This is a genomic window from Fructobacillus durionis (assembly GCF_900112405.1).
GTDB lineage: Bacteria > Bacillota > Bacilli > Lactobacillales > Lactobacillaceae > Fructobacillus > Fructobacillus durionis.
The window spans coordinates 1-104,741 of record NZ_FOLI01000005.1 but is presented as its reverse complement, the minus strand read 5'-3'; the positions used below and the strand labels follow the sequence as shown (position 1 = coordinate 104,741).

The 104,741-nt window shown below is 44.8% G+C and carries 108 protein-coding genes, 3 tRNA genes, 1 other RNA gene and 1 other annotated feature; of the genes, 85 read left to right on the top strand and 27 right to left on the bottom strand.

All coding sequences use genetic code 11. From position 1 onward, the window contains the following. The first annotated feature begins 216 nt into the window (after positions 1–216). Genes BMZ93_RS05160 through BMZ93_RS05145 form a run of 4 tightly spaced genes read left to right on the top strand, consistent with a single transcriptional unit; the run spans position 217 to position 3,140 of the window. Entirely contained in the window at positions 217–954 is a 738-nt protein-coding gene (locus BMZ93_RS05160; protein WP_091502850.1) for an amino acid ABC transporter ATP-binding protein, read from the top strand. A gap of 13 nt (positions 955–967) precedes the next feature. Continuing rightward, positions 968–1,834: a transporter substrate-binding domain-containing protein gene (locus BMZ93_RS05155; RefSeq protein WP_091502847.1), complete on the top strand. Its 867-nt coding sequence runs from the start codon at positions 968–970 to the stop codon at positions 1,832–1,834. After that, the gene (locus BMZ93_RS05150) at positions 1,834–2,475 is read left to right on the top strand and encodes an amino acid ABC transporter permease (protein WP_091502845.1); all 642 of its coding nucleotides are present in this window, start codon (positions 1,834–1,836) and stop codon (positions 2,473–2,475) included. The genes BMZ93_RS05155 and BMZ93_RS05150 overlap by 1 nt, the downstream gene beginning before the upstream one ends. 11 nt (positions 2,476–2,486) lie before the next feature. Beyond that, complete coding sequence (locus tag BMZ93_RS05145; protein WP_091502843.1) at positions 2,487–3,140, top strand: amino acid ABC transporter permease; 654 nt, start codon at positions 2,487–2,489, stop codon at positions 3,138–3,140. Between the two features lie 59 nt (positions 3,141–3,199). On the opposite strand, the gene pnuC is transcribed toward BMZ93_RS05145, so the two are convergent. Further along, positions 3,200–3,928: a nicotinamide riboside transporter PnuC gene (gene pnuC / locus BMZ93_RS05140; protein ID WP_091502840.1), complete on the bottom strand. Its 729-nt coding sequence runs from the start codon at positions 3,926–3,928 to the stop codon at positions 3,200–3,202. Between the two features lie 317 nt (positions 3,929–4,245). Here pnuC and BMZ93_RS05135 point away from each other — a divergent pair, with 317 nt between their 5' ends. From BMZ93_RS05135 to BMZ93_RS05055, 17 genes are all read left to right on the top strand, one after another. Further along, complete coding sequence (locus BMZ93_RS05135) at positions 4,246–5,511, top strand: NupC/NupG family nucleoside CNT transporter (protein ID WP_091502837.1); 1,266 nt, start codon at positions 4,246–4,248, stop codon at positions 5,509–5,511. A 147-nt stretch (positions 5,512–5,658) separates the two neighbouring features. Beyond that, a complete protein-coding gene (locus tag BMZ93_RS05130) occupies positions 5,659–6,069 on the top strand; it encodes an MMPL family transporter (RefSeq protein ID WP_091502832.1) in 411 nt (136 codons plus the stop codon). Between the two features lie 28 nt (positions 6,070–6,097). Then, positions 6,098–6,592, top strand: a complete 495-nt coding sequence (locus BMZ93_RS05125) for a hypothetical protein (protein WP_091502828.1) — start codon at positions 6,098–6,100, stop codon at positions 6,590–6,592. Between the two features lie 97 nt (positions 6,593–6,689). Next, a complete protein-coding gene (locus BMZ93_RS05120; RefSeq protein WP_091502823.1) occupies positions 6,690–7,436 on the top strand; it encodes a hypothetical protein in 747 nt (248 codons plus the stop codon). A 283-nt stretch (positions 7,437–7,719) separates the two neighbouring features. After that, entirely contained in the window at positions 7,720–10,398 is a 2,679-nt protein-coding gene (locus BMZ93_RS05115) for a valine--tRNA ligase (protein ID WP_091502820.1), read from the top strand. A 140-nt stretch (positions 10,399–10,538) separates the two neighbouring features. Then, positions 10,539–11,507: a beta-ketoacyl-ACP synthase III gene (locus BMZ93_RS05110; RefSeq protein ID WP_091502816.1), complete on the top strand. Its 969-nt coding sequence runs from the start codon at positions 10,539–10,541 to the stop codon at positions 11,505–11,507. Between the two features lie 156 nt (positions 11,508–11,663). Beyond that, positions 11,664–12,410: a CAP domain-containing protein gene (locus BMZ93_RS05105; protein ID WP_091502813.1), complete on the top strand. Its 747-nt coding sequence runs from the start codon at positions 11,664–11,666 to the stop codon at positions 12,408–12,410. A gap of 181 nt (positions 12,411–12,591) precedes the next feature. Continuing rightward, on the top strand, positions 12,592–13,752 hold the full coding sequence (locus tag BMZ93_RS05100; RefSeq protein WP_200769367.1) for an LCP family protein: 1,161 nt from the start codon (positions 12,592–12,594) through the stop codon (positions 13,750–13,752). 94 nt (positions 13,753–13,846) lie between these two features. Beyond that, positions 13,847–14,791, top strand: coding sequence for a Ppx/GppA phosphatase family protein (locus BMZ93_RS05095; RefSeq protein WP_091502809.1), 945 nt, complete (start codon positions 13,847–13,849; stop codon positions 14,789–14,791). Continuing rightward, on the top strand, positions 14,788–16,011 hold the full coding sequence (locus BMZ93_RS05090) for a hydroxymethylglutaryl-CoA reductase, degradative (protein ID WP_091502806.1): 1,224 nt from the start codon (positions 14,788–14,790) through the stop codon (positions 16,009–16,011). Before BMZ93_RS05095 ends, BMZ93_RS05090 begins: the two co-directional genes overlap by 4 nt. After that, positions 16,008–16,979: a nitrate ABC transporter ATPase gene (locus tag BMZ93_RS05085; RefSeq protein ID WP_091502802.1), complete on the top strand. Its 972-nt coding sequence runs from the start codon at positions 16,008–16,010 to the stop codon at positions 16,977–16,979. The genes BMZ93_RS05090 and BMZ93_RS05085 overlap by 4 nt, the downstream gene beginning before the upstream one ends. A 13-nt stretch (positions 16,980–16,992) precedes the next feature. Then, the gene (locus BMZ93_RS05080) at positions 16,993–17,703 is read left to right on the top strand and encodes an NAD-dependent protein deacylase (protein ID WP_091502799.1); all 711 of its coding nucleotides are present in this window, start codon (positions 16,993–16,995) and stop codon (positions 17,701–17,703) included. A 58-nt stretch (positions 17,704–17,761) separates the two neighbouring features. After that, a complete protein-coding gene (locus tag BMZ93_RS05075; protein WP_091502796.1) occupies positions 17,762–18,796 on the top strand; it encodes a cation diffusion facilitator family transporter in 1,035 nt (344 codons plus the stop codon). Between the two features lie 450 nt (positions 18,797–19,246). After that, positions 19,247–20,629 carry an Nramp family divalent metal transporter gene (locus BMZ93_RS05070; RefSeq protein ID WP_091502793.1) on the top strand — a complete coding sequence of 461 codons (1,383 nt, stop codon included), beginning with the start codon at positions 19,247–19,249 and terminating at the stop codon, positions 20,627–20,629. Positions 20,630–20,656: 27 nt separating this feature from the next. Next, the gene (locus tag BMZ93_RS05065; RefSeq protein ID WP_091502790.1) at positions 20,657–21,118 is read left to right on the top strand and encodes a universal stress protein; all 462 of its coding nucleotides are present in this window, start codon (positions 20,657–20,659) and stop codon (positions 21,116–21,118) included. Positions 21,119–21,214: 96 nt separating this feature from the next. Continuing rightward, positions 21,215–21,559 (top strand): ArsR/SmtB family transcription factor, encoded by a 345-nt coding sequence (locus BMZ93_RS05060; protein WP_091502787.1) that lies wholly within the window; start codon positions 21,215–21,217, stop codon positions 21,557–21,559. Positions 21,560–21,626: 67 nt separating this feature from the next. Beyond that, positions 21,627–21,710 (top strand) — tRNA-Leu (locus tag BMZ93_RS05055). 158 nt (positions 21,711–21,868) lie between these two features. On the opposite strand, the gene BMZ93_RS05050 is transcribed toward BMZ93_RS05055, so the two are convergent. From BMZ93_RS05050 to BMZ93_RS05035, 4 genes are read right to left on the bottom strand one after another with little or no spacing between them, the layout of a single operon-like run. Continuing rightward, on the bottom strand, positions 21,869–22,774 hold the full coding sequence (locus BMZ93_RS05050; protein ID WP_091502783.1) for a DNA/RNA non-specific endonuclease: 906 nt from the start codon (positions 22,772–22,774) through the stop codon (positions 21,869–21,871). Beyond that, positions 22,774–23,508, bottom strand: a complete 735-nt coding sequence (locus BMZ93_RS05045; protein WP_091502779.1) for an amino acid ABC transporter ATP-binding protein — start codon at positions 23,506–23,508, stop codon at positions 22,774–22,776. The genes BMZ93_RS05050 and BMZ93_RS05045 overlap by 1 nt, the downstream gene beginning before the upstream one ends. Then, a complete protein-coding gene (locus BMZ93_RS05040) occupies positions 23,505–24,203 on the bottom strand; it encodes an amino acid ABC transporter permease (protein ID WP_091502776.1) in 699 nt (232 codons plus the stop codon). Before BMZ93_RS05040 ends, BMZ93_RS05045 begins: the two co-directional genes overlap by 4 nt. A 27-nt stretch (positions 24,204–24,230) precedes the next feature. Next, a complete protein-coding gene (locus tag BMZ93_RS05035) occupies positions 24,231–25,025 on the bottom strand; it encodes a transporter substrate-binding domain-containing protein (RefSeq protein WP_091502773.1) in 795 nt (264 codons plus the stop codon). A gap of 435 nt (positions 25,026–25,460) precedes the next feature. Between BMZ93_RS05035 and metG the strand changes: the two genes are divergently transcribed. After that, positions 25,461–27,500, top strand: coding sequence for a methionine--tRNA ligase (gene metG, locus BMZ93_RS05030; RefSeq protein ID WP_091502770.1), 2,040 nt, complete (start codon positions 25,461–25,463; stop codon positions 27,498–27,500). Positions 27,501–27,584: 84 nt separating this feature from the next. Here the strand turns inward: metG and BMZ93_RS05025 are convergent, their stop codons facing one another. Both BMZ93_RS05025 and BMZ93_RS05020 read right to left on the bottom strand, forming a co-directional pair. Then, the gene (locus BMZ93_RS05025) at positions 27,585–28,922 is read right to left on the bottom strand and encodes a dihydrolipoyl dehydrogenase family protein (RefSeq protein WP_091502767.1); all 1,338 of its coding nucleotides are present in this window, start codon (positions 28,920–28,922) and stop codon (positions 27,585–27,587) included. 100 nt (positions 28,923–29,022) lie between these two features. Next, positions 29,023–29,511, bottom strand: coding sequence for an ECF transporter S component (locus tag BMZ93_RS05020; protein ID WP_091502766.1), 489 nt, complete (start codon positions 29,509–29,511; stop codon positions 29,023–29,025). Positions 29,512–29,723: 212 nt separating this feature from the next. Between BMZ93_RS05020 and gap the strand changes: the two genes are divergently transcribed. Then, positions 29,724–30,746: a type I glyceraldehyde-3-phosphate dehydrogenase gene (gene gap, locus BMZ93_RS05015; protein ID WP_091502765.1), complete on the top strand. Its 1,023-nt coding sequence runs from the start codon at positions 29,724–29,726 to the stop codon at positions 30,744–30,746. 110 nt (positions 30,747–30,856) lie between these two features. Here the strand turns inward: gap and nadE are convergent, their stop codons facing one another. Beyond that, positions 30,857–31,681 carry an ammonia-dependent NAD(+) synthetase gene (nadE, locus tag BMZ93_RS05010; RefSeq protein WP_091502764.1) on the bottom strand — a complete coding sequence of 275 codons (825 nt, stop codon included), beginning with the start codon at positions 31,679–31,681 and terminating at the stop codon, positions 30,857–30,859. A 176-nt stretch (positions 31,682–31,857) separates the two neighbouring features. Here nadE and BMZ93_RS05005 point away from each other — a divergent pair, with 176 nt between their 5' ends. From BMZ93_RS05005 to BMZ93_RS04900, 22 genes are all read left to right on the top strand, one after another. Continuing rightward, a complete protein-coding gene (locus tag BMZ93_RS05005) occupies positions 31,858–32,703 on the top strand; it encodes a YdcF family protein (protein ID WP_091502763.1) in 846 nt (281 codons plus the stop codon). 274 nt (positions 32,704–32,977) lie between these two features. Further along, positions 32,978–34,597 (top strand): mucin-binding protein, encoded by a 1,620-nt coding sequence (locus tag BMZ93_RS05000; protein ID WP_143404277.1) that lies wholly within the window; start codon positions 32,978–32,980, stop codon positions 34,595–34,597. 187 nt (positions 34,598–34,784) lie between these two features. Further along, positions 34,785–35,228 carry a 3-hydroxyacyl-ACP dehydratase FabZ gene (gene fabZ, locus BMZ93_RS04995; protein WP_091502758.1) on the top strand — a complete coding sequence of 148 codons (444 nt, stop codon included), beginning with the start codon at positions 34,785–34,787 and terminating at the stop codon, positions 35,226–35,228. Next, on the top strand, positions 35,215–35,688 hold the full coding sequence (locus BMZ93_RS04990) for a MarR family winged helix-turn-helix transcriptional regulator (RefSeq protein WP_091502757.1): 474 nt from the start codon (positions 35,215–35,217) through the stop codon (positions 35,686–35,688). The genes fabZ (BMZ93_RS04995) and BMZ93_RS04990 overlap by 14 nt, the downstream gene beginning before the upstream one ends. Before the next feature lie 17 nt (positions 35,689–35,705). Beyond that, a complete protein-coding gene (locus tag BMZ93_RS04985) occupies positions 35,706–36,680 on the top strand; it encodes a beta-ketoacyl-ACP synthase III (RefSeq protein ID WP_091502756.1) in 975 nt (324 codons plus the stop codon). A 97-nt stretch (positions 36,681–36,777) separates the two neighbouring features. Beyond that, positions 36,778–37,020, top strand: coding sequence for an acyl carrier protein (locus BMZ93_RS04980; RefSeq protein WP_091502755.1), 243 nt, complete (start codon positions 36,778–36,780; stop codon positions 37,018–37,020). 68 nt (positions 37,021–37,088) lie between these two features. After that, on the top strand, positions 37,089–38,054 hold the full coding sequence (locus BMZ93_RS04975; protein WP_091502754.1) for a DUF561 domain-containing protein: 966 nt from the start codon (positions 37,089–37,091) through the stop codon (positions 38,052–38,054). Positions 38,055–38,068: 14 nt separating this feature from the next. Continuing rightward, a complete protein-coding gene (locus BMZ93_RS04970) occupies positions 38,069–39,010 on the top strand; it encodes an ACP S-malonyltransferase (RefSeq protein WP_091502753.1) in 942 nt (313 codons plus the stop codon). Between the two features lie 2 nt (positions 39,011–39,012). Continuing rightward, on the top strand, positions 39,013–39,741 hold the full coding sequence (gene fabG / locus BMZ93_RS04965; RefSeq protein ID WP_091502752.1) for a 3-oxoacyl-ACP reductase FabG: 729 nt from the start codon (positions 39,013–39,015) through the stop codon (positions 39,739–39,741). A gap of 38 nt (positions 39,742–39,779) precedes the next feature. Continuing rightward, the gene (fabF, locus tag BMZ93_RS04960) at positions 39,780–41,030 is read left to right on the top strand and encodes a beta-ketoacyl-ACP synthase II (RefSeq protein ID WP_091502751.1); all 1,251 of its coding nucleotides are present in this window, start codon (positions 39,780–39,782) and stop codon (positions 41,028–41,030) included. 14 nt (positions 41,031–41,044) lie between these two features. After that, a complete protein-coding gene (accB, locus tag BMZ93_RS04955) occupies positions 41,045–41,527 on the top strand; it encodes an acetyl-CoA carboxylase biotin carboxyl carrier protein (protein WP_091502750.1) in 483 nt (160 codons plus the stop codon). Positions 41,528–41,616: 89 nt separating this feature from the next. After that, positions 41,617–42,048: a 3-hydroxyacyl-ACP dehydratase FabZ gene (fabZ, locus tag BMZ93_RS04950; protein ID WP_091502749.1), complete on the top strand. Its 432-nt coding sequence runs from the start codon at positions 41,617–41,619 to the stop codon at positions 42,046–42,048. 1 nt (position 42,049) lies between these two features. Then, on the top strand, positions 42,050–43,426 hold the full coding sequence (locus BMZ93_RS04945) for an acetyl-CoA carboxylase biotin carboxylase subunit (protein ID WP_091502748.1): 1,377 nt from the start codon (positions 42,050–42,052) through the stop codon (positions 43,424–43,426). A 59-nt stretch (positions 43,427–43,485) separates the two neighbouring features. Continuing rightward, a complete protein-coding gene (accD, locus tag BMZ93_RS06685; RefSeq protein ID WP_091502747.1) occupies positions 43,486–44,337 on the top strand; it encodes an acetyl-CoA carboxylase, carboxyltransferase subunit beta in 852 nt (283 codons plus the stop codon). Continuing rightward, positions 44,330–45,127, top strand: coding sequence for a carboxyltransferase subunit alpha (gene accA / locus BMZ93_RS06680; protein WP_091502746.1), 798 nt, complete (start codon positions 44,330–44,332; stop codon positions 45,125–45,127). Before accD ends, accA begins: the two co-directional genes overlap by 8 nt. A gap of 78 nt (positions 45,128–45,205) precedes the next feature. Further along, positions 45,206–45,564, top strand: a transfer-messenger RNA (tmRNA) gene (gene ssrA, locus BMZ93_RS04930). 231 nt (positions 45,565–45,795) lie between these two features. Continuing rightward, positions 45,796–46,341: a hypothetical protein gene (locus BMZ93_RS04925; RefSeq protein WP_091502745.1), complete on the top strand. Its 546-nt coding sequence runs from the start codon at positions 45,796–45,798 to the stop codon at positions 46,339–46,341. A gap of 248 nt (positions 46,342–46,589) precedes the next feature. After that, positions 46,590–47,528 carry a phosphate/phosphite/phosphonate ABC transporter substrate-binding protein gene (locus BMZ93_RS04920; protein ID WP_091502744.1) on the top strand — a complete coding sequence of 313 codons (939 nt, stop codon included), beginning with the start codon at positions 46,590–46,592 and terminating at the stop codon, positions 47,526–47,528. 92 nt (positions 47,529–47,620) lie between these two features. Next, positions 47,621–48,421: a phosphonate ABC transporter ATP-binding protein gene (phnC, locus tag BMZ93_RS04915; protein ID WP_091502743.1), complete on the top strand. Its 801-nt coding sequence runs from the start codon at positions 47,621–47,623 to the stop codon at positions 48,419–48,421. Continuing rightward, on the top strand, positions 48,421–49,203 hold the full coding sequence (phnE, locus tag BMZ93_RS04910; protein WP_200769366.1) for a phosphonate ABC transporter, permease protein PhnE: 783 nt from the start codon (positions 48,421–48,423) through the stop codon (positions 49,201–49,203). Before phnC ends, phnE (BMZ93_RS04910) begins: the two co-directional genes overlap by 1 nt. Further along, positions 49,200–49,994, top strand: a complete 795-nt coding sequence (phnE, locus tag BMZ93_RS04905) for a phosphonate ABC transporter, permease protein PhnE (RefSeq protein ID WP_091502741.1) — start codon at positions 49,200–49,202, stop codon at positions 49,992–49,994. The genes phnE (BMZ93_RS04910) and phnE (BMZ93_RS04905) overlap by 4 nt, the downstream gene beginning before the upstream one ends. 54 nt (positions 49,995–50,048) lie before the next feature. Continuing rightward, entirely contained in the window at positions 50,049–51,614 is a 1,566-nt protein-coding gene (locus BMZ93_RS04900; protein ID WP_091502740.1) for a bifunctional metallophosphatase/5'-nucleotidase, read from the top strand. Between the two features lie 49 nt (positions 51,615–51,663). Here the strand turns inward: BMZ93_RS04900 and BMZ93_RS04895 are convergent, their stop codons facing one another. Then, positions 51,664–52,272 carry a Pr6Pr family membrane protein gene (locus BMZ93_RS04895; protein WP_091502739.1) on the bottom strand — a complete coding sequence of 203 codons (609 nt, stop codon included), beginning with the start codon at positions 52,270–52,272 and terminating at the stop codon, positions 51,664–51,666. Between the two features lie 275 nt (positions 52,273–52,547). Here BMZ93_RS04895 and BMZ93_RS04890 point away from each other — a divergent pair, with 275 nt between their 5' ends. Then, complete coding sequence (locus tag BMZ93_RS04890) at positions 52,548–53,150, top strand: NAD(P)H-dependent oxidoreductase (RefSeq protein ID WP_091502738.1); 603 nt, start codon at positions 52,548–52,550, stop codon at positions 53,148–53,150. A gap of 79 nt (positions 53,151–53,229) precedes the next feature. Here BMZ93_RS04890 and BMZ93_RS04885 read toward each other — a convergent pair whose 3' ends face one another. Both BMZ93_RS04885 and BMZ93_RS04880 read right to left on the bottom strand, forming a co-directional pair. Further along, complete coding sequence (locus BMZ93_RS04885; protein ID WP_091502737.1) at positions 53,230–54,315, bottom strand: glycosyltransferase family 2 protein; 1,086 nt, start codon at positions 54,313–54,315, stop codon at positions 53,230–53,232. Positions 54,316–54,341: 26 nt separating this feature from the next. Further along, positions 54,342–56,561: an ArnT family glycosyltransferase gene (locus BMZ93_RS04880; RefSeq protein WP_091502736.1), complete on the bottom strand. Its 2,220-nt coding sequence runs from the start codon at positions 56,559–56,561 to the stop codon at positions 54,342–54,344. A 244-nt stretch (positions 56,562–56,805) separates the two neighbouring features. Between BMZ93_RS04880 and BMZ93_RS04875 the strand changes: the two genes are divergently transcribed. Beyond that, a complete protein-coding gene (locus BMZ93_RS04875; protein WP_091502734.1) occupies positions 56,806–57,615 on the top strand; it encodes an alpha/beta fold hydrolase in 810 nt (269 codons plus the stop codon). Between the two features lie 84 nt (positions 57,616–57,699). Here the strand turns inward: BMZ93_RS04875 and BMZ93_RS04870 are convergent, their stop codons facing one another. The 4 genes from BMZ93_RS04870 to BMZ93_RS04855 all read right to left on the bottom strand — a co-directional run bounded on the left by BMZ93_RS04870 (position 57,700) and on the right by BMZ93_RS04855 (position 61,735). Further along, the gene (locus BMZ93_RS04870) at positions 57,700–58,542 is read right to left on the bottom strand and encodes an amino acid ABC transporter substrate-binding protein (RefSeq protein ID WP_091502732.1); all 843 of its coding nucleotides are present in this window, start codon (positions 58,540–58,542) and stop codon (positions 57,700–57,702) included. Further along, positions 58,526–59,176 (bottom strand): amino acid ABC transporter ATP-binding protein, encoded by a 651-nt coding sequence (locus BMZ93_RS04865; protein WP_091502730.1) that lies wholly within the window; start codon positions 59,174–59,176, stop codon positions 58,526–58,528. The genes BMZ93_RS04870 and BMZ93_RS04865 overlap by 17 nt, the downstream gene beginning before the upstream one ends. Positions 59,177–59,180: 4 nt before the next feature. Further along, positions 59,181–59,822: an amino acid ABC transporter permease gene (locus BMZ93_RS04860; protein ID WP_091502728.1), complete on the bottom strand. Its 642-nt coding sequence runs from the start codon at positions 59,820–59,822 to the stop codon at positions 59,181–59,183. Positions 59,823–59,869: 47 nt separating this feature from the next. Further along, positions 59,870–60,102, bottom strand: a binding site (T-box leader). Positions 60,103–60,334: 232 nt separating this feature from the next. Continuing rightward, entirely contained in the window at positions 60,335–61,735 is a 1,401-nt protein-coding gene (locus tag BMZ93_RS04855; protein WP_091502726.1) for an APC family permease, read from the bottom strand. A gap of 99 nt (positions 61,736–61,834) precedes the next feature. Between BMZ93_RS04855 and BMZ93_RS04850 the strand changes: the two genes are divergently transcribed. Further along, the gene (locus BMZ93_RS04850; protein WP_091502724.1) at positions 61,835–62,704 is read left to right on the top strand and encodes a LysR family transcriptional regulator; all 870 of its coding nucleotides are present in this window, start codon (positions 61,835–61,837) and stop codon (positions 62,702–62,704) included. A 26-nt stretch (positions 62,705–62,730) separates the two neighbouring features. Here BMZ93_RS04850 and BMZ93_RS04845 read toward each other — a convergent pair whose 3' ends face one another. Further along, positions 62,731–63,279 carry a TetR/AcrR family transcriptional regulator gene (locus tag BMZ93_RS04845; RefSeq protein ID WP_091502723.1) on the bottom strand — a complete coding sequence of 183 codons (549 nt, stop codon included), beginning with the start codon at positions 63,277–63,279 and terminating at the stop codon, positions 62,731–62,733. 129 nt (positions 63,280–63,408) lie between these two features. Between BMZ93_RS04845 and BMZ93_RS04840 the strand changes: the two genes are divergently transcribed. Together BMZ93_RS04840 and BMZ93_RS04835 are read left to right on the top strand one after the other, a co-directional pair. After that, positions 63,409–64,890, top strand: coding sequence for an MDR family MFS transporter (locus BMZ93_RS04840; protein ID WP_091502720.1), 1,482 nt, complete (start codon positions 63,409–63,411; stop codon positions 64,888–64,890). Next, positions 64,884–65,414 carry a DUF4811 domain-containing protein gene (locus tag BMZ93_RS04835; RefSeq protein WP_091502718.1) on the top strand — a complete coding sequence of 177 codons (531 nt, stop codon included), beginning with the start codon at positions 64,884–64,886 and terminating at the stop codon, positions 65,412–65,414. The genes BMZ93_RS04840 and BMZ93_RS04835 overlap by 7 nt, the downstream gene beginning before the upstream one ends. A gap of 44 nt (positions 65,415–65,458) precedes the next feature. On the opposite strand, the gene BMZ93_RS04830 is transcribed toward BMZ93_RS04835, so the two are convergent. Next, positions 65,459–66,010, bottom strand: a complete 552-nt coding sequence (locus tag BMZ93_RS04830; protein WP_091502716.1) for a TetR/AcrR family transcriptional regulator — start codon at positions 66,008–66,010, stop codon at positions 65,459–65,461. Positions 66,011–66,149: 139 nt separating this feature from the next. Between BMZ93_RS04830 and BMZ93_RS04825 the strand changes: the two genes are divergently transcribed. Next, on the top strand, positions 66,150–67,628 hold the full coding sequence (locus tag BMZ93_RS04825) for an MDR family MFS transporter (RefSeq protein ID WP_091502714.1): 1,479 nt from the start codon (positions 66,150–66,152) through the stop codon (positions 67,626–67,628). Position 67,629: 1 nt separating this feature from the next. Further along, entirely contained in the window at positions 67,630–68,160 is a 531-nt protein-coding gene (locus tag BMZ93_RS04820; protein ID WP_091502712.1) for a DUF4811 domain-containing protein, read from the top strand. A gap of 68 nt (positions 68,161–68,228) precedes the next feature. Here the strand turns inward: BMZ93_RS04820 and BMZ93_RS04815 are convergent, their stop codons facing one another. Then, a complete protein-coding gene (locus BMZ93_RS04815) occupies positions 68,229–68,675 on the bottom strand; it encodes a GNAT family N-acetyltransferase (protein WP_091502861.1) in 447 nt (148 codons plus the stop codon). 159 nt (positions 68,676–68,834) lie between these two features. After that, positions 68,835–69,098: a helix-turn-helix domain-containing protein gene (locus BMZ93_RS04810; RefSeq protein ID WP_091502710.1), complete on the bottom strand. Its 264-nt coding sequence runs from the start codon at positions 69,096–69,098 to the stop codon at positions 68,835–68,837. A gap of 141 nt (positions 69,099–69,239) precedes the next feature. On the opposite strand from BMZ93_RS04810, the gene BMZ93_RS06590 reads away from it, so the two are divergent. The 3 genes from BMZ93_RS06590 to BMZ93_RS04805 all read left to right on the top strand — a co-directional run bounded on the left by BMZ93_RS06590 (position 69,240) and on the right by BMZ93_RS04805 (position 70,303). After that, the gene (locus tag BMZ93_RS06590) at positions 69,240–69,395 is read left to right on the top strand and encodes a hypothetical protein (RefSeq protein ID WP_159427791.1); all 156 of its coding nucleotides are present in this window, start codon (positions 69,240–69,242) and stop codon (positions 69,393–69,395) included. A 39-nt stretch (positions 69,396–69,434) separates the two neighbouring features. Continuing rightward, positions 69,435–69,587 carry a lactococcin G-beta/enterocin 1071B family bacteriocin gene (locus tag BMZ93_RS06540; RefSeq protein ID WP_143404276.1) on the top strand — a complete coding sequence of 51 codons (153 nt, stop codon included), beginning with the start codon at positions 69,435–69,437 and terminating at the stop codon, positions 69,585–69,587. A 71-nt stretch (positions 69,588–69,658) separates the two neighbouring features. Beyond that, positions 69,659–70,303 carry a CPBP family intramembrane glutamic endopeptidase gene (locus tag BMZ93_RS04805; protein ID WP_159427790.1) on the top strand — a complete coding sequence of 215 codons (645 nt, stop codon included), beginning with the start codon at positions 69,659–69,661 and terminating at the stop codon, positions 70,301–70,303. Positions 70,304–70,369: 66 nt separating this feature from the next. Here the strand turns inward: BMZ93_RS04805 and BMZ93_RS04800 are convergent, their stop codons facing one another. The 4 genes from BMZ93_RS04800 to BMZ93_RS04785 form a co-directional block, all read right to left on the bottom strand. Then, positions 70,370–71,383 carry an NAD(P)-dependent oxidoreductase gene (locus tag BMZ93_RS04800; protein ID WP_091502707.1) on the bottom strand — a complete coding sequence of 338 codons (1,014 nt, stop codon included), beginning with the start codon at positions 71,381–71,383 and terminating at the stop codon, positions 70,370–70,372. Between the two features lie 33 nt (positions 71,384–71,416). After that, entirely contained in the window at positions 71,417–72,490 is a 1,074-nt protein-coding gene (locus BMZ93_RS04795; RefSeq protein ID WP_091502705.1) for an AEC family transporter, read from the bottom strand. A gap of 284 nt (positions 72,491–72,774) precedes the next feature. After that, positions 72,775–73,722 carry an alpha/beta hydrolase gene (locus BMZ93_RS04790; RefSeq protein WP_091502704.1) on the bottom strand — a complete coding sequence of 316 codons (948 nt, stop codon included), beginning with the start codon at positions 73,720–73,722 and terminating at the stop codon, positions 72,775–72,777. After that, on the bottom strand, positions 73,715–74,938 hold the full coding sequence (locus tag BMZ93_RS04785; protein WP_091502702.1) for a PTS transporter subunit EIIC: 1,224 nt from the start codon (positions 74,936–74,938) through the stop codon (positions 73,715–73,717). The genes BMZ93_RS04790 and BMZ93_RS04785 overlap by 8 nt, the downstream gene beginning before the upstream one ends. A gap of 147 nt (positions 74,939–75,085) precedes the next feature. Between BMZ93_RS04785 and BMZ93_RS04780 the strand changes: the two genes are divergently transcribed. The 11 genes from BMZ93_RS04780 (at position 75,086) to BMZ93_RS04730 (ending at position 84,599) form a co-directional block, all read left to right on the top strand. Next, the gene (locus BMZ93_RS04780; RefSeq protein WP_091502700.1) at positions 75,086–75,226 is read left to right on the top strand and encodes a teichoic acid D-Ala incorporation-associated protein DltX; all 141 of its coding nucleotides are present in this window, start codon (positions 75,086–75,088) and stop codon (positions 75,224–75,226) included. A 12-nt stretch (positions 75,227–75,238) separates the two neighbouring features. After that, complete coding sequence (dltA, locus tag BMZ93_RS04775) at positions 75,239–76,768, top strand: D-alanine--poly(phosphoribitol) ligase subunit DltA (RefSeq protein ID WP_091502698.1); 1,530 nt, start codon at positions 75,239–75,241, stop codon at positions 76,766–76,768. Then, positions 76,761–77,975 (top strand): D-alanyl-lipoteichoic acid biosynthesis protein DltB, encoded by a 1,215-nt coding sequence (dltB, locus tag BMZ93_RS04770; protein WP_091502697.1) that lies wholly within the window; start codon positions 76,761–76,763, stop codon positions 77,973–77,975. The genes dltA and dltB overlap by 8 nt, the downstream gene beginning before the upstream one ends. A 36-nt stretch (positions 77,976–78,011) precedes the next feature. Continuing rightward, the gene (gene dltC, locus BMZ93_RS04765; protein WP_091502695.1) at positions 78,012–78,248 is read left to right on the top strand and encodes a D-alanine--poly(phosphoribitol) ligase subunit DltC; all 237 of its coding nucleotides are present in this window, start codon (positions 78,012–78,014) and stop codon (positions 78,246–78,248) included. 6 nt (positions 78,249–78,254) lie between these two features. Continuing rightward, the gene (gene dltD / locus BMZ93_RS04760) at positions 78,255–79,547 is read left to right on the top strand and encodes a D-alanyl-lipoteichoic acid biosynthesis protein DltD (protein WP_091502693.1); all 1,293 of its coding nucleotides are present in this window, start codon (positions 78,255–78,257) and stop codon (positions 79,545–79,547) included. A 68-nt stretch (positions 79,548–79,615) separates the two neighbouring features. Further along, positions 79,616–80,020 (top strand): holo-ACP synthase, encoded by a 405-nt coding sequence (acpS, locus tag BMZ93_RS04755; protein ID WP_091502691.1) that lies wholly within the window; start codon positions 79,616–79,618, stop codon positions 80,018–80,020. Beyond that, on the top strand, positions 80,017–81,159 hold the full coding sequence (gene alr, locus BMZ93_RS04750; protein WP_091502689.1) for an alanine racemase: 1,143 nt from the start codon (positions 80,017–80,019) through the stop codon (positions 81,157–81,159). Before acpS ends, alr begins: the two co-directional genes overlap by 4 nt. A 41-nt stretch (positions 81,160–81,200) precedes the next feature. Further along, entirely contained in the window at positions 81,201–81,569 is a 369-nt protein-coding gene (locus BMZ93_RS04745) for a type II toxin-antitoxin system PemK/MazF family toxin (protein WP_091502687.1), read from the top strand. A 101-nt stretch (positions 81,570–81,670) separates the two neighbouring features. Continuing rightward, positions 81,671–82,372 carry a response regulator transcription factor gene (locus BMZ93_RS04740; protein ID WP_091502685.1) on the top strand — a complete coding sequence of 234 codons (702 nt, stop codon included), beginning with the start codon at positions 81,671–81,673 and terminating at the stop codon, positions 82,370–82,372. Further along, the gene (locus BMZ93_RS04735; protein ID WP_091502682.1) at positions 82,356–83,684 is read left to right on the top strand and encodes a sensor histidine kinase; all 1,329 of its coding nucleotides are present in this window, start codon (positions 82,356–82,358) and stop codon (positions 83,682–83,684) included. The genes BMZ93_RS04740 and BMZ93_RS04735 overlap by 17 nt, the downstream gene beginning before the upstream one ends. 42 nt (positions 83,685–83,726) lie before the next feature. After that, entirely contained in the window at positions 83,727–84,599 is an 873-nt protein-coding gene (locus BMZ93_RS04730) for a S1C family serine protease (protein WP_091502680.1), read from the top strand. 61 nt (positions 84,600–84,660) lie between these two features. Here the strand turns inward: BMZ93_RS04730 and BMZ93_RS04725 are convergent, their stop codons facing one another. After that, the gene (locus BMZ93_RS04725) at positions 84,661–84,990 is read right to left on the bottom strand and encodes a thioredoxin family protein (RefSeq protein WP_091502678.1); all 330 of its coding nucleotides are present in this window, start codon (positions 84,988–84,990) and stop codon (positions 84,661–84,663) included. A 78-nt stretch (positions 84,991–85,068) separates the two neighbouring features. Between BMZ93_RS04725 and BMZ93_RS04720 the strand changes: the two genes are divergently transcribed. Continuing rightward, entirely contained in the window at positions 85,069–85,821 is a 753-nt protein-coding gene (locus BMZ93_RS04720; protein WP_091502676.1) for a methylenetetrahydrofolate reductase, read from the top strand. A gap of 138 nt (positions 85,822–85,959) precedes the next feature. After that, positions 85,960–87,810, top strand: coding sequence for an APC family permease (locus BMZ93_RS04715; RefSeq protein ID WP_091502674.1), 1,851 nt, complete (start codon positions 85,960–85,962; stop codon positions 87,808–87,810). A gap of 98 nt (positions 87,811–87,908) precedes the next feature. Here the strand turns inward: BMZ93_RS04715 and BMZ93_RS04710 are convergent, their stop codons facing one another. Both BMZ93_RS04710 and BMZ93_RS04705 read right to left on the bottom strand, forming a co-directional pair. After that, positions 87,909–88,640 carry a type 1 glutamine amidotransferase gene (locus tag BMZ93_RS04710; RefSeq protein WP_091502672.1) on the bottom strand — a complete coding sequence of 244 codons (732 nt, stop codon included), beginning with the start codon at positions 88,638–88,640 and terminating at the stop codon, positions 87,909–87,911. Beyond that, on the bottom strand, positions 88,640–89,998 hold the full coding sequence (locus BMZ93_RS04705) for a Mur ligase family protein (protein WP_091502670.1): 1,359 nt from the start codon (positions 89,996–89,998) through the stop codon (positions 88,640–88,642). Before BMZ93_RS04705 ends, BMZ93_RS04710 begins: the two co-directional genes overlap by 1 nt. 164 nt (positions 89,999–90,162) lie before the next feature. On the opposite strand from BMZ93_RS04705, the gene BMZ93_RS04700 reads away from it, so the two are divergent. From BMZ93_RS04700 to BMZ93_RS04635, 14 genes are all read left to right on the top strand, one after another. Continuing rightward, positions 90,163–90,732, top strand: coding sequence for a thymidine kinase (locus tag BMZ93_RS04700; protein WP_244269348.1), 570 nt, complete (start codon positions 90,163–90,165; stop codon positions 90,730–90,732). After that, positions 90,732–91,811: a peptide chain release factor 1 gene (gene prfA, locus BMZ93_RS04695; RefSeq protein WP_091502668.1), complete on the top strand. Its 1,080-nt coding sequence runs from the start codon at positions 90,732–90,734 to the stop codon at positions 91,809–91,811. Before BMZ93_RS04700 ends, prfA begins: the two co-directional genes overlap by 1 nt. After that, positions 91,811–92,794, top strand: a complete 984-nt coding sequence (gene prmC / locus BMZ93_RS04690) for a peptide chain release factor N(5)-glutamine methyltransferase (protein WP_091502666.1) — start codon at positions 91,811–91,813, stop codon at positions 92,792–92,794. Before prfA ends, prmC begins: the two co-directional genes overlap by 1 nt. Next, entirely contained in the window at positions 92,784–93,809 is a 1,026-nt protein-coding gene (locus BMZ93_RS04685; RefSeq protein WP_244269346.1) for an L-threonylcarbamoyladenylate synthase, read from the top strand. The genes prmC and BMZ93_RS04685 overlap by 11 nt, the downstream gene beginning before the upstream one ends. A gap of 71 nt (positions 93,810–93,880) precedes the next feature. After that, positions 93,881–94,150 (top strand): phosphocarrier protein HPr, encoded by a 270-nt coding sequence (locus BMZ93_RS04680; protein ID WP_091502664.1) that lies wholly within the window; start codon positions 93,881–93,883, stop codon positions 94,148–94,150. Between the two features lie 115 nt (positions 94,151–94,265). Further along, the gene (tsaB, locus tag BMZ93_RS04675) at positions 94,266–94,991 is read left to right on the top strand and encodes a tRNA (adenosine(37)-N6)-threonylcarbamoyltransferase complex dimerization subunit type 1 TsaB (protein ID WP_091502662.1); all 726 of its coding nucleotides are present in this window, start codon (positions 94,266–94,268) and stop codon (positions 94,989–94,991) included. Continuing rightward, on the top strand, positions 94,975–95,532 hold the full coding sequence (gene rimI / locus BMZ93_RS04670) for a ribosomal protein S18-alanine N-acetyltransferase (protein WP_091502660.1): 558 nt from the start codon (positions 94,975–94,977) through the stop codon (positions 95,530–95,532). The genes tsaB and rimI overlap by 17 nt, the downstream gene beginning before the upstream one ends. Then, complete coding sequence (locus BMZ93_RS04665; protein ID WP_159427789.1) at positions 95,525–95,941, top strand: GNAT family N-acetyltransferase; 417 nt, start codon at positions 95,525–95,527, stop codon at positions 95,939–95,941. Before rimI ends, BMZ93_RS04665 begins: the two co-directional genes overlap by 8 nt. Continuing rightward, entirely contained in the window at positions 95,938–96,957 is a 1,020-nt protein-coding gene (tsaD, locus tag BMZ93_RS04660) for a tRNA (adenosine(37)-N6)-threonylcarbamoyltransferase complex transferase subunit TsaD (protein ID WP_091502656.1), read from the top strand. Before BMZ93_RS04665 ends, tsaD begins: the two co-directional genes overlap by 4 nt. A gap of 194 nt (positions 96,958–97,151) precedes the next feature. Then, complete coding sequence (locus BMZ93_RS04655; RefSeq protein ID WP_091502654.1) at positions 97,152–97,799, top strand: redox-sensing transcriptional repressor Rex; 648 nt, start codon at positions 97,152–97,154, stop codon at positions 97,797–97,799. Positions 97,800–97,805: 6 nt separating this feature from the next. Then, positions 97,806–98,852: a lipid II:glycine glycyltransferase FemX gene (locus BMZ93_RS04650; protein WP_091502652.1), complete on the top strand. Its 1,047-nt coding sequence runs from the start codon at positions 97,806–97,808 to the stop codon at positions 98,850–98,852. Between the two features lie 49 nt (positions 98,853–98,901). After that, the gene (locus tag BMZ93_RS04645; RefSeq protein WP_091502650.1) at positions 98,902–99,732 is read left to right on the top strand and encodes an HAD-IIB family hydrolase; all 831 of its coding nucleotides are present in this window, start codon (positions 98,902–98,904) and stop codon (positions 99,730–99,732) included. A 105-nt stretch (positions 99,733–99,837) separates the two neighbouring features. Continuing rightward, complete coding sequence (locus BMZ93_RS04640) at positions 99,838–100,305, top strand: DUF805 domain-containing protein (protein WP_091502648.1); 468 nt, start codon at positions 99,838–99,840, stop codon at positions 100,303–100,305. A gap of 95 nt (positions 100,306–100,400) precedes the next feature. Then, positions 100,401–101,183, top strand: coding sequence for a CPBP family intramembrane glutamic endopeptidase (locus BMZ93_RS04635; RefSeq protein WP_159427788.1), 783 nt, complete (start codon positions 100,401–100,403; stop codon positions 101,181–101,183). 52 nt (positions 101,184–101,235) lie between these two features. Here BMZ93_RS04635 and BMZ93_RS04630 read toward each other — a convergent pair whose 3' ends face one another. After that, positions 101,236–101,748, bottom strand: a complete 513-nt coding sequence (locus BMZ93_RS04630) for a TetR/AcrR family transcriptional regulator (RefSeq protein ID WP_091502644.1) — start codon at positions 101,746–101,748, stop codon at positions 101,236–101,238. Positions 101,749–101,878: 130 nt separating this feature from the next. Between BMZ93_RS04630 and BMZ93_RS04625 the strand changes: the two genes are divergently transcribed. From BMZ93_RS04625 to BMZ93_RS04615, 3 genes are all read left to right on the top strand, one after another. Then, a complete protein-coding gene (locus BMZ93_RS04625) occupies positions 101,879–104,149 on the top strand; it encodes an MMPL family transporter (RefSeq protein ID WP_091502642.1) in 2,271 nt (756 codons plus the stop codon). A 138-nt stretch (positions 104,150–104,287) separates the two neighbouring features. Then, positions 104,288–104,370: transfer RNA gene (locus BMZ93_RS04620), tRNA-Tyr, on the top strand. 33 nt (positions 104,371–104,403) lie between these two features. Then, positions 104,404–104,475, top strand: a tRNA-Gln gene (locus BMZ93_RS04615). Positions 104,476–104,741: the final 266 nt, after the last annotated feature.

Here is a 104,741-nt window from a genome sequence, read left to right as displayed (position 1 = left end):
GGTAGAACACCGCACTGTTAATGCGAAGGTCGCTGGTTCGAGCCCAGCCGGGACAGTTAAGAAAAAACACCAACCCCAATCGGGAGGTGTTTTTTTCTTGAAATGAGGGCTTGTGATATAAGCTCACGCGAATAGTTCTAATCAATTAAAGCTGAAATATAATTGTAATTAGGACTATAATCGAGATGGAATGAAAAAAGGGGAGGAAGTTGCGCAATGTCGATGATTGAATTCAAAGACGTGGAAAAGTACTACGGTCACTTTCACGCACTAAAAGACATCAACTTAAAGATTGATGCAGGTGAAACGGTAGTTTTGATTGGACCTTCAGGTTCTGGAAAGTCTACCTTAATTCGTACGGTAAACGGCCTGGAGGAAATCCAAGAGGGGCAGTTAATCGTTGATGGTTATGATCTCCACGACCCAAAAACGGATATGAATAAGATTCGTAAGAACGTGGGGATGGTTTTCCAGCACTTCAACCTTTATAACAACAAGTCAGTTTTGGAAAACATCATGCTGGCGCCACGTTTGGTATTGAAGCGTGATGAAGCGGAAAACAAGAAGATTGCGATGGAACTTTTGGAACGTGTTGGTTTAGCTGATAAGGCTGACAACATGCCATCCGCTCTATCAGGTGGTCAAAAGCAGCGGGTTGCCATTGCCCGTTCATTGGCGATGAAGCCTAAGTGCCTGCTCTTCGATGAGCCAACTTCTGCTTTGGATCCCGAAATGGTTGGTGGCGTCCTAAAAGTCATGCGTGAAATCGCCCAAGACAGTGCGATGACGATGCTTGTCGTGACCCACGAAATGGACTTTGCCAAGGCGGTTGCCGACCGTGTTATCTTCATGGCCGATGGTGCCATCTTGGAAGACGCCTCAACGGAAGAATTCTTCAAGGCGCCAAAGAACGAGCGTGCCAAGCAGTTCTTGAGTCAAGTGGATAGCCACTGAGAAGGAGGATGAAATGGAAAAGAACAAAAAACGTCTTTTTGGTATCATTGCTTCCATTCTTCTAGTCGCCTTTTTGATTATTGCTGGTGTATGGGCTGCAGACGCTGCTCATAAGAACCAGACTCACCAAGATACTTTGGAACGAGTGAAGACTACCAAGCAGATTTCTTGGGGTGTTAAAACGGATACCAAGCTATTCGGTTTGGTCAATACGAAGACTGGTAAGTCCGAAGGATTTGATGTTGATTTGGCCAAAGCTCTGACCAAGCAAATTGGAAAGCAGTTGAACTTGAACCTGACGCCAACCTTTACGCCGGTCAACGCCTCATCAAAGGTTCAACTATTAAAGAACACGAACATCGATGGTGTTTTGGCCGTTATGACCATTACGAAGGAACGTGCCAAAGTTGTTGATTTCTCTGATTCTTACTTCCCTGCTGGTAACTCTTTGCTGGTTAAGAAGGATTCCGGAATTAACTCAATCAAGGACTTGAACGATTCTTCAAAGACCATTTTGGTTGCCTTGGGAACAACGGCGGCTGACACGGTGAAGAAGGAAGCACCAAATGCTAAGGTTTTGGCCTTGCAAGATTACGCTTCCGCTATGCAAGCCTTAAAGGCTGGTCAGGGACAGGCCATTGTTACTGATAACGCCATCCTGTATGGTTTGGCAACCGAAAACCCAGACTACAAGGTTGTCGGTGGTACATTGAGCTATGGTCCTTACGGTGTGGCCTTTGACCACAACCAAAAGGGCATGGTTGATGAGACCAACAAGGCCTTGGCTACATTGAAGAAGAACGGTACTTACAACGCTTTGATTAAGAAGTGGTTTGGTCAAGTACCTGGTTTGGACATTAGTCAGTTGGAGGTGAAGTAATGACTTTATTCGATAAATACTCTTCACTATTCTTCTCGGGATTTGGCTACACAATCATGGCATCGTTGATTGCTTTGATTGCCTCCTTGGTCCTTGGAACGGTCTTTGCCCTTTTGCAGCTCTCAAAGAAAAAGGGCTGGGCAATGCTTGGAAACGGCTACGTTCAGTTTTTCCGAAACGTACCGCTGTTGATTATCACGCTCTTCTTTTACCTGGCGGTTGCCAAGGTGATTAAGATGACAGGATTTGCCGCTGGAACGATTGCGCTGTCACTCTACACGTCAGCCTTTATCGCTGAATGTGTTCGTGCCGGTATTCTTTCCGTGGACAACGGACAAATGGAAGGGGCCTTAGCAAACGGCCTTTCCTACGGACAGGCGATGCGTAAGATCGTTTTGCCACAGGCCTTCCGAATTGCCATTCCTTCATTAGGAAACCAGTTTATTAACTTGGTAAAGAATTCATCCATCCTGGCCTTTGTTGGTGGTTTGGATTTGATGTATCAAGGAAACATCGTTGCGGCGAACTCCTTTGATACCTTTACGGCATACATGATTGTTGGTGCTTTCTACTTGGTCTTGACGTTACCATTGAGTTACTTCATGCAGTACCTAGAAGCACGTACACAGGAAAATCGATAGGAGGATGAGCAATGAATGACTTTTTTGCAGCTTTATCAGCTGATAATCTGAGCTACCTCTTGCAAGGTTTGGGTATCACCGTTGGTGTTTCCGTCTTTTCAATTATCATTTCCTTGATTATTGGATCCTTTGTCGGTATCGCCATGTTTGAAAAGATTCCGTACTTTTCTTCTTTGATTGGTACCTTGAATAACATTGTGCGAAACTTGCCCTTGCTGTTGATTATCTTCTTTACTTATTTCTCACTGCCACAGGTTGGTATTCGCTTACCTGTTTTCTGGTCAACGGTTGTGGCCATGTCCTTCTTTGAAGCGGCCATGCTATCCGAGATTATTCGTGGTGGTTTGGAGTCGATTGATAAGGGACAGTTTGAGGGAGCGCGTTCGACGGGGATGTCGAACAAGCAAACGATGATTTACGTTATCCTGCCTCAAGCCTATAAGAAGATGATTCCACCTTTGATTTCACAGTTGATTTCATTGGTTAAGGATACGTCTTTGGCATCTGGTATCGTTTTAGCGGACTTGACCTACCGTGGTCAGGTTGTTTATGCCCAGAACAGCCACTATATCGTGCCAATTTTGATCTTCATGACCTTTGCCTACTTCGTGGTGAACTACTTGCTTTCACTATTGGCAAAGTACTTTGACCGTCGTTTGGCCTAAGTGATATTAAATATAAAAGTCGCGCTTTCCAGCTGGAAAGCGCGACTTTTTGAATGGAATTAATTTGAATGCTTGTACCAGTACCAGGCGCCGTAGAGTGCGTTCACCAGCATAACAATTTGTAGAACGAGCATCGAGACGGCGTAAGAACCGTCTAGAACGAAGACGTTTTGTGCCCAAACGGACACTTGAACGATGTCAACTAAAATCCAAGCGAACCACTGGGAACGGTAACCGTAGGTCATGAGAACCTGACCGATGATGTTCAGCGGTAGGACGGCGGAATCTAGGTAGACCTGTAGGCCGTTTAGGTGTTTTGAAATGGTCAAAACGATTAAGTAGGTGATAACCGTGATAATCAAAACGGCCCAGGCTAATTGCTTGGATAACTTCTTAGGCTTAATTTCACCAGCGTCTTCATCTCGGACTTTGGCCCAGAGATAAATACCAAAGAATTGCATAATGAAGGCGAATCCCTGCGCAAAGACGTCACCGAAAGTTCTTGAGTTAAAGGCGACGATTAGCCAGGCTGAGGTACAAAGAAGCCCCCAAAAGAAGTTGGACTGTTTTCCCTGATCAACCAGTGCTAGGTTGATAACTGCGGCAAATCCGGTCCAAAGGGTTAGCCATGCCAACCCTGAACGGTCGGATGAGAGGGCGAAGGTCAAGACCTGTGCACCAATCATGACCGCCAGTAGCCATTTCGTTGTGGCCTTGAGCTTTCTTAGGTCCGACCAAATGGCCCGAGGGCTGAAGGTCAGTGCCATCGTTGACTGTGTGTGATTCATATGTGTTCTCCTATTGTTTTTAAGGTGCCGTCATCGGAAGCAACGCACCATGTGTTCGCTGTTTATCACGATTGATAAACGTTTTGATTATAGCAGAAAAAACAGGAGATGCTAGAAGACTTAAATTTAAATATGGTGAAATACAGGGTGATTAAACGAATGAGATTTAAATTGTTAAAAGCGAACGATTAGAAAAAATTAACCAAATTATTCGGCGAAATGCTTCTGATCCGTTAGTCGACTGTCTAATTTTTAAATAATAAAATGCTATAATTGATTTGCTTATGCATTGTTGTACAAAAAACAGGGGGAACGACATGTACTTATTAGTGAATGCCTTAGGACTGCTCGTGTTTATCGCGATTGCCGTTCTGTTTTCTAAAAACCGTTCCAAGATTAATTGGCGCTCCATTGCCACAATGGTAGTTGTCAACTTAGTCTTGGCCTGGTTCTTTACTTCATTCTCGGTTGGACGAGACATGATTGACGGAGCTGCAACCGGTTTTAACGAGCTGGTTTCAGTGGCCCAAGAAGGAATCGACTTTGCCTTGAAGCCAACGGGTGCTAAGTTGCAAGGTAACTTCTTCACCAGTGTCTTGCTACCAATCTTGTTGGTCGTGCCACTGTTCGATATCTTGACTTACTTTGGTATTTTGCCATTCGTCATCAAGTGGTTGGGAAAGGGCTTGTCAAAGCTTTTCGGACAACCAAAGTTCGAATCATTTTTCTCCATTGAAATGATGTTTCTTGGAAACACGGAAGCCTTGGCGGTTTCAGCTTTACAGTTGAAGAAGATGAAGGCGGACCGGATGTTGACCTTAGCCATGATGTCCATGTCCTGTGTGACGGCTTCAGTCATTGGTTCTTACACGATGATGATGCCTGGTCGTTACATTTTGACCGCTGTGCCAATTAACGTCATTAACGCCTTGATTGTGACGGCCATTTTGAACCCGGTTGAGGTAACGCCTGAAGAAGACACCATCGCGAAGATTGGAGCAGCACCAGCTGCGGCAGAAGATGTTGATTCAGGTTCAGAAAAACTTGCGGAAGCTGAAGTGAAGGAAGCAACTAAGGTTGAACGCGAACCATTCTTCTCCTTCCTTGGTGACTCTATCCTGGGTGCTGGAAAGTTGATTTTGATTATTGCCGCAAACGTTATCGCCTTTGTTGCCTTGGCAGCCATGGTTGATAAGTTGCTTGGTTTGGTTAACCCTTGGCTTTCCCTTGAACACATCTTGGGAATCATCATGTACCCATTTGCCTGGTTACTAGGTGTTGGTTCGCAGGCCTTTGACTTGGCCCAGCTGATGGGAACGAAGTTGATTACCAACGAATTCGTTGTAATGGGTTCTGTGACAAACAAGATTAGTCACTTCTCAGACCACTACGCAGCGGTCTTGACGGTCTTCTTGACATCCTTTGCAAACTTCTCAACGGTTGGTATGATTGTTGGTTGCTTCAAGGGAATGGTTTCAGAGGATAAGAGCCGTGTGGTTGCCAAAAATGTTGGTTACTTGCTCTTGTCTGGTATCTTGGTATCGCTTTTCTCAGCGGCCATGGTTGGACTCTTCGTTTGGTAAAAGTAAATTAAAAAGGCGGGCGCTGCTCGCTTTTTTCCTTTTAAAAAGTCGGCTGACCCCCAGCCGACTTTTTGATTACCTTGGCCTTTTGTGACATTCCTGCTAAAATGGATTGTGATATCAACTTGTTTTGAAAGGATTTCGCCGATGGCAAAGAAAAATAAAAAGCCAGTTACGAATGATGATGTGCGGGCAGAAGAAACAGAAAACGTTTCGGAAGATAAAGCGCAGACTCCTTCTTCGGCTGATCAAATGCAAGAAGCGGTTACTGCTGCTCAAAAGGGTGCGCAGGCTGCAGCTGATTCAACAAAGCAGGTTTTTGATAAGGTAAAAGAACGTTCTGAATGGTCAAATCCGGTGGTGGTAGTTGTTGCTGCTATTATTGTACTGGTCGTTCTTCGGGTGCTCTTTGCTAGCTTATTAACGGACTTATTTAACTACGTTGGTAAACTATTAATGGCAATTGTCACCCAGGATGCCTGGCCAATCGTTTTCGCAGGCTTTATCATTTACTATCGTAAAGAAATCCGTGACCTCCTAAATCGTCTAGGTCGCTGATTTATTTATTCTTGAAAGGATTTAAATTATGTTATCACGTGCAAAACGACGCCAAACGACTAAGCGAGGCATGACTTTTTATAAGAAGTGGTGGTTCTGGTTAATCATCGTTATCATCGCTGGAGGGGTTGCCTTCTACATGGTTGGTTCTGCTTCATCAAAGTCTGATGATGACTCACCAACACCTGATATTTCTTATTCATCTAAGAAGCACCATACGTCTACTGAATCATCAAGTTCTTCTGATGATAAGGAGCAAGAAGAGGCGGCAGCCAATGCTGCTTCAGCAAACGCTGCCGCTGCTGCAAAGGCAAGTTCTGAAGCTGCTGCGGAACGTGCTGCTGCAAATGCCGCTCAGTCATCACGTGCTGCAGCTGAAGCTGCTGCCAAGTCTTCTTCTGATGCTGCGGCTAAGGCTGCTGCGGAATCTTCAAGTAAGGCTGCCGCTGCTCAAAGTCAATCATCTTCTTCATCTTCACAATCACAACAACCTCAACAGCAACACGAACAGAAGCAACAGTAAACTTTACGAAAGACCAACGAATTCCGTTGGCCTTTTTTATTATGTTCAAAAAGAGGAGTATAATTATTCCTGTTAATAATAAAAGTAGGAATGAAAAATGAAACGGAAAAAGTGGCTTTGGATTTGGGCGATTGTGATTCTTCTGGTAGCGATTGCTGGTACGGTAACCCTTGTATGCACCAAGCAAGAATCTTCTAAGAATAAGGTCGAGAAAATCAATACCTCACAGTCCACCTCCGGATTGCGAACAAATGCAACAACGAAGATGATTAACATGAAGTCTGGTCAAAAGAAGGTTGTTAACGGCCTTCAAATTGACGTGAAGTCCATTTCTAAAACTGATTACAAGGCTTATAGTAAGCGAAGCGTTGTGAAGGTAAAGATGTCGGTTAAAAACACAACGAAGAAGGATTTGTACGTTGTGGCTTCTGCGCCCCATGGTGCCTTTGATACTGGTTTTGCCAAGTCTGATAGCTGGAACTTAGCAGGGCTTGCTACCGATAGCATTACAGATTCGCACTGGACATCTAGTGTTGCCTCCATTGCTAACGATAAGGGGAAGCTTTCTGATGATAATTTGATTAGTAACCAACTTCAAAAGAAATCTGGTGTGATCTTAGGAATCGGTGCTAATTATAAGTACATGTGTTGGAAGTTAACACCTGGCCAAAGTGTTTCTGGAAATGCCTACGGTGCTTATGACCAGGATGCAAATAATCCGGATCAACTACCTGTTTTGAAGGTTAACCCTGATCAAATCGGGGTCGACAAGTCGACGGTGGACATATACAAGGATGAGTATCAGCGGCAAGCTGCAACGGATACGAATACGGATAGCGAATAAAACTTGACTATCCCGTTAAGTCTTTGTAAACTAAGTACAACCTAGAGGAGTACGCAAGCGCTACTAAAAGAGACCTACTGGAAGCTGTGAAGTAGGAGAGTTAATGCGGAAGGTTGCTAGGGGTTAATAATTGATTTAAATGAAGTGGTGTTTTCTAACGATATAGTTGGTAAACGCAATTTAGGTGGTACCACGTGTAAGCGTCCTAATCGAAAGATTAGGGCGCTTTTTTTATATAAAAAACCTAAAATAACCCTTCAAAAAATAGAAGTGAGGACAGACTATGCGCGATGTAAACATGTCGACCAAGTACGACCCAACTGCGGTTGAAGCTGGTCGTTACGAAGATTGGTTAAAGAACGATCTCTTTTCTCCTGAAGCCAACAAGGCTATTCAGGGAAACGAACCAGAACCTTATTCAGTGGTTATTCCACCACCAAACGTTACTGGAAAGTTGCACTTGGGCCACGCTTGGGATACGACTTTGCAAGACATGTTAATCCGTCAAAAGCGGATGCAGGGATTTGATACACTCTGGTTACCAGGAATGGACCACGCCGGAATCGCTACGCAGGCCAAGGTTGAACAACGTTTGCGCAAGGAAGGAATTTCCCGTTACGACCTTGGTCGCGAAAAGTTCGTCGAACAAGTGTGGGACTGGAAGAACGAATACGCTTCGACTATCAAGCAACAGTGGGGAAAGATGGGCTTGGCTTTGGACTACAGCCGTGAACGTTTCACCCTTGACTCTGGTTTGAACGAAGCAGTTAACAAAGTCTTCATCGACCTTTACAACAAGGGCTTGATCTACCGTGGTGAATACATCATTAACTGGGACCCACAGGCTCGTACAGCTTTGTCTGATATCGAAGTTATCTACCAAGATGACGAAGGTGCCTTCTACCACGTGAAGTATCCATTTACGGATGGCACGACTTTGAACGGTAAAGACTATATCGAAATTGCGACGACTCGTCCAGAAACAATGTTTGGGGATGTGGCCGTTGCGGTTAACCCAACTGATGAACGTTACAAGGACATCGTTGGTAAGACGGTGCGTGTGCCATTGCTTGGACGTGAGATTCCAATCATTGCCGACGAATACGTTGAAAAGGACTTTGGAACTGGAATGGTGAAGATTACACCTGCCCACGACCCAAATGATTTCCAAGTTGGTAACCGTCATAACTTGGAACGCATCAACACGATGACTGAAGATGCCCACATGAACGCTAACGCTGGTAAGTACGAAGGCTTGGACCGTTTTGAAGCCCGTAAGGCCATGGTGGCGGATATGGAAGAAGCGGGCGATATGCTCCGCATCGAACCATACACCCATTCGGTTGGTCACTCAGAACGTACTGGTGTTGCCATCGAATCACGTTTGTCAACGCAGTGGTTCGTTAAGATGGAGCCATTGGCTAAGCAAATCTTGGCTATGCAACAAAACCCTGATGAAAAGGTTAACTTCGTTCCTGGCCGTTTCGAAGATACCTTCACTCGTTGGATGGAAAACATCCGCGACTGGGTTATCTCTCGTCAACTTTGGTGGGGGCACCAAATCCCAGCTTGGTACAAGAACAAGGGAACTGACCAAGAAGAAATTTACGTTGGAGAAAAGGCGCCTGGGGATGACTGGGAACGCGATCCTGACGTTTTGGACACTTGGTTTTCATCTGCTCTTTGGCCATTTTCAACAATGGGTTGGCCAAATAAGTTGGACGGCGACTTTGCCAAGTACTACCCAACGAATACCTTGGTAACTGGATACGACATCATCTTCTTCTGGGTTGCTCGTATGATGTTCCAAGGTAAGGAATTTACTGGCGAACGTCCATTTAAGAACGTTTTGATTCACGGTTTGATTCGTGACGGTGAAGGTCGTAAGATGTCTAAGTCATTGGGTAACGGTGTTGACCCAATGGACGTGATTGAAAAGTACGGTGCCGATGCCTTGCGTTGGTTCTTGGCTACTGGATCAACGCCAGGTCAAGATGTCCGCTTTACTTATGAAAAGATGGACTCAGCTTGGAACTTCATTAACAAGATTTGGAACGCTTCCCGTTACGTTATCATGAACTTGGATGATGACACGGTTGCCCGTATTCCGGATGCTGACAAGTTGTCATTGGCCGATAAGTGGATTTTGGACCGTTTGAACAAGACTGTGAAGAAGGTTACGGATAACTTCGAGAAGTTCGAGTTCGGTGAAGCTGGTCGTGATTTGTACAACTTCATCTGGTCTGACTTTGCTGACTGGTACATTGAAATGACTAAGGAATCCTTGAATGGGGATGGGGACAAGACCGCTGTTCAAGAGACTTTGGCCTACGTTTTGGACCAGACTCTGCGTTTGCTTCAACCAATTATGCCATTCATGTCAGAAGCCATCTGGCAGGAAATGCCAACTCAAGTTGGTAAGGATGCACATTTGGGTATCCAGGCTTATCCTACTTATAAGAAGGAATTGGAAAACGAAGAAGCAGCCAAGGCCTTTAAGTCTCTACAAGATTTGATTGTTGCCGTTCGTACTATTCGTGCTGAAGCCAAGGCGCCAATGTCTAAGGAAATCGACGTGATGATCAAGGTGAAGGATGAGAACTTGGTTCAGGTCTTTAACGACAATGCCGATTACATCCAACGTTTCGTTAAGCCAAAGTCATTGACAATTGCAGCCGATGTGGCTGTTCCTGATTTGGCCATGTCACAAGTAATCACCGGTGCTGAAGTATACGTACCATTGGCTGGCTTGATTGACATCGATGCCGAAATCGAACGTTTGCAAGGCGAATTGGCTAAGTTCGAGAAGGAAGTAAAGCGTGCTGAAGGAAAGCTTTCAAACGAAAAGTTTGTTTCATCTGCCCCTGAAGCCGTTGTTGCCAAGGAAAAGGCGAAGTTAGCCGACTGGCAAGAAAAAGCCCAATCAACAGAAAAGCGTCTCGCTGATTTGAAGAAGGCTTAAGATATCGCTATAATGAATAACGGATAAAATCCTCACCCTTTGGTGGGGTTTTTATGTTAATTTAGTATAGATTCGTTAATCTCTTCGTGAGCACTTTCGTCTTTAGTAGACATTTGCTCCAATTTAATATAGGAATGATTATGATTGGAAGTAAGATACTGGCCAGCGGCCACTATGTGCCAAAAGATATAGTAACCAACGATGATCTTGCCAAAGTCGTTGATACCAGTGACGAGTGGATTGTCGCACACACTGGAATTGAATCTCGTCATGTTTCATTGCAGGGGGAGAACACCTCTGATTTAGCAACCAAAGCTGCTGAACAGGCTTTGGAACGTGCCGGTGTAGCGGCTGATGAAATCGGTTTTATCATCGTGACGACTTTTACGCCAGATGGTTTAGCACCCTCGACGGCTGCTTTGGTTCAACGAAACCTGGGGGCTAGCCAAGCTTGGGGCTATGATTTATCAACGGCCTGCGCTGGATTCGTCTTTGGCTTGTCGACGGCGGATAAGTTTATGCGTACTGGCGACTACCAATACGGATTGGTTATTTCAGCCGAAGTTAATTCCAAGATGATGGATTTCAAGGACCGCACGTCGACCGTTTTCTTTGGGGATGGCGCTGGTGCTGTGCTTTTGGGAAAGGCTGAAAGGGACTTTATCCAAGCCGAAGAAATGCATACACGTGGGGATGCCGAAGTTGTGCATTCCGGCCGGATTGCACCTTTGACAAAGTTGTCTGCGGATAACTACCCTAAGATTGATGCTTTTGCACAAGTGGGGCGTTCCGTGTATAACGAAGTAACGACTTTGATACCTGGACACATCCAGTCAATCTTGGAAAAAGAAGGCTTGACAGTTGATGATGTCGATTACTTTGTTTTACATCAAGCCAACCTACGGATGATTGAGAAAGTTGCAGAAATTCTTGGTCAGCCAATGACAAAGTTTGTGACAAACGTGCAGCACTATGGCAATTCTTCTTCAGCAGGGATTGCGATGGCTTTTGATCAATTAAATCAAAAAAATGATTTAACGGGTAAAAAAGTTTTGCTAACCGGCTTTGGTGCTGGCTTCACGTATGGTTCTCTTTTGTTGAGCCTGTAAATTTGCATTTTCGGTTGAAATATTGTAATATAAATGTAACCTATGGGATATTATGTGGTAACGCAGATATCCTAAAATAGGCTTATAGATTGAGCGCTTATTGATTAAGCAAGCCAATTATTATAAAAATAAGTAGAAAAATATGGAGAGTCTCTCATGAAGAATAAACTTACTAAGACAATCTTGGCTACTTTAGCTTCAGCTACTGCCTTCGCGGCAGCAGGTCATTCAGCTTCAGCCAACGATATCACAATCAAGGCTGGTGACACTTTGTCACAAATCGCCGAAGATAACAACACAACTGTTGAAGAATTGGTTGCTAAGAACAACATCGCTAACGCTGACTTGATCATCGCTGGTGACACAATCTCAACTGATGGTGTTGCTTCACAAGCCGCATCAACTACTGCAACAGCAACTGCTTCAGTTGCAGCAGCAGCTGATGAAAACGTTACTGCATCAACTTCTGATGATTCAGCTAACACACAAGCTACTACAAACACGAACACACAAGCACAAGCAGCTACAACTGCTTCAACTGATTACACGACTTACTCAGCCGGTGCTTCTGGTTCAGTTCAAACAATCATTAACGCTATGAACGCTAAGCGTGCTGCTGCCGGATTGGCACCAGTATCATACGACGCTTCATTGGCAGCAACTGCTGTTTCACGTGCACAAAACGCCGTTGCAAACGGTGGATTGCCAACTGGTCACTTCCAACAAGTTGCTGGACCTGAAGTTGTTGCTATCCAATGGTCACCATCATCTGTTGTTGATGCATGGTACAACGAAACTGGAATGCTTGCAGCCCCTGCCCACCATAACTGGTTGATGAACGCCTCATTCACTAAGGTTGGATTTGGTATCGTTGGTGACACTATCGTTGGTATCGCTGGCTAATCACTTTATAAATAACGACGACTAGGATTTCCTAGTCGTCTTTTTTTATATTTTAAAAGTAAAGCTTTTACTAAGAATACGTACTTTGGCCGTTTTTAACCTTGGTTTAACATGCACTGTGATAGAATAATAAAAGTTAAGAGTAAATCTCAAATTCGTTAGAAGCGGAGCAAAAGTATTTATGCAAGAAGAGCCTAAACAGCTTTCACGTGCGGTACGCAACGAAGGCCTACGTGCAAAGCGCAAAAAGCGAAGTCGTATTCGCAAGTGGATTTTTTGGATATTAACGATTATCATTCTTGGTACTGCTGGATGGGGAACCTACCTTTACGCCCAGTACAAAGGCGCTATCGACGATATTCAAAAGTCCGCTAACATTAATAAGACCCGTAATGTGTCAAACTTAATCGCCCGCGGAAAGCCCTTCTCAATCTTGGTATTGGGAACGGATGTTGGTGAATTGAACCGTGACCGAACAGGTTTGACGGATTCAATGATGTTAGTAACGGTTAACCCTAAGACAAACAAAACTACGATGGTGTCAATTCCACGTGATATTTTGACAGCAATCCCTGGCTATGAGGATTCATTCCCACAGAAGTTGAACGCTGCTTATGCCTTCGGTGGTGTTGGGGCAACGATGAAGGCTGTTCAGAACTATTTGAACGTCCCAGTTGATTCCTACGCGCTTGTTAACATGAAGGGCTTGGAGACTTTGGTCAACAAGGTTGGTGGTGTTTCTGTTGAATCACCAATGGACTTCCAATACAGTCAAGATACTGCCCATGATTATGGTCCAAACTTGTATCGTTTCCACAAGGGTTCTACTAAGTGGGAGAAGTCCGATGATAACGGCGTTACTTGGTCATCATCAAAGACTAAGCTGGATGGTGATGCGGCTTTGGCCTTCTCACGTATGCGTTACGACGATCCGCAAGGGGATTACGGACGTCAGCAACGTCAACGTTTGGTTATGCAGGCAATGATTAAGAAAGCAATCAATGCGGATACGCTTTTGAACTCTTCCTTCATCAAGTCTTTGTCTAAGTACGCTCAGACTGACCTTTCCTTTAACGATATCGTGAAGATTGCTCAGAAGTACCGTTCTGCTGCAAAGCACCAGGATTCCGATCATATGCAAGGAACTGGTGTCATGTTGAGTGGTGTGTCATACCAGGCTGTAACGGATACGGAAAAGCAACGTGTAACGGATAAAATTCGTAAGCAGTTGGGCTTGTCCGCTAAGGAAACGGGCTCACAGTTTGGTGGCGACGTGCCATCAAGTGGATTGAGTATCGCCCAGACTTACCTATCACAGATTAATGAAACGATTGATGAATAATTGACTCATAAAAGCATTAGACAGCCGTCTAATGCTTTTTTTCTTTGATCAATATCCGTGTTATACTGGACAATAATCACTAAATGGGGCCGCTATGCGAGAAAAGACAATTGCAATTATCGACTTAGGGAGTAATTCAGCTCGAATGGTCGTCGAGAAGTTGAAAGAAGACGGCACTTACCAAGAGGTTTTTCGGGTGAAGGAAGACACCCGTCTCTCTCAGGGGATGGGGGATTCGCTCATGCTTCAAGAAGAGCCAATCAAGCGAACGTTACGTGTTTTAACGGATTACCGTGAGCGGTTGACAAAATTTTCAGTTGAAGCCATCTACGGTATTACAACAGCTGCAGTTCGAACTGCTAAGAATCAACAGGATTTTTTAGACCGTGTTTACGAAGCCATTGGCGTTCGATTGCGTGTCTTAACTGGTGAAGAAGAAGCGCACTATGATTTTCTAGGCGTCCTGTCTTCCTTACCAGACGAACAGTCAGCCGTTATTTTGGACACCGGTGGTGCATCCGTCGAATTAATTCCCTACCATCAAAAGGTGGCGGAGGCGGAAGTATCCTTGCCCTTTGGCGCGGTTAATTTATCTGAGAAATACCATCTTGCGGATGTGATTTCAGAAGAAGATATTAAAGATGCTTGCCGGCAAATTCATGCCGATTATGAAAAGCTCCCCTTTATTGGAGATAACCAGGGTCAACCAGTTATTTTACTAGGTGGTGCAAATCGTTCGTTAGCAAAAATGGCAGAAAAGAAGGGCTGGGCGAAGCAGCATCAATCAAGTTTACACGGTCTTTTCCTTTCTGCTACACGAGTGGAACAGGTTTTTTCTGAGATTTCTCAGATGAATCGTAAGGAGCGGGAACACTTGGCGGGATTAGAAAAGAACCGAGCCGATATCATTATTTCAGGTTTGCTACCTGTCTTAAATTTGATTCGTGTTCTTCATTCTCCTAAGGTTGTTTTCTCGGAATCCGGTGTTCGCGAAGGCCTTATTTTCGAATTGATTCAAAAGGAATTTAGTCATTCATGACAAAAAAGTTTTACCAATTATCACCAGCCGAAAGGTTGGAAACATTAGAATTACCCGCTGATTTAGCTGACTTTTATAAGAAAGAACAATCAGTTGAATTAGAAAACGTTATTGAGAACTACCTAGCTGATTTTAGGCTGCCTGAAGGGCTTTTACACCATCTCGTAGTTGATGGTAAGGTGTATGAAGTACCAATGGTAATCGAAGAGCCATCAGTTGTTGCAGCTGCGAATAACGGAGCCCAAATGGTGGGCCTTGCTGGTGGGTTTACCTCCGAAACAGCTAGTCAGCCTCTGTTGGGCGGCCAGATTCTCTTCAAGGGGGTCAACCAGTTCAAACTTCAGGCCTTTGTTGACCAAAATAAGGCAGCAATCTTTGATGCTGCTGAGAAGGCCAAGCCCTCCATGGTTGAGCGTGGTGACGGCCTTAAAAAGGTCGAGTTGCGTTTTGTCGGGGGAGAACAGGCCGCCCTTGATTTGACCGTGCAGACCGGGCAAGCAATGGGAGCCAACGCTGTTAATACCATCCTTGAAGCGGTAAAGAACTGTCTACAGCCTTACCAAGACAGTATTGTGGCAGCTATTTTGACTAACGCCGGTCGCGATGCCTTGGTAACGGTTAAGGGTTCTGTACCGGTTGAAGCAGTTGGTGGTGAGTTAGCTGCTGAAAAGCTTGTCTCACTTTCGGACTTTGCCAAAGCCGATGCTGACCGTGCGGTCACAGAGAATAAGGGGATTTTTAACGGACTATCAGCGGTTGTTATGGCCACAGGTAATGACTATCGAGCTGTGGAAGCTGCCGGTCACGCCTATGCAGCCAAGTCCGGTAAGTATCAATCACTGTCTACTTGGCGATTGAGCGATGATAAAAAGACTTTGATGGGGCAATTAACAATGCCTCTCAATGTTGGGGTACTTGGTGGGGCGATTGCAGCCTTACCAATGGCACAGAAAAACTTAGAATTGCTTGGAAATCCCACTGTTGATGAACTAAAGAAGGTTATTTTAGCAACCGGATTAGCAAATAACCTGGCTGCTTTAAAGGCGGTTTCAGGTAAAGGAATCCAGTCCGGACATATGAAGATGCAAGCTCGTGTGCTCGCCGTTCAAGCGGGTGCCCGTCCTGACGAGATTATGGCGGTCGCCGATGAATTAGTTCAATCGGGACGGATTGATCAAGCAAGTGCAGAAAGAATCCTAGGAGAATTAAGAAAGCCATGACACCAAAATTGGAAGTGTTACTCGAACAAGTGAATCAGACTTATCCAGGAACGGTCATGGTTCGCACTGGTCAAGAAAAGTCCGGACGTTTACGCCTTGATCAAGCTAAGCAATCCTTTTTAGCGGATCGATTGTTAATTGAGGTACCAGACCAGACTGAAGCCGACTTTGTCATTGGAAACGAGCTCTTGCAGTTGATGCTTTCTTTGAACGGGATTGTTCCGCAGATTTTCTTCGGTTTGACTTTTGAAGATGAAGCATTGGACCAGCAATTGGTAACCATCGCTAGTCGTCTACACAAGATGGTTATGCACGGCATTACCTACCGTGAAATGGCTAAGCAGGGTTATTTAACGACCGCTACTGCGGCAGCCTTCCAGGCGGGAATTGAAGACGAACTTTCGGATGAAGAAAAAGAAGTGGACGGACAACACCTGTTCCGACTCCTTTCCTTGGTCGACGCTCAAATTTTCTTAGCCGTTTTGAAAGAACAAGGACTAGCGGCAGAGGCAAAAACTGCGGAAGCATCTTTTGCTAAGCGATATCCAAAGGCCAATTCTGAAGCCAAGGCCCTGGCTGAACCAATTATGACAGCTGATTTAAAGGATTCTCGAGCAATCCGTAAGACAATTGTCCGCCTCTTCGCAGGCCTTGATGAACTGCTTGAAAAAAATCAGCTCCCAACGGTGAATGCCAAGCAGTATGTGACCTTGGCACCAGTATTGTCAGAACGTCAATTGGCAGGACCAGTTAAGAACCTATTTGAGATTTTCCATTCTGACATGACGGACTTTGCCTCAAAGGAAAAGGCCTACGTTGGCTTAGGAAAGCAGGATCAACAAAATACTTTTGTTATTGCACCACCTAAAAACCCAGCAGACCGTCCTAAGTTCTTTAAGGAACTGTACGAATTGCCAGTGAAGGACTTGCTTGAAAAGTTAGCCCTACCATATATTGTGCGTAAATAAAGGGGATTGACTGATGGAAATGGTGGATAAGAGAATACAAGAAAGCTTCAACCAGGCCAAGAAGATTGTTTTTCTGACCGGTGCGGGTGTTTCAACGGCATCGGGGATTCCTGACTACCGTTCGAAGAACGGGGTTTACCAAGGATTACAATATTCTCCGGAGTATCTTTTATCAGATCAGGCTTTCCAAGATATCCCAGAAATTCAGTATAAATTTATGCAGGATAACCTGTATTTTCCCGATGCTTTGCCAAATGTCATTCACAAAAAAATGGCCGACTTTGTCCGAGATGGACGGGCAAGGGTGATTACCCAGAATATTGATGATTTGGACGTGAAAGCGGGACTGACTGATAGCCAGTTGATTCGCTTCCACGGGTCACTTTATGATTTATACTGTCCGAAAGATGGTCGAAAGGCGACGCTTTCGGAGTACCAGAAGTCACTTTATCGTGCTTCAGACCATGCTAAGATTCGTCCTCGGATTACTTTCTACGGTGAAGTACCATTCCGTGTCGAAGAAGCGGTGTCGTGGGTTGCCGATGCCGATTTGATTTGCCTTGTCGGCACCTCTTTTAAGGTCTACCCATTCGCTGGATTGTTGAATTACGCACGTCCTCAAGTGCCTATTTTTGCTGTTAATCTAACACCATTACCAAGCATGCCCGGTGTAGAACAGGTGATTGGGGATGCCACGGATTTCTTTAGTCAATTAGAAAATTAAGCCGAAAGGCTTTTTTTTATTTAGAAAAAAGGTATGATACAAAAAGGAGGAAGAGTATATGTCTAAACAAGAAGAGTGGCTGGATGAATCAAATAGCCACTCAACAAATACAGCTCAACCAAAGGAAAATCATGTTCACGAGCACGCGCACCAGGCTGCCCAGCCATCGCAAAAACCCTATCTCATTGGGATTACTTTGAACCTGATTTTCGTTTTGTCGGAGTTAGTATTTGCTAAATTGGCCCATTCAACGGCCTTATTCGCCGATGCCTTTCACAATTTATCCGATGTTTTGGCCTTGGTTATCGCATGGTTAGCGGTCTTGGTGTTCGGTATTAAAGCCACGCGTAGTAAAACGTACGGCTGGCACAACGTGTCCATCTTGGCATCAATTTTTAACACCGTCTTACTACTTTTTGCAGTTGGTACGATTTTTGTTGAAGGAATGAGCGATCTGCTTAATCCTGGTCACATCCATACAAACGGGGTAATGATTACCATTGTGGCTGCCATCGGGATTGTCGTGAATGTTTCGACTGCCATGCTTTTTAAAGCGTCTGGCGTGCCTGATGAACACGGGCATAGTCACGGTGGACACAGTCATAACCATGGCGATGGACAGGACTTAAATGCGAAGACGGCTTACATCCACTTGCTGTCTGACGCGGCCGTTTCCATTGGTGTTATTCTTGCTGGTTGGTTAATTAAGGTCACTGGTTGGCAGATTATCGATCCAATCGTCTCTTTGTTGATTGGTTTGATTATCCTGATTACAGCCTGGCCTGTCATGAAGGAAACGGTTAATTTGGCCATTAACGGAGTCCCTGATGAAATCGATGAGGACGCCATTTACGACTATTTGACGGAAAAACCTGGTGTTGTTTCCTTGCACGATTTACATATTTGGCCATTGTCTACAACCGAGACGGCTTTGACCGTTCACCTTGCCTTTTCAAATGAGGTCTTGGAAGAAAATTACGGTCAAAAATTATTGACGGTGATTGAGGATGAATTGAAACATGACTTTGGAATTAGTCACGTTACGATTCAAATTGAAGCGGCAAATCATCAAGAGAATTGCAATACAATTTAATCAGAATTGTTCGTTAAAAGCTCTCTTTTCTAATTTAAATAAGAACCATTCTTACCTAAATGAGAGTTTTTCAAAGAAAAATTAAATTAAGATTAAATCATAAAAAAGGCTTGGGACTTGTTCCTAAGCCTTTTTAAAAAAATATGAGACAAAAAAAGGCAATAGATGACAAAAATTACACTTGACCTCTTCTGTTGCTCGTGTAATATTGGTTCTAGACTTAGGAAAAAGTCATTGGGTTAAGTACCTTTCATAAGCTTTCAACAACCAAGTTGAATGAAATCCTTTATGAAAATTATTTAGCGTAAAAAACGATAGCATTTTTGCTATTCTATCTACTTTAGAATAACTCAATTTTGAGCAAGGAAGTCTTGTGACCTTTTTTGCTGCGTTCGTTTTTAACGACATTCAATGACCACCTTCCTAAGGAGAATTCCAAAGGAGACAATTATGGACAATTCCATGAACAAAAAGACTCATCATTCATTGATTGAGCACGCCGGTGAAAAGTCATTGGCAGAAGTAAACGGTTCGATTGAAGTTCCAAAGGATGGATCTTTCTGGCGCCGTTTGTTAGCTTTCTCAGGACCAGGTGCTTTGGTTGCCGTTGGTTATATGGACCCAGGTAACTGGGTTACATCAATCAAGGGTGGAGCTGCATACCACTACTTGTTGCTTTCAGTTATCTTGATTTCATCTTTGATTGCCATGCTCTTGCAGTACATGGCTGGTAAGCTTGGAATCGTTAAGCAAGAAGATTTGGCCCAGGCTACTGGTAACCGTACGAACAAGTTCGGACGTTACGCACTCTGGATCATGACTGAATTAGCCTTGGTCGCAACGGATATCGCCGAAGTTGTTGGTGGTGCCATTGCCATGTCATTGTTGTTTGGTTGGCCACTGTTGGTAACCATCTTCTTGACAGCCTTCGATGTTATCATCCTTCTTCTTTTGATGAAGTTCGGGTTCCGTAAGATTGAAGCAATTGTTATGACTTTGATTTTGACTATCTTGGTTGTCTTTGTTTACTTGACAATCTTGTCAAAGCCAGACTGGATGGCAATCATGGGAAACTATGTGCCTCGTCCACAAACTTTGTCAACTGAATCACTTCACGGATTGGATAACCCAATCACGTTGACTGCTGGTATTATTGGTGCCACAGTTATGCCTCACAACCTTTACTTGCACTCATCAATTTCACAAACACGTCAAGTGAACCATGAAGATCCTGCAGAAGTGAAGGAAGCTATCAAGTTGATGACTTGGGATTCAAACATCCAATTGACTTTGGCCTTCTTCATCAACTCAATGTTGTTGATTGTTGGTGCCGCTTTGTTCTTCGGTCACGCCGCTGAACTTGATGGCTTCCACCAATTGTATGACGCTTTGAATGACCATAACATCGCTGGTGCAATTGCATCACCTGTTTTGTCAACATTGTTCGCCTTGGCCCTCTTGGCTTCAGGTCAGAACTCAACAATCACTGGTACTCTTACTGGTGAAATCATCATGGAAGGTTTCTTGCACTTCCGTATTCCAATGTGGCTTCGTCGTGTGATTACCCGTGGTATCGCCATTACACCTGTTTTGATCATTGCTATCATGTACGGTGGTAACGAATCACAAATGGATGCCTTGATTGAATCTACACAGGTATTCTTGTCAATCGCCTTGCCATTCTCAATGGCACCATTGATCTACTTTACTTCTTCAAAGAAGATTATGGGTCAGTTTGCTAACTCTGCTTGGGTAAAGTGGGTTGGTTGGCTCTGCTTCGTTGGATTGACAATTATCAACATCGTCCTTGTTTGGCAAATGTTTGCTGGATAAAAAACGAGTAGAATTTAGGAGGCTATGATGGCTGAATTACAATTAAATGTTGAACCAAAGCATTTCAAGACAATCTTGGTGGGTGTTGATGAATCAGAACAAGGTTACAACGCCTTGGCAAACGCCATTCACCAAGCGCGCGAAGATAACGCGCACTTGATTATTGCTTCAATTTTGGAAATGGGTGACTTGTCAGCCATTGCCGCTTTGCACTTGGACGCAATCAAGGAAAAGCGCGAAGAAATCGAAAAGAACTTGGCAAAGTACCGTGCATACGCTGAATCACAAGGCGTAAAGCAAGTTGACACTGTCTTTGATGACGGTGACAAGGCCGGACAAATCATGGTGGAGGACATCGCTCCTTCAGTGAAGGCTGACCTACTTGTTGTGGGTGCCCACTCACGTCAAGGCTTCTGGGGATCAATTGGTTCTCAAGCTGCTTACATCGCACGTAACTCAAAGATTTCTGTTTTGATTGTTCAAGACTAATAAACTTTGAAAAAGCTCCTGATCATTCAGGGGCTTTTTTTGTTACCTATTTTTTCTGGTAACTAGCTTAAAACTGAACTTTGCTATAATGGGAATATGCAAAAAAGAATCCTTGAAGAATTGAGTCATATTTTTAAATTGCTATCGGCTGAGAAACGTTTGGCAATCTTGATGCTGCTACAGGAACGTTCCTACACCGTTTCTGAGCTGGTCGAGCAGCTTGAGATGGAACAATCGGCTGTCTCTCATCAACTGAAGGCTCTACGTGAAGAGCAGGTGGTGACGGCTGAAAAAGTCGGAAGGACGGTTACTTATCGTTTGACGGATTCCCACATTATCGACTTGCTTGAAAATGCTGAAGAGCACGTCAGTCACTTAGTTAAAAATGAAACCCACGCGCAGTGGTTAGCTGAAGAAGCGTCCCATCAAAATTCGAAATAAAATATCGTTTTGTTCTTGACAGGGGGGACTACCCTTGATAAACTGATATAGTTGTAAAAAACGAATTGCCCTTGTGGCGGAATTGGCAGACGCGCTGGACTCAAAATCCAGTGGTGGCAACACCGTGTGGGTTCGACTCCCACCGAGGGCATCATAAAAGAGAAGCGAGAAATCGCTTCTCTTTTTTTGTTCTTGTAAAGGCTCGGGATGGCTCGCCTTTTATTGTGCTCGCTTGAGTCGGAGAGGATAAACACGATTGTTTCTTATAAGAAAAAGGACTTCCTATTGAATAGGAGTCCTTTTTTGACTTTAGTTGATTGAAGATGCGCCGGTGTTGTAGTTGATAGTAACGCCCGGTTGGACATTGAAAATCCAATAGTTCAGGTTTAGACTTGCACCGTTATCTTCAACCGATTTGGCCATGTAGTGTACGCCACGGGGAACGAGCTCGTTGCCCGAGTAAACCGGTGTCACCTGTCCGCGAATGGTAATATTAGGGTTCTGCTTAATGGCATAACGGATATCATCTTCAGGGACTAACTGACCTGGATAAGCGTTTTCAACACGGGTTCCGGTCGTCATGTTTTCAGTCACCATGGTGGGCATGCCAAAAAATTGATAGCCGACGATATGGGACTTGTTCCATAGGGCCTGCTTGCTTCCGCCAAGGCTGACCTTCGAATTGTTGTGGTAGCCACCAACCCAGGCCGAACCGTTAAAGTGGTCGCCTTGATTCCAACCAGATGGGCGAACCGATTGTGGTATTTGACTTGGTCGTTTAGTGACTTTGTCAATTGCGGCTTTGGATGCAACGAAGTTGGCTTGCTGAGAACGACCGAGAGAATCGAGAGCGGAGAGTGAAAGTCCGTCAACGGGATTCAGCTTGCTACCGTTTCCAGGAAAAGTTTGCTTTAGTTCAGAATCCGTAAACGTCGCATGGTTATTATTCAGGTGAACGATGTCGCCATCGAGGGTACCATCCCACTTAATGTTTAATAGATCGGCATCGTTAGAAGCTGAGCTAGAGGGGGTGTTGGCGGATTTATTTGCCTTTTTGGCTGATTGCAGCACCTTGGACTGACTCTGCCCGGTGCTTGATTTGTGTTTGTGGTTATCCTGACCGAAGCTTTGATAGGATAGAACGGCTGCAATCGCGATGACGATGGCAACGGTTTGAGAAAAGCGGGATTTAGATGGTTTTCGACGTTTAGCCATTAGAAGGACATTGCTCCCAAGAATTGTTTAATGCGTTTATTATCAGAATGGAAGAAACCTTCCGTAGCTCCATTATAGCCAACATGACCATTATCAATGAAAACAATTTGGTCGGCTACTTGTTCAGCAAAGGCCATGTTATGGGTAACAATAATCATAGAGGTATCTTTTTTGGCTAAGTCTTTCAGAACGCGGAGCACCTGAGCCTCTAATTCTGGGTCTAGGGCCGAAGTTGGTTCATCTAAGAGCAAGTACTTTGGTGACATGGCCAAGGCACGTAAGATGGCAACACGCTGCTGTTGTCCCCCGGAAAGCTGGTAGGGGTAACGGTCGGTCAGTTCAGACATGCCGAATTGCTCGAGTAGTTCGCGGGCGCGAGTCTCGGCCACTTGCTTGTCCTTCTTCTGAACCTTAATGGGTCCTTCCGTCAGGTTACGCATCACCGTTAAGTGGGTAAACAAGGCCTTTTCCTGGAATACCATCGCTGTTTTTTGCCGAATCTGTAAGATTTGGCTGGTCGTGATTGGCCGTGAAAGGTCCAAAGTCAAATCGTCGATTTGCAACTCTCCCTGGTCCGGCCGTTCGAGTAGGTTTAAGGAACGGAGGAGGGTGGATTTGCCGGATCCGGATGGTCCGACGATGGCCGTGGTTTGTTCGGCCGGGAAGATTAGATTGATGTCGTCTAGGGCGACTTTGTCAGGATAATGCTTTGATAGATGTTCAACTTGAATCATTGGGCGAACCTCGATGTGTACTTCTCTAGGTAGTGCTGAGCGATGGCTAGGATTGACGTAAAGAAGGCGTAGACCATGGCGACTAAGATGTACATGGATAGAACCTTATAGTTAGCCGCAGCAATCTGTTGCGCCAGGTAGAAAATCTCAACAATTGTGATAACGGATGCCAGGGAAGTGTCCTTTAACAGGGAAATCAACGAGTTCGATAGAGGCGGAATGGAGATTCGGGCTGCCTGTGGGAGAACGACGTTCCAGTAGACCTGCGAACTGGTCATTCCCAGTGATTCAGCAGCCTGCTTTTGGACTTCTGGTACCGAAGCAATGGAGGCACGAATCGTTTCAGATGCATAAGCACCAGTGTTCAGCGAGAAGACGGTAATGGCCGATACCCAAGCTGATTGGAAGAGAGCGATGTGGGCGTTGGGCAGCCCGTAAAAAACGATGAAGAGTTGCACCAAGAGGGGCGTGGAACGGAAGAACCAAACGTAGGCTGCTGCGAGCCACTTGAGAATTTGTAGGGCTGCTGCGGCCCATTCGTTCTGCGGTAATTTAGCCACTCGGATGATGGCGGTAATCGATGCAAGAATGATGCCAAAGAAGAAGGCGATTGCCGTGAGTGGGAGGGTGTATTTGAGCGCTGTCATGAAGAGCTCGGGCAAGTATTTGATTGCCAGGTTGAAAAAGTCGATCATCTTTTCTTCCTATCTGTAAGCTTCTGCTTATTCCTTAGTTAGGTCCTTGTTAAAGTACTTCTTGGAAAGCTTGGTCAAGGTACCATCGTCACGAAGTTCCTGCATGGCCTTGTTGACCTTTGACTGCAGTTTCTTGCTGTCCTTGTTCATCAAAACGCCGTCAGGGGTTGAACCCATTTCCTTGGAAATATCAACGGCTTCGACATCGGCATCAGGGTTGGATTGTTTCCAGTTCTCGAAGGCACCCATGTCGTTTAGTGAGCCATCGGCACGGTTTGTTGTGACTAAGTTCATGGCCTCGATGATACCGGCAACGGCTTTGATATTTGCGCCCTCTGCCTTGGCCTTCTTACCGTAGTTTGATGTAACGGATTGGGCCATGGTCTTTCCCTTGATGTCAGACAAGCTGTTTAATGACGTGTCACCAGTTCGCTTAATCAAAGCGGCACGAGGGTAGAGGTAGGCCGTTGACATGCGGTAGTTTTCTTTGCGCTCGTCGGTGATACCGATGTTGTTGATAACGGCGTCGTAGCGCTTGGAGTTCAAGCCGGCGATTAGTGAGTCCCACTTTGATTGGACAAAGTTGACTTTCATGTCCATTTTTTTGGCTAGGGCCCGTGCGATTTCAACTTCGAAGCCGGTTAGCTTACCCTTGTCGTCGTGGTAAGAGAAAGGGGCGTAGGTTCCTTCGAGCCCGACCGTGAAAGTGCCGGACTTAATCGTTGTTGATTCTGAGTTTGATGAGGTCATCTTCATGATGCCGAAGATACCGCCAATGACGATAACGAGACCTGCGAGGATAATTGCGATTTTCTTATTCATGTTCTTGCTCCTAAATTTTTGCAAAATAAAAACCACCCATTCAGCAGATTATTTTCTGCTAGTGGGTGGTTTTTAGCCTATAAACGCCACCCTAAAAAAGAGGTGCGCAACAGCAAACCATAAGAGTCGTCGTCAGTTGTTGGTTGTTTCGAATGTTCGCGTTCATAGGTTGTCTCCTTTTGTGATATGCACTAAGTGTACCGGGGGGCGTTTTTTTTGTCAATACAGATTGTTAGAAAATATGCCGTTTTTTATCAAATTGGTTGCTTGGTCCACATGCTTTAGATGCCCATATATAAGACTTTGTGAATAAAATAATCAAAATGGTTTATTAGAACTTTAAATATGGATTGAACCGCTTTACTTGGCCTGAACGGGGCGACTTTGCTATAATAGTGAGCAGAACAGGCTCCATTAGCCAGGAAAGGGACTCATATGTCAGAAAAAAATACCTTCTATATTACAACCCCAATTTACTATCCATCAGGAAAGCTCCAATTGGGTAACACCTACACGACTGTTTTGGCCGATGCCGCAGCTCGTTACCACCGCTTGCTCGGTGATGATGTTTTCTTCTTAACTGGAACCGACGAACACGGTGAAAAAATTCAGAAGAAGGCCGCAGCCGCTGGAACTAGCGAAAAGGAATACTTGGACAAGATGGCTAAGGACATCAAGGAACTCTGGTCCTTGATGCACATCTCTTACGACAAGTTCATTCGTACGACGGACGTTGACCACGAAAAGGCCGTTCAAAAGATTTTCAAGAAGTTACTTGATCAAGGTGACATCTATAAGGGAACCTATGAAGGTTGGTATTCAGTTTCTGATGAAGAGTACTTTACCGAATCACAATTGGCCGAAGTTTACCGTGATGATGACGGAAACATGATTGGTGGAAAGGCCCCATCTGGCCACGACGTGGAAAAGATTCAAGAAGAAACCTACTTCTTCAAGATGTCCAAGTACGCTGACTGGTTGGTTGACTACTACAAGAACCACCCAGAATTCGTTCAACCTGAATCACGTATGAACGAAATGCTCCAAAACTTCATCTTGCCTGGTTTGGAAGACTTGGCGGTTACCCGTACGTCATTTGACTGGGGTGTGCCAGTTCCCGGTGATGAAAAACACGTTATCTACGTTTGGATTGATGCCTTGGCAAACTATATTACGGCCTTGGGATATGGTTCAGATAACGATGACTTGTTGAAGAAGTTCTGGCCTGCCAACGTCCAATTAGTTGGTAAGGAAATTGTTCGTTTCCACATCATCTACTGGCCAATCATGCTCCACGCCCTTGGTTTGGAATTGCCAAAGGAAATCATTGGTCACGGTTGGTTGGTCATGAAGGACGGCAAGATGTCAAAGTCTAAGGGAAACGTTATTTACCCTGAGGATTTGACTAGCCGTTACAGCTTGGACGCAGTGCGTTACTACTTGCTCCGCGCCATGCCATTTGGAAATGACGGCGTCTTCTCACCTGAAGACTTCGTTGACCGCGTGAACTTCGACTTGGCAAACGACCTTGGAAACTTGTTGAACCGTACGGTTGCCATGATTAACAAGTACGAAGGTGGTGTTATTCCGGAATTTGTTTCTGACAAGACGGAATTTGATTCTGACTTTGAAGAATTGGTGGCCGAAAAAGTCGCTGCCTTCAACGAACAGATGACGGCCGTTCACACGGCCGATGCGCTTGAATCCGTTTGGGCCATTGTTCGTCGTGCTAACAAGTACATCGACGAAACAGCTCCTTGGGTATTGGCTAAGACAGCTGGAGAAGATCCAGCTGCTAAGGAAACCTTGTCAGCTGTTATGGCCCACTTGGCTGCAGCGCTCCGCGTGATTGCCGCAACCTTGCAACCAGTTATGGTTGATGCGCCAAAGGAAATCTTCGAGCAGTTAGGCTTGACTTTGCCAGAGGCCGGCTTGAGCTTGGAAGACTTGGCCATGGCCGACCTTCCTGCCGGTGCCACCGTTGTGAAGAAGGGACAACCAATCTTCCCACGTTTGGATGTTGAACAGGAAGTGGCCTTCATTGCCGGTTTGGTATCTAAGGATACCAAGGGTAAGGGCCGCGCCGTTAAGGAAGCTGCTAAGCAAGCTGAACAAGAAAAGGAAGCTGCAGCAGTGGAGCACAAGGCTGCCATCGAATACGATGACTTTGATAAGGTAGAAATCTTGGCCGCTAAGATTACGGCTGCTGAGTTGTTGCCAAAGTCAAAGAAGTTGATTAAGTTCACTTTGGATGACGGTTCTGATAAGCCTCGTCAAATTCTTTCTGGAATCCGTCAGTGGTATCCAGAACCAGAAGTCTTGGTTGGTAAGACGGTTGCCATTGTGGCGAACATGAAGCCTCGTAAGATGGCTGGCGAACTTTCCGAAGGAATGGTTTTGTCTGCTGAAAAGAACGGTATTGTGACCGTGACAATCTTGCCAGACTCAATTGAAGCTGGTTCAGGAATTGAATAAGTTAATTTCATAAATAAAAAGCACCTCATCTTTTAGAAGATGGGGTGCTTTTTTGTGTTAACGATTTGTTGAAAAGTAACTCGCTTACTGCAAGTTATCCAAGGCTGAGTAGCCGATTGATGGGAAAATGGTTACCAGACGCTTGATTTGAGCTGGCGTGTAACCAAACTCGATGGCGGGAAGAAGGGCGTTGACCACGTCTTCGGCCTTGTCTGACAATTCAATCACACCGACCAGTTGCTTCTCCTTGTTGTAAATCAAAGAACGCTTACCGGCCTGTTCAAAGTCGACCAAGCGGTACCAGTCGTCCATGACGTCTTGTTCGATGATATCGAACTGATCAGGATGCGCTTTGGCTTCATCAACCGTGACACCAGCTTGTGCTAAGCGAGGGGTAGTGAAGAGGTTCTCACCGATTGCTGGGTAGTTGATGGCTTCTTTTTCTTCACCCAGAATGTGTGACACGATGTACTGAGATTCGAAAGTAGCGGTTGGCGTTAGCTTTGGCACATCCTTTTTGATAACATCACCAGAAGCGTAAATGTTTGAAACGGCTGTTTGAAGGAATTCGTTGACTTCAATACCCTTGTGATCGTATTTGATGCCGAGTTCGGCCAAGTTAAGGCCGTCGGTATTAGGAATACGGCCGGTTGCGTCGAGAATATAGTCGGCAGGGAAGGAACCGGTGTTGGTTGAGATTGAGTAAGATGAACCGTTCTGTTCAATCTTTTCAACCGTTGTGTTCTTGATGAAGAGAACACCTTGTTTAGCCAAAGCCTTCAGCAATTCTTCCGTGTAGTCACGGTTAAAGGCTGGCAATGCTTGTTGGTCGCGCATGATAACCGTTACCTGTGAACCAGCTGCACGCATGATAGAAGCAGCTTCCAATCCGATGAAGCCGGCACCGATGATAACCATCTTCTTTGGTACAACGGGGATGCTCAAGAAGTCCTTTGAATCGTGTAGGAATTCTTTACCAGGTAGGTCTAGGCGGTGTGAGTGCTGCCCAGTGGCGATGACAATCTTATCCGCTGTAACCTTGCGGTCACCAACTTGTAGCGTATGGGCATCAACGAACGATGCGTGGCCAAAGATGAAATCAACACCGACAGATTCCATGGCACCTTGAATGGCAGGAGCGAATCCATTGATAATTTCTTGCTTACGCTTCATCGCAGTTGGCCAGTCGATGTGCGTATCACCAGCAATGACACCGTCTGACTGTTTAGCTGTTTGAACAGCCTTAGCAGGCGCTTCCAAAATAATTTTGGCGTTGCAGCCCCAGTTTGGACAAGTTCCGCCGACCTTATCTTCTTCGATAAAGGCAACGGTCTTACCCGCAGCGGTTAGTGCAGGTGCGCCATCAAAGGCTCCGTGACCGGCACCGATGAAGACAACGTCATAATCAAATGTTTGAGACATGAATTTCCTCCTTGTTTCTTATTTATATTATCCCATGAATATTAAGAAAATAAAAACTTTCGAAAAAATAAAAAGGCAGGCCAGTGGGCCTGCCGTAAAATTATTTGATTGTCATACGTCCTTTTAGGAAAGGCAGGATGATGAGTGCGATGACGGCACCGAAGACACATTGTCCAAGGTTTCCAACAATGGAAGCCCAACCGGCCGCCCAGTTATAAAGAATAGCACCGGCAAATACGTAACCGATAATCATGACGATTGAGGCAACAACCAGTGCGACCGCTTGTGCCCAGCTAGACTTAGCAATGGCTAAACCAGCGATATAACCTTCTAATCCGTGGATAACGAATGAAAAGATTAGCCACTGTGGGTAGCCGGCAAACAAATCAAGTAGTCCACCCGAAAAGGCACCAACCAAGAAACCGGCACCTGGTCCCATGGTTAAAGCGGCAACGAAGATACCGGCTTCAACTAGGTTAACAAAACCAGAAGTGGCTGGAACGGGGATGTGCACCACGTAAGATAGTGCCACGTTGAGGGCGATTATTGCTGCTAAGATCGTAATTTTTTTACTTGACCAAGTTTTCATAGTCTCTCTCCTTTGTTCTCCCTTATTTAGAAAGGAAAAATTTAAATATTCTTTTTATTTTACCATGATATTCTCATAATACCCAGTGATAATAGTAAATGGTATGGTCCAGTTTGTGAGGAAATAATTATTTGACTTGCATTGCTAACTAGCCGTTGTGTTATAATATGGGTGTTGACATAGGTCAAAAAATTATTTGGAGGTCTACACACATGACTGTGAAGATTGGTATTAACGGATTCGGTCGTATTGGTCGTTTGGCATTCCGCCGTATCTTGGAATTGGGTGACTCAGCAGCTGATGTTGAAGTTGCAGCCATCAACGATTTGACTAGCCCTGAAATGTTGGCATACTTGTTGAAGTATGACTCAATTCACGGTACTTTGAACGCTGATGTTTCAGCTGATGAAACTGGCATCATCGTTAACGGAAAGCACTACACGGTTTACGCAGAACGTAACGCTGCTGACTTGAAGTGGGTTGAAAACGACGGCGTTGACTACGTATTGGAAGCTACTGGTTTCTATACTTCAGCCGAAAAGTCACAAGCTCACTTGGACGCAGGTGCTAAGAAGGTTTTGATTTCTGCACCAGCTGGTGATGTTCCTACTGTTGTTTACGGTGTTAACCAAGACATCTTGAAGTCATCAGATAAGATTGTTTCTGCTGGTTCATGTACTACTCAGTCATTGGCTCCAATGGCCAACGCACTTGAAAAGGAATTCGGTGTTAAGACTGGTTTGATGTTGACTATCCACGCTTACACAGCTTCACAAAGCTTGCAAGATGGACCTAAGTCAGCTAAGTTTGAAAAGCGTCAAGCAAACCGCGATGCTGCTTCAAACTCATTGCCACACTCATCTGGTGCCGCTAAGGCAATCGGAAAGGTTGTTCCTTCATTGGATGGTAAGTTGACTGGTTCAGCTATCCGTGTTCCTGTTCCTGATGGCTCAATCACTGAATTGACTGCTGTTTTGAAGAAGGATGCTACTGTTGAAGAAATCAACGCAGCTATGAAGAAGTACGAATCTGATTCATTCGGATACAACGGTGACGGATTGGTATCAAACGATATCATCAACGACACTCACGGTACTGTCTTTGACCCAACACAGACTGAAATCATCGAAGGTGACGGTCAACAATTGGTTAAGATTGCTGCTTGGTACGATAACGAATACGGTTTCACTTCAAACATGATCCGTACTTTGTTGCACTTCGCACACATCGGCTAAAAATAAGACTTTATTTCAAAGAACTGCCATCTGGCGGTTCTTTTTTTTGTGCCTTGCATTTTTTTCGATATATAAAAAAGGACATAGCAAAGGCTATGTCCTTTTATTTTTTACTTAATAAACCAGGTATCGTAAATGGTAACCGGTTCGTGCCGCTTGTGTTGAGAGGCAAGGTAGAGCGTTTCGATACGTTGCGCATCCTTTTCGGGAATATCTTTTCCCTCTAGGTAGTCGTCAATGCAATCATAGCTAACTCCTAGGGCAACTTCATCAGGCAACTGAGGATGATTATCCTCCAAATCCGCCGTTGGCACTTTTTCATAAAGTCCTTTTGGAGCGTGTAATGCTACAAGAATTTCCCGGCCCTGTCGTTTGTTTAAGCGCCATAGCGGGTTGATATCGGTACCGCCATCGCCGTATTTAGTGAAAAAACCAGTGACGGATTCAGCTGCATGGTCGGTACCAATCACTGCGAGATTGTGCTCTCGAGCCACGGCGTACTGAGCAATCATTCGCATTTTAGGTTTGATTGATCCACGACTCAGGTCGTCGACGACTAGACCAGCAGCCCGAAGCGAAGATACCATGGCATCGGTACTTTTCTTAATGTCCGTCACCACCACTTGGTCGGGTTGAATAAAGTCCAGAGCAGCTTGTGCATCATCTTCATCAGCTTGCCGACCGTATGGCTGACGTACTGCAATGAAACGGTAGTCGCTGCTATCATTTTCTCGTAACTCGTTGATGGCCGTTTGGGCAATGCAGCCGGCTAGAGTAGAGTCCTGTCCGCCCGAAATTGCGAGTAGGAGCCCATTGTACTGACTGTTGCTTAAGTACTGTTTGAGAAAGTCAACGGAACGCCGGAACTCTGCCATTGGGTCAATGGCGGGTTGCACCTTTAGTTCTGCGATGATTTTGCTTTGTAATGCACGCATGATTTGCCTCTGTGAATTCACTTTTCTATTGCGAGGGTTTTGAAAGAAGATATTCTCGAAAAAATAATTGTCACAGTGTTCATTATAGCAATATCGCAGGAAAGTGAACCAACGAACTGTCCTTATTTAACCATTGGGCGATAGTGATTATAATAAAGGTAAAGGCCTTTCAATTGATGGCCTTTACTCACGAGTGGGGTGATGATGTGGCTCTCTTTATTCTATTACTGTTAACAACAATTCTTGTTTTGGCCCTAGCATGGCTATCTTGGGGAATTTGGTGGCGTTTGCGGATGCGTCCGATGATGCTGCTATTGACAATTTTTCTCCTGATTTTGTTAATAATGGCCTGGTCGGGCATGGCTTTTTCAATGAAAAACGTTATCTTAAAGTCTCTTTGGCAGGGGGCATTTGCCATTTTGATCTTGCTTGATGCCGGTTGGTGCCTGACCCTATTCGCAATGAAAGGCTATGAGTACCGCCATCGGAAGGTGCCACAAGTTCAGGATATGATTGTCCTGGGCGCCTATTTAAAGGACGGTCATGAGGTTGGCCCAATTTTAGCTGGCCGTATTAACCGAGCCATGGACCTGGCGATTCAGCAAGGCAGCCAAGCGACCGTTATTTTCACTGGTGGACAGGGATTTGATGAACAACTACCTGAAGGGGTAGCGATGAAGGCTTATGCTGAAAGAACTTTTGACTATCCAGAGAAGCAACTGTTAGTGGAAAGTTCAAGCCGGAATACTTTTCAGAATCTGACTTTTTCTAAAGAAAAATTGCATGACTTAAATCAGACCATCTTAATCGCCACATCGGATTACCATGTCTTACGGGCTTCTTTCTTAGCACGCCGGGTCGGATTATCCGCGCAGGTCATTGGCGCAAAGACGACAATCCGGGTCCGCTGGCGGGGACGCTTGCGAGAATATTTGGCTTTGATTAATTTACAGCAGGGCGCCGTTCTGATTTTGATTGCTTTGATCTTCGGAATAATCTTTTTGATGAATTTCTTCCTATAATATACAAGCTTTTAGGGTAAAAAAACTCTTCTAAAAAATGGCAGCTATTTTCGAATAACTATTACATTTATATGAAAAAGGTTCAAGAAAACACCGCTTATGTTACGAAAAGATAACAATTTAAATATAAGCGTACAGAATAAACATTATCCGTTGAAATACGGGAGGGAGGGGAGTACAACTAAGGTATAAGGTAGGGCGTTAATATGCTAGAAGATATCAAAAAATCGATTGGGAATTAACCCATAAATATACACATCTAAACAAGAAATACTTGCATAAGCTTGAGAAGGAATGGGCAGTCTTGTCCGTTGCTGCCTTTACTTTTGCTGGCGGGGTTGAAATGATTCAACCACCAAAGGTTCAGGGAACTGATGCTGAGGTAACCAAGACAGTAGCGAATGCACCAAGCGCGAATTCCTATAATTCGATGATCCAGGCGATGCATACAAAGCAAAGCCAATTGACGAACACGAGTACGAATGCTAGTGCGAACACGACGGCTACGACTAATACGACTGCGAAAGCAAATGGCCAAGTGGGCGACAACTATGGTTTGATTCACCCTGGTAATATACCAGCGGGGGTTCCTCTGTCGGACTTCATCAAGACCTATAGCCGTGTTATCCATTATAAGGATGCTGAGAATCCAAACGGTCCTGATATCGCGACATCAGTGACTCAACCCGTTACTTTGGTGCGTTGGGCAACCTATGATTACACAACCAAAAAGGTTGTTGGTTGGGGGCAATACAGTCACTGTGATGCTTCCTATAATCCAGACGGCTACTACGCGGACTTTCCCGCACAAGCTTCACCAGATTTAACTTCAGAAGGATTTACTAATCCAGATCAGCCAACCGTTGCAGAACAGCCAATTCAAGATACGCGCTGGATTAACCCTCTTCAGCCGGATGAGCAGGTAACGGTTTACTATCAGCACGCACGACGGGCTGTTGTGCCAGCTGACCACGCTGAGACGGATAAAGATGTTACCCGTACCATTAACTTGGTCGATGGTGATGATGACAACCACTCACTCGGTCAAACAAAGCAAATCGTGCACCTACACCGTACTGCTGAGTACTTCGACCTTGTAAAGAACCAAGTGGTTTATGGCGATTGGACGGCAACGTCGGCCAACAAGGATTGGGCGGCTTACACTGCTCCTGACAAGTCCGGTGAAGGTTACGTCAATCCAACGGACTCAGTAAGCGAGCAGGCGGTAACGGGCACAACTTCTGATGATGCCAAGACACTTGTCTATCACCACCAAAAGAACGAAGTGAACGGCCAAACGCCTAACTTGCCTAAGAAGTACCAGGACGAATTGTCTAAGAAAGTCACTCGTACCATTCACTATGAAAACGGTGAAGGACAAAAGATTGCGCCAGACGTTGTACAAACGGTCGACTTTGAACGAACAGCGGTTGAAGATATGGTCACCCACCAGTTAATCTCGATGGGAAACTGGGGCACGACCACTGGTGATACTTGGGCTAGCCAAGCTTCACCAGCCATTGCAGGATATGAAAATCCTGATAAGGCCTCGGTTGCGGCTCAACAAGTTAAGTTGGATGATAGCGACCAAACGGTAACTGTTCATTATCAAAAGAATGCGGTTCAGCCAAAGCACCACAACGGGACGAATGGTGGCAACGCAACGAACGGTACGAACAGCAATAGCAACAACGCAAATAACGGTTCAAAGGCGGCCAACACTGCTGCGGGGGCAACGGCTAACCAGTCCACTTCGGCTAAGAAGCCATCTCGTCTGCTGGCGGCACTACCAAGTACAGGTCAAAAGGTTGTCCGGTCTGTATGGCCTGCTGTGACGGGTGCGGTTGCTGGTTTGAGCTACCTGTTCACCAAGAAGCGTCATGACGATAAGTAAATAAAAGTTGTTCGGCATATCAATGTCGACTAAAAAGAACTGTTCACCTTTTACGTGGGCAGCTTTTTTTTATTCAGTAATGCTTCGATGGAGAGATAGTTTGACTATCGAAGTATTTATGGTAGACTATCATTATCTTGAATAATTCTTTATAGCGGGTGACTCTGCCCCAAGAAAGGAACAGCTAATGCCAGTGTTAACAACTACGGAAATCATGGATTTGATTCCGAACCGTTACCCAATCATTTACATGGACTACGTCGAGGAAATGGTGCCCGACGAATCAATCGTTGCCGTGAAGAACGTGACGATTAACGAGCAGTTTTTTCAAGGACACTTCCCTGGTAACCCAGTAATGCCTGGTGTGTTGATCATCGAGTCATTGGCACAGGCTGCTTCAATTTTGATTTTGTCTTCACCACAGTTTAAGGGGAAGACGGCTTACATGACTGGAATTAACGACGCTAAGTTTAAGAAGATGGTTGTTCCTGGTGATGTTTTGAAGCTGCATGCTACATTCGGCAAGGTTCGCGAAAACATGGGAACTGTTGAAGTTGTGGCTAAGGTTGACGATAAAGTCGCAACTAAGGCGGAGCTGATGTTTGTGGTGGCTCCTGATGAAAAAGACTGATTTAGCACCTGCTTCAAACATTGACTTTAAAACGGCCAGTCAGACTCTGGTTGATTTAATTGCAAACATTGCCTGGGTCGAAGAAGGTGCGCTAAAGCAAGGTCCCTTTTCTGCACTAACAGTGAGAGATGTGCATACGATTTACGCCATCTCGATGTATGAGGAAAAGACGGCTTCACAACTTGCTAAGGCTGTTCATTTGTCACCATCTGCGATGACAACAGCCATTGATCGACTAGTTCAAAAAGGCTACGTGGAACGTCGCCGTTCCAAGACGGATCGACGTGTGGTTAAGCTTGGCTTGACTCACCAGGGTCGAATTTTGTACCGTGCTCACCGCGCCTTTCACATGCAATTAACGAAAGCCATGTTTACAGGCTTTAGCGAAGATGCAGCGGAAGTGCTGGAGAAGGCACTGGGCAATTTGAAAAACTACCTTCAGGACTTACTGAAAGAGTGAGCACAAAAGGATTGAACATGGAAAAGATGAAGATTGTAGCAACCGCAAAGCAAGTGCCAGAGCGCGTTGTGACAAATGATGATTTAGCCGGTTTGATGGATACATCCGATGACTGGATTTATCCACGAACGGGAATTCATAACCGTCACGTTGTGACCGATGAAAATACATCTGACTTGGCAACTTCTGTTGCACAAAAGCTCCTAAAGGAAGCTGGATGGGCTGCATCAGACCTCGACTTCATTATCGTTTCAACCATGTCACCAGATGCACTTTCACCCCATACATCCGCCATCGTGCAGGGCAACATTGGGGCTGAAAAAGCTTTCGCTTTTGATATTAACGCGGCGTGTTCAGGATTTGTTTATGGAATGTCTGTTGCCTCTTCCTTCCTTTCTTCTGGTCGCTATCAAAAGGGAATGTTTATTGGGGCCGAAGTACTTTCAAAGCTAATTGATTGGAAGGACCGTACGGTTTCCGTTCTCTTTGGGGACGGTGCCGGAGGGGTCTTACTTGAGGCAAGCGATGAAGAACAAGGGTTACTATCCGAAGAGCTAGAAACCTTTGGTGACCGTGGTGAAGCCATCTTAACCGGACGCTTTGCAAACAAGAATGCCTTTGCAGGTGAGATTTCACCATTGGACCCTTACTTCCATCAAGATGGTCGTGGTGTATACTCCTTCGCAACTCGCGAAGTGCCAAAGGCTTTGGATAAGGCCCTTCAAAAGGCAAACTTATCCGCAGATGACGTGGACTTTTACTTGGCCCACCAGGCGAACCACCGCATCATTGAATCGATTGCTAAAAACTTTGGTCAATCGATGGATAAGTTCCCAACGAACATGGTTGAATACGGTAACACTTCTGCCGCTTCAACAGCCATCCTGCTGGATGAACTTTACAAGTCTGGCCAAGTAAAACCGGGTATGACCGTTGCCTTCGTTGGCTTCGGTGGTGGCCTGGCAATCGGCGCTCAGATTTGGAAGCTCTGATCAGGACTTTTACAACATTATTATTCAATTACGGTGTAGGAGGCTGCACCGTAAAAATCTAACGTATTGCAATACGAACCTATAGGAGACTGTGCTCATGACACAAGAAGAGATTTTTGACAAGGTAAAGGACATCTTGGTTGACCAATTCGATTTGGAAGACTCAGAAGTTACGATGACTACTAACATGACTGATGACATCGATGCCGATTCATTGGACTTGTTCGAAGTTTTGAACCAAGTGGAAGACGAATTCGACATTAAGTTGGAAGATACTGAAGAAGTATCAACTGTTGCTGACTTGGTAAACAAGATCAAGGAACAAACTGACAAGAAGTAATCCTTCTTATTAGGCGGCGCTTGTCGCCGTGTACATATATCAATTTGAAGTAAGGGTAAGGGCAAATTATGACTGTAAAAGTTGGAAATGAAATTTTTGATAAGCTCGGTATGAAGTACCCCATCGTTGAAGGTGGAATGACTTGGGCCGGAACTGGTGCATTGGCAGCAGCCATTTCAGAAGCTGGTGGACTTGGGTTCATCGGAACTGGTTACTGGCACGGAGATGATGTTCGTAAGGAAGTTCGTCGTGCTAAGGCTTTGACTGATAAGCCTTTTGGTGTCAACGTGATGTTGATGTCTCGTCACATTCGCGAAGTCTTCGACGTCATTATTGAAGAAGGTGTTAAAGTCGTAGCTACTGGTGCCGGTGATCCATCACCTTTCTTGGATGAATTGCACGCCGCTGGTATCGTTGTTATGCCGGTTATCCCATCCGTTTCACTTGCTAAGATGATGCAGCGTAAGGGTGTTGATGCCGTTATCGCCGAAGGAATGGAATCAGGTGGTCACATTGGCCAAATGACAACCATGGCTTTGGTGCCACAGGTTGTAGACGCTGTTGATATTCCTGTTATCGCCGCTGGTGGAATTGCTGATGGCCGCGGTGTTGCTGCAGCCCTTTGCTTGGGTGCCTCAGGTGTTCAAATGGGAACCCGTTTCCTTGCATCACCAGAATCTGAAGTTCACGAAAACTTCAAGAAGAAGATTATCAAGGCCCGCGATATCGATACCATCGTTACTGGTAACATTGCCGGTTCACGTGCCCGTGTCTTGAAGAACAAGATGGCCAAGGAATACGTGAAGAAGGAAATCGAAGAGGCTCAAAAGCCTGCTCCAGATTATGAAACGGTTGAAAAGCTTGAATCAGGAACCCTTCGTGCCGCCGTACAACAGGGTGACAAGGACGGCGGTGCCTTTATGGCCGGCCAAATTTCTGGTTTGATTCACGAAGAGAAGCCAGTTGCTGACATCTTGGCCGATACATGGGCACAAGCAACAGACATCTTGGGTATTCCAAACACAACGAAGTAAAGTAAGGACTTTCTATGCGCATCGGATTACTATTTAACGGCCAAGGTTCACAAAAGGCCGGTATGGGGCAAAACCTCTACGACAATTTACCCGCCTTTAAAAGTAAGATTGATCAGGCATCACAGATTCTTGGCTATGACCTTGTCGACGTTTTCAACGACGAAGACAAGATTAGTCAAACAAAGTGGGCACAACCAGCGATTGTTGCCTTTGATTCTGCTTTGGCAGCCTGCCTAGTGGAAGCTGGTGTTCGTCCAGTTGTTGCTGGATTAGGACTCTCTCTTGGAGAATATCCTGCTTTAGTTGCTAACGGTATGATGACTTTTGAACAGGCTATCGCTTTAGTAAAGGATCGTGGCGAATACATGCAAGCGGTGGGGGATGCAAATCCTGGCAAGATGGTTGCGGTTTTGAATGACAACCAGGAAATGATTGTTGAAACCGTTCAAAAGTTGCAAGCAGATGGTTTGGCTGTTTACCCAGCAAACTTTAACACCTTTGCACAGTTGGTCATTGGTGGAAAGAAAGCGGACGTTGATCAAGCCGTTGAAGCGCTTATGGCTGCTGGCGTAAAGAAGATGATTCCTTTGCCAGTGTCTGGCGCCTTCCACACGCCACTCTTGCAGGAAGCTGCCGATAAGATGGCAGAGCGTTTTGCGAATGAAAAGTTTGCGGAGGCCAAGTACCCTGTTTATTCCAACACGACAAAGAAGGTCTTTGTAGAAGCCGGTTTGAAGGATACGTTGACTAAGCAAATCGTTTCACCAACCTACTTCGCCCAGTGCCTGGACGAAATGGTGAAGGATAATCAAGTGGATACGCTCCTTGAAATTGGACCTGGTGTCACACTTTCAAAGTTTGCACGAAAGATTGTCTCAAAAGAAGTTAACCGTTATTCCGTAACGGATTGGACGACTTTTGAAAAAGTTGTTTCAGCAGTTAAGGGAGAAGAATAAAAATGGATTTTACTAATCAAACTGTTTTGGTTACCGGTTCTTCACGAGGAATTGGTTTAGCTGTTGCTCACGCCTTTGATAAGGCTGGCGCAAACATTATTTTGCACGGCCGTTCACCTTTGAAGGAAGAAGTGATTAACTCTTTCTCAAAGACACCTCGTACTTTGCAATTTGACATCGCTGATGGGGAAGCTGCTGAAGCTGCCTTGAAGGCTTTGTACAAGGAAGAAGACTTCGACGGGATTGATATCTTGGTGAACAACGCCGGTATCACAAAGGACCAGTTGGCAATGGGAATGAAGTTGGAAGACTTCGCTGCCGTTGTGAACACAAACTTGACTGGTACTTTTAACGTTACGCAGCCGGTCTTTAAAAAGATGATTCGTCAAAAGCACGGTGTCATCATCAACATGGCTTCCGTTGTCGGTTTGATGGGAAACATGGGTCAGGCGAACTATGCCGCTTCAAAGGCTGGTGTGATTGGTTTGACGAAGTCCCTTGCTAAGGAAGGGGCCCGTCGTAACATTCGCGTGAACGCGATTGCGCCTGGAATGATCGTTTCAGACATGACGGACGCATTGTCTGACAAGGCGAAGGAAGCTATCTTAAACGAAATCCCATTGTCACGTTTTGGAACGGTGGATGACGTTGCGGACGTTGCCTTGTTCTTAGCAGGTAACGATTACATCACTGGTCAAACGATTACGGTTGACGGTGGTCTTTACATCTAATTAACGATTCTTTAAACAAGAAGTTGAAAGGAAACATAATGACACGAGTTGTAGTTACTGGAATGGGTGCAATTGCTCCTAATGGAAATGATACAAAGGCTTTCTTGGACGCCATCTTTGCTGGTCAAAGTGGTATTAAGCCAATTACAAAGTTTGACCCAACAGAAACTGGTATTGCAGTTGCCGGTCAAGTGGATGGCTTTGATGCCACAACACGCGTTGGAAAGCGTGCTGCCCGTAAGTTGGATTTGTTCTCACAGTATGCCATCGATGCCTCAACTCAGGCGATGGAACAAGCTGGACTTTTGCCAGATGAAGATTCTGAAGAACAGTCAAAGGTGGAAAACCCAAACCGTTTCGGTGTTATTTTGGGAAACGGAATTGGTGGTTTGACAACCATGCAAGAACAGATTATCAAGATGCACGACAAGGGGCCACAACGTGTGTCACCATTGTTCGTTCCTGAAGCAATTCCTAACATGGTTTCTGGTAACGTTTCATTGCGTTTTGGTGCTAAGGGAAGCAACATGACCATCGTTACGGCCTGTGCTTCTGCCACAAACGCCATCGGAGAAGCCTTCTGGCGCATTCAATCAGGTAAGGAAGACGTTGTCTTGACTGGTGGAGCCGAAGCCGCTGTTAACGAAATCGGAATTGCTGGTTTCGCTGCCTTAACTGCTTTGTCAACTGAAAAGGATCCAAAGGAAGCCTCAAAGCCATTCGATAAGAACCGTCATGGTTTCGTTCTTGGTGAAGGCTCTGGTGTTTTGGTTCTTGAATCTTTGGAACACGCCGAAGCACGTGGTGCTAAGGTTTTGGCCGAAGTTGTTGGTTATGGTACGACTGCCGATGCCTACCACATGACATCACCAGCTCCTGATGGTGAAGGTGTTATCCGCGCATTCAAGGAAGCCATTGAAGACGCTAACATCAAGCCAGAAGATATTTCATACATCAACGCCCACGGTACTGCCACTGGTGCCAACGATTCAGGAGAAGCGGAAGCCATTGCTGCTGTCTTCGGTGAAAACTCAGTTCCTGTCTCATCAACAAAGGGAATGACTGGTCACTTGCTTGGTGCTGCCGGTGCTGTTGAAGCCGTTGTTTCAGTTGGTGCCATTGACCGTGGTATCTTGCCTGAAAACGTCGGCTTTGATGAAGCAGATGAACACACGAAGAAGGTCAACTTGGTTAACAAGTCAAACCAGGACCAAGCGCCAGAATACGTGATGTCGGCTAACTACGGATTTGGTGGCCACAACGCTGCTATCATCTTCAAGAAGTTTTAAGGGGAACACTCCAAATGAATTTAAACGTTAATGAAATTCGTGAGTTGATGTCTGATCTTGAAAAGTCATCGCTCCGCGATATCGCCATTCAAGATGGTGACTTTTCACTTCACCTTTCAAAGAATGAACAGGTTGCTCCAGCTGCTCCAGCTGCGGCCGCTGCTCCCGTAGCAGTAGCCAGCGCCCCTGTTTCAAACGAAGCGAGTCCTGCTGCCGTATCAGAAGTAGCCGCTCCAGCACCTGCTGCACCTACAGCTGGTAAGGAAATCAAGGCACCAATGGTTGGTACAGTTTACTTGAAGCCAAAACCAGAGGAACCGGACTTCAAGTCTGTTGGAGACCACGTCGAAAAGGGCGAAACGGTTGCCATCATTGAAGCGATGAAGTTGATGACCGAAATTAAGTCTGATGTTTCAGGTACGATTGCTGAAATCCTAGTTGAAAACGAAGAAGTCGTTGATTACGACAAGCCACTTTACCGAGTAACAACGGACTAATAATCTGCATTACTTGCTCAAGTTGGCCTTAGGCCAAGTAAACTTTCAACCGTTTGCTTGGCATACATAGGCATAAAAGGAGAAGAAACATGTCTTTAATGAACGCACAAGAAATTCAAGAAATCCTTCCACACCGTTACCCAATGCTCATGTTGGACACGGTTGAAGAACTCGTTCCTGGTGAAAAATGTGTTGCTATCAAGAACATTTCAATTAACGAAGAAATCTTCCAAGGACATTTCCCAGGCAACCCAACTTTCCCAGGTGCTTTGACTGTTGAAGCCTTGGCACAAGCTGGTGCCGTTGCTCTTCTCTCAATGCCAGAATTTAAGGGTAAGACTGCTTACTTTGGTGGCATTAAGAAGGCCCGTTACCGTAAGATGGTTCGTCCTGGTGACCAAGTTCGTCTCGAAGTAACTTTGGATCGTTTGCGTGGCCCTGTCGGTTCCGGAAAGGGAATCGCCTGGGTTGACGGAAAGAAGGCAACAACGGCCGAACTGACCTTTATTATTGGAGAATAAAATGTTCAAAAAAGTATTGGTAGCAAACCGTGGTGAAGTCGCGGTGCGAGTTATCCGTACCTTGAAGGAAATGGGTATCAAAACGGTGGCCATCTACTCAACGGCGGATAAGAATTCGCTACACGTGCAAATTGCCGATGAAGCAATTTGTGTGGGTGGCCCTAAGCCTGTTGATTCATACATCAACATGAAGAATGTGATTTCAGCTGCTGTTTTGACTGGTTCTGAAGCCATTCACCCTGGTTATGGTTTTCTTTCGGAAAACGATCTCTTCGCCGAAATGGTTGGCGATGTTGGGATTAAATGGATTGGTCCTCGTCCAGAAACCATTGATTTGATGGGAAACAAGGAGCACGCTCGTAACGAAATGCGCCAGGCTGACGTACCGGTTATTCCGGGTTCCCTGGGTTACATTCACAACGTTGACGAAGCCCTTGAAGTGGCCCACGAGATTGGCTACCCAGTTTTGTTGAAGGCTGCTGCCGGTGGTGGTGGTAAGGGAATGCGTTTCATCTATCATGATGAAGAAATGCAGGAAAACTTTACGAACGCCCAAGCCGAAGCCAAGATGAACTATGGTGATGACCATATGTACATCGAAAAGGTAATGCTTGATTGCCGCCACATTGAGATGCAGGTTATCCGTGACCAATTTGGTAACGTCGTTTGTTTCCCAGAACGTAACTGTTCTTTGCAGCGTCGTAACCAGAAGGTGATGGAAGAATCACCCGCAGTTTCAATGACACCTGACATGCGTGCTGACATGGTTGATGTCGTAACCAAGGCCGTGAATGCCATTGATTACGAAAACACTGGTACGATTGAGTTCTTGCAGGATCAAGAAGGAAACTTCTTCTTCATGGAAATGAACACTCGTATCCAAGTTGAGCACCCCGTGACCGAAATGGTTACTGGACTGGACTTAGTTCGCTTGCAGGTCCTTGTCGCAGCCGGAGAAGAGCTACCTTTGAAGCAAGAAGACGTGAAGATTCAAGGTCATGCTGTTGAAATGCGTTTGACGGCTGAAAAGCCTGAAGCAAACTTCGCTCCTTCTGCTGGACGAGTTGACTTTGTCTTCTTGCCAACTGGTGGTCCTGGGGTTCGAATCGATTCTGCCCTCTACAATGGTGACATGATTCAACCATTCTACGATTCAATGATTGCCAAGTTGATTGCACACGATGATACTCGTGAAGAAGCAATTGCGAAATTGGCTCGTATCATCGATGAAACCTCCGTTTCCGGTGTCGCAACTTCTAAGAACTTCCAAAAGGCCTTGTTGAAGGACGAAGGTGTCCTTCAAGACAAGTTCACAACGAAGTACCTGGAAAACAAGTTCTTGCCTGAATGGGAATCCTCATTGGCAGAAGAACAGTAAATCTTTTCAACGGTAGTTTAACTACCCATCGAGAGAGGAGTGGGCTTAGCCCAGACAATATGGAATTGTTTTCATCTGACAATAAAGTCGATAACACTAAAATCAAGGTTACGGACGCCGTTCGTGATCGAATTCCTGATGGCCTTTTCTTGGCCTGCCCATACTGTGGCACTCAGATTTATAACAAGCAGCTCGGGGACTACCGTGTCTGCCCAGAATGTAATTACGGGTTCCGTTTGCAAGCTCGCGAACGTCTTGAACTTTTCGCAACGGACTTTGTTGAGTTCGATGCGGACCTAACGATTGACCAAACGGACTTTCCAGGTTATCAAGGAAAGTTGGACCGCGCTAAGAAGCAGACGAACATGAACGAATCCGTTTTGACTGGTTCAGGTAAGATTGCTGGTGAAGCAGTTGACCTTGGTATCATGGACTCTTACTTCATGATGGGTTCACTCGGTTCAAAGACTGGTGAAAAGATTACCCGCCTTTTTGAGCATGCAACGGCCAATCAATTGCCTGTTGTTATGTTCACCGCTTCAGGTGGAGCCCGTATGCAAGAAGGTATTAATTCCTTGATGCAGATGGCTAAGATTTCTGGCGCAGTTGCTACCCACCAAGAAGCCGGCTTGCTTTACTTGGTGGTCTTGACCGATCCAACAACCGGTGGTGTGACCGCCTCCTTCGCCATGCAAGGGGATGTGACCCTAGCAGAACCACACGCTCTAGTTGGTTTTGCTGGTGCTCGAGTCATTGAATCAACCATTCATGAAAAACTACCAAAGGACTTTCAACGTGCTGAAACGCTCTTGAAGAACGGTTTCGTGGATCAGATTGTACCTCGTCAAGATATGGCGGAAATGATTGGAAAAATCGTTTCAATGCATAAGCAGGAGGTAGCCGATGTTTGATTTTATTAAGACGATGTTCCAAAAGGATGTTAATCCAGCTGACATCGTGAAAAAGTCTCGCGAAGACCGTTTTATGGCTCGGGAACTCATCAACGGTTTGGTCACTGACTTTGTTGAATTACACGGTGACCGTTTATCATCTGATGATTCATCGGTTATCGGTGGAATTGGCCGTTTAAAGGGCCGTCCCGTAACAATTATCGCCATCGATAAGGGAACGGACATCCAGGATAAAATCTCAAAGCGTAACGGTTCACCAGAACCTTGGGGTTACCGAAAGGCCCAACGTTTGATGAAGCAGGCTGCGAAGTTCAACCGTCCAATCATCACATTGATCAACACACCTGGGGCCTTCCCGGGTAAGGATGCTGAAGCACAAGGACAGGGAGAGGCCATTGCGAATTCCATCCTGGAATCAATGAAGTTGACGGTGCCAATGATTGCCATCATTTACGGAGAAGGTGGTTCTGGTGGAGCCTTGGCCCTTGCCACAGCTGACCAAATCTGGATGTTTGAAAACGCAACGTACTCAATCCTTTCACCAGAAGGTTTCGCTTCCATCCTTTGGAAGGACGCCAAGCGTTCTGATGAAGCGGCTGCCATTATGGGAATTACGCCCAGTGACTTGTTAGAGAAGCATGTCATTGACCAAATTATCCCTGAGGGTCGCCACCATGCTAAGATTTTTGAAGGCATGCAGGATAAGCTTGATGAAGAGTTCAAGCAGATGCAAGAGATGTCCGGTGAAGAAATCGTTGCTGCACGTCGTGCACGATACCGCGCTTTCTAAACAATAGAAGGGCTTTCTTGAGAGAAGGAAGATGGTATAATAGCACTAAGGATTTTTATCCTTAGTGCTTTTTTATTTGGGTCTGTCCCGGAATTCGACAGGCTGTTTCGAGCGCTAGCTGCATTCCGCCGTCTGGGCGTAAAGCAGGCAGACTATTTAACTGCAAAAAACAATAACTCTTACGCTGTCGCTGCCTAAAAACCAGTGACACGTGAGCATATCCGTTAGGCTAACATGGTGGATTTTGCTCTTATAGATGGTTAGCTCGAGTGTAAGACGATGTCGGCGCCTTGCCCTTTAAAACCAATTCGATCCCAGCCAAAGTCAAGTTCTGGACAATGGCTGCTTTGGTTGCGGTAACAATGATTGCCCTATGAATGTAGACGCTGGCGTGGCGGGCGGTTTGGACAGGGGTTCGACTCCCCTCAGATCCATAAAATAAAAAGACTTAACAAGATTATGCTTGTTAAGTCTTTTTTTATGATAATTTTAGAAATAGCTAGCACTTAACAGTCAAGAGTGCTAAAATACTTTCAACAGAAGAAAGGACGTACTAGATGATTCTCTTTTCATTCCTAATTTTATTTATTTTCCTTCTTTATCTTTGCTTTGTCTTCCTAACCTGGATGCCGGCAATTTTAATTGTTCTATTGCTCATACTAGGGGTGATGTTTATTTTTACCCACTTACTGCCAATTCTCTTGATTATCGCTGTACTCTGGGGAATCTCCTATTTTGTAAAGAAACAACGTTCTGATAAGTCCGAACAGCAGGGCCAGCACTTTTCAAGAAGTGCGGAGGGTCCTAAGACTGTCCATGATGATCAACCAAGTATGACTAGGCAAAAGAAGCCCATTCATCCTTTTAAGGCAACATTGAATACGGTTGAAGAGCAGTTTAAACAGAACCAGGCGCTGAACTTGGGCGATGGCTTTTGGGTAGACCAGGCCCGTCAAAAGGTTCTGGTTGTGCTAGGGGACGATGACACAGACGATTACCTCGAAGCAAACTTTTCAGATATCCAGAAGTACTTTACACAGTTTGAATCGGATTATAGTAAAACTTATGCCATCCATTTTAAGGGGATGGCCGACAATGACTTTGCCAATGTGACCTTGTCAAAGCAGTCAAACGATCTGCTGGGTCAGAGCCCAGTCGACTATTTGCAGACCTTGCTCTCCCATTATGGGGTCCCATTGAAGAAAAAAGATTAAAAAGTGGAGCACTGCCGTGAAGGTGGTGCTTTTTTATTGACTAAATGTTCGGCTTTTTGGTTGAAATTATATAAATTTCATTTAATGTTCGGCTGCAGATTAAATAAAGTTTAAAATTAATGTTGAAGGACGATTGAAAATGAGAGATACTTAACTCGTAACGAATGAAGAGTATTCTTGATTAACCAAAGTCGTCAAAAGGCGAATTATTTTGTTAATTATCTGCTTATTGGGAGAAAAACGGAAAAATGAAAAAACTTCTTGTTGCTATTGCAGTGTTGATTATCGCTGTTGGTGGTTTCTTTGCTTTCACGGCTAGTGGAAAGAAATCCGATTCAGGGAAGTCAAGTTCTAAGATGGATTTGAAGGAGTTGAACGTTCAGTTCATTCCTTCGTCTCAGTCGGACACCTTGCTAGCCAAGGCGAAGCCACTTGAGAAGCTGTTGAGTAAGCAACTGGGAATTCCAGTTCACGTGTCGTTGTCAACTGACACGAACTCAGTTATTGAAGCGATGGGTGCTAAGAAGGTCGACATGGGCTTCTTGTCACCAGACGCTTACGTAATGGCACACAAGCAATACGGTGCTAAGGTTATCTTGCAGTCAACGCGTTACGGTATTAAGAATGATAATACCGGAGCTAAGACCGATAAGTTGGTTGATAACTATGATGCCATGGTTATCGTTAAGAAAGATTCAAACATTAAGTCAGTCAAGGACTTGAAGGGTAAGAAGATTGCCGTTCAAGGGCCTACTTCAGATGCGGGATACATCTTCCCAGCAGTTGAATTAAACAAGAAGGGTGTTAACGTCATTAAGGACTCAACCCTTGTTCAGGTGAAGGGTCACGATCAAGGTGTTCTTTCAGTATTGAACGGTGATACAGACGCCGCCTTTATCTTCGGTGACGCTCGTAACATTGTTAAGAAGGATCAACCAGACGTCTTCGATAAGACTCGTATCCTTTACACAACGAGCGGTATTCCAAACGACACCATCTCACTTCGTAAGGGTGTCAGCTCATCAGATTCAGAAAAGATTAAGAAGGCAATGGAAAAGATTGCTAAGACAGACGAAGGTAAGCAAGTCTTGCACGACGTCTACTCATGGGACGGCGTAACGGACTCAAAGGATTCAAACTTTGACATCGTTCGTAAGTACCAGAGCCAGCTTCAAAAAATGCAATAAAAACTAATTTGGCCAAAATGGTCGCCACCATTGGTGGGCGGCCATTTTGTGCGGTATAGAAGATTTTAAAATCTGACAATTAAGAGGATGCTATGACTGCGAATAAGGGAAATATCGAAATAAAGAATGTCTCGAAGGTGTATCCAAACGGTACAGTGGGATTGAAAGACATTAACCTAAACATCAAACAGGGTGAATTTGTGATGATTGTTGGTCTTTCTGGTTCCGGAAAGTCAACGCTGCTCCGTGCCATTAACCGTCTTCATGACGTGACGGAGGGAGAAATCCTCATTGATGGTCAAGATATCACGAAGGCGACTGGGGACAAACTCCACAAGATTCGCCGTTCAACAGCCATGATCTTCCAGAACTACAACCTGGTGAAGACATCTTCTGTTTACCGAAACGTTATGTCAGGTCGTGTTGGTTACTATCCAGCATGGAAGGCAGCTCTCGGACTTTTCACTAAGGCAGACCAGGAGATGGTTAAGACCAACTTGGCCCGCGTGAACCTGCTTGACAAGTACTACGTCAAAGCTCGTGACCTCTCTGGTGGTCAGCAGCAGCGTGTTGGAATTGCCCGCGCGATGATGCAGGAACCCGCCGTTATCTTGGCCGACGAACCAGTTTCTGGTTTGGATCCTAAGACGACCAAGGTTGTCATGAACGACCTGAAGAAGTTGAACGAAGAAGATGGGATGACCATCATCTTGAACGTTCACTCCATTGGTTTGGCCTTGAAGTATTCAAGCCGAATCGTTGGATTGAAGGAAGGTCGTATCATTTACGATAAGCCAATCGAAGAAGTCGACAAGCGCGACTTCAAGGAAATTTACCGTGAAGCAGGAGACGACAGCAGTGTTGATGCTGGCGACGATGTGGAGGCAGATTGATGAAACAGTCGATACCAAAGCGTCCAGCGATGAAGGAGTGGCACGTCGTTGGTTTTACAATTTTCTTGCTACTGGTCTTTGCGGTGATCCTTTCCGCGCAGGCAACGGGGGTTGGTCAAGACTTCTCGGCTGACCAATTCTTTGACCTTTGGGCCAAGATGGCGAACCCCGACTGGTCATATATCCCTGATATTTTGACACCATTGGTTCAAACGATTCAGATGGCCATTGTCGGAACCTTAATTGGTTGTGTGGCGGCCATTCCGGTTGCCCTTGTGTCAGCTTCAAATATCGTACGTAACCCCTATGTTCGTGGGATTGTTCGTTTTATCATGAACTTGGTTCGTTCGATTCCTGAAATGCTTTTGGCAGCACTCTTTGTTGCCGTTGTTGGAATCGGGGCCCTATCTGGTGTTTGTGCTTTGTCGGTCTTTTCTTTCGGAATGATGTTCAAACTGCTTTACGAAGCAATTGAAACGGTTGACGAGGGGCCAATTGAGGCCATGCGTGCTGCCGGTGGTAACCGAAACCAAGTGATTGTTTTCGCCGTTATTCCACAGGTCTTGAACCAGTACTTGTCTTTCTTCCTTTACACATTGGAAATCAACGTCCGTGCTTCTGCCGTTCTTGGTTACCTTGGTGCCGGTGGAATTGGACTTTACCTGAACACGACGCTCGAAATGTTCCGTTATGACCGAACATCGGTTGTTATCCTGGGCATTCTAGTGGTTGTTGTTCTGGTGGATGCACTATCGAATAAACTTCGGGAGGCTTTGTCATGATGGTTAGAAAACGTTCATTTTACCAGCAAAGTCGTCCATACATCATTTCATTAATTGTTTTGGTCATTGTAATTTGGTCTTTCTCTGGTATTGAGTTCTCAGGGATTAAGTCATCGGCTGGTCAAATTCTTGGATCAATCTTCTCAGGGCTCTTCCATCCTGATTGGTCTTATGTCTACTCAGGACACGGGGAAGATTTGGTTTCTGCTTTGATTGAAACCCTGGCCATCGCCTTCCTTGGAACAATTATTTCTTCCTTTATCGCCGTGCCATTTGCCTTTTGGGCAGCACGGACGACAAAGAAGTTCTCAATTCGTTCTTCTTCAGGAAAGTTCTTGTTGACGGTTATCCGTGTTTTCCCAGAATTAGTTTTGGCGATTATGTTTATTAAGGCCGTTGGACCAGGAGCCTTCGCTGGTGTCTTGGCCATGGGTGTCCACTCAATTGGTATGATGGGAAAGCTTTTCTCAGAAGCCATTGAAAACATTGATCGTGGACCTGAAGAAGCCATTATCTCAGCTGGTGGAAACCGTTTCGACGCCCTAAGCTGGGCAACGCTTCCATCAGTGATGCCAGAATTTATCAACTTTACCCTTTACCGTTTTGAAATTGCGGTTCGTTCCGCATCAATTCTTGGTATTGTTGGTGCTGGTGGTGTTGGTGCGCCTTTGATTTTCGCTTTGTCGACCCGTTCATGGTCACGTGTTGGAATTATCTTGATTGGTATTGTAGTGATGGTGACGGTCATTGACTGGTTGTCAGGTACAATCCGTAAGCAACTATTGAAGTAATATCAAAAAAAGCAGGGGCCGGTTGGCTGGCCTGCTTTTTGATTGGAGAAGGACATGAAATTACAGGTATTATCAACTTCAGATAGCCATACCTTTTGGTGGGCTAGTAATATTATTGATAAGGATGCGATTAAGCCTTACGGTCTATTCCGTGCTGCCTCAACCATGTCGGTGATCGAAAGTATCGCGCGTGCCGAAGGCGACTTTGTTATCAAAATTGAAAACGGCGATTTCATTCAAGGCTCCCCATTTGGAACGTACTTAGCCAATGTAGCGGTGGATAAGTCCAAGGTTTTTGAGACTATTCCACAGGAGATGGGCTACGATGCCCGTGTTCTGGGAAACCATGAGTTTAACTACGGCCGGCAGTACTTGGAAAGCATCTTTAAAGATGATGATTCCCTTTTGAACGCTAACGTTTTGGACGCCACAACCAACCTGCCATTCATTGGAAAGGCCTATAAAATCTATGAAAAGAAGGGCAAGAAGGTGGCGGTCATTGGCCTGACGACTAAGTATGTGCCAAATTGGGAACGTCCCGAAAACATTCCTGGTCTTTTCTTCGAAGATCCTGTCAAAGTCGCAAAGCGCCTTGTACCTAAACTGCAGAAGAAGGCCGACGTAGTCGTCATTGCCTACCACGGTGGATTCTCACGTGATTTGGAAAGTGGTGCCGTACTGGAAAAGGAAACGGGTGAAAATCAGGGAAACGAACTTCTGGCTATTCCTGGCGTAACGGCCCTTGTCACCGGTCACCAGCACCGCCTACTGACTGGTGTTTATAACGGTGTGCCAATTAGCCAACCGGGTTATCGAGCAGAAACCGTTGGTCAGCTGACGGTCGATTTGGATGCCGGTACGGATCAGGAGGCGGAGGATTCTGCTGAACTACCGGCTTCACGTTTAATTAAAACGGCTAACTGGCCTGAAAAGGCTCAGTACCTTAGTGAACTGGCTCCTTTGAAGAAAGACTTAGACAACTGGTTGGACGAAGTCATTGTTCATTTAGGTACGGATATGACTTTGGACTATGTTCCAAAGGCTCGACAGGAAGGGCATGCTTTCGTTGATCTAATTAACCAAGTACAGTTGGATGCAACGGGGGCCGACCTTTCGGCAACGGCGCTCTTTAATGATGAAATGCCTGGCTTCCATAAGGACGTCACCCGGCGTGAGTTGCTGGGGAATTACCCATTTCCAAACACCCTAGTCAACATTGCCTTGACGGGTGAACAGTTGAAAACAGCTTTGGAGGTTAACGCTGGTTACTTCACCCTACAGGATGGGGATGTGATGATTAGTCGGGCGTATTACTACCCAAAGAAGCAGGACTACAACTATGACCTCTGGTCCGGATTGGATTACCGTTTTGATTTGACGAAACCGGAAGGTGAAAGGGTGACGATTGAAGACATTAATGGTCAACCCTTTGATCCAGAAAAGACCTATACGGTGGCGGTCAATAATTACCGTGCCACGGGTGCTGGTAACGAAGTCTTTGCGAAGGGAAAAGTCGTGAAACGCTACTCAGAAACATTGACGACTTTGCTATTGAATTACTTGGAAAAGCACGAAGGCTTAGTTGTTGAACATCGAGATAATTTCCATATCGATAAGTAAGTATTAAAAAAGGACCCGTAAACAGAATGTTTACGGGTCCTTTTTATTTTTATTTAGCGAGCTTCTTGTCTAGGGCGTAATACAGGTAGCCGAAGATTAAGAAGAAAAGGGTTAGGCCGATAACAAAGACTGCAACCATGCCCCAGCCAATCATTTCGTTATTGATGAAGTAGTAGGGGTAGTGATTACCCGAAAGGGGATAAACAATCTTGAATTGGGCGGCAATGACGGTAAAGACGTAGTAAATCAGTGGAATCAATAGCCAGTAGAGTGGCGCTTTCTTTGAAAAACGCCCCTTGGTGTCGAAGAGAAACCAGTCGAAGATGACCATAAGTGGAACAATCAAGTGCACCATGAAAGTTCCGCAGTAATCTAACGTACTATCCATGTGGAAGGAGTAGGGAGCCAAGACGCCCCAGTAAATTAACATGGTCACTGTAATGGCCAGTGTAACGGCCCCTTTAATATTCTCGTTCAAGACTTTACCGGACTGTGTTAATGCATAAATGAAGTAAAGAATGCAGAGAACGTTTGAAAGCGTTGTGTAGTAAAGGAACATGGCAGGGCTGAGCTTTGTATTGATGCAGACACCGATGATTCCGATAATCACTAACAATGTGCGATAGATGGTTTTCGCTTTGTGGGATTGAATGAACATTATTTTTTCCTTTTTTGAATTGATTCGCTAATATTAGCAACCTATTGAGTATACATGAAAACAATATAAAGCTGTACAGATAAAATTATATAATTTTATTCTAATGTAACACATCTGTCGCTTGTTTTTGTTTTTAGAAATCTGTAATATTATGTACGTTGCTTTTGAAATAAAAGTAATGTTTTTGTGGTATATTGAAATAGTTTGATGTATTTGAGTTGCTTATCGCGTCATTTATACAAGCAGCTCCTAAATGGGAAAAAGGAGCAGTACCAATGAACATATTAATCATCCAAGGGCATCCGGATGACCAATCATTCACTCATTCAAACGCCCTTCACACGTATGAAACATTGCGTCATGATGGTTTGAGTGTCCAAATTATCGATTTAGCGATTGCCGACTTTGACCCGGTTCTCCGCTACGGTTATCGAATACATATGAAAGAACAAGGCTTCATTAACCAAGTACAGCAAAAGATTCTATGGGCTGACCATATCTGTTTCTTTTTCCCTGTCTGGTGGGGAGCCGAACCTTCCATTTTGAAGGGGATGATTGATCGTGCATTGATGCCTAACTTTGCCTATGAGCGTAAGGGGCCATTACGAGTGAAGGGCTTCTTGAAAGGGAAGAAGGCTAGTCTCTTTATGACGGCCGATGATCCTGCTTATTACCACCGCCGTTATGGTGGTATTATTACCCGTTGGAAGAAAGACATTTTGGGACTATCAGGTATCAAAATGGCGAAAGTCCACATTATGGGCGGCGCCCGTTGGGTAAACGATGAAAAGAAGCGCTTGGCCTTCATGGAACAGTGCTATCAGCAAATTAAAGAGTTTGCGGTTCAACCCGTGAAAGACGACCTTTTGGTTGATTAAAGAAGACAGGCCTTTGCCAGTCTTTTTTATTTGCATTAAAAAAAGGCGCCCCCGTAAAGGGGACGTCCTTTTCTTTTAGTTATTGAGCTCGTTTGTACCAGTTGCTTTGGTTGCTACTCGCAATGTGTGGAGCACCAATGGGTTGTTCAGCAACGGTGATTAACCGCTGGTTGGAACTTCCTTCAGGAGCTGCAGTTGCCAGCACACCGGTTTCAGCTTCAATACGGAAGAGGGGCCGTGATTTAACTTCGGTAAAGACTTTACCAACGTAAGTACCAATAACGCCAATGGCCATTAAGTTTAAGCCACCGAGGAGCCAGATGGAAATCATCAGTGATGACCAGCCGGCCGTTGGGTTACCAATTAGCTTTTCAACGATGGTATAGGCAATTTCGATACCGGCAATCGATGAAACGACGAGTCCTAAGTTGAAGAGTAACTTGATGGGCTTCACGGAGAAGGAAGTGATGCCATCAACGGCGAAGTTAATCATCTTCTTCAATGGATACTTAGAAGTACCCGCTTCACGCTTGGCACGTTCGTAGTAGACTTTATCGGATTTATAACCTAATAAGGGAACCATGGCCCGGAGGAAGAGGTTTCGTTCCGGCATGGCCAGCAGTGCTTGAACAGCTACTTTAGACATGAGACGGAAGTCGGCGTGGTTGGGAACCATTTCGATACCAAGCCAGTCGGCCATTTTGTAAAAGGCCATGGCTGAGTTCTTCTTGAACCAGGTGTCGGTCTGCCGGGAAGAACGAACCGCGTATACGATTTCGTTTCCTTCCAAGTATTTATCGACCATTTTTCCGATGATTTCTGGGGAATCCTGTAAGTCGGCATCGAGTGTAATGGTAATGTCGGCTAACTTGATGGCTTCGGTTAAACCGGCAATTAAAGCTGGTTGGTGGCCAAAGTTACGGGATAATTTAACGATGAAGATATCGTTATTTTCACGTTCCAAAGTCTGCATGATGGAGTAAGTTTGATCCTTAGAACCATCGTCAACAATCAAAATAAAGGAGCCGGTTGCAATTCGATTCTCTTGAATCAGATTTTCTTTAATGCCCTGTAATTTGGCTACCGTGTGGTTGAGCATCTCCTCTTCATTATAAGCGGGAAGTATCAGTGCTAACTTCGGTGCCTTTTTAACTTGTGTGAGCATGGCAAGCTCCTTTCTTTTAAAAATAATTACTTAAATGCGGCGGATAGGTCGTACAAGGTTGAGCTGCCTGATTGACCGCCCATTCCCATTCCACCGGTCATACCAGATGATTGGGTCGATGTCTTTGATGAAGATGATGAGTAGCTTACCTGCTTACCGTTCTTCTTAACCCAGGCGAGAATCTTTGAGATGTCGCCGGTCGATGACTTGGTGTTACCAAGGACGAAGTACTTCAACTGTCCACTCTTAACCAATTGCTTGAATTCTGACAAGGTCATGGTTGGATCAGTACCGTTGTAACCACCTAAGGCCATGACTGCCTTACCAGACTTGATGATGTAGCCGGAAGCAGAGTTGGAATCGGTTGTTGCAAAGAGGTACTTAGCTGAACCTTGGTTCTTCTTTGTGTAAGCCAAGAGTTCTGAATCAACTTGACCACCCATGTCAGATGAACCACGGGAAGAAAGAAGGGAAGGACTGGCAGCGGGGATGGCTGCTGAGTTGTGTGAAAGTGTTGGGGTCAAGGCCCAGAATCCGGAGAGCAAAGCGACAACAACGATTGAGAGTGCAATCTTCAACTTGTTGTTCACGACTTTGTTCACGAACCAGAGGGCTGAGATTGCGATGGCAAGAATGAGAATAATGATGCCAGCGACTGGGTAGTATGACCAAGCGTAGTAAGCTTGCAAGGCGGCTGTTCCTGTCAAAGTCAAAGCTAGGAGAGACTTGGCAACCATTCCTTGCTTCTTGCCACCTTCCTTGACCATCTTCGCGATAGCGACTGCGGCAATGGCTGTCAAAGCAGCAATTGCTGGGGCTAACATGATGGTGTAGTAAGGGTGGAAGAAGGAAGCCACTGAGAAGAAGCCGTAGACTGGGACGAACCAGCCTGCCCAGAGAAGGACGTCTGCTTGTTCTTCAGAGATGCTGTACCACTTGCTGCCCTTCTTACGGAAGGCCCACCAGCCAGCGCCCATGCCTAGGAAGGCGAATGGGAGGAACCAGCCGATTTGTGAACCAAGGTCAGATTGGAAGAGACGGAATGGACCGGCTGAACCGATAGCGAATGCAGAGTTACCACCGCCGGCCATGCCGCCCTTGCCACCTTTACCGCCAGGATTGCCCATCTTACCAGATGGTTTCGTACCAGTAGGAGCACCGTTCTTTGATCCAGATGGCTTGCTTGGAGCACCGTTTGAAGACTTTGAGCCATTAGCGCCAGATGGGGCCTGACCCTTCGTACTTCCGGATGGGGGAGTAGGTGCGTTCTTGCTGTTTGAATTTGTAGCGTTTTGGCCATTGCCAGTAGGCGCTTGACCGTTACTATTGGTGTTTGTCGTGCTGTTCTTGGTTCCGGATGGCTTTGTACCGGTAGGAGCACCGTTACCGCCGTTTGAGCCAGACTTCTTCGAGTTCTTACCGCCCATACCAGAGAATGAACCACCGGTTCCGGTTGATTGACCTAAGAGACGTTCCGTTCCGTTATAGCCAAAGGCTAGTTCCATCAAGGAGTTGGTTTGAGAAGAACCAATGTAGGGACGGTTTGCTGTTGAAACAGAATCAACGGCTGCTGGGTAAGCAACTGTAAAGATACCGAGGGAGGCCATGGCTGCGACCAACCAGGCGACTTTTTTCTTCCATGGAAGCTTGATAGCGACCCAGTAGAAGACAAGCATGGCTGGTAGAATCATGAAGGCCTGCAACATCTTGATGTTAAAGGCGATTCCGATAATGGCGAATGCTATAAGCACTAACCAGAACTTTTTCTTGGCTACTGCCTTCGTGAGCGTGTAAACCGCTAGAAGTAGGAAGAAGACCAAGATGGCATCCATGTTGTTAGTACGTGAGTTAGCAACCACCGTTGGTGTCAGCGTCATGACCAAGGCTGCCAAACGGCCAGCCCATGGTCCGAACTTAGGGGTGATTAACTTGTAGAGAAGGGCAACCGATCCGATTCCTGCCAAGACGGAAGGAAGAACGACTGACCAGCCGTGAATGCCGAAGATTTTAGCCGAGATGGCCATGAACCAGAGGGCGATTGGTGGCTTATCAACGGTGATGAAGCCGGCCGGGTCAAAGGCCCCGTACCAGAAGTTATGCCAGGATTGCGTCATCGACGTAATCGCTGCGGTGTAGTATGAGTTGGCAGAGCCTGCGTCCCAGATTCCCCAGCCGTACAAGAATGCGGCGAGGACAAGAATACCGGTCAGATACCAGTCAATTTTTTTGAAAGATAGTTTTTTCAAAAGACTTGCCTCCTTCAATAGGATAAATTAAGTTTAAAATAGAATGCCTATATTAAAATTAAATGAGTATCAAACGAAAATTAAATTTTTGCCTTTTAAAAAGTCGCAATAAAGGATTTTTAATAAGGAAGTGTTTTATATTTGAGTAAACACCGAGCTGCCTTTTTTACTTTATTTTCAGTAAAGATGGTCAGATTTCATATGTTAAACTAGGTAAAATAAGACGATTCGAGTGGGGAAGAACATGAAAACGAGTAATTTAGTCGATTATACGGTGCTAGGAGGCGGAACGCCCATCGTCTTCCTGCACGGGATGGCCCTTGATAAACGGTCAACTTCCTTGTTTTTCGAACCCGTTATGCGTCAATCTGACTGGCAGCGGGTTTACTTAGATTTACCGGGGATGGGCCAGAGTGCCCCAACAGCGGTAGCTTCCTCTGAAACACTGGTAGAAGCATTAATTGCAGCCATTCATGAAATCATTGGTGATCAACCCTTTGCCGTTTATGGTCATTCGTACGGCGGTTATTTGGCCCAAGCACTAGCTAATCGATTACCTGAACAAGTGGTGGGACTCTTCTTAACCGGACCCGTGGTCAAGGCGGAGAAAGGCAAACGACAACTGGCAGAGCATCAAAACATCTTTTTAGACACCGTTCAGGTCGACGTGAATGACGCCTCCTACGAAGACTTCTTGAAGATGAATGTTCAGATTAGCCAGAAACATTGGGAGCAGTATCAGAAGATGATTCTGCCGGGCTTAGCGGCTATCAACCACCGTTACTTGGTTGACCTGCATAAACACTATACGCTAGCAGAAGAGGCCATCTTGAATCAAAAGGACTACCAGATTCCCTTCACAATGATGGTCGGAAAGAATGACCAGATTGTTGGCTATCAAGATCAGTGCCAGCTGGTGGAACACAGTACAATGGGCGAGCTCTTTCTTCTCAATCAAACGGGACATAACCTGTTGATTGATCAACCGGAACTATCCAGGGTCGCCTTTGGCCATTTCTTGGAAACGGTTAAAAGCTATTTGGCTAGTCGATAACTTTCTCAACTATTTAATGAATAAAAAAACGCCCTCACCAAATCGGTGGGGGCGTTTTTAGCTGCACTGAATTTTTTTAATTAATTATCCGAACCACTTGTTTTCGATGGTCTTCATGAAGCCATTCTTTTCAAGCTTTTCGAGTTGTTCGTTAACCTTCTTTTGAAGGGCCTTGTCGCTCTTTCGGAATCCAACAACGTCGCCGTTTGATTCGAACTGTCCATCGATGATGTTGTAGTTATCAAGAGTACCTTGCTGCTTCAAGTAGTAGCGAGCGTAGTCTTCATCCACTAGGATTCCAGTAATACGGTCAGAGTTCAAGTCATCAAAGGCCTTATCAAAGGTATCGTAACCAACGGCTTTTTGATCCTTGATGTATTGCTTCAAAACCTTTGGTTGGTTGTTCAAAGCTGTTTCTGGGGATGACTGTGTTTGCACACCCAAGACCTTGTTCTTCATGTCAGAATACTTGTTGATATTTGCTGACTTCTTTGTAACCAAGCAAATTGGAGCCGTGTGGTAAACCTTTGAGAAGTTCACCTTCTTGGCACGTTCGGCCGTCTTTGAGTATCCGTTCCAGATGGCATCGATGTTACCGGTCTTCAATTCAGTTTCTTTCATTGACCAGTCGATTGGTTGCCATTTAACCTTAATACCGAGGTTGGCAAAGACTTTGTTGGCCAAGTCGATATCAAAGCCGACAATCTTACCAGAGTTGTCCCGGAAGCCCATTGGTACGAATGTGTCGTCCAAACCAATGGTAATGGTCTTGTTCTTTTCAATGCGTGACCACTGGTCCTTTTGTCCGGATGAACCGTTGTCTGATCCAGACTTCATAAAGAAGAACACGGAACCGATGATGGCAATGAGGACAAGACCGATAATGGCGTTGACCGTTACTTTTTTCTTATTATTTGTTTTTTTCATTCTCTCTCTCCTTAAGAAAATCAAAGTTAGTGTCAGCGACTTTTTCAGCAAATGGCAAGTCGTGGGTGACAACCATTTGACTAACGCCTTCTTGTTTCAGTGCAAGCATGATCTTTTCGACCTGTTCCGTGGACTTCTCATCCAGGCCAGAAGTTGGTTCATCGTAAATGATGACTTCTGGATTCATGGCCAAGGCCCGAGCGATGGCCACACGCTGCTTTTGGCCACCGGAGAGCTGATAAGGGTAAAGGTCAGCCTGTTCGCTGATGCCCAGTTGCTTGAGTAGGCTGTCGACCTTGGCAGCCACTTCTTTCTTGTCGCGCTTTTTGACAAGTACTGGCGCTAGCGCAATGTTTTCCTTCACCGTGAGGTGGGGGAAGAGGTTAAAGTCTTGGAAGACCAAACCGATTTGTTCGCTGATGGCAGGGTCGCCGATTTCGTATTCTTTGCCGTTGATTTCGACCTGGCCGGCCTCGGCATCTTCGAGTCCGGTGAGGACTTTGATGAGCGTCGTCTTACCGATTCCGGAAGGGCCCATGACGGTGAGAATCTCGCCGTCGTTGAGGTCTAAGGAAAGGTTCTTGAAGATGACTTTGTCACCGTATTGCTTGCTAAGCTTTTTTAGTTGAATCATGGTGTTACCTCCAAGTGTTTAATTTCTTTTCGCTGGCCCGTAGGGCAAGAGTGACAATGGCAATCATGATGAGGTAAACGACCCCAACAATCAGATAAGGGATAAGTGAGACGTCACGACTCGCTGCAATCGTTCCGGCCCGGAGGATGTCGCCCAATCCGATAACGTAGACAAGGGAAGTATCCTTGACCAGGTTAATGACTTCGTTTCCAAAGGCTGGGACAACAATCTTGATGACCTGTGGTAAGACGACTTTGAAGAAAGTCTGTGTTTTGCTGAGTCCAAGAACCTGTGCGGCTTCGAATTGGCCCTGCGGAATGGCTTGGATACCACCTCGGAAAATCTCAGCCAGGTAAGCCGCGTAGTTGATGATGAAGGCAAAGGCCACGGCGTTGAAACGGGAGAAGGTAATCCCAATCATGCCTAATCCGTAGTAGACGAAGATTAACTGGAGCAGAAGGGGCGTGCCTCGCATAATCCAAATGTAGCCGTTAACCAACCAACGAAGCATAAAGTACTGTGAGCGCATGGCCAAGGCAACGATGATACCAAGTGGAATTGATCCGATGATGGTAACGAAGAAGACACCCAGTGTCATATTTAGGCCGGACATGATTGTTGGCAAGTAACTTCCAATTTCTGACATATTTTTCCTCCAGATAAATAAAAAAGCCCCCTAAGCACGGCTAGTGCTTAGAGGGCGATAAAGAACGCGGTTCCACCTCATAATTGTCGAGTCATCGCTGACTCAACCTCAAGACGTCAAAGACGCCTAGTACGGTAACGGGTACAAATCGTTGCAGACTACTAAAATTCGCCTGCACGCTCCTAGGTGTGGTTCACAGAAGACCCATTGCTTACTCGCAGTCCTACGTAAGCTTCCTGAGAATGGAATCAAATGCTACTCTCCTAATCGGTGCTTTTTTAATGTTGGCTTAATTATAGGCAGGGTTTTTTCATAATGCAAGCTTTATTTAAACGAAAATATAAATATATCAAGGGGTTTCGTCCAAATGGTTTATTAAAAACAAATGATAAAGCTTATTTTTGAGTTGCTTGAAGGACTTTTATGAGAATGAAATATTGGCTTGAATTTAGCGAAAAAATTTAAAAATAAAAAGAAAAAAGTCGCACTCAAATGAGCACGACTTGTCATAATTAGTCTTTTTGTTGCAACTTTGAATGGCGAATACCATAAGTAAAGTAGAAGACAAATCCGATTACCAACCAGATGGTAACTGAAATTTTGGTGATGCTTGGCAGCATGACAATGAAGACAATGGTACATAATCCAGCCACGATTGGAAGGAATGGGTACCATGGCATCTTAAATCCGTCGTTTTTGATGTCCTTACGACGGCGGAGTAACAGGATACCAAATGAGATGAAGGCGAAAGCAATCAATGTTCCGGCGTTAATGAGGGAAGCTAATTGAGCCAGTGGGACAAGACCGGCAAAGACTGCTTGCACGATAGTAGCCACGATGATGGCGTTTTCAGGAACACCTTGCTTCTTTGAAACCTTACCCATTGACTTAGGGAGTAGTCCGTCACGTCCAAGGGCGTAAACAAGACGTGAACCACCGATAAACATGGTCATCATGGCTGTGAAGATACCAAAGAGGGCACCAACGGTAATCAACTTGTTGAACATGTTTAGGTGGATAACCTGCATGGCAAAGGCGGCAGGATCATCAACACCAAGGTCCTTGTAGTTCACGATACCAGTCAATACAAATGAGAAGGATACGTAAAGAACAACAGCAATGGCAACAGTTCCAAGGATTCCGCGAATGACGTTCTTTCCTGGATCAATCGTTTCGGCTGAGTTAGCGGCCAAAGCATCGAATCCAATGAAGGCGAAGAAGACGGTGGCTGCGGCAGTCAAGATACCACCCATGCCCCATGGTGCGCCATGGAATTCAGATGGGTAGAATGGTACGTAGTTATCAGACTTCACATAGAAGATACCAACGGCGATGAAGAGGATGATAATAGCGACTTTAACGACAACGGCGAAGTTTTCAACCTTTGTTGAGATGGCGGAACCGCGCATGATGATGGCAGCAATAATCAACACGATGACAACGGCGGTTAGATTAATGACCCCACCTTCCATTGGTCCTGCTTGCAAAGCCTTTGGCAGGTTAATACCGACCGCTGATAGGAGGTTGTTGTTGAAGTAGGCGGCAAATCCGGTCGCTTCGGCAGAAACGGCCAGGAAGTACTCCAGAATCAATGACCAGCCTAAAATCCAACCAACGATTTCGCCGTAGACAACGGAACCAAAGGAGTAGGCGGATCCGGCAACGGGCATGGCTGATGAGAATTCAGCGTAGGCCATGCCGACCAATCCGGAAACCAAGGCCGCCAACAAGAAGGCGATGGCAACGGCTGGACCGGCGTGTGAAGCCGCTTCGTTACCTGGCAAAATAAAAATACCAGTACCAATAACGGCACCGATACCAAGACCAATCAAGTCTTTTGTGCGAAGTGTTTTCTTTAGTTTTGAATCGGCTTGCATGTAGGATGCAACGGATTCTTTCTTAAAAATATTCATATCCGAATACCTCTCTTATTGATACTAATAATCATAATTGATAGACTATGATAAGTAAAATTAATAAATAAAATGCATACATAAGGAAAACTGATAGATATGAACCGACTCTTAGTACTTGAAACCATCATTGAAATGAAGTCCTTTACTAAGGCTGCTGAAGTACTGGGGTACACCCAGTCTTCTGTTTCGCAGATGGTAGCGGGGATGGAGAAGGAGTTTGGTATTCAAATTTTAAAGCGCTCCCGTAATGGAGTGACACTAACGGCCGAGGGGCAGGCCATTTATCCTTACGTGGTGCAGGCCTTGCGCCAGTATCAAGCCTTAGAGGAGCGGGCGGCTTCCCTGAAAGGATTGAAGACCGGTACAGTCCGGATTGGGGCCATTACCTCGGTTTCTTGTTACTGGTTGCCCGCGCTCTTCAAGCGTTTTCAGGAGAAGTATCCGAACATTGAGTTCGTTTTGCAGCAGGGGGATTATGGAATGATCCGCACCTGGTTGAAGAACGGCGAAGTCGACTTTGGGCTGATGACGGCGAATTATGGGGATGGCTTTAACAAAGTCGTGCTGCATGAAACGGAGATGAAGGCCTTCTTGCCGGAATGGCATCCCTTGGCTCGACAAGATAAGGTAGCGATTGAGCAGCTAACGAATGATCCCTTTATCCTTGTTGAAGGAGGGGGCTACGCCGAACCGTTGGTCGCCTTTGAAAATGCTGGTGTTGAGCCAAACGTTCGCTATCGAATTCAAGATGATTACACCATCATGGCCATGGTCGAGGCTGGCCTGGGCATCTCGATTTTGTCCGAGCTAGTTGCCTCGCGGACGGACTTTAAGGTCGTTGCAAAGGAAATTGTACCCAAGGTAATGCGCCCCATTGCTATTGTGTACCGGGAAAAGGCTAGTATCCCAATTGCTAGTCAGTACTTCATTGACTTCTTAATTCAAAACGAAAAGGAACTGCAATAGAAAAAGCGACCAGTTGGTCGCTTTTTTTATTTTTGATCAATAAAAAATGAGTCTGGTAGCAGGCTGACAAAGTGCTTGGCCAGTTCATCAGCCGGCTGCTTTGCCCCTGTTTGCAGCCAGTGGTAGAGAACAGAAGTGAGTGCGCCGGAATAAAAGGGCAGTTTGTATTCGTCTGTCCAGGGGAAAGGACTGTCAATGCCATTTCGGTCGGAAAAACTGCCGAAGTAGTCGAAAGCGTAGGAGGCAAGGCCGGATTGGAAAAGCAGAATGAAGCGCGACTTTTCTTTTTCAAGCACGCCGAAAATGTCGGCGATTTTTGCTGCTGCTTCTTCCCGTGTCCAAATAGTGGGCATACTTGGTGCTTGGTTTTTACCGAGCAGTTGATCGAGGTAATAGTTTAGAATTTCTTCCTTACTAGAGAAGTTACGGTAGTAGGAAGCGCGGGCAACTCCGGCCGTTTTAATAAGTGAAGCAACGGGGATTTCTGAAAGTGGTCGACTTTCAAGCTCTTTGAAAAGTCCTGTGACAATTTGATCTTTCACGCTTTGTTTTGTTGTTGATAGGCCTTTTGACATTCTCGTACTCCTTGCTTTTTCTTAGTATAACAGAAAAAACAAAATGAGACATATTGACTCATTTTAAAAATAAGGTTATACTGATTTTGTTTATGAGACAATATGTATCATTTTGTAAGGAGAATAAAGATGATGAATAATGAAAAGAAGGGAAGAACGGGCGTTTTAACCGTGATGATTGTTGCGGCCATTGCAGGTGCCTTAATGCAGACCTCCCTTGGTACGGCGTTGCCAACGTTGATGAAAGGCTTTGATATTGATCTTGCCACCGCGCAGCAGGCCTCGACTTGGTTCTTATTGGTGAACGGGATGATGGTACCACTATCCGCCTATTTAGCAACAAGGGTTAAGACGAGAACACTGCACCTAGTGGCTTATTTCTTATTATTGGCAGGTATTTTAACCAGTATGTGGACGCCTGAAAGTGCTGATTTCTGGTGGCTCTTCCTCGCTGGCCGAATTCTAGCAGCCATGGCGGTGGGTATCATGCTGCCACTTTCTCAGATTGTTGTACTGAACATGTACGGTAAAAACGAACGCGGTGCAGCGATGGGGATGCTTGGTTTGGTCATTGGAATGTCACCAGCCATTGGGCCGACTTTGACAGGGTGGATATTAGATAAGAATCACAGCATTTTGGGCTGGACGCTATCGGATTCCTGGCGCTCGATGTTTGTGATTCCGTTGATTATCATTGTGATTGCCATTGTACTAACACCCTTCTTGATGAAGAACGTGGTACCTAACAAGAAGATTGCTTTAGATGTTTCCTCTGTCTTACTTTCAACTGTTGGATTTGGCCTGTTCCTATGGGGATTCACAAACGTTGCCAGCTATGGCTGGTCTGACTTGGGCTCAGTGATTGCGCCAATCGTCATTGGGGCGCTTGTTTTGGCTGCCTTCGTTTGGCGTCAGTTGAAGTTACCGGTGCCTTTCTTAGATGTACGCGTTTTTGCTAAAAAGAACTTTACCATACCAACTGTTGGCCTCTTGTTAACCATGATGGCCATGTTCGGAGTGGAGATGATGTTGCCAACCTACCTGCAAAACGTGCGGGGAATGACACCCTTGAATTCCGGATTGACGCTAATGTGGGGCGCATTATTCATGGGATTCCTTTCACCGGTTGCTGGTGCTTTGTATAACAAAGTCGGTATTAAGAAACTGGCTTTCGTTGGCTTTTCCATGCTAACTTTGGGTACCATGCCATACCTTTTCTTAACGGCCGAAACGCCAACAATTTTGATTTCTGTTTTGTACGCGATTCGAATGGCCGGGATTGCTTTGACAATGATGCCTTTGACAACGGCAGCCATGGCTGCTTTACCAGATGATAAAAACGCGGATGGAACGGCTGCTAATAATACCTTGCGGCAGGTTTCCGCTTCCATTGTAGTGGCCATCTTAACTTCCGTTGTTCAAAATATTGTGAACAATAATCGACCAAGTCACTCGTTAAAGTTAACGGATCCACTTAAATATGCAGATAAGGTACTGGATGCATCACTCGACGGCTTCCGCGTGGCCTTTCTGATTTCAATGGTGATTGCTTTACTGGGAATTATCTTAACTTTCTGGATTCAAGGTCAAAAGGAGGCAGACGAATGTTAATTTGGATAATTGCAGGATTAGTTACACTAGCTTTCTTCTCCTGGTTCTTTTTGAAGAGCCGTTTGGCTCAAATGATTTTGGGGACGACTTTTTCACTGTTAGCGGTAGTTGCAGCCGTCTTACTTGCGCTAAACATGAGTCAACACTTCGGCATGGAAAAGTCGGAGACAACGACCAGCCATGAAGTTTATTCGGCATTACCTGCCCAATCAGCTGTTAAAGCGGTGGCAGTTAAGAAGATTGGTGCAGAGAATTACGTACTGATTTATAAAGATTATGAAAAGGATCAGCAGGCAAAAAAGCACTTTGTTCCTGATACTTCAGAAGTGGTGAAAGCAGTGAAGCGTTCGGCTAATTATGAAAAGGCGGATGTAAAAACGGCTGAGGTTCAAACGAAAACGGTTAAATGGACTTACAAATCAGATTTATACCGTTTCCTTTTTGAGCAAAAAGAAGAGGATGATGTTGTATCAATTAAGCACGAATTGATTCTGCCGGAAAATTGGCAAGTGATTGAAAAATAGTGTAGAAAAAAAGCGTGTCAATTTGACACGCTTTTTTTTCGTTCTTACTTTTCATCCACGAAGATTTCCGGAGGAAGCATTTTCGTCAACATCACTGCCATTTCTTTGGGCGATTCTGGACTATCCCGCTTTAGCCATTCGAAGAGGACGGAAGGGAGGGCACCGGTAAAGAAGGCGAGTAAGTAGGGATTGTGGTTGGGTAAATGCTGTTGCCCTTCTTGGGGATTGTTTTTCGGAATATTACGGAAGTAGTCAAAGACGTAAGATGATAAGCCGGATTTAAATAATAGTAAGAAACGTTCTTTTTGGCTGAGAAAGAATGAAAAGATATCCTCCAAGTTGTCCGCCACGGAGGATCTTGTCCAAGTAGGTATCGATTGGGAGGAGCGTCTTACTTGCACAAGTTCGGACAAATAGTAGTCCACGATTTCTTCCTTACTATCAAAGTTGCGGTAATAGGATGTTCGGCCGACACCCGCAGTTTTAATAAGGGAAGCAATTCGAATTTCTGAAAAAGGCTTTGTTTTTAACTCGGTAAAAAGGCCTTTCACAATTTGCTCTTTCACCCGTGCATTTTCTTGTTGACCGTAATTCATCGCATTTCTCCTAGTACTGATAGAGACATTGTACCAGAAAAAAGTTGAGTGGAACATATTGACACAGTTAAATATCCTGTTAGAATATTAAATGTTAGTAACTGGTACAAATTGTACCAGATAGAAATGGAGAAATATTATGGAAGCAAAACGTCCATATAACCGTGGGTTAATCCTTGCGGTTTTGATGATTGCGGCCATGTCAGGTGCTTTGATGCAGACCTCATTGGGAACGGCTTTGCCAACCCTTATGAAGGCCTTCAACATTGACTTGTCAACGGCCCAGCAAGCAACGACTTGGTTCTTGATTGTCAACGGAATGATGATTCCTTTGTCAGCCTACTTGGCCAACCGAGTACCAACGAAGATTTTACACATCGTTGCCTATGTCCTACTTTTGATTGGTGTGGCTCTTTCAATGTTTACACCAGAACAAAAAGACATGTGGTGGCTATTCGTGGCCGGCCGTATTGTTGCCGCCATGGCCGTTGGTATCATGATGCCAATGTTGCAGGTTTTGATCATTAACATGTATAAGCCTGAAGAACGTGGTGCAGCCATGGGATTGATGGGATTGGTTGTTGGTATGTCACCAGCTATCGGCCCTACTTTGACTGGTTGGATTTTGGATAAAGATCACACGATTTTGGGAATGACGCTTTCAAATAACTGGCGTTCAATCTTTATCATCCCATTCATCATCATCATTATTGCCACTATCTTGGCACCATTCTTGTTGAAGAACGTGATGGAAACAAAGAAGTTGAAGCTCGATTACGCTTCATTGATTCTCTCAGTTGCTGGGTTCGGTCTCTTCCTCTGGGGATTCACAAACGTTGCCTCGCAAGGTTGGGGTGACTTTGGACAGGTTATCGCACCAATCGCAGCCGGTGTCATCCTCTTAGCCGTCTTCGTATGGCGCCAATTGAAGTTGCCAGTGCCATTCTTGGACATGCGCGTCTTCATGAAGAAGGAATTTACGATTCCAACGGTTGCACTTTTGTTAGCAACGATGGCGATGTACGGTGTCGAAATGATGCTGCCAACATACTTGCAAAACGTCCGCGGTCTTTCGGCCTTGGATTCAGGTATCACGTTGATGTGGGGAGCCCTCTTCATGGGATTCATGTCACCAGTTGCCGGTGTTTTGTATAACAAGGTCGGCGTTAAAATGCTTTGTTTCTTCGGATTCGGTGTTTTGACTCTCGGTACAGTTCCTTATGTTTTCTTGAACACCACTACACCAACAGTTGTTGTTTCAGTACTTTACGCTTTGCGTATGGCTGGAATTGCCTTGGTAATGATGCCATTGACGACTGCTGCCATGGGTGCTTTGCCTGATGAAAAGGGTGCTGATGGTACTGCTGCCAATAACACGCTTCGTCAGGTTTCATCATCTGTCGTGGTTGCCTTGTTGACATCAATCGTGCAAAACGTGATTAACAACAATACACCAAGCTCTTCATTGAAGACGACTGATCCAGTTCAATACGCTGGTAAAGTCTTGAACGCTTCAATGGATGGTTTCCAAACTGCCTTCTTGATTTCACTGATCTTTGCCGTTCTTGGCTTCGTCTTTGTCTTCTTCATGAAGGACAACAAGAAGGAGGAAAAGTAACATGATGATTTGGATTATTGCCGGATTAACGCTTTTAACTTTCCTCTCAATGTTCTTGATTGGAAACAAGGTTGTCGCCTACACATTGGGCGGTATCTTCGCAGTCTTGACGGTTGTCGCTGTCGGCTTGCTTTCAGCAAACATGAACAGCCACTTCGGGATGGAAAAGACTTCGGTTACAACAACCACTCAGGTTTACTCTGCGACACCAGCACAGTCACCTGTTAAGGCGGTTGCCGTAAAGAAGATTGGTTCAGATAACTATGTCTTGGTATACAAGAACGCAGAATCTGATGCTCAAGCAAGCACACACTTTGTGCCAAACACAAGTAAGATTGTTGAAGCCACAAAGACAACGTCAACTTACGAAAAGACAAACGTTGAAAACGCTCAAGTAAAGACGGTGACAACAAAGTGGACGTACAAGTCTGACCTTTGGAAGAACCTCTTCAAGCACAAGAACGACGACAACACTGTTTCAATTAAGCACACTTTGCAAGTTCCAACGACTTGGCAAGTGATGGAAAAGTAAGGATAATTTACTTACTTATCAACAAAGACCGGTTAGCGAAAGCTAGCCGGTCTTTTTGTGTTTCTTGATTATTTTAGTTCCATCATGACGTGGGAGATGTTGTCTTCTAAAAAGACGTCTGAGGTAGGCTGAAAGCCAAAGGATTGGTAAAAGTCGCGTAGGTAGTTCTGCGCTGCAATTTGAATGGTTTTATCTGGGAAACGTTTTTGAATTTCTTTGATTGTTTCTTCTACAATCGCTTTCCCTAATTTGTGTTTGCGAGCGTCCTTTCGAACTAAAACGCGTCCAAAGCTAATGGTATTCGCGTTATCAGCCGTTACAATACGCGTGTAGGCGAGTACTCGCGTATTCTTCTCAAAGTAGACGTGAATGGCGTTGTCATCCAGATTATCGACCTCCTGGTAGGGGCATTCTTGCTCGACAACGAAAACTTCCGTACGAGCCTTTAGTATCTCAAGTAGTTCGAGTGGCTTTAATTCCTTGGTTGCTTTGATTACTAGTTGTGCTTCTGTCATGGCGATGTCCTCTCTTAATAAAAAAGTACGAACCAATCTTTCTCTCCTGTGAAGGGCCCTAGTGAAAGATGGGTTCGTACTGTTGTTTCCGCTACCCGGGGATAGTGGACAGTTATTTGATTGAATATATTATATCAATTTGTGTCATGGATACAAATTTTATCTGAATTCATTCTTTTTTCTTTCAAAAATGAGGTCCGATACCTCTATTTCAAGAGCGTCAGCCAATTGAATGATGGTATCGATATGTGGCGTACGATTGCTATTCTCGTATTTAGCAATGCTACTTGGATCAAGGTTCAGTTGGTCGGCTAAGAGTTGCCGTGATAGTCCGGACTTTTTCCGAAAATATAAAAGATTTGGCCCAATATGTTTTGACTGCCCACCCGAAATAGCGGCAAGTTTCTCGTCGGTTAAATACATTTATCGCTCCCTTATATTTGTACAACTCTTATTATTATGCAAATAACTAATCCTTGGAAGAATACATACCACTTTGGACAAAACGTCCAAAAAAGTTGACCAGACTTGCAGTATCCTAAGGGCGAAGAAAGGAGGTATATCATGACTAAAGTGTTAGTGAAGAATATGAAATCATTGAATAACGAACAGCTTGAGTCTGTTTATGGTGGTGGTTTCTTCTTTGATTTTGGTTATCATAGTGGCCGTGCTGCGCATGCCCTGTTGACGAACAAAATTCCGCATCGTAAGTATACCTAGTTTACTGTCCGAAATAATCGAATAAAGGAGACGAATACTATGAAGAACAATGAATTGATGAATTTTCAAACATTGACCGACGTTGAATTATCAGGAGTGCAAGGAGGCGGATTGCTTGATGCAGCAAGAAAGTGGGCTGAACCCGCATATGAGTTTGGTAAGGGTTTTGCTAAAGGCTTTTCGGGTAAGTGAGTTTTGATTTAGAAATAGCCGAGATGATAGTCTCGGCTATTTCATGTTTAAAGGCAAAGAAAGGGAAAAAGATGCCTGATTTATATCGTGTTAAAAGTAATTATCTTGTTGATGTTTGTCTAATGCTTTTGTTAATCCTATATGTTTTACATTCTGATGGAATAGATATTCTTACAACAGTATATACTATTGTTTTACCCTTTATTTTTTTTGGAAAAGATGGAGTAAAAGCCCTACTAAAACCAATTAATAAACCATTCTTTCTGTGGTTGATTAGTTCTGTAGCAGCCCTTCAGTTGGTTGACGCTAGTATTGCTTGGTTGAGTGAAAGACTTTTGGGAGCTCAATCAATCATCGGTCACCCGATTGAAGCAAGCTTTTCCGGCCATTCACTTTATCCTTTCTTAGTGTTATTACCACTAGCTCTTCAAATTATATTTGAAGAGCTACTCTCCATTACTTTGACAACTGCAATCTACTCACAACTGCCTAAAAATAAGATTGGAACAGCCGTGGCCTTTGTAACGAGCGCTTTTGCGATGGGACTTTTACATGGTCCGACCTATCAGTGGCATCTTGTACCAATATTGGCTGTTTCGATTAGCTTTTTGCTGTTTTCTTATACATGGTATCGGTATCAGTCATTAAGAGCATCGATTTATCTCCATTTTAGTTTTGATGTTTTTTTCTTGTTAACACTTTATCTGGGTTGGTAATTAATAAGATAATTTACATATAAAAAAGACCTGAAGCAATTTGCTTCAGGTCTTTTATTTGACTTTTTATGCTTCTGGCTTAACCAAGAAGTTGTTTTCAAAGTCACCCTTCAATGCGTTGGCAAAGTTTTGGTATGAGATTGAAATCATGTCATGCAAGGCGTTTTCCGTGTATGAACCAATGTGTGGTGTAACCACAACCTTTGGATACAAAGCTTGGAATTGTGCCATTGTTGATGAGGCATCCTTCACGGCTGCTGGTTCAACTTGTCCGAAGTAAGCTGATTCGTTTGAGATAACATCCGTTGCGAATCCCTTGATGTCACCAGCCTTAACAGCGGCGATGATAGCATCTTCGTCCGTGATTTCGGCACGGGCAGTGTTAACCAATACAGCAGATGACTTCATCATCTTCAATTGATCAGCAGCGAAGAACTTGTCGTTTGAACCCTTGAAGTAAGGAACGTGTAAGGAAACGATGTCTGATTCCTTCAACAAGTCTTCCATTGAGGCGTAAGTCAAGATATCTTCGATACCATCCTTAGGGTATGGGTCGTATCCCAATACCTTGGCACCAACACCCTTCCAAAGCTTTGCTTCGGCCAAACCAATCTTACCAGTTCCAAGAATACCAACAGTCAAGCTTTGAAATTCAGGAACGAATGAAGCAGGGTTAGGACGGAAGTCTGACTTTTCAGATGAAGCAACGGCACCAGACAAGTTACGGTTTTGCATGATACCGAGACCGAAGGCCAAGTCTGCAACCGCGTAAGGTGAGTAGGCTGGTACGTAGGCCACGATTTGACCGTTGGCCTTTGCGGCATCCAAGTCGATGTGGTTGTAACCAACTGTACGAGTGAAGACATATTTGATGCCCCATTCAGCCATTTGATCTAAGTTTTGCTTGTCAGCAACGTTGTTTGCACGGAGCAAAACGCCGTCAAAGCCCTTCACCAAATCGATGTTGTCATGAGTTAGGTTCTCAGACTTGTAAGTCATTTCGAAGCCTTCTTTGTTCAAGGCGTCAAAGTGGGCAACTTCGTTATCACGAGTTCCGAAAGAAATAATTTTAAAAGCCATGCTATCCTCCTAATTGAAATTTATATTTGTATATTACTTAAACATTGACATGTCACCCAAAAGCTGAACAATGATAATCCAGAATGGGATGGCAACAGTCGCAAAGATTGTTGAAATCAATGAAGTGTTTGATGCCATCAATGACTGACGGTTGAAGGCCATTGCGTAGTTAACTGCAACAGTGGCAACTGGTGTCGCCATCATGATAACCATCGTAGCCAAGGCAACGTGGTCAACTGGCAAGATGTTCATAGCAGTTGTAACAAAGACAAGGACGATCATCACAACAGGGACAATGATGACCTTGTTGAATGAGTAGTACCAAGCAGTCTTGTTCTTCAAAGCTTCACCGAATGACATTTGGGCAAGGTTGGCACCGATGGCTAACCAAGCAAGTGGTGAGGCCAATGATGACAAAGTCTTGAACCATGAGTTCAACCATGGCAAAGTAGCGTCGATACGGTAGAAGGCAACGTTTTGGTGCGTAACGGCACCAGTCTTGGCATTTGTAATTGTAGCCATGACTTGTGGTGCTGCGTTTTGTACCAACCAGAGGAAGAGTCCCAAGAAGGTAGCGATAACGATTGGGTTCAAGAACATCTTCTTGATGTGCTCACCCTTCAATTGTTGACCTGACATCTTGATGTAAGCGTATGAGTACAAGAAGATACGGTAACCGATGTTGAAGATTGATGAGTACATAATACCCTTAGCACCGTAAACGGCACCAACAATTGGCATTCCGAAGAACGTTGTTGAACCGAAGGCGGTCAGGACACCCAATACATCACGTTGGTCTTTGTCGTACTTCACATACAACCAAGGCATCGTGATGATCAAGATGATGTAAATAATGATTCCCCAAACCAAGACGCTCATTCCCTGGTTCAAAGTCTTTTGGTTCAAAGGCGCCATAAATGACGTAAAGGCAAGTAGAGGCAAAGCAACTGTCATGGTAACAGTTGTTAACGTCTTCACAGCCCCGTCCTTAAGACGGTCTGTCTTGCGCAACCAGTAACCAAGTAAGATGGTACCAATCGTAGCAACAATAGCGCCGATGATAGAGGCGTTTGTCACCACTTTTTGAATTGAATCTGCAATGTTCATAATAGTCTCCTGTGCATTCTTTGTTAATAAATGGTCATGAACAGACTTGTTTAGTTTGCCACTATAGTAACAAAAAGTCAAGATGCTGCCTCGAATGTTTCAAAAATATTCAAAATTTTAAATTCTAGAACGGTTGTTCGGAATGACTTTTTCCTGTATAATGAAATTATTCTTTATGAGAGAACGGGAAAAGTCTGGACATTATCGTCCAGACTTTTTTCGTTCCATTAGATTATGCAATAAGAAAAGGCCAACTAATCAATTTAGCTGGCCTTTTTTTATCATTATTTTTGGTTGTCAGCGGACTCTTTCTTGAGTTTGTTTGCTGATGATTTAGGCTGGTCGGCCTTGTTGTCCAGAATTAATTCACGAATCAAATTAATGACTTCTGGGTTTTCAGGTAGCTTCGAGTGCTGGGCGTTTTCACCGGAAACGGTTGTCTGCGTATACTTGGCAACCTGCTTTTGGAAAATGTATTTACCGGTCAAAACAGATTGAACGTTGACAAGTCCATCATCCGTATAGTCATCCGATCCGGCAATTGAATAGACCGAGAGGTCAGTCGGAATAGCACTTGAGTTGGCAATGAAGTCACTCAACATGGTTGTTTTCTTCGTTGTTGAAGTTTCTGAGAAGTTAAATGGTGTCCCTAGAGTCATTAGCGTCTTAATATGGAAACTATTGGAAGAGTAGTAGTTTTCCAAGTAGTCGGTCCAGATTAGGCCACCGTTGGAATGGCCAACGGCCGAGAAGTTACGGAAGTGGTACTTAGCTTGAAGGTCGGCCATGACAGTTCCTAAGGACTGGGCATCAGCTTGAACAGTTGGATAGTTATCCTGGTTCCGTTCAAAACCAACAACGATAAACGGCTGACGGTTGGCGGTTGAAAGGTGGCCTGAATAAGACAGGGTACCGTCGTTGTTGACTTGCACTTTCAGAATAGAATGGGCTGCACCTTTTTTGGTTTCAGCGTTCAGTGTCGTGAAGAGCGAATTGAAACGCTGAATGGTGGCAGATGATCCTGGAACGAAAATAACAGGTTGAATGTGTGACTTTTGGATGGCACGGTCATTTTGGTGCTCTGTGAGCATCCAGATACGTCCCAGAATAGCCAAGATAATAATGGCTGTTAATGTCAGCGTAAAGGCAATTTTTGAAGAGCGTGCGGTTTGCTTCCAAAAAAGGATGGCTTTCTTAGGAGAACCCAGAATGGCTTTACTAAATTTAGACATGGGCTTCCTCCTTTTCAAGGGCTTTAACAAAAGGCCAGAAAATTAAGATACTTCCAACCATGATTAGGAAGGTAATAAGTAGAGCGTCGTAAGGGGTCTGTGAGGCTAGAAAGGAAAGCAGCAAACGAGGGGTTCCGTTTGGTACGGTGAAAACGGTTGGACGCAGTACGTGCAATTTAATGAAGAAAGATGTCATTAATGCTCCATAAGTTGAGGCAAGCATCATTGGTACGAGCATCAAAGGACGGAAGAAAAGTGGTAGACCGTAAGCAAGAATTCGGTTGGAATCAAATACGCCTGGAACCAGCGACCAAAGTCCTAAGCGTCGTAAGCGACGGCGCTTCAAGAATAAGAGGCAGATTGCCAGTGCTAATGTTGATCCGGCCCCGCCAATCATGGCGGAGGTGGTCAAAACAGAATATGGGTTTTGTGGGTAAGGTAGGGTGGCCATAACGGATTGGTAAACCTCGTTTAGGTTCGCGTTTACCTGAGTTAGGTCCGTTGCGGTCGTTGTTAAATCAGTGGGAATAGCAAAGCCCAGAACGAATACAACTGGCGTTAAAAAGGCAGTGATGGCGAGACCAAACCAGTGGGAGAAAAATCCCATGGAGAAGAAGCCGTTATATGACCCCTGGCTAACTTGGCTGGGGATGGAGGAGTAAATCCAGGAAACAATAGCCATGATGGCAGCGCCCCAGAATAGGTAAGCAAATCCAAAATCATCTAGCTTTCCCCTGGTCCACTTAGTTAGGAAGACATAGGTCAAGTTGCTCAAATAGGTAAGCAATAGAACGAAGATGAGATACATTGCCCCCTGGCTGTTGTTTGAGTATGTGCTAAAGCCATAGAATAGTGCCAACGCGAAGTTAACCAAAACGGGAAGGAGTTCGTCTTTTGCGAAACCGAGGTCATCCAACTTTGCTTCCAGATAGCTCTTTGTCCAAAGGGCAGCAACTAAGGCTAAGATTAAGTAGTCAAAGGCCGAAATCAATGCCAAGATGCTTTGGAAAAAAACGGGCATCCGGAAATGGATTCGGAAGATGGCCGGTACGATGGCTGATGGGTCAAAGATGAGTTTGACTGCCAGACGTAGGTAGACGTTAATGATGACCAGGGGAACGACTTTTTTAAATGCGTCAAAAAGTGTCCGAATCAGTAGGTTTTCTGTAAATCTTTTATCGAACCTAGCGATGTTTGTTAAACATTTCGAAAACATATGTACCTTCTTTTACTGATAGCTAAGGGGTGCTCGCTATACAGTATAATATTTTGTGCTATAATAGGCGAAGTATTTTATTCTTGATAAGTGGCTAATTCGCCACTGATTATACACTATTTAAGAAGAATTTGGGGGCATGTCGCGATGTTTCAACGCTTCATTAAACGGCCTTGGGTCGCCTTTTTGGCGAAAACAGTGGCCTATTTTCTAATCATGCTATTTTTGGTTTATTTATACGGCTATTCTGGTGTCACCGGCGGCCACTTTATTTATAACGAGTTCTAAGAGGTATTCATTATGATTGAAAATATTTACAAGCACATTGATCAATACGCAATCGCACATCCTGACCAAATCGCCTACGACGAAATGGGTGTTACCCACACATACGGCGAATTGAAGGCTTACTCTGATTCATTGGCAGCCTTTTTAGACGAGCAAAAGATTACTGAAAAGGCCCCAATCATGGTCTTCGGTGGCCACCAGTTTGAAATGGTAGCTGCATTTTTGGCTGCTGTTAAGTCAGGCCATGCTTATGCTCCAGTTGATAAGGATTCAACAAACGACCGAATCGAAAACATTTTGGAAATCGGTCAACCGGCTGCAGTAATTGCCTTGGATGAATTGCCAATGGCAATTTCTTCAGTTCCTGTCTTTGAAGGACAAGCTTTGAAGGACGCCTTCACTGCTGGTAAGTCTTATGAATTGACTCACCCAGTTCTTGGGGATGACAACTACTACATCATCTTTACTTCAGGTACGACTGGTAAGCCAAAGGGTGTTCAGATTTCTCACGCCAACGCCTTGTCATACATTAACTGGATGCTTGGCCCTGACTTTGACTTGCACGATGGCCAAAACATTTTGACTCAAACGCCATTCTCATTCGACGTTTCTGTTATGTCATGGGCCGGTGCCTTGTTGACAGGTGGCGTGATGCAGGCTTTGCCAAAGGAAGTTGCTGATGACTTCAAGCAGCTCTTTGCTGCTTTGCCAGCAATGAACTTGGACCGTTGGGTTTCAACGCCATCCTTTGCAAACGTAGCGCTTTTGTCACCTGACTTTAACGCTGAAAATTATCCAAACTTGAAGACCTTCCTCTTCTGTGGCGAAGTGTTGACTTCTGCTACTTCAAAGAAGCTCCGCGAACGCTTCCCTGAAGCAAAGATTTACAACACTTACGGGCCAACGGAAGCAACGGTTGCCGTTTCTGCCTTGAAAATCACCGACGAAGTATTGGCCAAGTACGATAAGTTGCCAATCGGTTACATGAAGGAAGACATGAAAGCGACCATCATGGATAAGGAAGGAAACGTTTTGCCTTCTGATGAACCTGGTGAATTGGTTCTTTCTGGTCCAGCCGTTTCAAAGGGTTACTTGAACAACCCTGAAAAGACTGCTGCAGCCTTCCTTGAAGTTGATGGCCAACCTGGTTACAAGACTGGGGACTTGTGTTTCGAAGATGCTGATGGTCTTCTTCACTACAAGGGGCGTATGGACTTCCAGATTAAGTTGCACGGTTTCCGTATTGAATTGGAAGACGTTGCCCAACACTTGACGCAGTCACAGTGGGTTGAACAAGCCGCTGCCGTTCCTCGTTACGACAAGAACGGTGATATTAAGCAAATGTTAGCAATTATTGTTCCAAAGGAAAACGACTTTGAAAAGCCAATGGACCTGACAAATGCCATCCGTACGGATTTGAAGGACAGCATCATGCCATACATGATGCCAACGCGCTTCGTTTACCGTGAACAGATGCCTTTGACGCAAAACGGTAAGATTGATTTGAAGGGCTTGATTGCTGAGGTGAATGGCAATGCCTAACTTACAACCTTATGCAGATCCGAATTACTTCGTATATCTGCTCTTAGCACTTGTGCCATTGGCAATTGGGCTGTATTTTGGAAAGCGCTTTGTGGCTTATGAAATCTTGGTTTCATTGGCCTTTATCTTCTTGATCTTTGATGATAAGACCCATGCGGGTCAGGGAGTTGCCTTAATTATTTATTCAATCTGGCAGTTCTTGCTAGGTTGGGGCTATGTCCGCTACCGGAAAGAGCATAATCAAAGCTCGGTTTTCTATGCTGTGACGGCTTTGTCAATTCTTCCGATTTTCCTTGTTCGATTGTCTGGGGCTGGAATTTTCCACGCTCAACTTTCCCTACTTGGATTCTTAGGAATCTCTTACTTGACCTTCCGTTCGGTTGGGATGATCATTGAGGTTCGTGATGGAGCAATTAAGGACTTCCACCCTGTGATGTTCTTACGCTTTATGCTCTTCATGCCAACCTTGTCATCTGGACCAATTGATCGTTATACACGGTTTGCGAAGGATGCTGCTGTCGCACCAGCGCGTGAAGAATACATCGACCTACTGGGGGATGCCACAAAGAAGCTGTTCTTGGGATTCTTTTATAAGTTTATCGTTGCGCACTACGCAGAGATTGCTTATAACTACTTCCAAGGTATGGCCATGTCAGATGCTCACCACGGTATGATTTTGTCATGGTGGTTGATTCCAGTGGCATACTCATACGGTATGTACCTGTTCTTTGATTTCGCTGGTTACTCACTTTTTGCCCTATCAATTTCATATGTGATGGGGATTCGGTCACCAATTAACTTTAATAAGCCTTACGCTTCTAAGAACATCAAGGAATTCTGGAACCGTTGGCACATGTCACTGTCCTTCTGGTTCCGTGACTTTGTCTTCATGCGTTTCGTTTTCTTGTTCTTGAAGCATAAGTGGATTAAGAACCGAAACACAGTGTCAACCATCGCATATTTTGTTAATATGTTGGTAATGGGATTCTGGCACGGCTTAACTTGGTATTACATCCTTTATGGATTTATGCACGGTGCCGCCCTTGCCGGAAACGATGCTTGGATTCGCTTTAAGCGCAAGCACAAGCAAGTTATCCCACATAATAAATTTACCGAAGGCTTTGCGGTCGTTTTGACCTTCCACTTTGTCATGTTGACCTTCTTGGTCTTCTGTGGCTTCTTGGATACCTTCTGGTTCCATCGTTAATTATTTATTTAAAGTAGTTTAATAAGGAGAAATAAAATGGACGTAAAAGCAGGCGTATTAGAAATTATCGAAGACGTAACTGGTGAAGATATGTCAAACCAAATGGATGAAGACCTTTTTGAATCAGGTTTGTTGGATTCAATGGCAACGGTTGAAATGTTGTTGGCTTTGGAACAACGCTTTAACATCCAAGCACCAGTATCAGAATTGTCTCGTGACGACTGGAATACTACGAACAAGATTGTGGCTAGTGTAACTGCACTGATGGGATAAAACCTCATGTCTAACAAGAAAAAACTTTGGCAGATTTTTGGTCCGGTGTTAGCAGCCTTCGTCTTGTTAGCATGCGTTTTCCTTCTGCCACTCCCATTGACTCACTATAGTCAAAATGATTTACGTGAGTCTTCTGTTTCCTTCTCAACTCAGGTTGTGAAGGGAGAAGCTGTTAAGAATGCAGCTTTCTCAGATAAAAAAGTTAATTATGTTCCATTTTTTGGTTCTTCTGAATTGTCTCGTATTGATTCTCTGCATCCTTCCGTATTGGCTGAAAAGTACAAGCGTAACTATCAACCATTTATGTTAGGAAAGGCAGGGTCTGATTCACTGGTTCACTTCTTGAACATGCAAGAAATGCAGGGGACCTTAAAGACAAAAAAGGCTGTTTATGTTGTTTCACCACAGTGGTTTACAAAGAGTGGATCCGATGCCGGATTTAACCTTTTCTACTCACCATTGCAAACGGTGGACTGGTTACGAAACATCGGGCATAACCAACCAAGTGAGACTGACAAGTTTGTCGCTTCTCAACTTCTTGAAAAGTCTGTTGTAAAGAATAACGCGTATTACCACCGACTTTTGTCTAAGGTATCTAAGGGTGAAAAGCTTTCAACCGCTAACTTATCAACCTTGGACTTCAAGCACCAGATTTTGTCACGTCAAGACGCCTTGTTCTCACGTTGTGAAAACAGCTCAAACTACAAGAGTCGTGTCTTGCCAGCCGCAAAGTCCTTGCCAAACATTTACTCTAAGAATGCTTTGGATCGTCTTGGCTATGAGGAAGGTAAGAAGGGCACAACAAACAACGACTTCCACATCAAAAACTCCTTCTATACAACCCGTGTGATGCCTGAAAAGAAGGCTTTGAAGGGTGCACAAAAGGATTACGATTACACGAAGTCTGTTGAATATGCTTACTTCCAATCAGTCCTTGATAACTTTGCCAAGAATCACACCGACGTAATGTTTGTGATTACGCCAGTTAACCAGCGTTGGGCAAAGTACACGGGCTTGAACAATGATATGTATCAAGAATCCGTTCAAAAGATTAAGTACCAGTTACAAAGCCAAGGCTTTAACAACATTGCTGATCTTTCAAAGGATGGTGGAAAAGATTACTTCATGCAGGACACAATTCACGTTGGATGGCGTGGTTGGTTGGAATTGGATCAGTATTTGAACCCATTCTTGTCTAGTGATTCATCACAAACAAACTATCAGATTAATAACCGATTCCTTTCAACGGATTGGCAAAACTTAAAGCCAAGTAAACAAAGTTTATCTAGCTTTAAATAATCGATAAAAAAGAGCGTTACAGTGGGCTTTTATTCGCCCATGTAACGCTTTTTTGTTAAAATAAAATTATGATATTAGGTATTGGAAACGACATGGAATCAATTAGTCGAATTGAGGCAGTTTTGCAGCGACGGCCTAATTTCTTGTCGACAATTTTAACGCCAGCTGAAATTGAAGTGGCTAAGCAGCGGTCAGGTAAACACTATCTGGAGTTTGTGGCTGGCCGTTTTTCGGCTAAGGAGGCTTATTCAAAGGCTCTGGGAACCGGTATTGGTAAAAATGCTTCTTGGCAGGATATTACGATACTAAACGCTCCTTCGGGGCGCCCTCTGATTCGAGTGAAGGGGCAAAAGCATGCCTTGTCTGTGGCGATTACGCATTCAGGCGATTACGTTTCCACAATAGTAACGATTGAACGTTTATCTTGGTTCGAAAAAATTAAGAAAAAACGCTGGGAGAATAGATTGAAATGATGAGTCAGAACGAAGCCCTAACACGCCGTGGGCTGGCTTTTCTTCGTTCAAAAAAAGCATTAATTCATAATGCCAAAGTCGTAATGGACTATAGTGGTGCTAAGCGCCTGATTGCCGTCATTAAGGCAAATGGTTATGGCCATGGTGACGTTTGGGCCGCACGCACTTTGTATGAAGCTTTAAGCGTCAAGGACTTTTCAGTGGCGACCCTCGATGAGGGAGAGCGAGTACGCACTGGAATGCCAGAAGAAAATGTGAACATTCTTTTATTGGGTGTTCAACCGGCTGAGCTGGCCGATGAAATGGCAGAACAGGGGCTTTCTCCAGTAGCAGGTTCTTTTGATTGGCTACTAAGAGCACAAAAGGTCTTGCAAGAATCTAAGAATGAATCGGTTTTAAAGGTTCATTTGGCTGTGGATACTGGAATGGGACGTTTGGGAGCAAAGACCAAGGCCGAGCTGGCATCGATGGTTGATTTGGTTCGCTCCGATTCACGTTTTGAATTAGCCGGTGTTATGACCCACTTTGCAACGGCCGATGAGGATAACCAGGGATACTATGACCAACAATTGGCGGACTTTATGACCAAGGTTGATGGGTTAGATATTCCGAAAAGTCTTTGGCACCTTGCTAATTCTGGTTCTGCGCTTTTCCATCGAGATGAGTTACCAACAGAAACGATTCGAGTTGGCTCTGTACTGTACGGGTACAATCCCGCTTTGCCGGCCAGGGAGTGCCCAGTTGATTTGCAACCGGTTGCTTCTTTAGTTGGTCGGGTTTGGTCGGTTCATCCTTTGTTAAAGGGAGAATCACTTTCATACGGGGCTACTTATACCGCACAAGAGGACCAGTGGGTTGGGACCGTGCCAATCGGTTATGCCGATGGCTTAAAACGTTACCTAGTGGGTGCGACAGTTCTTGTGAATGGTCAGAAGCAAAAGATTTTAGGACGGATTACGATGGATCAAATCGTTATCTCCTTGCCAGGTGAGCTGCCTGTTAATACAAAGGTAACTTTCTTTGGTCAAGATGGTGACGAAGAGATTACCATTGAGGAATTGGCAGCATTTGGTCGTACCATCCCACACGAACTATTGACTGGTATTTCTGAACGAGTACCACGAGTTGATATTGATTAGATTTTAAGGGCCTTGGCCCGTACATAAACAAGAGGAATAACATGACAGCAGATTATGAAAATGTCCGGCGAGGGGATGTCTTTTTTGCCGACCTAAAGCAGGGCATTGGTTCTGAACAGAGTGGTTTACGACCGGTTTTAATCATTCAAAATGATCGAGGAAATAAGAACTCTTCGACAACGATTATTGCTTCAATTACTTCGAAAATTTCAAAAGCAAAATTACCAACACACGTTGTTTTACCGGCTGAATTGGGTGTGATGAAAAAGGATTCTATTATTCTTGGAGAACAGGTACGAACGATTGATAAGTTACGATTACGTGATCGAATTGGGCACTTGGACGAGAATAATGATACGATGAAGTCAGTAGAAAAGGCATTGAAAATTTCGCTTGGTATTCGTGGCTGACCCGTTTAGTCATAAGTGAATGGTTTAATTTAACCTTAATCTATTTTTGATAATTTAGAAAGCATCAAGAACACGTAGCTTTTTTAGAAGGGAAGGCAAACATGGCGGCAAAGGCAATTAAAATTTTATTGATCGAGGATGATCAAAATTTGGCGGATAACATCGTTGGCTTCCTGGAAGACTTTGCAGATGTAAAGACAGTAACCGATGGCTTGGATGGTGAGTTTGAAGCAAAGGAATCACCATTTGACCTTATTATTTGCGACCTCATGTTACCAGGGCAGTCTGGTTTGGACATTATTAAAAACATTCGTGAAGCCAAAGTCGTAACGCCTGTTTTGATTTTGACAGCCAAGGCTTCTTTGGATGACAAGATTGAAGGCTTTAACGTTGGTGCTGATGACTATTTGACGAAGCCATTCCACCGTGAAGAACTTTTGGTTCGTGTTAAAGCGCTATTGCGTCGTACAGGCGTGTATTCAGAAGACAACACGATTACGGTTGGTGAATTAACAATTAACCTTGAAAACCGTGGTGTTCAGGTACATGGTCAATCCGTTAAGTTGGTCGGTAAGGAATTCGACATTTTGACCTACTTGGGTCAAAACAAGAACATTATCGTTACGCGTGATCAAATTTTCGACCGTGTTTGGGGTGTTGATTCTGACACCACAATCAACGTTGTGAACATCTATTTGAACAATTTGCGCCGTAAGCTCGAGGCAGTCGGACAAGGTGGTTTAATCAAGACTTTGCGTAACATCGGCTTTATCCTCGAGGTGCCAGATGACCAAGCTGATTAACCGACGACAACAAATTGATAATTTTGCGACTTTGGCCTTAGGGTTGATGGTTATTTTCACCTTCTTAGCAGGGGTGATTTTTTGGATATACACCTTCACTATTTACGATAATTCGGACCGTGTCATTAACCAGTATGTTTCTTACTACCAGCAGTCAGCCAATGACGATTCTTCTGATAGTACGGAGGCGGATCCGACCGGTAAGAAAGCCGCTAAGTCCGTAACAATGAACCACTACCCGGAGGAATTCCGTGGTAATATGCTTTACTTCGATGATAAGGGTAACCAAATCGAAAGTCAGGTAACCAGTGGTTCCAAGAATGTTTTGACCCGTAAGTTCTCCTTGAAGTTTGATAAGGATGATCTGGGTGAAAGTCCTAAGACCATTCATAAGAATAAGACTTATTTGCGTATACAAGCGGTTAAGTTCAAAAAAGGGACTGTTATGGTTCCCGGTAAGAACGGCGTTCAGTCTGCCTCTTATGGTTATGTCTTTGTGGACGTCACCGATACGGTTGTGAACTTGAAGAAGTTCCAGGATGTCTTGATTTGGTCCTTTATTTGGGCCTTCATCTTCGCGCTCTTCTTTGCGTACTTCGTATCCCGCCAATCAATGAAGCCAATTCTGCGTGCCTGGCAGCAACAGCAAGATTTTGTTAATAACGCTGCCCACGAATTACGGACGCCAATGTCTGTTATTCAAGGGAAGCTGGAAACGATGCTGACCAAACCGACTGCCACGGTTCGGGATCAGTCGGAAGCGATTATCCTGTCCCTTTCGGAAGTCAGACGTTTAAATTCGTTAACGAATAACATGTTGACTCTGGCCAAGTCTGGTTCGAACATGACAAAGATTGAGAAGGAAAAGACGGATATTAAGTCCTTCCTCATGAAAGTCTTATCACCCTACATCGAAATGGGGTCGTTATCAGATAAGAAGGTAACGGTTGACGTGAACGTGCCACAGGAAGTGGCTATCGACCGGAAGCGAATTCACCAGTTGATGGTTCTGCTGATGGACAACGCCCTGAAGTATTCAGACGATGGCGATTCAGTTAATGTCACTGCCAAAGTCGAGAAGAAGCGTTTGGTGATTGCGGTTGCTGATACGGGCCGCGGTATTTCAGCCGAAGCCAAAAAACACATTTTCGACCGTTTTTATCGGGAAGATAAAACCGGGAACCGAAAGACTGGTGGAACCGGTTTGGGACTTTCCATTGCCGATTGGATAGTACAGGCCCACAATGGTAAAATTGCTGTACTAGATAACAAGCCGAAGGGAACAATTTTCCGTGTGACCCTTCCGCTGTAAAGGGTTCTTTATTAAGTAAGAGAGTTTGAAAGGATTACTTTCATGCGTAAGCATATCCATTTTATAAAAAGTAAATTCTGGCCAACAATTGCAGTGATTGTGGCACTCTTTGTTGGTGCCGGTGTTGTCTTCGGTTCGACTCTTCCTAATTCTTGGTACCAGTCACGTTTGGCTAAGTCGACACACACGAACGCATCTGGAACAGCCACGATTGCATCCGTTGCATATAAATCAAACGATGCTTCGCAGAGCGCCTATAACAAGGTTAAAAACGCCGTGGTAACGGTGCAAAACCTTCAGAAGTCAGCTTCTCTTGAAGACGGTGCGGATGCCTTTGATACCCAAAATAAGAACGCGGATACTTCTTCTTACCAAACGGCCTCACAGGGGTCCGGCGTTGTGTTAAGTGTCCATAACGGTTCGGCGGATATTATCACCAACTACCATGTCATTGAAAAGTCCGCCGAAATTCAGGTGGTGGATGCCAACGGGGACAAGGCAACGGCAACTATCTTGAAGTCTGATCCTAGTCAGGATTTAGCCTTGATTCGTGTGAAGTCTGCAGCCTTTAAGTCTGTGGCAACATTGGCTAATTCGGATAGGGTAACGACCGGACAGAGCGTTTTGGCTATTGGTTCACCCCTTGGGGCTGCCTATGCTTCAACAATGACCAAGGGAATTGTTTCCCAGGCAAAGCGTACGTTAACGAATAGTCAAACGAACTACAAGAACGTGACAGTTATTCAGACGGATGCGTCAATCAACCAGGGAAATTCTGGTGGAGCACTGATTAACGAATCTGGTCAGGTGATTGGTATTTCATCATCAAAGATATCAGCCTCTGCAAACAATACAAACATTGAGGGGATGGGCTTTGCCATTCCTTCTAACCAAATTGCAGCCTTTATCAAATAAATGTAAAAAAGTGGATGCCTTCTTTAAGAGGACATCCACTTTTTATTTGTTAAAATAGGAATTACTTAAGGGTGTTTTCATACCATTCGGTAATTTGCTTTGGGGTAATTCGTTCACCGTGACCAATTTGATCAACCTTTTGACCATCTTGGAAAAGGATGAAAGCTGGAATTCCCTTTAAACCGTACTGGCTGGCCCAGTCGAGGTTCTTGTCTCGATCGGCATCCATCCAGTCGGCTGTCTTTTCAACTTCTTCACGAATGGCTTGAACGAATGGTTTAATAACACGGCAGTCACCACACCAGTCGGCTGACAGGAAGACGATGTGTCGTCCAGGTGCTTCAATGAAAGCCTGTAACTCTTCGTTTGAATGTTCTTGTGATTGGTACATAATGTTACCTCCAATTTAAAGACATTGTAGCATAGATATAATAATTGGTCTACTTGTCTTTTTTTAATAAAAAGGAAAATGATGATTCAAAAAATAAGTGATACATACTTAGATAATACTCAAGTGGTTCTTTCAAATGAATTAACTAAAAAAGGGGTGGGGACAATTTTAGAAAACGGTTTTTCTGCGAGCCAAGAAAAATACGATTTCTTTTCCTTGGTCAACCAGGGGGATAGTCAGGCAGAATTTGATGAACTCCTAATACTGGCGAAAGAATTTCAGGAACGAACAAAACGGCCGATTTTGGTACACCTTCGTTTGGGGGATGTGACGCCCTATACCTTGCTGGACTTCATTGAAAAGACGAGAAAGCTTGGATTACAGAACTTTCTTGTTTTATCTGGGGATAAACGAGTTAATGAACAGGGCTTTTACACCGTTGAAGACCTGCTAAGAGCTTTGCGAAAAGAGTTAGGTGGAAGGGTCACTTTAGCTGCAACGGTTAATCCTGCAGATCCAACGGCAGTTGAGAAGGTTGAAAGTAGGCAGTCAGCCGGTGCGGACTTTTTAATCAGTCAAATTTCCTTTGATAGTCAGCCTTTGATGGATTTGAAAAAAGAATTAGAGCAAGATGGATTAAAGGTTCAGTTGGTTGCGGGGATGCTAAATCAACCAACGATAGGTCAAATCCAATGGGTAGAAAAGACCTTTGGATTAAGGGTGCCGCTAGCATACAAAGAGAATCCCAAAAAAGTAAATCGAACTGTTGAAAAGTCCCTTCAAATAGCTGGCTTTTCCGCATTCCATTTCTTTACTTTACCTAATTTCTAATTTACCCTAGAAAAGTTAAGAAAAAAGGTCTACAATTACTGTTTTCGGGACCATTTCGTGGTTCTGCAACCCCTTTGTATATTTTTTAAAAAGGGGTAGAATAGGAAGTTATTAAGAGAAAATTTTTGGAGAGAAACCATGTTTCGTAACCTTAAGCGTGTTGTAATCGGAAAGCCTTTGAAAACTTCGGAAGAGGCTGGACAGTCTTTGACCAAGTCAAAAGCATTGGCTTTACTATCATCCGATGCCCTGTCATCTGTTGCCTATGGAACGGAATCAATCACTTCCGTTTTGATTGCAGCCGGTGCAGTGGCCCTTTGGCTACAGTTGCCAATTGCCATTATTATTTTGATTTTGCTGGCGGCAATTGTCCTTTCCTACCGTCAAATTATTAGAGCGTACCCTAATGGTGGTGGTGCCTACACGGTTGCCAGCACGAATTGGGGACCTAAGGCTGGTTTGGTGGCCGGTGGGTCGCTGCTAGTTGATTACATGCTGACGGTGGCCGTTTCTGCGGCAGCCGCGGCCGATGCTATCACGGCGGCTGTTCCAGCTTTGCTACACTATGCTGTCCCACTGTCAATCTTTACGATTTTAATTTTGACGGCCCTGAATCTACGTGGCTTGCGTGAATCAGCTAACTTTTTGATGGTTCCCGTTTACTTCTTCATCGTTGTCATGACTTTGACAATTCTTTGGGGACTCTTCCAGGTTGCTACCGGTTCAATTCCTGAGCACGTGGCTGCCAAAGTTGGTACGGACTTCTCCGGCTTGACGGTGGTCTTCTTCCTACGTGCACTGTCATCTGGTTCATCATCATTGACTGGTGTTGAAGCCATTTCAAACGCTGTGCCTAACTTTAAGGAACCAAAGGAGAAGCATGCAGCTTCGACTTTGACGATGATGGCCGGCATTTTGGCCTTCTTCTTCCTGGGCATTACCTTCCTGTCATATTGGTATGGTATTCAACCCAACAGCCATTCAACGGTTTTGTCACAAATCGCTGCTGAAACCTTTGGTGGACAGAACATCTTCTTCTACCTTGTTCAGTTAGCAACGGCCTTGATTTTGGCTGTTGCTGCAAATACTGGGTTCTCGGCCTTCCCAGTTTTGGCTGTTAACTTAGCGAAGGATAAGTACCTCCCTCACCTGTACTTGGACAAGGGTGATCGTTTGGGTTACTCAAACGGGATTCTTTCCCTCTCAGTTGGAGCCATCATTTTAACGGTTATCTTTCATGGATCGACTGACAACTTGATTCCTTTGTATGCTGTTGGTGTTTTCGTACCATTCACTTTGTCACAGTCCGGTATGATTATTCACTGGTACCGTAATCGCCATGAAGAAGGTTTCTGGTGGGCCAAGTCCATCATTAACTTTATTGGTGCGGCCATGTCTGCCGGCTTGGTTGTGGTGCTCTTCGTAACCCGTTTGAACCACGTTTGGCCATACCTTTTCATCATGCCACTCGTCATGTTCATGTTCTTTAAGATTCACCAACACTACGAGAACATTGCCCGCCAGTTGCGCTTGCAGTATGTGAACAACGTGAAGGCTGCCCGTCACGAGTATGATGGGTCAACAGCTATTATTTTGGTTTCAAACTTGACCCGAGTGACTTCGGAAGCCGTTGATTACGCACAGTCAATTGCTACCAAAGTCGTGGCCATGCACGTGTCCTTGGATGTTAATCCAGGTCGTGAGGCGAAGATTCAGGCTCAGTTCAAGGAAGACTTCGGAGACGTTCGTTATGTCGACGTCCATACGTCTTATCGTTCAATCGTTCGTCCGGTTGTTAACTTCGTTTCGAAGGTGGCGAAGCAGTCTGAGAAGGCGAACCATTCAGTGACGGTTATCATTCCTCAGTTCGTGCCTAAGAAGCCTTGGCAAAACGTTTTGCACAACCAATCATCTTTCCGATTGCGTGCAGCGCTGTCATCAATTGATAACATCTCAATTTCAACTTACTACTACCATTTGTCAGAGTAAGGATTATATAAAAGACCGCCATTGTTTGATGGCGGTCTTTTTATGTGGATTTTGTCTATTAAAAAAGCAATGACCTTAGTCATTGCTTGATATTCGTCTTAGAAACTCTCAGCTTGCACCTGAGCTAACTTATTAGACCAGTTAACATCAGGATACTTACGTTCGAGTGCGGTCGCTAAGAGGCGCTTAGCAAGGTTTCCGTTACGGGTTAGGATTGGACCGTGGAAGTAAGTCCCAAAGACGTTGTGGTAAATCACGCCTTCGGTCTTATCCATACCGTTGTTTCCCTTACCGTAAACAACGGTTCCGAGGGCCTTTTCTCCCTTACCAAGGAAGGTGCGACCCTGGTGGTTTTCAAAGCCGTGGTAAATTTCGCCGGTTTCGTTGTTCTTGATTTCGATGTTTCCGGTCAAACGGGCACCTTTATCAACTGTAACGGAGTCGTCCGTCATGTTGGTTGTGTAGTGATCCATGACGCTAATACCATCGACCTGAGTACCATCAGCCATCTCCATGTAGTGACCAAGCAGTTGGTAACCACCACAGACTGCCAAAAGGGGGCCATCGTTTTCGATGTATTCCTTTAAGGCCTCTTTTTTACCAACGAGATCGTGGGCAACGATGGTTTCTTCGTAATCCTGTCCACCACCGAAGAGGGCAAAGTCGTATGCCTTGGAATCAAAAGTATCGCCAAGGGAAACGAGTTGGTCATCAACCGTTACGCCAATTTGTTTGGCGTAGTAGCGGAGGGCAATAATGTTGCCATAATCGCCGTAGGTGTTCATTAAGTCACCGTAGAGGTGGGCAAGAGAAAGTGTGTAGTCAGCCATTAGAATTCCTCCTTGATGTAGCCCTTTTCGCGTAGAACGGCACGAACTTGAAGCATGGCCGTGTAGGTTGCAGCCAGGTAAACCTTATCGGTTGGCGCCTTTTCAATGGCCTGAATGATTTCTTCGGTCTTTGGGAAGGTTTCTTGGATGGTAAAGTCGGCCATCTTCAAACGGACGGTGATGTCCTTATAACGTTCACCACCAGTCATAACGGCTTTTAGCTTGCTATCGTGAAGACGTTCAAACTCGGCGTCCCAAATCCAAGAGGTATCGATACCATCGGCGTAGTTGGCGTTTAGCATGGTAATCAGGGTAAATGGATCCTTTTCTGTTTCCATCATGTCGATAACCGTGTTAGTTCCAACCGGGTTCTTGATAAGTAGGATGGTTAAGTCCTTGTCACCAATCTTTAGTGATTCCTGGCGACCAAAGATTTGCTTGTTTTCTTCAAAGGCTGCCTTCATTTCGGCTGGGCTAACATCAAAGGCCTTACCGACCGCGTAGGCGGCCAAAGCATTGTAGATGTTGTACAAACCACCGATTTCAATTCGCAGCGGCTGGCCATCAATTGAAAAGCGGGAGAACTTTGGTGTCAATTCTGATACTTCCGTTACCGCTGTGTTTAGCTCTGGACGCTTGAAGTCGTCAGTAACTGAGAAGTACTTACCAAGGTTAGCGTAGGTAATGAAGTTGTAGTGGAGGACGGAGTTGTCGGTTGGGCTCAAAATACCGTCGGTATTGTTGGGTGCCTTCAAGTCCTGGTAGTCGTCATGCTTCACATTGTCAAAACCATAGTAGAGACGTCCGTTCTTGAAGTCACCACGGGCGAAGATTGGTGAATCCGCGTTGGTAATGACTTTGGCATCGGGGGCAACCTGAATACCATCGACAATCTTTTGATAAGTGGTATAGATTTCGCCGTAACGATCCATTTGGTCGCGGAAGATGTTGGTCAAGACGAAGTACTTGGGCTGAATGGCCTTTGAAAGTGACAAAACGTTGGCTTCATCAACTTCTAAGACGGCCACCGGCTTCTTACCATTTGGGGATGGCTTGACCTTAGTTGTTAGCAAAGTGCCAGCAATCCCCTGGACCATGTTGGAACCGGATGGGTTCGTGATGACCGTGTAGCCACCGGCCCGCAGAATACGGGTGGTTAACGCCGTGGTCAACGTCTTACCGTTTGTTCCGGTTACGACCACCAGGTCAAAGTCAGCGGATAGTGCTGATAGAATATCGGGGTCGATGGCAACGGCAAGCTTTCCAGGAAGTGAGGTACCACCTCGTTTTAGAATATCGTGCAGAATAAAGTGCGATGATTGGGCCGTGAACTTGGCCAATTGGCTTTTCAAAGACATGAACCGCCCTCCTTTTCTAAAGCCCTATTTTACCACGAGCCGAACTGTTTTTGATAAATTGGTCTGGCCCATCGTCAGAAGAAGTAAAAATTGCTATACTATATAGGATAAACAAGGGAAAAACGGTGAGTATTTTGGCGCAATTATACTTTGAATACGGGGCAATGGGCTCTGGTAAATCAATCGAAATTTTAAAGGTCGCACACAACTATGAATCGCAGGGGAAAGAGGTCTTAGTGATGACCCCCTTGGTCGATGATCGCTTTGGTGTTGGAAAGGTGACGAGCCGGATTGGACTATCACGCGACGCCCAGGTCATTCATCCAGACGAAAATCTCTTTGAGACTGTTCAAGGTGAAAAGACGCCCAGCTTTTCAGCCGTTTTAATTGACGAAGCCCAGTTCTTAGAACCAGAGCAGGTGGACCAACTGGCCCGTGTGGTTGATGAACTAAATGTTCCGGTCATGACTTTTGGCTTGAAAAACGATGCTTTTAACCAGTTATTTGAGGGGGCAAAGCGCCTAATTGAAGTGGCCGACAAGCTGGAAGAAATGAAAACGATTTGTTCTTTCTGTGGTCGCAAGGCAACCACTCAGTTACGCTTTACTGATGGAAAGCCCCAGTACGAGGGGGCCCAGGTTCAAATCGGTGGCGATGAGATGTATAAACCCGTCTGCCGTAAACACTGGCACAACCCAGATTTAACGATGCTTGAAGAACAAGGAGACAAATAATGGATCCGATTTTTGCACAAATCCAATCGGTCGTTGACCGCTATGATGAATTGAATCAAATGTTGGCTGATCCTGACGTGATGGCCGACTCACAAAATTACATGCAACTGTCAAAGGAAGCCGGACAGATTCGTGAAACGGTCGAAACCTATAAGCGCTACCAAGATGTGATTTCGGGTATTGAAGATGCTGAATCGATGCTCGGTGACCCTGAGATGGACGAGTTGGCCAAGGAGGACTTGTCCAACTTAAAGCCTGAAAAGGAAGAACTGGAAGAAAAGCTTAAGATTTTGATGCTCCCTAAGGATGAAAATGATGATAAGAACATCATCATGGAAATTCGTGGTGCTGCCGGTGGGGATGAGTCCTCACTCTTTGCGGCCGACCTTCTTGGTATGTACCGCCGTTATGCTGAAAACCAGGGCTGGAGTCTTCAAATTATTGATGAGACGACGACCGAAGTTGGCGGGTATAAAGAAGTGGCCTGCATGATTTCCGGTGATAAAGTCTTTTCTAAGCTGAAGTTCGAATCAGGCGCTCATCGTGTTCAGCGTGTGCCAAAGACCGAAACACAGGGTCGTGTGCATACTTCAACTGCTACCGTCGGGGTCATGCCTGAATTCGAAGAAGTCGATGCCGAAGGCTTGATTGATCCAAAGGATGTTCGTGAAGACGTTTACCGCGCTTCTGGTGCTGGTGGCCAGCACGTTAACAAGACTTCATCTGCCATCCGTCTGACCCACGAACCAACGGGTATTACCGTTGCCATGCAGGATGAACGTTCACAGCAGCAGAACCGTGCTAAGGCTTGGAAGATTTTGAACGCTCGTATTTACGACCATTTCGCCCAGGAAAACCAGGCAGAATATGCCGAACAGCGTAAGACAGCGGTTGGTTCTGGTGACCGTTCGGAACGTATTCGTACATACAACTATCCTCAAAACCGTGTGACGGACCACCGAATCGGCTTGACTTTGAACAAGTTAGACCGAATCATTGCCGGTGATTTGGGTGAAATCATTGATGCCTTGGTATTGGCCGAACAGACAGCGAAGTTGGCTGCCTTAAACGAAAACTGATGGTCGATGAAATGAAAGACCGGATGCCCGAGTTAAACGAAACAGGGATAGGGCGGTTCGACCACCAGGTTGGTCGCTCTTCAGCCTATCAGGGCTCTTCTAAGCCAAAGATTTCTTTGCTAGAAGCCCGTAAGTGGGCTTTGGCGGAGTTAACCGCAGCGGGCTTGGATGAAGAAGAGTCCATGGATAACATTGACTTTTTATTGACCGGTGCCTTGAAGGTAAACTACGGTATGCTCCGGGCGAACCTAACCCGTGTCATGCCGGAATGGCTGGCGGAACGCTGGCCAACATGGGTTGCTGGATTGTTAAAGGGTCGTCCAGCTCAGTATGTGATCGGGGAAGCACCTTTTTACGGGCGTGACTTTTTCGTTGACGAACGGGTTTTAATTCCAAGGCCGGAAACCGAACTCTTGGTTGACTGGGTGCTAGCCGATTTTAAGAAAGAGCCTTTGCTAGTTGAACGTCCCAGCTTGTTAGACGTTGGGACCGGGTCTGGTGCGATTGCCTTGACTATTGCGGCTGAACAGCCTAAGCTTTCTGTAACCGCAGCTGATATTTCCCGTGATGCTTTAGCGGTTGCCTGGGAAAATCGGAAGAAGTTAAATCTGCAGGACCGGGTTGGCTTGATTGAGTCAGACCTATTCTCTGCGGTTGCAGGACAACGCTTCGACATCATTGTTTCCAACCCACCCTACATTCGTCGGGATGGTCAGGATGAGATGGACGAATCCGTTGTGGCTTATGAACCAGACTTGGCGCTCTATGCAGATGACCAAGGTTTGGCGCTTTATAAACAGATGGCCAAGCAGCTGGCGGACCATTTGAATGAACATGGCCGGGCCTACTTTGAAATTGGCTACGACCAGGGACCCGCCCTCCTGAAAATATTCCAAGACGCACTGCCACAAGCCCAGGTTGACCTGAAAAAAGACTTGGCCGGCTTAGACCGAATGATTCGAGTACAAGTTGATGCAAACTAATTATTTAATGAACACAGAAGAAGATATCGCCCAAGCAGCGCGACTTTTGCAGGCTGGCGAAGTGGTGGCCTTTCCAACAGAAACGGTTTACGGTTTGGGGGCTGATGCAACCAATGATGAAGCGGTTGGAAAAGTCTTTGCGGCGAAGGGACGACCTGCCGACAATCCTTTAATTATGACAGTTGGGGATGTTGAACAGATTGCGCCATATGTCCAGATTACAGACCAGGCTAAGCAATTAATGGCCGCCTTTTGGCCAGGGTCATTAACCATGATTCTGCCAATTAAAGAGGGGATGGTTTCCATGCTCGTCACGGGTGGTCTGCAAACGGCAGCTATCCGGATGCCTGAAAACGAGGTGACCCGTGCTTTGATTCGTCAGGCAGGCTTCCCAATCGTTGGACCATCGGCGAATACGTCTGGTAAGCCTTCACCAACCACGGCCGCTCATGTTAAGCACGATATGGCTGGTAAAATTGCGGGAATTGTTGATGATGGGCCAACCCAGGTTGGGGTGGAGTCAACGGTTATTGATTTAACCGCTAAGACGCCAACGATTTTGCGTACAGGTGCGGTCACTCAAGAAGAACTACAAAAGGTTCTCGGAGTTGAAGTTGCCGATGCGACAAGCACCAAGTCCATTGCTGACGACCAGGCACCGAAGGCACCCGGTATGAAATACCGTCACTATGCGCCAGATAAAGACGTTTACGTCTTTGACCCACTCGATTGGGACGACTTGCAAACAAAGCTTGGCGAAAACGACGCTGTGATGGCTGACGAAGCACTCTTGAAGCAATTGAAGAATGCTGACCAGCCTTCCTGGTCGCTTGGTGAAAATCTAAACCAGGCTTCGGAGAATTTGTTTGCCGGTTTGCGTTTCTTTGATGACGTACCGGAAATTGAAAAAATTTATGTCGAATCAATGCCAGAAATTGGTCTCGGTAAAGCGTACAATAATCGATTGGCCAAAGCGTCGGGTGGACGGCTTTTTCAAGGGCCTGAGAGCGAATAATCTTGCTATTTTGTAAGCGCTTTGATAAACTTAAGTTGTGAAATAAGACTTTTCCAAAAGGAGAAAGAAACATGGCAGAAACAAAAGAATTTAACATCATTTCAGAAACAGGTATCCACGCACGTCCAGCAACTTTGTTGGTGCAAGCTGCTTCAAAGTTCTCATCTGAAGTGACTTTGTCATACCAAGGCAAGGAAGTTAACTTGAAGTCCATCATGGGTGTTATGTCACTCGGTGTTGGCCATGGCGCAGACGTAACGATCAAGGCCGATGGTGACGATGCTAAGGATGCAATCGAAGCCGTATCAGCTGTGATGCGCAACGAAGGCTTGGCAAAGTAATTTTGTTTAAGTTGACCTCTTGGTCATTAAAACCGCGAAGAGCGGTTTTTTTATTTGAAAAGAAGTTTTACTCTAGTAAAATAAAGAGAGTAGAAAAGTGCTTTTGGAGGGTCCTATGAAAGTTTTAGCAATTGATACAAGTAATCAACCACTCTTAGTGGCCTTAGCTGAAAACGGGGAGATTCTCGGCTCTTTTGTAACGAATAAACCAAAGAACCACTCCATTGATTTGCTGCCAGCGGTCAAGGATTTGATGAAGGACGAAGGCTGGACTTTGAATGAGTTAGACCAGATTGCGGTCGCCAAGGGACCTGGTTCTTTCACGGGACTACGGATTGGCTTAACGGTCGGAAAGGTTCTGGCAGATACCTTGAAGAAGCCTTTGCTAGCTATCTCTTCACTACAGGCAATCGCCCGTCAAGTGCAACTACAGGGGAACCAAAAGAAAATCGTCTTGGCTCTCTTTGATGCCCGGAATGATAACGTCTTTGCCGGGGCTTACATTGACGACAAAGTGGTCTTGGAAGATGGCCACTACCCAATCGACGAAGTTCTTCACTTAGTTGCCCAAATGAACGAACCGGTTGTAGTCGTTGGAGACGGAAGCCACTTCGAAGAGATGATTGAAGAAGAGCTTGGTCGGATGCCATTAACCATTTTGTCGGAAGAGGATTCACTTCCTGATGGTACTGGTTTAGTGGACCTAGCTAAGACCGCTAAGCCGGTTGACGATGTTGCAAACTTGACCCCTGCTTACTTGCGTAAGACACAGGCTGAATTGAACTGGGAGAAAGCCCATCAAGGTCAGCCACTGGATAAGCCCTATGTTTTTGAAGTTTAGGAAAAAGAAGAAAAAAGAAAAGCCTGTCGCGCAGACTCTGATTGACTTTCCAACAGAACGCTTTGAGGCGGCTGATGGTGACGTATTGACGTTGCGTTTGGCAACGGTGGCCGATATTCCAGGGTTGGTAGCAATCCAAGAGGCGGTCTATAACGGCTACGCCCCCTGGGTGTCGCGGGACTTTTACCACGAGCTAACGCAGGAAAAGGACCGCCTCTATTTGGTGGCATCGAAGCGTGATCAGGTTGTGGCCTTTATTGCCCTAGTGCGCCGGGAACAAGTGCCCGATTTACACATTGCCAACATTGCGGTTTTGCCAGTTTGGCAGGGCCGTCAGGTCGGTTCTTATTTGATTAACACGGCTAAAGCGGTGGCCTGGGAAATTAACCTGCCAAAGCTTTCTTTGGAGGCCCGCCGTTCAAACACAGGGGCTCTCGCCCTGTATGACCGACTGGGTTTCATCGTTGAGGATGTTATTGAGAACTACTACATCGATAATAAGGAAGATGCGATTTCGATGGTGGACTACCTTGATGCTTAGAGCAGCAACAAATGAAGACCTTGAAATGATTGCTGGAATTGCTGAATCGGCATTTGGTCAGCATAATCCCTTGCCACGCAATTTAATTGCTCAGCAGCTATCGGCTGGTCGAGTAAGTTATTTAATTGACGGAAGTGGGGCTGCTTTCATATCCTTTAGTCAGGTACTAGACGAGATTGAGATTTATGATTTAGCGGTGGTAAAGGGTAGGCAGGGCCAAGGAATTGGCCAGGTGCTTTTCAATACCTTTTTACAGGAGTATGCCGATAACCACTTCTTTTTGGAAGTCGCGGAGGGAAACTTAGCCGCCCGGCACATTTATGAGAAGATGGGTTTTCAGCAGTACCATGAACGCTCGAATTATTACCAAGACGGTCAAACCGCCATTTTAATGGAGAAAAAGCCATGACAACATTGATTGCATTTGAATCAAGCGCGGACGAAACTTCTGTTGCTGTTGTAAAAGACGGCAAGGAAGTTTTATCAAACGCGGTTGCGACACAAATTAACTCCCACCAACGATTCGGGGGGATTGTTCCTGAGGTTGCCTCTAGGCACCATTTGGAATGGATCACGAAGACCCTAGACATCGCCATGGACGAGTCGGGCTTGCAGCCAGAAGACATTGATGGTGTAGCTGTTACTTATGGACCTGGTTTGGTTGGGTCGCTCTTAGTTGGTTTGATGGGGGCGAAGACTTTTGCGATGGCTCACAATCTACCAATTATCCCGGTTAACCATTTAGCTGGGCACATTGCCGCAGCTAACTTCAATAAGCCCATTGAATACCCAGCAATCGCCTTGATGGTTTCTGGTGGGCACACCGAATTGGTTCTGATGACAGAGGAAAACTCCTTTGAAATTTTGGGCGAGACCTATGATGATGCTGCAGGAGAGTCTTACGATAAAGTCGGCCGCCTGATGGGCTTGAACTATCCTGCAGGTAAAGCAATTGATGAATTAGCCGCCCAGGGGCAGGTGACCATCGACTTTCCACAGGCAATGGCCCATGAGGCTGGTTATGACTTCTCATTCTCTGGCTTGAAGTCAGCGGTCATTAACCAAGTTCATAACGCGGAACAGCGCGGAGAAGAGATCAATAAGGCCGATTTGGCGGCTTCCTTCCAGGCCGCAGTGATTAAGGCTTTGATTGAACGAACACGCCGGGCCTTGACGGACTTTCCAGTGAAGTCCTTAGTTTTGGCGGGTGGGGTTGCCGCTAATTCGGGCTTGCGCGCTGCCTTGACCGAGCTTATTCAGGAATTCCCTGAAACAGGCTTTATTCCTGTTCCAAAGCAGTATACGGGTGATAACGCGGCCATGATTGGCGCGGCTGGCTATTGGAATTACAAAGATGGAATCTTTGCTGATTTGGATTTGAACACGCATCCAGGTCTGGATTTCCCATTACGAGAAGAAGAATAGATGTAAACGGGCGGATGCCTGTTTTTTTCTCCTCGTTTTTTAGTATTCATTTAATAAATATTTCACGATAATGTGATAAAATAATTGTGAAAAATTATCAAAGCTATTTCGAGTTGTCTTGTATTATGATATAATTTAAATAATATTTTTCACAAATAAAATAATTTTCACAAAGAATTGATGGAGAAGAGATTATGAATGAGCAAGCGCGAATTCCTCGTGCAACCGCAAAAAGGTTGCCGATTTACTATCGTTATTTAACATTTTTGGAAGATGCAGGGACTAACCGAATTTCATCTGCTGAACTAGCGGAAGCAACGAAGTTTGATGCTGCAACCATTCGTCGTGACTTTTCATACTTCGGTGCTTTGGGTAAGCGCGGATACGGTTATGACGTAAAGGCTTTGCTGTCCTTCTTTGCCAAAGTCTTGGATCAAAGCTCATTGATTAATGTGGCTTTGATTGGGGTAGGCCACTTGGGTCACGCACTTTTGAACTTTAACTTCCATCAATCTTCGAACATGCGAATTGCGGCAGCCTTTGATATTAACGAGCACCGCGGTAAGATTTTGTCTGGTGTGCCAATTTACGACATGTCAGAATTGGAAGAGCAAATTAAGGCACAGCGTATTAACATCGCTATCTTGACTGTTCCGCAGGAAGAAGCTCAGGAAATCACTGATCGCTTGGTTTCAGCCGGCATTAAGGGAATTATGAACTTTACGCCACTGCGTGTCTCAGTGCCAGACGGTGTTCGTGTTCAAAACGTTGACCTAACGAATGAGTTACAGACATTGGTCTACTTTATTCAAAACTACGCATCTATTACAACGGGGAAGTAAGCAACTATGGCAGTACTTGATCTAAACGATAGCAAACAAGTTGAATTGTACCGACAATTCGTTGAAAACTCACCTTATGGACAGGTGACACAGGATACAAAATGGGCTGAATTAAAGGCTAACTGGGGTCATCTATTTATTTATCGAGAAGATGATCAAGGTAATATTATTGCAGCCATGACGATTTTGACTGTGGAAGCAGTACCAGGAAAGCTCTTGGCATACTGCCCAAAGGGGCCTGTTGCTGACATTCACGATGTTGCCTTGGTAAAGTCAATGGTGGAAGAGGCTGTTGCTGAATTACCAGACAACGTTTTCTTGGTTCGTATGGACCCTGAAGTGATTTACGATGAAAAGTTAGACAGCATCTATAAGGAAGCGGGCTTTAAGACTCGTAATACTGAAATTACCTACATGCATGGCAATATCCAGCCTCGTAAGAACGTTGAGTTGTATTACGATGGTCGTGGCGAAGACGCTTCTGTTCTAACTAACGAAGATGAACTGATGCTCCACTTTAAGCCTAAGCACCGTAACGCTATCCGCCGTGCAATCCGTGATGGTGTGACAATCACTGTTGGACAGTCTGAAGAAGAGCTAAAGGACTTCTTCGAATTGTACAAGTCAATGGCTGGCGTTCACCATATTACTTACCGTCCTTTCTCATATTTTGAAAACATGGGTAAGATTTGGGCTGACTCAGACCGCTTTAAGGTCTTCGTTGCTAAAAACGACGAAGGAACGCCAATTGCCGCAGGAATTGGCTTTAATTACGGGGATAAGATTTGGTATATGTATGCTGGATCAAATAAGGAATACCGCCACTTGCAAGCTCCTTACCTTGTTCAATGGGAAATGTTAAAGTGGGGACTTGCTGAAAAGAAGGTCCGTTACGACTTTGGTGGCGTTGGAGAATTCTCATCTGAAGATGGTCTCTACAAGTTTAAGCACGGTTTTGCTTACCATGACCCAGATCAAGAATACATTGGCGAATTGGACTGGGTTCTTGATCAAGAAGCCTACGATAAGTACCTAGAAGGTTTTGCAGAGTAAATACTAGCCGTTGAGCCGTCCCCGATTAGTTAACGAGAAAGGCGAAATTATGACAATTAAATTGATTGCTTCCGACATGGATGGCACATTTTTAGTGAACGAGGATGAATACGACCAAGCTCACTTCGAAAAGGTCCTTCGTCAGTTAAAGGATAAAGATATCCGATTTGTGGCGGCCTCTGGTCGGCGTCTGCAAAATTTACAAGAGTTATTTGCACCAATTGCCGATAAAGAACTTTTAGATCAAATTGATTATGTTGGTTCCAACGGTTCCGTTGTTGCAACATCAAAAAAAGAACTTTACTCAATCTATTTGGGTGCCGATTTGATTGAAAAAGTCATTCGCTGGAATAGCGGGTATGCACCTTCAGCTAATAACTTAATCGTCCTTTCGGGAATTAAAGGAACTTACGTTTCGAACCATGCGACGAAAGAAGTGATTGAGATTATCTCCCGCTTTTATCCAAATGTTATGCAGGTTGAAAAGTTACTGGAAATTGACGACCAAATCTTAGGTGTTTCCTTTATTTGGCCCCATGAAGAAGTTCAGGGTTATGTTCAGGACATTGAGGACTTGTTTGGTAATGAGATTCATGTGACTGGTTCCGGCTTTGGTTCAGTGGATATCTTGCCTCGTGATGTTAATAAGGCAAATGCCCTGCAAATTTTGCAGGATTACTATGGTATTGATGATGACGAGGTCATGGTTTTCGGGGATAATTCCAATGATTTGGAAATGCTTGAAAAATACAAGGAAGCCTACCTGATGCCAAACGCAGCGACTTTCATGCATGAAATGCACGATAAGGAAGCGGTAACAACCAACGTTGAAGCTGGTGTTTTGCGAACGATTGAAGAAAAGCTATCCTTGGATAAATAATAAAAAAAGAGCGAAAGCTCTTTTTTATTTTGTTCTTATTTAGACTCAATCAAGATTTCGTTTGAATAATGATATAATGAATGTATTAAAGGTCTGGTGAATAATATGATGCAAGCCTATCGTAATTTTTTCTTTCATTATTTTAACTTAAAGCAAACGACTGGTCGTAAAGATTACTGGTTGGCCACTTTTGTGAATTTGATTGTGGCTCTAATTTTTTATGCGGTTTCTTCTTTTTTGTTTTACTTATTAGGTATAACCGATCAATTTTTGATACTGAACTTATTCGTGGCTTTTGCCATGATTATTTGGTTGATACTGGCGACCTTCTTTGCTTTGGCAATCTTGATTCCGATGTTTACGCTTTCGTTTCGGCGCTACCGAGACACAGGTTTATCAATGTGGGCCTTTTGGATTGAGCCATTCTTACTAATTGCTCTTCTTTTCCTACTGACGGAAGAATTTAGCGATGGGTTCACCAATATTTGGGCGGTTTGGATTACCGGTCTCTTACTGGTTGCGGACATACTGATTAAGTTACTGCCAACTGCCAGTCAGACAGATAGCGAATAAAAGAGTCATCGAAACGGGGCGTTTCTGCTTACTCGTTTCGGTGACTTTTTGCCTGGAAAGTACTAGTTATGGTATTCTTGTCAAAGAATATAAGGATGGAATCAAATATGAAGGCTTTGGCCATTTTTTTTAGTGAACACCGCGGGGTTCGGTGGACAATTCAAAGTTCAATGAAGGTACTGGCTTGGTTTGGCTTCTTTTGCTTTGAGTACCTGGCCATGGCTCTTTTGCAGCTGTCGGTCTATTTCTCGAATCAAATGCGAGATATCTTGTTGCTTTGTGGATTGCTCTTATCTGGTTTTTTTATTTACTTTGGCATGGATACACTCAATGCTTCTAAGCAAAGCGTAAAAGGTTTCTTAAAGCGGTTATCGCCTAAGAACATTGTTTGGCCAACCAAGTCCGAGTTCGCTTATATTGCTGCCATTTATATTATCTCTTTGGCGGGGATGATGTCCTGGCAGGTTTTTGAAAACTTTTTTCTATCTAAGATTACATCTGGTACAACTGAAAACCAGGCGGCGCTCGATAGTATGATGTCCTTTGGCGGACGATACTCCATCATCGTTCTCTCGCTAATCATTGTTTTCTTAGGGCCAATCATGGAAGAACTTGTGTTCCGTGGCCTTTTCTTCCATTACTTTAATTGGAAGAGGGCGCCTTGGGTAACGATTATTGCCTCTGGTTTGCTCTTTGGACTTTACCATCTTGGTTCTTATACCTGGCTTTCTCTTTTGGATTTACCACCCTATCTGATTATTGGTACTGGTTTGGCTTATGCCTATAGTTATACAAATAAGCTTTCGTCTTCGATTTTGATGCACATCTTCCATAACGGTTGGGTACAAGTCATGTCTTTGATGGTTTTAATTCATTAACAAATAAAAGTCCACTAGTTCTATTGAACTAGTGGACTTTTATTATGGATACTTATTTATCAATACCAGGGAATTTCTTTTCGCGAATAATCTGATCAAAAAGCGAGTAGTCCTTTTGGAAGGAATAAGGCTTCGGCAGACTGCTATTCCAAATACGAATAACTTGCATGTTTCCCAATAACCAAAGAATGTCAGATGAAGAGGCCATCGCCGTTAACTCACGGAAAACGGCGTTGTAGAATTGTTCTTCGAAGACCTTGTCTTCTAATTGAAAGTCTAAAACTGATAGTGAGTCAGGAAAAGTGAATTCGTTAATCGTGGTAAAAGGAGCATCCTGAAAAGAATCGATATCAATTTGGTTGCTCATAATTTTCATTGCTTCTTTGACGATGACGTCTAGCAATTCAAATTTATCGTCAAAGTGACGATAAAAGGTATTTCGGTTAACCTCTGCCTCTTCACAAATGTGCTTAACAGTAATTTTTGAAAAGGGCATCTTGGTCAGAAGCTCACCTGCCGTATCAAGCAAGTGCTCATGCATGAGGGTGTAGGTTTTATTAGCCATAAAAGGGACACTTTCTCTCTATTGTAATGTTTGCGCGACAGTATCTCAATTTTACCCCTTTACCGAAAATATTTCCATGTTTAGAATAGATTCAGTTGTTAAATGAAAATATATAAAAGGAGAGACGACTATGCTTAAGAGCTTAGGAAAGTGGATTTATAATAATAAGTTCAAAACTTTCTTTGCATGGATCGTTGTTGTCGCCGCCTTGGCGGCTGGGGCGCTTGGTCTTGGTTCACACTACACGCAGAACCTGACTATTTCAGGTATTCCCTCAACGAACATTCAATCAACTTTGCAAAAGGAATTCAATCAGAATCCTAATGCGGGAACAATGAAGGCTGTTATCCAAAAGAAGGATAATGGGGATGTCACATCAGATAGCACAAAGGCAGATGTTGCCGCTGCTATTAAGAAGGTACAGGATAAGTACGGTGATGACATTAAGTCAATTGCCAATCCTTACGAATCTGACGCTGTTTCTTCTGATAAGACGACTGCCTACGTTGACATCACTTACAAGAAGGATGCTAACGATGTACCACGTAAGGCCATTGATAAGGTCATGGACATTTTCAACGATAAGGTGAAGACTTCCGATACGAAGGTTGCCTTCACTGGTTCCGTGCAGGTTCACGCCTTTGAAGTTGGTGGTCCTTCAGAGATCATCGGTATCTCAATTGCCTTTGTTCTTTTGTTGGTCCTCTTCCGTTCCTTTGTAACGGCGGGAATGCCAATCGTGTCTGCCTTGGTTGGTTTGGTTTCTGGTATCCTTTTGGTTACTATCGGAACAAACTTCTTGACCATGGCTTCTGTTTCACAGACTTTGGCCGTTATGTTGTCATTGGCCGTTGGAATTGATTACTCACTCTTCATTTTGAACCGTTATAAGACGGATTTGGCTGATACGAACGGTGACCGACAAGAAGCGCTTGGACGAGCTCTCTCTGAAGCAGGTGCTTCCGTTATCTTCGCCGGTGTCACGGTTATTATCGCCGTGCTCGGTTTGGCCTTTGCCGGTATCGAATTCGTTACAACGATGGGTATTGCAGCCGCCTTTGCCGTGGCATTCGCCGTGTTCTCTGCTTTGACTTTCTTGCCTGCTTTGATTGCTTTGTGCGCAAAGTTCATCAAGCCAGCAACTAAGACGGTTGATGAATTGGCTGCTAACCCATCAAAGATTACGAAGTTCTTAACGGGTCACCCATGGACGGTTATCGTTTCTGTTATCGTTATCCTTGGTGCTGTAGCATTGCCAGCGCAAAACATGCGTTTGGGTATGCCATATAATGGTTCACTTCCTGAAAACCGTACAGAACGTCAAGCCTATGACATGATTTCTGATAAGTTTGGTGAAGGAATTAACTCACCATTGGTTGCCGTTGTTAAGCTAGACACTTCTAAGTCTTCTGATGAAAACCAAGCCAACTTGAACAAGATTGCCGATCATATCGCTGATATGAAGGGCGTTAAGACGATGAAAACTTTGTCAGTTGATAAAGTCAAGGCTGCCACCTTGCAAGAGCAAATGACTGCTCAAGCAAAGCAGCAAATGGCCGCCCAGGCACAAGCTACCGGTCAAATGCCAACACAGGCAGAACAGGACGCTGCAGCTGCTAAGATGAAGGCTGAGATTGTCGCTCAAGCTGGACGCAAGTACATGGTTTCTGATGATGGTAAGTACGCCCTTATGTTGATCACCCCTAAGAAGGGTTCAGAAGCCGTTGAAACGACAAACCTGGTTAACAAGATTAAGGATTACTCTGATACTACAAAGTCAAAGTACGATGCTAAGATTACGTTGACTGGTATCAATGCTGTTAACTTGGACATCACGGACAAGTTAAACAAGGCAACACCAATCTTCGTTGCTACAATCATGGTTTTGGCTTTCTTACTTTTGATGGCCGTCTTCAAGTCATTCGTTGTGCCAATCGTTGCCATGCTTGGTTTCGGTATGTCACTATTGGCATCATTTGGATTCACGACTTTGGTTATTCAAGAAGGGTTCATGAAGGACTTCTTCGGGGTATCAAAGGGTGCACCATTGATTGCCTTCCTACCAATTATTGTTACAGCCATTCTCTTCGGATTGGCCATGGATTACGAAGTCTTTATGGTTTCACGTGCTCGTGAAGAGTACAAGAAGACAGGGGACAACGACCGTGCCGTAACGGTTGCCATGCAGGATTCAGGTCCAATTGTTGTGACCGCTGCTTTGATTATGATTGCCGTCTTCGGTTCATTCGCTTTGAACTCTGACCCAACCATTAAGTCCTTGGGATTGGCATTAGCCTTCGGTATCTTCTTCGATGCCTTCTTCGTTCGCTTGCTCTTTGTGCCAGCGATGTTGAAGGTCTTCGGAAAGACCAACTGGGCATTCCCTGGTAACAAGAAGTAAATCATCCATTCATGAGAGACAAAGGTCTGACAATCGTCAGGCCTTTTTTCTTTGACTAAAATAAAAATCAAAGAATTTTAGAAAAAGCCTTGCTAGTACTAGCCAGGCTTGTTATAATATTTAAGTCGTAAGGCATTCGGGAGTGTAGCGAAGTCTGGCTAAACGCGACGGACTGTAACTCCGTTCCTTCGGGTTCGTAGGTTCGAATCCTACCGCTCCCATCGCTGCTGCAATAGCAGCTGGTATCTTACGATTGCCCCTTGGCCAAGTGGTAAGGCAGAGGTTTTTGGTACCTCCATGCGCTGGTTCGATCCCAGCAGGGGCAATAAGGTCGTTTAGACAATCACTTTTAGCAGGCAGAGATGCTTGCTTTTTTATTTGAAAAATATTCACTTAAAAAAGCTTTCTAGTAATTTACTAGAAAGCTTTTTCTATGTTTTATTGAATGTATTTTTGGTATCGTTGAACTTCTTCACTTGAAAGGGCGACGGTCAGAACCGTACCGTTTTCGTCGAACTCCTGAGCTAATAATTCATGGTGGTCTAAGATGTTGGCAACAACCGCTGAATCAGCAAAGGGAACGTGCAAAGTC

Bases quoted from the DNA above. Each gene is read 5' to 3' on its own strand.
- BMZ93_RS05160 (WP_091502850.1), top strand. From the start codon at position 217: ATGTCGATGATTGAATTCAAAGACGTGGAAAAGTACTACGGTCACTTT.
- BMZ93_RS04860 (WP_091502728.1), bottom strand. From the start codon at position 59,822: ATGTCAGAAATTGGAAGTTACTTGCCAACAATCATGTCCGGCCTAAAT.
- BMZ93_RS04625 (WP_091502642.1), top strand. From the start codon at position 101,879: ATGCTTAAGAGCTTAGGAAAGTGGATTTATAATAATAAGTTCAAAACT.
- BMZ93_RS04985 (WP_091502756.1), top strand. From the start codon at position 35,706: ATGGAAAAGATGAAGATTGTAGCAACCGCAAAGCAAGTGCCAGAGCGC.
- BMZ93_RS05120 (WP_091502823.1), top strand. From the start codon at position 6,690: ATGAAACGGAAAAAGTGGCTTTGGATTTGGGCGATTGTGATTCTTCTG.
- BMZ93_RS04800 (WP_091502707.1), bottom strand. From the start codon at position 71,383: ATGGCTTTTAAAATTATTTCTTTCGGAACTCGTGATAACGAAGTTGCC.
- BMZ93_RS05080 (WP_091502799.1), top strand. From the start codon at position 16,993: ATGGAAATGGTGGATAAGAGAATACAAGAAAGCTTCAACCAGGCCAAG.
- pnuC (WP_091502840.1), bottom strand. From the start codon at position 3,928: ATGAATCACACACAGTCAACGATGGCACTGACCTTCAGCCCTCGGGCC.
- BMZ93_RS05130 (WP_091502832.1), top strand. From the start codon at position 5,659: ATGGCAAAGAAAAATAAAAAGCCAGTTACGAATGATGATGTGCGGGCA.
- BMZ93_RS04725 (WP_091502678.1), bottom strand. From the start codon at position 84,990: ATGTACCAATCACAAGAACATTCAAACGAAGAGTTACAGGCTTTCATT.
- dltD (WP_091502693.1), top strand. From the start codon at position 78,255: ATGTCTAACAAGAAAAAACTTTGGCAGATTTTTGGTCCGGTGTTAGCA.
- accB (WP_091502750.1), top strand. From the start codon at position 41,045: ATGAATTTAAACGTTAATGAAATTCGTGAGTTGATGTCTGATCTTGAA.
- BMZ93_RS04650 (WP_091502652.1), top strand. From the start codon at position 97,806: ATGGCAGTACTTGATCTAAACGATAGCAAACAAGTTGAATTGTACCGA.
- BMZ93_RS05085 (WP_091502802.1), top strand. From the start codon at position 16,008: ATGACACCAAAATTGGAAGTGTTACTCGAACAAGTGAATCAGACTTAT.
- BMZ93_RS05105 (WP_091502813.1), top strand. From the start codon at position 11,664: ATGAAGAATAAACTTACTAAGACAATCTTGGCTACTTTAGCTTCAGCT.
- BMZ93_RS04840 (WP_091502720.1), top strand. From the start codon at position 63,409: ATGATGAATAATGAAAAGAAGGGAAGAACGGGCGTTTTAACCGTGATG.
- BMZ93_RS04855 (WP_091502726.1), bottom strand. From the start codon at position 61,735: ATGAATATTTTTAAGAAAGAATCCGTTGCATCCTACATGCAAGCCGAT.
- BMZ93_RS04850 (WP_091502724.1), top strand. From the start codon at position 61,835: ATGAACCGACTCTTAGTACTTGAAACCATCATTGAAATGAAGTCCTTT.
- BMZ93_RS04665 (WP_159427789.1), top strand. From the start codon at position 95,525: ATGCTTAGAGCAGCAACAAATGAAGACCTTGAAATGATTGCTGGAATT.
- prfA (WP_091502668.1), top strand. From the start codon at position 90,732: ATGGATCCGATTTTTGCACAAATCCAATCGGTCGTTGACCGCTATGAT.
- BMZ93_RS04685 (WP_244269346.1), top strand. From the start codon at position 92,784: ATGCAAACTAATTATTTAATGAACACAGAAGAAGATATCGCCCAAGCA.
- BMZ93_RS05145 (WP_091502843.1), top strand. From the start codon at position 2,487: ATGAATGACTTTTTTGCAGCTTTATCAGCTGATAATCTGAGCTACCTC.
- BMZ93_RS04990 (WP_091502757.1), top strand. From the start codon at position 35,215: ATGAAAAAGACTGATTTAGCACCTGCTTCAAACATTGACTTTAAAACG.
- BMZ93_RS04715 (WP_091502674.1), top strand. From the start codon at position 85,960: ATGTTTCGTAACCTTAAGCGTGTTGTAATCGGAAAGCCTTTGAAAACT.
- BMZ93_RS04790 (WP_091502704.1), bottom strand. From the start codon at position 73,722: ATGTCTAAATTTAGTAAAGCCATTCTGGGTTCTCCTAAGAAAGCCATC.
- BMZ93_RS04945 (WP_091502748.1), top strand. From the start codon at position 42,050: ATGTTCAAAAAAGTATTGGTAGCAAACCGTGGTGAAGTCGCGGTGCGA.
- BMZ93_RS04920 (WP_091502744.1), top strand. From the start codon at position 46,590: ATGAAAAAACTTCTTGTTGCTATTGCAGTGTTGATTATCGCTGTTGGT.
- BMZ93_RS05075 (WP_091502796.1), top strand. From the start codon at position 17,762: ATGTCTAAACAAGAAGAGTGGCTGGATGAATCAAATAGCCACTCAACA.
- phnE (WP_091502741.1), top strand. From the start codon at position 49,200: ATGATGGTTAGAAAACGTTCATTTTACCAGCAAAGTCGTCCATACATC.
- prmC (WP_091502666.1), top strand. From the start codon at position 91,811: ATGGTCGATGAAATGAAAGACCGGATGCCCGAGTTAAACGAAACAGGG.
- tsaD (WP_091502656.1), top strand. From the start codon at position 95,938: ATGACAACATTGATTGCATTTGAATCAAGCGCGGACGAAACTTCTGTT.
- BMZ93_RS05020 (WP_091502766.1), bottom strand. From the start codon at position 29,511: ATGAAAACTTGGTCAAGTAAAAAAATTACGATCTTAGCAGCAATAATC.
- BMZ93_RS05090 (WP_091502806.1), top strand. From the start codon at position 14,788: ATGACAAAAAAGTTTTACCAATTATCACCAGCCGAAAGGTTGGAAACA.
- BMZ93_RS04655 (WP_091502654.1), top strand. From the start codon at position 97,152: ATGAATGAGCAAGCGCGAATTCCTCGTGCAACCGCAAAAAGGTTGCCG.
- BMZ93_RS05115 (WP_091502820.1), top strand. From the start codon at position 7,720: ATGCGCGATGTAAACATGTCGACCAAGTACGACCCAACTGCGGTTGAA.
- BMZ93_RS06590 (WP_159427791.1), top strand. From the start codon at position 69,240: ATGACTAAAGTGTTAGTGAAGAATATGAAATCATTGAATAACGAACAG.
- nadE (WP_091502764.1), bottom strand. From the start codon at position 31,681: ATGCGTGCATTACAAAGCAAAATCATCGCAGAACTAAAGGTGCAACCC.
- BMZ93_RS04895 (WP_091502739.1), bottom strand. From the start codon at position 52,272: ATGTTCATTCAATCCCACAAAGCGAAAACCATCTATCGCACATTGTTA.
- BMZ93_RS04975 (WP_091502754.1), top strand. From the start codon at position 37,089: ATGACTGTAAAAGTTGGAAATGAAATTTTTGATAAGCTCGGTATGAAG.
- BMZ93_RS04890 (WP_091502738.1), top strand. From the start codon at position 52,548: ATGAACATATTAATCATCCAAGGGCATCCGGATGACCAATCATTCACT.
- BMZ93_RS05060 (WP_091502787.1), top strand. From the start codon at position 21,215: ATGCAAAAAAGAATCCTTGAAGAATTGAGTCATATTTTTAAATTGCTA.
- accD (WP_091502747.1), top strand. From the start codon at position 43,486: ATGGAATTGTTTTCATCTGACAATAAAGTCGATAACACTAAAATCAAG.
- BMZ93_RS05035 (WP_091502773.1), bottom strand. From the start codon at position 25,025: ATGAATAAGAAAATCGCAATTATCCTCGCAGGTCTCGTTATCGTCATT.
- metG (WP_091502770.1), top strand. From the start codon at position 25,461: ATGTCAGAAAAAAATACCTTCTATATTACAACCCCAATTTACTATCCA.
- BMZ93_RS04795 (WP_091502705.1), bottom strand. From the start codon at position 72,490: ATGAACATTGCAGATTCAATTCAAAAAGTGGTGACAAACGCCTCTATC.
- fabF (WP_091502751.1), top strand. From the start codon at position 39,780: ATGACACGAGTTGTAGTTACTGGAATGGGTGCAATTGCTCCTAATGGA.
- BMZ93_RS04870 (WP_091502732.1), bottom strand. From the start codon at position 58,542: ATGAAAAAAACAAATAATAAGAAAAAAGTAACGGTCAACGCCATTATC.
- BMZ93_RS04900 (WP_091502740.1), top strand. From the start codon at position 50,049: ATGAAATTACAGGTATTATCAACTTCAGATAGCCATACCTTTTGGTGG.
- accA (WP_091502746.1), top strand. From the start codon at position 44,330: ATGTTTGATTTTATTAAGACGATGTTCCAAAAGGATGTTAATCCAGCT.
- BMZ93_RS04730 (WP_091502680.1), top strand. From the start codon at position 83,727: ATGCGTAAGCATATCCATTTTATAAAAAGTAAATTCTGGCCAACAATT.
- BMZ93_RS04680 (WP_091502664.1), top strand. From the start codon at position 93,881: ATGGCAGAAACAAAAGAATTTAACATCATTTCAGAAACAGGTATCCAC.
- BMZ93_RS04875 (WP_091502734.1), top strand. From the start codon at position 56,806: ATGAAAACGAGTAATTTAGTCGATTATACGGTGCTAGGAGGCGGAACG.
- BMZ93_RS04640 (WP_091502648.1), top strand. From the start codon at position 99,838: ATGATGCAAGCCTATCGTAATTTTTTCTTTCATTATTTTAACTTAAAG.
- fabG (WP_091502752.1), top strand. From the start codon at position 39,013: ATGGATTTTACTAATCAAACTGTTTTGGTTACCGGTTCTTCACGAGGA.
- phnC (WP_091502743.1), top strand. From the start codon at position 47,621: ATGACTGCGAATAAGGGAAATATCGAAATAAAGAATGTCTCGAAGGTG.
- dltB (WP_091502697.1), top strand. From the start codon at position 76,761: ATGCCTAACTTACAACCTTATGCAGATCCGAATTACTTCGTATATCTG.
- BMZ93_RS05070 (WP_091502793.1), top strand. From the start codon at position 19,247: ATGGACAATTCCATGAACAAAAAGACTCATCATTCATTGATTGAGCAC.
- BMZ93_RS05025 (WP_091502767.1), bottom strand. From the start codon at position 28,922: ATGTCTCAAACATTTGATTATGACGTTGTCTTCATCGGTGCCGGTCAC.
- dltA (WP_091502698.1), top strand. From the start codon at position 75,239: ATGATTGAAAATATTTACAAGCACATTGATCAATACGCAATCGCACAT.
- tsaB (WP_091502662.1), top strand. From the start codon at position 94,266: ATGAAAGTTTTAGCAATTGATACAAGTAATCAACCACTCTTAGTGGCC.
- BMZ93_RS05045 (WP_091502779.1), bottom strand. From the start codon at position 23,508: ATGATTCAAGTTGAACATCTATCAAAGCATTATCCTGACAAAGTCGCC.
- BMZ93_RS04635 (WP_159427788.1), top strand. From the start codon at position 100,401: ATGGAATCAAATATGAAGGCTTTGGCCATTTTTTTTAGTGAACACCGC.
- BMZ93_RS04780 (WP_091502700.1), top strand. From the start codon at position 75,086: ATGTTTCAACGCTTCATTAAACGGCCTTGGGTCGCCTTTTTGGCGAAA.
- fabZ (WP_091502749.1), top strand. From the start codon at position 41,617: ATGTCTTTAATGAACGCACAAGAAATTCAAGAAATCCTTCCACACCGT.
- dltC (WP_091502695.1), top strand. From the start codon at position 78,012: ATGGACGTAAAAGCAGGCGTATTAGAAATTATCGAAGACGTAACTGGT.
- BMZ93_RS04845 (WP_091502723.1), bottom strand. From the start codon at position 63,279: ATGTCAAAAGGCCTATCAACAACAAAACAAAGCGTGAAAGATCAAATT.
- BMZ93_RS05135 (WP_091502837.1), top strand. From the start codon at position 4,246: ATGTACTTATTAGTGAATGCCTTAGGACTGCTCGTGTTTATCGCGATT.
- BMZ93_RS04720 (WP_091502676.1), top strand. From the start codon at position 85,069: ATGATGATTCAAAAAATAAGTGATACATACTTAGATAATACTCAAGTG.
- BMZ93_RS04745 (WP_091502687.1), top strand. From the start codon at position 81,201: ATGACAGCAGATTATGAAAATGTCCGGCGAGGGGATGTCTTTTTTGCC.
- BMZ93_RS04710 (WP_091502672.1), bottom strand. From the start codon at position 88,640: ATGGCTGACTACACACTTTCTCTTGCCCACCTCTACGGTGACTTAATG.
- BMZ93_RS04815 (WP_091502861.1), bottom strand. From the start codon at position 68,675: ATGACAGAAGCACAACTAGTAATCAAAGCAACCAAGGAATTAAAGCCA.
- BMZ93_RS04980 (WP_091502755.1), top strand. From the start codon at position 36,778: ATGACACAAGAAGAGATTTTTGACAAGGTAAAGGACATCTTGGTTGAC.
- BMZ93_RS04700 (WP_244269348.1), top strand. From the start codon at position 90,163: ATGGGCTCTGGTAAATCAATCGAAATTTTAAAGGTCGCACACAACTAT.
- alr (WP_091502689.1), top strand. From the start codon at position 80,017: ATGATGAGTCAGAACGAAGCCCTAACACGCCGTGGGCTGGCTTTTCTT.
- BMZ93_RS05125 (WP_091502828.1), top strand. From the start codon at position 6,098: ATGTTATCACGTGCAAAACGACGCCAAACGACTAAGCGAGGCATGACT.
- BMZ93_RS04735 (WP_091502682.1), top strand. From the start codon at position 82,356: ATGACCAAGCTGATTAACCGACGACAACAAATTGATAATTTTGCGACT.
- acpS (WP_091502691.1), top strand. From the start codon at position 79,616: ATGATATTAGGTATTGGAAACGACATGGAATCAATTAGTCGAATTGAG.
- BMZ93_RS05100 (WP_200769367.1), top strand. From the start codon at position 12,592: ATGCAAGAAGAGCCTAAACAGCTTTCACGTGCGGTACGCAACGAAGGC.
- BMZ93_RS04830 (WP_091502716.1), bottom strand. From the start codon at position 66,010: ATGAATTACGGTCAACAAGAAAATGCACGGGTGAAAGAGCAAATTGTG.
- BMZ93_RS05065 (WP_091502790.1), top strand. From the start codon at position 20,657: ATGGCTGAATTACAATTAAATGTTGAACCAAAGCATTTCAAGACAATC.
- BMZ93_RS04820 (WP_091502712.1), top strand. From the start codon at position 67,630: ATGATGATTTGGATTATTGCCGGATTAACGCTTTTAACTTTCCTCTCA.
- fabZ (WP_091502758.1), top strand. From the start codon at position 34,785: ATGCCAGTGTTAACAACTACGGAAATCATGGATTTGATTCCGAACCGT.
- phnE (WP_200769366.1), top strand. From the start codon at position 48,421: ATGAAACAGTCGATACCAAAGCGTCCAGCGATGAAGGAGTGGCACGTC.
- BMZ93_RS04885 (WP_091502737.1), bottom strand. From the start codon at position 54,315: ATGCTCACACAAGTTAAAAAGGCACCGAAGTTAGCACTGATACTTCCC.
- gap (WP_091502765.1), top strand. From the start codon at position 29,724: ATGACTGTGAAGATTGGTATTAACGGATTCGGTCGTATTGGTCGTTTG.
- BMZ93_RS05095 (WP_091502809.1), top strand. From the start codon at position 13,847: ATGCGAGAAAAGACAATTGCAATTATCGACTTAGGGAGTAATTCAGCT.
- BMZ93_RS05155 (WP_091502847.1), top strand. From the start codon at position 968: ATGGAAAAGAACAAAAAACGTCTTTTTGGTATCATTGCTTCCATTCTT.
- rimI (WP_091502660.1), top strand. From the start codon at position 94,975: ATGTTTTTGAAGTTTAGGAAAAAGAAGAAAAAAGAAAAGCCTGTCGCG.
- BMZ93_RS04835 (WP_091502718.1), top strand. From the start codon at position 64,884: ATGTTAATTTGGATAATTGCAGGATTAGTTACACTAGCTTTCTTCTCC.
- BMZ93_RS05040 (WP_091502776.1), bottom strand. From the start codon at position 24,203: ATGATCGACTTTTTCAACCTGGCAATCAAATACTTGCCCGAGCTCTTC.
- BMZ93_RS04805 (WP_159427790.1), top strand. From the start codon at position 69,659: ATGCCTGATTTATATCGTGTTAAAAGTAATTATCTTGTTGATGTTTGT.
- BMZ93_RS04740 (WP_091502685.1), top strand. From the start codon at position 81,671: ATGGCGGCAAAGGCAATTAAAATTTTATTGATCGAGGATGATCAAAAT.
- BMZ93_RS04810 (WP_091502710.1), bottom strand. From the start codon at position 69,098: ATGTATTTAACCGACGAGAAACTTGCCGCTATTTCGGGTGGGCAGTCA.
- BMZ93_RS04785 (WP_091502702.1), bottom strand. From the start codon at position 74,938: ATGTTTTCGAAATGTTTAACAAACATCGCTAGGTTCGATAAAAGATTT.
- BMZ93_RS05110 (WP_091502816.1), top strand. From the start codon at position 10,539: ATGATTGGAAGTAAGATACTGGCCAGCGGCCACTATGTGCCAAAAGAT.
- BMZ93_RS04645 (WP_091502650.1), top strand. From the start codon at position 98,902: ATGACAATTAAATTGATTGCTTCCGACATGGATGGCACATTTTTAGTG.
- BMZ93_RS05050 (WP_091502783.1), bottom strand. From the start codon at position 22,774: ATGGCTAAACGTCGAAAACCATCTAAATCCCGCTTTTCTCAAACCGTT.
- BMZ93_RS05150 (WP_091502845.1), top strand. From the start codon at position 1,834: ATGACTTTATTCGATAAATACTCTTCACTATTCTTCTCGGGATTTGGC.
- BMZ93_RS04865 (WP_091502730.1), bottom strand. From the start codon at position 59,176: ATGATTCAACTAAAAAAGCTTAGCAAGCAATACGGTGACAAAGTCATC.
- BMZ93_RS04925 (WP_091502745.1), top strand. From the start codon at position 45,796: ATGTTTATTTTTACCCACTTACTGCCAATTCTCTTGATTATCGCTGTA.
- BMZ93_RS05005 (WP_091502763.1), top strand. From the start codon at position 31,858: ATGGCCTTTACTCACGAGTGGGGTGATGATGTGGCTCTCTTTATTCTA.
- BMZ93_RS06540 (WP_143404276.1), top strand. From the start codon at position 69,435: ATGAAGAACAATGAATTGATGAATTTTCAAACATTGACCGACGTTGAA.
- BMZ93_RS04630 (WP_091502644.1), bottom strand. From the start codon at position 101,748: ATGGCTAATAAAACCTACACCCTCATGCATGAGCACTTGCTTGATACG.
- BMZ93_RS04705 (WP_091502670.1), bottom strand. From the start codon at position 89,998: ATGTCTTTGAAAAGCCAATTGGCCAAGTTCACGGCCCAATCATCGCAC.
- BMZ93_RS04825 (WP_091502714.1), top strand. From the start codon at position 66,150: ATGGAAGCAAAACGTCCATATAACCGTGGGTTAATCCTTGCGGTTTTG.
- BMZ93_RS04970 (WP_091502753.1), top strand. From the start codon at position 38,069: ATGCGCATCGGATTACTATTTAACGGCCAAGGTTCACAAAAGGCCGGT.